General features: G+C 73.6%; 124 protein-coding genes and 2 tRNA genes (2 of these 126 only partly in view). 47 read left to right on the top strand and 79 right to left on the bottom strand.

Going from position 1 to position 106747, the window contains the following annotated elements:
• Both ACFVVU_RS24020 and tatA read right to left on the bottom strand, forming a co-directional pair.
• Nucleotides 1-707, bottom strand: partial view of a hypothetical protein gene (locus ACFVVU_RS24020; protein ID WP_387792119.1) — the 5' portion only. Its footprint begins 589 nt before the window's first position; 707 of the gene's 1296 nt are visible here — the first part of the coding sequence; it begins with the start codon at nt 705-707; its stop codon lies beyond the left edge, outside the window.
• Between the two features lie 185 nt (nt 708-892).
• Nucleotides 893-1192 carry a Sec-independent protein translocase subunit TatA gene (tatA, locus tag ACFVVU_RS24015; RefSeq protein ID WP_380683467.1) on the bottom strand — a complete coding sequence of 100 codons (300 nt, stop codon included), beginning with the start codon at nt 1190-1192 and terminating at the stop codon, nt 893-895.
• A gap of 676 nt (nt 1193-1868) precedes the next feature.
• On the opposite strand from tatA, the gene ACFVVU_RS24010 reads away from it, so the two are divergent.
• Nucleotides 1869-2120, top strand: a complete 252-nt coding sequence (locus tag ACFVVU_RS24010; RefSeq protein WP_387792117.1) for a type II toxin-antitoxin system Phd/YefM family antitoxin — start codon at nt 1869-1871, stop codon at nt 2118-2120.
• Nucleotides 2121-2239: 119 nt separating this feature from the next.
• Here the strand turns inward: ACFVVU_RS24010 and ACFVVU_RS24005 are convergent, their stop codons facing one another.
• Entirely contained in the window at nt 2240-3805 is a 1566-nt protein-coding gene (locus tag ACFVVU_RS24005; protein ID WP_380683466.1) for an MFS transporter, read from the bottom strand.
• 123 nt (nt 3806-3928) lie between these two features.
• On the opposite strand from ACFVVU_RS24005, the gene ACFVVU_RS24000 reads away from it, so the two are divergent.
• Nucleotides 3929-4558, top strand: a complete 630-nt coding sequence (locus ACFVVU_RS24000; RefSeq protein WP_387792115.1) for a TetR/AcrR family transcriptional regulator — start codon at nt 3929-3931, stop codon at nt 4556-4558.
• A 36-nt stretch (nt 4559-4594) separates the two neighbouring features.
• On the opposite strand, the gene ACFVVU_RS23995 is transcribed toward ACFVVU_RS24000, so the two are convergent.
• Complete coding sequence (locus ACFVVU_RS23995) at nt 4595-4912, bottom strand: cupin (RefSeq protein WP_387792113.1); 318 nt, start codon at nt 4910-4912, stop codon at nt 4595-4597.
• 174 nt (nt 4913-5086) lie between these two features.
• Here ACFVVU_RS23995 and ACFVVU_RS23990 point away from each other — a divergent pair, with 174 nt between their 5' ends.
• Nucleotides 5087-5362, top strand: a complete 276-nt coding sequence (locus ACFVVU_RS23990) for a hypothetical protein (protein ID WP_355357676.1) — start codon at nt 5087-5089, stop codon at nt 5360-5362.
• A gap of 82 nt (nt 5363-5444) precedes the next feature.
• Here the strand turns inward: ACFVVU_RS23990 and ACFVVU_RS23985 are convergent, their stop codons facing one another.
• Nucleotides 5445-6602 (bottom strand): acyl-CoA dehydrogenase family protein, encoded by a 1158-nt coding sequence (locus tag ACFVVU_RS23985; protein WP_387792111.1) that lies wholly within the window; start codon nt 6600-6602, stop codon nt 5445-5447.
• A gap of 322 nt (nt 6603-6924) precedes the next feature.
• Between ACFVVU_RS23985 and ACFVVU_RS23980 the strand changes: the two genes are divergently transcribed.
• The 4 genes from ACFVVU_RS23980 (at nt 6925) to ACFVVU_RS23965 (ending at nt 12599) form a co-directional block, all read left to right on the top strand.
• Nucleotides 6925-7674: a DedA family protein gene (locus tag ACFVVU_RS23980; protein WP_380687539.1), complete on the top strand. Its 750-nt coding sequence runs from the start codon at nt 6925-6927 to the stop codon at nt 7672-7674.
• 120 nt (nt 7675-7794) lie between these two features.
• The gene (locus ACFVVU_RS23975; RefSeq protein ID WP_387792108.1) at nt 7795-9720 is read left to right on the top strand and encodes a threonine/serine exporter ThrE family protein; all 1926 of its coding nucleotides are present in this window, start codon (nt 7795-7797) and stop codon (nt 9718-9720) included.
• 69 nt (nt 9721-9789) lie between these two features.
• The gene (locus ACFVVU_RS23970; protein ID WP_380687535.1) at nt 9790-10884 is read left to right on the top strand and encodes a hypothetical protein; all 1095 of its coding nucleotides are present in this window, start codon (nt 9790-9792) and stop codon (nt 10882-10884) included.
• Between the two features lie 245 nt (nt 10885-11129).
• Complete coding sequence (locus ACFVVU_RS23965) at nt 11130-12599, top strand: C40 family peptidase (protein WP_387792107.1); 1470 nt, start codon at nt 11130-11132, stop codon at nt 12597-12599.
• A gap of 19 nt (nt 12600-12618) precedes the next feature.
• Here the strand turns inward: ACFVVU_RS23965 and ACFVVU_RS23960 are convergent, their stop codons facing one another.
• On the bottom strand, nt 12619-13344 hold the full coding sequence (locus ACFVVU_RS23960) for a dienelactone hydrolase family protein (RefSeq protein WP_380684966.1): 726 nt from the start codon (nt 13342-13344) through the stop codon (nt 12619-12621).
• Between the two features lie 133 nt (nt 13345-13477).
• On the opposite strand from ACFVVU_RS23960, the gene ACFVVU_RS23955 reads away from it, so the two are divergent.
• Entirely contained in the window at nt 13478-14806 is a 1329-nt protein-coding gene (locus tag ACFVVU_RS23955; protein WP_380684967.1) for a GNAT family N-acetyltransferase, read from the top strand.
• A 61-nt stretch (nt 14807-14867) separates the two neighbouring features.
• Here ACFVVU_RS23955 and ACFVVU_RS23950 read toward each other — a convergent pair whose 3' ends face one another.
• Nucleotides 14868-15686: a TetR family transcriptional regulator gene (locus ACFVVU_RS23950; protein WP_380684968.1), complete on the bottom strand. Its 819-nt coding sequence runs from the start codon at nt 15684-15686 to the stop codon at nt 14868-14870.
• Between the two features lie 180 nt (nt 15687-15866).
• Here ACFVVU_RS23950 and ACFVVU_RS23945 point away from each other — a divergent pair, with 180 nt between their 5' ends.
• Nucleotides 15867-16409, top strand: a complete 543-nt coding sequence (locus ACFVVU_RS23945) for a GNAT family N-acetyltransferase (RefSeq protein ID WP_387792105.1) — start codon at nt 15867-15869, stop codon at nt 16407-16409.
• Here the strand turns inward: ACFVVU_RS23945 and ACFVVU_RS23940 are convergent.
• Nucleotides 16394-16882, bottom strand: coding sequence for a macro domain-containing protein (locus tag ACFVVU_RS23940; RefSeq protein ID WP_380684970.1), 489 nt, complete (start codon nt 16880-16882; stop codon nt 16394-16396). The two genes, ACFVVU_RS23945 and ACFVVU_RS23940, sit on opposite strands and share 16 nt — an antisense overlap.
• 10 nt (nt 16883-16892) lie before the next feature.
• Nucleotides 16893-18140, bottom strand: coding sequence for an MFS transporter (locus ACFVVU_RS23935; protein WP_387792103.1), 1248 nt, complete (start codon nt 18138-18140; stop codon nt 16893-16895).
• A gap of 161 nt (nt 18141-18301) precedes the next feature.
• On the opposite strand from ACFVVU_RS23935, the gene ACFVVU_RS23930 reads away from it, so the two are divergent.
• The gene (locus ACFVVU_RS23930) at nt 18302-19267 is read left to right on the top strand and encodes a LysR family transcriptional regulator (RefSeq protein WP_387792101.1); all 966 of its coding nucleotides are present in this window, start codon (nt 18302-18304) and stop codon (nt 19265-19267) included.
• Nucleotides 19268-19533: 266 nt separating this feature from the next.
• On the opposite strand, the gene ACFVVU_RS23925 is transcribed toward ACFVVU_RS23930, so the two are convergent.
• Nucleotides 19534-20148, bottom strand: coding sequence for a YceI family protein (locus ACFVVU_RS23925; protein WP_387792100.1), 615 nt, complete (start codon nt 20146-20148; stop codon nt 19534-19536).
• A gap of 170 nt (nt 20149-20318) precedes the next feature.
• On the opposite strand from ACFVVU_RS23925, the gene ACFVVU_RS23920 reads away from it, so the two are divergent.
• The 4 genes from ACFVVU_RS23920 (at nt 20319) to ACFVVU_RS23905 (ending at nt 23038) form a co-directional block, all read left to right on the top strand.
• On the top strand, nt 20319-21512 hold the full coding sequence (locus tag ACFVVU_RS23920) for a MerR family transcriptional regulator (RefSeq protein WP_387792098.1): 1194 nt from the start codon (nt 20319-20321) through the stop codon (nt 21510-21512).
• An 88-nt stretch (nt 21513-21600) separates the two neighbouring features.
• Nucleotides 21601-22014, top strand: a complete 414-nt coding sequence (locus ACFVVU_RS23915) for a helix-turn-helix transcriptional regulator (RefSeq protein ID WP_355357719.1) — start codon at nt 21601-21603, stop codon at nt 22012-22014.
• A 20-nt stretch (nt 22015-22034) separates the two neighbouring features.
• Nucleotides 22035-22571 carry a hypothetical protein gene (locus ACFVVU_RS23910; protein WP_380684975.1) on the top strand — a complete coding sequence of 179 codons (537 nt, stop codon included), beginning with the start codon at nt 22035-22037 and terminating at the stop codon, nt 22569-22571.
• A gap of 113 nt (nt 22572-22684) precedes the next feature.
• Nucleotides 22685-23038, top strand: a complete 354-nt coding sequence (locus ACFVVU_RS23905) for a DUF2516 family protein (protein WP_380684976.1) — start codon at nt 22685-22687, stop codon at nt 23036-23038.
• A gap of 121 nt (nt 23039-23159) precedes the next feature.
• On the opposite strand, the gene ACFVVU_RS23900 is transcribed toward ACFVVU_RS23905, so the two are convergent.
• Nucleotides 23160-24659, bottom strand: coding sequence for a PP2C family protein-serine/threonine phosphatase (locus ACFVVU_RS23900; protein ID WP_380682995.1), 1500 nt, complete (start codon nt 24657-24659; stop codon nt 23160-23162).
• 240 nt (nt 24660-24899) lie between these two features.
• On the opposite strand from ACFVVU_RS23900, the gene ACFVVU_RS23895 reads away from it, so the two are divergent.
• A complete protein-coding gene (locus ACFVVU_RS23895; RefSeq protein ID WP_380683009.1) occupies nt 24900-25451 on the top strand; it encodes an O-acetyl-ADP-ribose deacetylase in 552 nt (183 codons plus the stop codon).
• 115 nt (nt 25452-25566) lie between these two features.
• Here ACFVVU_RS23895 and ACFVVU_RS23890 read toward each other — a convergent pair whose 3' ends face one another.
• Nucleotides 25567-26400 carry a class I SAM-dependent methyltransferase gene (locus ACFVVU_RS23890; RefSeq protein WP_380682996.1) on the bottom strand — a complete coding sequence of 278 codons (834 nt, stop codon included), beginning with the start codon at nt 26398-26400 and terminating at the stop codon, nt 25567-25569.
• A gap of 204 nt (nt 26401-26604) precedes the next feature.
• Here ACFVVU_RS23890 and mshA point away from each other — a divergent pair, with 204 nt between their 5' ends.
• Together mshA and ACFVVU_RS23880 are read left to right on the top strand one after the other, a co-directional pair.
• Nucleotides 26605-27987 carry a D-inositol-3-phosphate glycosyltransferase gene (mshA, locus tag ACFVVU_RS23885; protein ID WP_380683010.1) on the top strand — a complete coding sequence of 461 codons (1383 nt, stop codon included), beginning with the start codon at nt 26605-26607 and terminating at the stop codon, nt 27985-27987.
• Nucleotides 27988-28087: 100 nt separating this feature from the next.
• Nucleotides 28088-28675: a YbjN domain-containing protein gene (locus ACFVVU_RS23880; protein WP_387792096.1), complete on the top strand. Its 588-nt coding sequence runs from the start codon at nt 28088-28090 to the stop codon at nt 28673-28675.
• 13 nt (nt 28676-28688) lie between these two features.
• On the opposite strand, the gene ACFVVU_RS23875 is transcribed toward ACFVVU_RS23880, so the two are convergent.
• Nucleotides 28689-30041 (bottom strand): MDR family MFS transporter, encoded by a 1353-nt coding sequence (locus tag ACFVVU_RS23875; protein ID WP_387792094.1) that lies wholly within the window; start codon nt 30039-30041, stop codon nt 28689-28691.
• 149 nt (nt 30042-30190) lie between these two features.
• Here ACFVVU_RS23875 and ACFVVU_RS23870 point away from each other — a divergent pair, with 149 nt between their 5' ends.
• Both ACFVVU_RS23870 and ACFVVU_RS23865 read left to right on the top strand, forming a co-directional pair.
• Nucleotides 30191-30949, top strand: coding sequence for a phosphoglyceromutase (locus tag ACFVVU_RS23870; protein ID WP_380682999.1), 759 nt, complete (start codon nt 30191-30193; stop codon nt 30947-30949).
• Between the two features lie 233 nt (nt 30950-31182).
• A complete protein-coding gene (locus ACFVVU_RS23865; protein ID WP_387792092.1) occupies nt 31183-31770 on the top strand; it encodes a lytic polysaccharide monooxygenase in 588 nt (195 codons plus the stop codon).
• Nucleotides 31771-31931: 161 nt separating this feature from the next.
• Here ACFVVU_RS23865 and ACFVVU_RS23860 read toward each other — a convergent pair whose 3' ends face one another.
• Complete coding sequence (locus tag ACFVVU_RS23860) at nt 31932-32108, bottom strand: hypothetical protein (RefSeq protein ID WP_355357745.1); 177 nt, start codon at nt 32106-32108, stop codon at nt 31932-31934.
• Between the two features lie 189 nt (nt 32109-32297).
• Nucleotides 32298-32981 (bottom strand): phosphate signaling complex protein PhoU, encoded by a 684-nt coding sequence (gene phoU / locus ACFVVU_RS23855; protein WP_380683002.1) that lies wholly within the window; start codon nt 32979-32981, stop codon nt 32298-32300.
• Between the two features lie 307 nt (nt 32982-33288).
• On the opposite strand from phoU, the gene ACFVVU_RS23850 reads away from it, so the two are divergent.
• Nucleotides 33289-34569 carry a sensor histidine kinase gene (locus ACFVVU_RS23850; protein WP_380683003.1) on the top strand — a complete coding sequence of 427 codons (1281 nt, stop codon included), beginning with the start codon at nt 33289-33291 and terminating at the stop codon, nt 34567-34569.
• A 2-nt stretch (nt 34570-34571) separates the two neighbouring features.
• Complete coding sequence (locus ACFVVU_RS23845) at nt 34572-35264, top strand: response regulator transcription factor (RefSeq protein WP_030305055.1); 693 nt, start codon at nt 34572-34574, stop codon at nt 35262-35264.
• A gap of 88 nt (nt 35265-35352) precedes the next feature.
• Here ACFVVU_RS23845 and ACFVVU_RS23840 read toward each other — a convergent pair whose 3' ends face one another.
• Nucleotides 35353-36042, bottom strand: coding sequence for a DUF461 domain-containing protein (locus ACFVVU_RS23840; protein WP_380683004.1), 690 nt, complete (start codon nt 36040-36042; stop codon nt 35353-35355).
• 416 nt (nt 36043-36458) lie between these two features.
• Between ACFVVU_RS23840 and ACFVVU_RS23835 the strand changes: the two genes are divergently transcribed.
• The 7 genes from ACFVVU_RS23835 (at nt 36459) to ACFVVU_RS23805 (ending at nt 43688) form a co-directional block, all read left to right on the top strand.
• A complete protein-coding gene (locus ACFVVU_RS23835) occupies nt 36459-36941 on the top strand; it encodes a CarD family transcriptional regulator (RefSeq protein ID WP_030244332.1) in 483 nt (160 codons plus the stop codon).
• Nucleotides 36942-37199: 258 nt separating this feature from the next.
• Nucleotides 37200-37967 (top strand): 2-C-methyl-D-erythritol 4-phosphate cytidylyltransferase, encoded by a 768-nt coding sequence (gene ispD, locus ACFVVU_RS23830; protein WP_387792155.1) that lies wholly within the window; start codon nt 37200-37202, stop codon nt 37965-37967.
• Nucleotides 37968-37971: 4 nt separating this feature from the next.
• Nucleotides 37972-38514, top strand: a complete 543-nt coding sequence (ispF, locus tag ACFVVU_RS23825; protein ID WP_380683005.1) for a 2-C-methyl-D-erythritol 2,4-cyclodiphosphate synthase — start codon at nt 37972-37974, stop codon at nt 38512-38514.
• A 146-nt stretch (nt 38515-38660) separates the two neighbouring features.
• On the top strand, nt 38661-39056 hold the full coding sequence (locus tag ACFVVU_RS23820) for a PPOX class F420-dependent oxidoreductase (RefSeq protein WP_380683006.1): 396 nt from the start codon (nt 38661-38663) through the stop codon (nt 39054-39056).
• A gap of 116 nt (nt 39057-39172) precedes the next feature.
• On the top strand, nt 39173-40567 hold the full coding sequence (gene cysS, locus ACFVVU_RS23815) for a cysteine--tRNA ligase (protein ID WP_380683007.1): 1395 nt from the start codon (nt 39173-39175) through the stop codon (nt 40565-40567).
• Nucleotides 40568-40706: 139 nt separating this feature from the next.
• Nucleotides 40707-41702: a 23S rRNA (guanosine(2251)-2'-O)-methyltransferase RlmB gene (gene rlmB / locus ACFVVU_RS23810; RefSeq protein WP_380683008.1), complete on the top strand. Its 996-nt coding sequence runs from the start codon at nt 40707-40709 to the stop codon at nt 41700-41702.
• 189 nt (nt 41703-41891) lie between these two features.
• Nucleotides 41892-43688 carry a DoxX family membrane protein gene (locus ACFVVU_RS23805; RefSeq protein ID WP_380714754.1) on the top strand — a complete coding sequence of 599 codons (1797 nt, stop codon included), beginning with the start codon at nt 41892-41894 and terminating at the stop codon, nt 43686-43688.
• 94 nt (nt 43689-43782) lie between these two features.
• On the opposite strand, the gene ACFVVU_RS23800 is transcribed toward ACFVVU_RS23805, so the two are convergent.
• The 3 genes from ACFVVU_RS23800 to ACFVVU_RS23790 form a co-directional block, all read right to left on the bottom strand.
• Nucleotides 43783-44580, bottom strand: coding sequence for an NDP-sugar synthase (locus ACFVVU_RS23800; RefSeq protein WP_380682788.1), 798 nt, complete (start codon nt 44578-44580; stop codon nt 43783-43785).
• A 153-nt stretch (nt 44581-44733) separates the two neighbouring features.
• Nucleotides 44734-45177 (bottom strand): hypothetical protein, encoded by a 444-nt coding sequence (locus ACFVVU_RS23795; protein ID WP_380682787.1) that lies wholly within the window; start codon nt 45175-45177, stop codon nt 44734-44736.
• A 183-nt stretch (nt 45178-45360) separates the two neighbouring features.
• Complete coding sequence (locus ACFVVU_RS23790) at nt 45361-46452, bottom strand: sn-glycerol-3-phosphate ABC transporter ATP-binding protein UgpC (protein ID WP_355357776.1); 1092 nt, start codon at nt 46450-46452, stop codon at nt 45361-45363.
• A 288-nt stretch (nt 46453-46740) separates the two neighbouring features.
• On the opposite strand from ACFVVU_RS23790, the gene ACFVVU_RS23785 reads away from it, so the two are divergent.
• Nucleotides 46741-46814 (top strand) — tRNA-Thr (locus ACFVVU_RS23785).
• A gap of 532 nt (nt 46815-47346) precedes the next feature.
• Nucleotides 47347-47586, top strand: a complete 240-nt coding sequence (locus tag ACFVVU_RS23780) for a helix-turn-helix transcriptional regulator (protein ID WP_387792088.1) — start codon at nt 47347-47349, stop codon at nt 47584-47586.
• 10 nt (nt 47587-47596) lie between these two features.
• Here ACFVVU_RS23780 and ACFVVU_RS23775 read toward each other — a convergent pair whose 3' ends face one another.
• The 5 genes from ACFVVU_RS23775 to ACFVVU_RS23755 all read right to left on the bottom strand — a co-directional run bounded on the left by ACFVVU_RS23775 (nt 47597) and on the right by ACFVVU_RS23755 (nt 48768).
• Nucleotides 47597-47872, bottom strand: a complete 276-nt coding sequence (locus ACFVVU_RS23775; RefSeq protein ID WP_387792086.1) for a hypothetical protein — start codon at nt 47870-47872, stop codon at nt 47597-47599.
• Nucleotides 47873-47958: 86 nt separating this feature from the next.
• Nucleotides 47959-48180 (bottom strand): hypothetical protein, encoded by a 222-nt coding sequence (locus ACFVVU_RS23770; protein ID WP_387792085.1) that lies wholly within the window; start codon nt 48178-48180, stop codon nt 47959-47961.
• 14 nt (nt 48181-48194) lie between these two features.
• On the bottom strand, nt 48195-48368 hold the full coding sequence (locus ACFVVU_RS23765) for a hypothetical protein (RefSeq protein WP_387792083.1): 174 nt from the start codon (nt 48366-48368) through the stop codon (nt 48195-48197).
• 20 nt (nt 48369-48388) lie between these two features.
• A complete protein-coding gene (locus ACFVVU_RS23760; protein WP_387792082.1) occupies nt 48389-48571 on the bottom strand; it encodes a hypothetical protein in 183 nt (60 codons plus the stop codon).
• Nucleotides 48568-48768, bottom strand: coding sequence for a hypothetical protein (locus ACFVVU_RS23755; protein ID WP_387792081.1), 201 nt, complete (start codon nt 48766-48768; stop codon nt 48568-48570). Before ACFVVU_RS23755 ends, ACFVVU_RS23760 begins: the two co-directional genes overlap by 4 nt.
• 34 nt (nt 48769-48802) lie before the next feature.
• On the opposite strand from ACFVVU_RS23755, the gene ACFVVU_RS23750 reads away from it, so the two are divergent.
• Entirely contained in the window at nt 48803-49837 is a 1035-nt protein-coding gene (locus ACFVVU_RS23750; protein ID WP_387792080.1) for a helix-turn-helix domain-containing protein, read from the top strand.
• A gap of 74 nt (nt 49838-49911) precedes the next feature.
• Here ACFVVU_RS23750 and ACFVVU_RS23745 read toward each other — a convergent pair whose 3' ends face one another.
• The 25 genes from ACFVVU_RS23745 to ACFVVU_RS23625 all read right to left on the bottom strand — a co-directional run bounded on the left by ACFVVU_RS23745 (nt 49912) and on the right by ACFVVU_RS23625 (nt 70360).
• A complete protein-coding gene (locus ACFVVU_RS23745; protein WP_387792079.1) occupies nt 49912-50238 on the bottom strand; it encodes a hypothetical protein in 327 nt (108 codons plus the stop codon).
• Entirely contained in the window at nt 50235-50459 is a 225-nt protein-coding gene (locus ACFVVU_RS23740) for a hypothetical protein (protein ID WP_387792077.1), read from the bottom strand. The genes ACFVVU_RS23745 and ACFVVU_RS23740 overlap by 4 nt, the downstream gene beginning before the upstream one ends.
• Nucleotides 50460-50462: 3 nt before the next feature.
• Nucleotides 50463-51470 (bottom strand): peptidoglycan recognition family protein, encoded by a 1008-nt coding sequence (locus ACFVVU_RS23735; protein WP_387792075.1) that lies wholly within the window; start codon nt 51468-51470, stop codon nt 50463-50465.
• An 11-nt stretch (nt 51471-51481) separates the two neighbouring features.
• On the bottom strand, nt 51482-51937 hold the full coding sequence (locus ACFVVU_RS23730; protein WP_387792073.1) for a hypothetical protein: 456 nt from the start codon (nt 51935-51937) through the stop codon (nt 51482-51484).
• Nucleotides 51934-53013, bottom strand: a complete 1080-nt coding sequence (locus ACFVVU_RS23725; RefSeq protein WP_387792071.1) for a hypothetical protein — start codon at nt 53011-53013, stop codon at nt 51934-51936. Before ACFVVU_RS23725 ends, ACFVVU_RS23730 begins: the two co-directional genes overlap by 4 nt.
• Before the next feature lies 1 nt (nt 53014).
• On the bottom strand, nt 53015-54067 hold the full coding sequence (locus ACFVVU_RS23720) for a hypothetical protein (protein WP_387792070.1): 1053 nt from the start codon (nt 54065-54067) through the stop codon (nt 53015-53017).
• A 9-nt stretch (nt 54068-54076) separates the two neighbouring features.
• Nucleotides 54077-54949, bottom strand: a complete 873-nt coding sequence (locus ACFVVU_RS23715) for a hypothetical protein (RefSeq protein WP_387792069.1) — start codon at nt 54947-54949, stop codon at nt 54077-54079.
• 12 nt (nt 54950-54961) lie between these two features.
• Nucleotides 54962-59011: a phage tail tape measure protein gene (locus ACFVVU_RS23710; RefSeq protein WP_387792067.1), complete on the bottom strand. Its 4050-nt coding sequence runs from the start codon at nt 59009-59011 to the stop codon at nt 54962-54964.
• Nucleotides 59004-59273: a hypothetical protein gene (locus ACFVVU_RS23705; protein WP_387792065.1), complete on the bottom strand. Its 270-nt coding sequence runs from the start codon at nt 59271-59273 to the stop codon at nt 59004-59006. The genes ACFVVU_RS23710 and ACFVVU_RS23705 overlap by 8 nt, the downstream gene beginning before the upstream one ends.
• A 47-nt stretch (nt 59274-59320) precedes the next feature.
• Nucleotides 59321-59860, bottom strand: coding sequence for a hypothetical protein (locus tag ACFVVU_RS23700; protein ID WP_387792063.1), 540 nt, complete (start codon nt 59858-59860; stop codon nt 59321-59323).
• The gene (locus ACFVVU_RS23695; RefSeq protein WP_387792061.1) at nt 59860-60339 is read right to left on the bottom strand and encodes a hypothetical protein; all 480 of its coding nucleotides are present in this window, start codon (nt 60337-60339) and stop codon (nt 59860-59862) included. The genes ACFVVU_RS23700 and ACFVVU_RS23695 overlap by 1 nt, the downstream gene beginning before the upstream one ends.
• Nucleotides 60340-60417: 78 nt before the next feature.
• Nucleotides 60418-60747, bottom strand: coding sequence for a hypothetical protein (locus ACFVVU_RS23690; protein WP_387792059.1), 330 nt, complete (start codon nt 60745-60747; stop codon nt 60418-60420).
• Nucleotides 60748-60760: 13 nt separating this feature from the next.
• Complete coding sequence (locus ACFVVU_RS23685) at nt 60761-61171, bottom strand: hypothetical protein (RefSeq protein WP_387792057.1); 411 nt, start codon at nt 61169-61171, stop codon at nt 60761-60763.
• The gene (locus tag ACFVVU_RS23680) at nt 61168-61551 is read right to left on the bottom strand and encodes a hypothetical protein (RefSeq protein ID WP_387792056.1); all 384 of its coding nucleotides are present in this window, start codon (nt 61549-61551) and stop codon (nt 61168-61170) included. Before ACFVVU_RS23680 ends, ACFVVU_RS23685 begins: the two co-directional genes overlap by 4 nt.
• The gene (locus ACFVVU_RS23675) at nt 61548-61949 is read right to left on the bottom strand and encodes a DUF6093 family protein (RefSeq protein ID WP_387792054.1); all 402 of its coding nucleotides are present in this window, start codon (nt 61947-61949) and stop codon (nt 61548-61550) included. Before ACFVVU_RS23675 ends, ACFVVU_RS23680 begins: the two co-directional genes overlap by 4 nt.
• Complete coding sequence (locus ACFVVU_RS23670) at nt 61946-62503, bottom strand: hypothetical protein (protein WP_387792052.1); 558 nt, start codon at nt 62501-62503, stop codon at nt 61946-61948. The genes ACFVVU_RS23675 and ACFVVU_RS23670 overlap by 4 nt, the downstream gene beginning before the upstream one ends.
• Before the next feature lies 1 nt (nt 62504).
• Nucleotides 62505-63038 carry a hypothetical protein gene (locus ACFVVU_RS23665; RefSeq protein ID WP_387792051.1) on the bottom strand — a complete coding sequence of 178 codons (534 nt, stop codon included), beginning with the start codon at nt 63036-63038 and terminating at the stop codon, nt 62505-62507.
• A 15-nt stretch (nt 63039-63053) separates the two neighbouring features.
• A complete protein-coding gene (locus ACFVVU_RS23660) occupies nt 63054-64058 on the bottom strand; it encodes a major capsid protein (RefSeq protein ID WP_387792049.1) in 1005 nt (334 codons plus the stop codon).
• Between the two features lie 9 nt (nt 64059-64067).
• Nucleotides 64068-64781: a hypothetical protein gene (locus ACFVVU_RS23655; protein ID WP_387792048.1), complete on the bottom strand. Its 714-nt coding sequence runs from the start codon at nt 64779-64781 to the stop codon at nt 64068-64070.
• A 49-nt stretch (nt 64782-64830) separates the two neighbouring features.
• Nucleotides 64831-65808 (bottom strand): hypothetical protein, encoded by a 978-nt coding sequence (locus tag ACFVVU_RS23650; protein ID WP_387792046.1) that lies wholly within the window; start codon nt 65806-65808, stop codon nt 64831-64833.
• On the bottom strand, nt 65808-67274 hold the full coding sequence (locus ACFVVU_RS23645) for a phage portal protein (RefSeq protein WP_387792044.1): 1467 nt from the start codon (nt 67272-67274) through the stop codon (nt 65808-65810). The genes ACFVVU_RS23650 and ACFVVU_RS23645 overlap by 1 nt, the downstream gene beginning before the upstream one ends.
• 15 nt (nt 67275-67289) lie before the next feature.
• Nucleotides 67290-68912, bottom strand: a complete 1623-nt coding sequence (locus ACFVVU_RS23640; protein ID WP_387792042.1) for a terminase TerL endonuclease subunit — start codon at nt 68910-68912, stop codon at nt 67290-67292.
• Complete coding sequence (locus ACFVVU_RS23635) at nt 68909-69355, bottom strand: hypothetical protein (RefSeq protein ID WP_387792040.1); 447 nt, start codon at nt 69353-69355, stop codon at nt 68909-68911. Before ACFVVU_RS23635 ends, ACFVVU_RS23640 begins: the two co-directional genes overlap by 4 nt.
• 328 nt (nt 69356-69683) lie before the next feature.
• The gene (locus tag ACFVVU_RS23630; protein WP_387792038.1) at nt 69684-69887 is read right to left on the bottom strand and encodes a hypothetical protein; all 204 of its coding nucleotides are present in this window, start codon (nt 69885-69887) and stop codon (nt 69684-69686) included.
• Nucleotides 69884-70360 carry a hypothetical protein gene (locus tag ACFVVU_RS23625; protein WP_387792037.1) on the bottom strand — a complete coding sequence of 159 codons (477 nt, stop codon included), beginning with the start codon at nt 70358-70360 and terminating at the stop codon, nt 69884-69886. The genes ACFVVU_RS23630 and ACFVVU_RS23625 overlap by 4 nt, the downstream gene beginning before the upstream one ends.
• Nucleotides 70361-70790: 430 nt before the next feature.
• On the opposite strand from ACFVVU_RS23625, the gene ACFVVU_RS23620 reads away from it, so the two are divergent.
• The gene (locus ACFVVU_RS23620) at nt 70791-71108 is read left to right on the top strand and encodes a hypothetical protein (protein WP_387792036.1); all 318 of its coding nucleotides are present in this window, start codon (nt 70791-70793) and stop codon (nt 71106-71108) included.
• 157 nt (nt 71109-71265) lie between these two features.
• On the opposite strand, the gene ACFVVU_RS23615 is transcribed toward ACFVVU_RS23620, so the two are convergent.
• The 25 genes from ACFVVU_RS23615 to ACFVVU_RS23495 form a co-directional block, all read right to left on the bottom strand.
• A complete protein-coding gene (locus tag ACFVVU_RS23615; RefSeq protein ID WP_387792035.1) occupies nt 71266-72018 on the bottom strand; it encodes a DUF2637 domain-containing protein in 753 nt (250 codons plus the stop codon).
• Nucleotides 72019-72140: 122 nt separating this feature from the next.
• Nucleotides 72141-72455 (bottom strand): DUF6221 family protein, encoded by a 315-nt coding sequence (locus ACFVVU_RS23610; RefSeq protein ID WP_387792034.1) that lies wholly within the window; start codon nt 72453-72455, stop codon nt 72141-72143.
• Nucleotides 72456-72463: 8 nt separating this feature from the next.
• On the bottom strand, nt 72464-73183 hold the full coding sequence (locus ACFVVU_RS23605) for a hypothetical protein (protein ID WP_387792032.1): 720 nt from the start codon (nt 73181-73183) through the stop codon (nt 72464-72466).
• A gap of 80 nt (nt 73184-73263) precedes the next feature.
• Nucleotides 73264-73689 carry a hypothetical protein gene (locus ACFVVU_RS23600; RefSeq protein ID WP_387792030.1) on the bottom strand — a complete coding sequence of 142 codons (426 nt, stop codon included), beginning with the start codon at nt 73687-73689 and terminating at the stop codon, nt 73264-73266.
• On the bottom strand, nt 73686-73889 hold the full coding sequence (locus ACFVVU_RS23595; RefSeq protein WP_387792028.1) for a hypothetical protein: 204 nt from the start codon (nt 73887-73889) through the stop codon (nt 73686-73688). Before ACFVVU_RS23595 ends, ACFVVU_RS23600 begins: the two co-directional genes overlap by 4 nt.
• Before the next feature lie 106 nt (nt 73890-73995).
• Nucleotides 73996-74382, bottom strand: coding sequence for a hypothetical protein (locus ACFVVU_RS23590; protein ID WP_387792027.1), 387 nt, complete (start codon nt 74380-74382; stop codon nt 73996-73998).
• Nucleotides 74383-74456: 74 nt separating this feature from the next.
• On the bottom strand, nt 74457-74795 hold the full coding sequence (locus ACFVVU_RS23585; RefSeq protein WP_387792025.1) for a hypothetical protein: 339 nt from the start codon (nt 74793-74795) through the stop codon (nt 74457-74459).
• Between the two features lie 68 nt (nt 74796-74863).
• Nucleotides 74864-75217, bottom strand: a complete 354-nt coding sequence (locus ACFVVU_RS23580; protein ID WP_387792023.1) for a hypothetical protein — start codon at nt 75215-75217, stop codon at nt 74864-74866.
• A 10-nt stretch (nt 75218-75227) separates the two neighbouring features.
• Nucleotides 75228-75434: a hypothetical protein gene (locus ACFVVU_RS23575; RefSeq protein ID WP_387792021.1), complete on the bottom strand. Its 207-nt coding sequence runs from the start codon at nt 75432-75434 to the stop codon at nt 75228-75230.
• 96 nt (nt 75435-75530) lie between these two features.
• Nucleotides 75531-76019 carry a single-stranded DNA-binding protein gene (ssb, locus tag ACFVVU_RS23570; protein ID WP_387792019.1) on the bottom strand — a complete coding sequence of 163 codons (489 nt, stop codon included), beginning with the start codon at nt 76017-76019 and terminating at the stop codon, nt 75531-75533.
• A complete protein-coding gene (locus ACFVVU_RS23565; protein WP_387792017.1) occupies nt 76019-76210 on the bottom strand; it encodes a hypothetical protein in 192 nt (63 codons plus the stop codon). Before ACFVVU_RS23565 ends, ssb begins: the two co-directional genes overlap by 1 nt.
• Nucleotides 76207-77553: an AAA family ATPase gene (locus ACFVVU_RS23560; protein ID WP_387792015.1), complete on the bottom strand. Its 1347-nt coding sequence runs from the start codon at nt 77551-77553 to the stop codon at nt 76207-76209. The genes ACFVVU_RS23565 and ACFVVU_RS23560 overlap by 4 nt, the downstream gene beginning before the upstream one ends.
• Complete coding sequence (locus ACFVVU_RS23555; protein ID WP_387792013.1) at nt 77553-78365, bottom strand: hypothetical protein; 813 nt, start codon at nt 78363-78365, stop codon at nt 77553-77555. Before ACFVVU_RS23555 ends, ACFVVU_RS23560 begins: the two co-directional genes overlap by 1 nt.
• A gap of 77 nt (nt 78366-78442) precedes the next feature.
• Complete coding sequence (locus ACFVVU_RS23550) at nt 78443-78712, bottom strand: hypothetical protein (protein ID WP_387792011.1); 270 nt, start codon at nt 78710-78712, stop codon at nt 78443-78445.
• A 32-nt stretch (nt 78713-78744) separates the two neighbouring features.
• Nucleotides 78745-79290: a histone-like nucleoid-structuring protein Lsr2 gene (locus tag ACFVVU_RS23545; protein ID WP_387792009.1), complete on the bottom strand. Its 546-nt coding sequence runs from the start codon at nt 79288-79290 to the stop codon at nt 78745-78747.
• 15 nt (nt 79291-79305) lie between these two features.
• Nucleotides 79306-79578, bottom strand: a complete 273-nt coding sequence (locus ACFVVU_RS23540) for a hypothetical protein (RefSeq protein WP_387792007.1) — start codon at nt 79576-79578, stop codon at nt 79306-79308.
• Nucleotides 79575-79895 (bottom strand): hypothetical protein, encoded by a 321-nt coding sequence (locus tag ACFVVU_RS23535; protein WP_387792005.1) that lies wholly within the window; start codon nt 79893-79895, stop codon nt 79575-79577. The genes ACFVVU_RS23540 and ACFVVU_RS23535 overlap by 4 nt, the downstream gene beginning before the upstream one ends.
• Entirely contained in the window at nt 79895-81361 is a 1467-nt protein-coding gene (locus tag ACFVVU_RS23530) for a UvrD-helicase domain-containing protein (protein WP_387792004.1), read from the bottom strand. The genes ACFVVU_RS23535 and ACFVVU_RS23530 overlap by 1 nt, the downstream gene beginning before the upstream one ends.
• A 78-nt stretch (nt 81362-81439) precedes the next feature.
• The gene (locus ACFVVU_RS23525) at nt 81440-82741 is read right to left on the bottom strand and encodes an ATP-binding protein (RefSeq protein ID WP_387792002.1); all 1302 of its coding nucleotides are present in this window, start codon (nt 82739-82741) and stop codon (nt 81440-81442) included.
• On the bottom strand, nt 82741-82911 hold the full coding sequence (locus tag ACFVVU_RS23520; RefSeq protein ID WP_387792000.1) for a hypothetical protein: 171 nt from the start codon (nt 82909-82911) through the stop codon (nt 82741-82743). Before ACFVVU_RS23520 ends, ACFVVU_RS23525 begins: the two co-directional genes overlap by 1 nt.
• On the bottom strand, nt 82908-83234 hold the full coding sequence (locus ACFVVU_RS23515; protein WP_387791999.1) for a hypothetical protein: 327 nt from the start codon (nt 83232-83234) through the stop codon (nt 82908-82910). The genes ACFVVU_RS23520 and ACFVVU_RS23515 overlap by 4 nt, the downstream gene beginning before the upstream one ends.
• Nucleotides 83234-83545, bottom strand: a complete 312-nt coding sequence (locus ACFVVU_RS23510; protein WP_387791998.1) for a hypothetical protein — start codon at nt 83543-83545, stop codon at nt 83234-83236. Before ACFVVU_RS23510 ends, ACFVVU_RS23515 begins: the two co-directional genes overlap by 1 nt.
• Nucleotides 83542-83931 (bottom strand): hypothetical protein, encoded by a 390-nt coding sequence (locus tag ACFVVU_RS23505; protein ID WP_387791996.1) that lies wholly within the window; start codon nt 83929-83931, stop codon nt 83542-83544. Before ACFVVU_RS23505 ends, ACFVVU_RS23510 begins: the two co-directional genes overlap by 4 nt.
• Nucleotides 83928-84293: a hypothetical protein gene (locus tag ACFVVU_RS23500; RefSeq protein ID WP_387791994.1), complete on the bottom strand. Its 366-nt coding sequence runs from the start codon at nt 84291-84293 to the stop codon at nt 83928-83930. The genes ACFVVU_RS23505 and ACFVVU_RS23500 overlap by 4 nt, the downstream gene beginning before the upstream one ends.
• A gap of 111 nt (nt 84294-84404) precedes the next feature.
• Nucleotides 84405-84653: a hypothetical protein gene (locus ACFVVU_RS23495; protein WP_387791993.1), complete on the bottom strand. Its 249-nt coding sequence runs from the start codon at nt 84651-84653 to the stop codon at nt 84405-84407.
• A 504-nt stretch (nt 84654-85157) separates the two neighbouring features.
• On the opposite strand from ACFVVU_RS23495, the gene ACFVVU_RS23490 reads away from it, so the two are divergent.
• From ACFVVU_RS23490 to ACFVVU_RS23475, 4 genes are all read left to right on the top strand, one after another.
• Entirely contained in the window at nt 85158-85526 is a 369-nt protein-coding gene (locus tag ACFVVU_RS23490) for a helix-turn-helix transcriptional regulator (protein WP_387791992.1), read from the top strand.
• Nucleotides 85527-85693: 167 nt separating this feature from the next.
• Entirely contained in the window at nt 85694-85942 is a 249-nt protein-coding gene (locus tag ACFVVU_RS23485) for a hypothetical protein (RefSeq protein WP_387791990.1), read from the top strand.
• Nucleotides 85932-87179 (top strand): tyrosine-type recombinase/integrase, encoded by a 1248-nt coding sequence (locus ACFVVU_RS23480; protein WP_387791988.1) that lies wholly within the window; start codon nt 85932-85934, stop codon nt 87177-87179. Before ACFVVU_RS23485 ends, ACFVVU_RS23480 begins: the two co-directional genes overlap by 11 nt.
• Nucleotides 87180-87221: 42 nt before the next feature.
• Nucleotides 87222-87367: transfer RNA gene (locus ACFVVU_RS23475), tRNA-OTHER, on the top strand.
• 54 nt (nt 87368-87421) lie between these two features.
• On the opposite strand, the gene ACFVVU_RS23470 is transcribed toward ACFVVU_RS23475, so the two are convergent.
• On the bottom strand, nt 87422-88213 hold the full coding sequence (locus tag ACFVVU_RS23470; protein WP_387791986.1) for a hypothetical protein: 792 nt from the start codon (nt 88211-88213) through the stop codon (nt 87422-87424).
• A gap of 204 nt (nt 88214-88417) precedes the next feature.
• Between ACFVVU_RS23470 and ACFVVU_RS23465 the strand changes: the two genes are divergently transcribed.
• The 3 genes from ACFVVU_RS23465 (at nt 88418) to ACFVVU_RS23455 (ending at nt 90726) form a co-directional block, all read left to right on the top strand.
• On the top strand, nt 88418-89788 hold the full coding sequence (locus ACFVVU_RS23465) for an MFS transporter (protein ID WP_387791983.1): 1371 nt from the start codon (nt 88418-88420) through the stop codon (nt 89786-89788).
• Between the two features lie 52 nt (nt 89789-89840).
• Entirely contained in the window at nt 89841-90074 is a 234-nt protein-coding gene (locus ACFVVU_RS23460) for a hypothetical protein (protein WP_380682784.1), read from the top strand.
• 100 nt (nt 90075-90174) lie between these two features.
• Nucleotides 90175-90726: a methylated-DNA--[protein]-cysteine S-methyltransferase gene (locus ACFVVU_RS23455; protein WP_380682783.1), complete on the top strand. Its 552-nt coding sequence runs from the start codon at nt 90175-90177 to the stop codon at nt 90724-90726.
• 19 nt (nt 90727-90745) lie between these two features.
• Here ACFVVU_RS23455 and ACFVVU_RS23450 read toward each other — a convergent pair whose 3' ends face one another.
• A complete protein-coding gene (locus tag ACFVVU_RS23450; RefSeq protein ID WP_387791981.1) occupies nt 90746-91876 on the bottom strand; it encodes an ATP-grasp domain-containing protein in 1131 nt (376 codons plus the stop codon).
• A gap of 350 nt (nt 91877-92226) precedes the next feature.
• On the opposite strand from ACFVVU_RS23450, the gene ACFVVU_RS23445 reads away from it, so the two are divergent.
• Nucleotides 92227-93648, top strand: a complete 1422-nt coding sequence (locus ACFVVU_RS23445) for a family 2B encapsulin nanocompartment shell protein (RefSeq protein WP_380682781.1) — start codon at nt 92227-92229, stop codon at nt 93646-93648.
• Nucleotides 93649-93713: 65 nt separating this feature from the next.
• The gene (locus ACFVVU_RS23440; protein ID WP_380682780.1) at nt 93714-94763 is read left to right on the top strand and encodes a family 2 encapsulin nanocompartment cargo protein polyprenyl transferase; all 1050 of its coding nucleotides are present in this window, start codon (nt 93714-93716) and stop codon (nt 94761-94763) included.
• 136 nt (nt 94764-94899) lie between these two features.
• Here the strand turns inward: ACFVVU_RS23440 and ACFVVU_RS23435 are convergent, their stop codons facing one another.
• A complete protein-coding gene (locus ACFVVU_RS23435; RefSeq protein ID WP_387791979.1) occupies nt 94900-95940 on the bottom strand; it encodes an NAD-dependent epimerase/dehydratase family protein in 1041 nt (346 codons plus the stop codon).
• A 219-nt stretch (nt 95941-96159) separates the two neighbouring features.
• On the opposite strand from ACFVVU_RS23435, the gene ACFVVU_RS23430 reads away from it, so the two are divergent.
• The 3 genes from ACFVVU_RS23430 (at nt 96160) to ACFVVU_RS23420 (ending at nt 99835) form a co-directional block, all read left to right on the top strand.
• Complete coding sequence (locus tag ACFVVU_RS23430) at nt 96160-97494, top strand: DUF1254 domain-containing protein (protein WP_387791977.1); 1335 nt, start codon at nt 96160-96162, stop codon at nt 97492-97494.
• Between the two features lie 58 nt (nt 97495-97552).
• Nucleotides 97553-98893 (top strand): DUF1254 domain-containing protein, encoded by a 1341-nt coding sequence (locus ACFVVU_RS23425; protein WP_387791975.1) that lies wholly within the window; start codon nt 97553-97555, stop codon nt 98891-98893.
• A 270-nt stretch (nt 98894-99163) separates the two neighbouring features.
• The gene (locus tag ACFVVU_RS23420; RefSeq protein ID WP_387791973.1) at nt 99164-99835 is read left to right on the top strand and encodes a GAP family protein; all 672 of its coding nucleotides are present in this window, start codon (nt 99164-99166) and stop codon (nt 99833-99835) included.
• 362 nt (nt 99836-100197) lie between these two features.
• Here the strand turns inward: ACFVVU_RS23420 and ACFVVU_RS23415 are convergent, their stop codons facing one another.
• The gene (locus ACFVVU_RS23415; RefSeq protein WP_387791971.1) at nt 100198-101985 is read right to left on the bottom strand and encodes a sigma-70 family RNA polymerase sigma factor; all 1788 of its coding nucleotides are present in this window, start codon (nt 101983-101985) and stop codon (nt 100198-100200) included.
• A gap of 158 nt (nt 101986-102143) precedes the next feature.
• Here ACFVVU_RS23415 and radA point away from each other — a divergent pair, with 158 nt between their 5' ends.
• Both radA and disA read left to right on the top strand, forming a co-directional pair.
• The gene (gene radA / locus ACFVVU_RS23410) at nt 102144-103643 is read left to right on the top strand and encodes a DNA repair protein RadA (protein ID WP_380682773.1); all 1500 of its coding nucleotides are present in this window, start codon (nt 102144-102146) and stop codon (nt 103641-103643) included.
• 188 nt (nt 103644-103831) lie between these two features.
• Nucleotides 103832-104890 carry a DNA integrity scanning diadenylate cyclase DisA gene (gene disA / locus ACFVVU_RS23405; RefSeq protein WP_380682789.1) on the top strand — a complete coding sequence of 353 codons (1059 nt, stop codon included), beginning with the start codon at nt 103832-103834 and terminating at the stop codon, nt 104888-104890.
• A gap of 122 nt (nt 104891-105012) precedes the next feature.
• Here disA and ACFVVU_RS23400 read toward each other — a convergent pair whose 3' ends face one another.
• Nucleotides 105013-105906 carry a hypothetical protein gene (locus ACFVVU_RS23400; protein ID WP_380690092.1) on the bottom strand — a complete coding sequence of 298 codons (894 nt, stop codon included), beginning with the start codon at nt 105904-105906 and terminating at the stop codon, nt 105013-105015.
• 182 nt (nt 105907-106088) lie between these two features.
• Here ACFVVU_RS23400 and ACFVVU_RS23395 point away from each other — a divergent pair, with 182 nt between their 5' ends.
• Nucleotides 106089-106747, top strand: partial view of an A/G-specific adenine glycosylase gene (locus ACFVVU_RS23395; RefSeq protein WP_387791970.1) — the 5' portion only. Its footprint extends 295 nt past the window's final position; the window shows 659 of its 954 coding nt (coding positions 1-659); its start codon is at nt 106089-106091; its stop codon lies off the right edge, out of view.

The following is a 106747-nucleotide window of genomic DNA, read 5'->3' as shown; positions in this document are numbered from 1 at the left end:
AGCAGCCGGAAGCCGGTCCGGATCCTGGGGATCGCGTCCGACTGCACCAGCGTGTACTGGGTGTGCACCTCGGGGATCCGGGCGGCGATCGACAGGCCGTTGTCGACCAGCCGGGTCTTCACCCGGTCGATCAGCGGCGCGAGGTCGAGCACCACGGTGTCGTTCCTGATCTCGACGGCCCCGCCGCCCTGGCCGGTCAGCATCTTCTCGACGGCGGCGTGGGCCTCCCGGTTGACGTCGGTCCAGATCGTGGCGAAGGCGTCGCTCCGCACCACCCGCAGGACCTGGTCGTGCACGAAGCCGGTGATCCCGTCGGTGAGCGCCTGGCCGATGCTGCCGAGCAGGGTGTTCAGCAGCGGGCGGTCCGCCGGGGCGACCTCGGTGAGCAGCGAGTCGACCGGGAGGTAGGTGACCAGCTCGGCGGTCACCCGGTCGGCGACGGCCGTCTGGACGGCCGGGTCGGCGGCCAGCGGCGCCATGGTGGCGACGTACCGGTCGGTGTCGGTGATCTGCGACCTGGTCCAGACGGCGGCGATGCTCAGCGGCGTCAGCACGCAGGCGAGCAGGACCAGCAGGACGGCGAAGGCGGAGCGGGCCCGGTGGCGCCGGGGCGGGGCGGCGGCCGTGCGGGCCTCGACGGCGCCGAGGCGGGCGCGCAGCTCGGCGAGCTCGTCGGGGCGGTCGCCGCCGGGCCCGTTGGTCGCCATGCCTCAGCTCCGTTCCTCCGGTCGTGCACACCAGGAGATAACGGATCAAAAGGGACGGCCAGTCGAGCCCGGGAGCCGGGCGAGCGGGTGGCCGGGCGGGTGGCAGGGCGAGTGGCCGGGTGGCCGGACACGACGAAGCCCCCGCCGCGGGGCGGGGGCTTCGGCCGGGATCGGGCCGCCGGGTGTCAGGCGGTGGTGGTGGACCGCGGCTGGTCGGTGGCCTTGGTCACGTTGGTCGGGTTCACGGCCTGGCGGGGCTGCTCGGCCGCCGGCTGCGCCGGGGCGGCGGTGCTCTGAGCGGTGCCCTGGGCGGCGTCGGCGGCGGGAGTGTCGTCCTCGCGCATCGCCTTCGTCTCCGCCTTGAGGATCCGCATCGACTTGCCGAGGCCGCGGGCCATCTCCGGCAGCTTCTTCGACCCGAACAGCAGGATCACGACAGCCAGCACCACGAGCACGTGCCAGGGCTCAAGACCGTTACGCAGCATCCCTGGCCACCGGTCCCTTCTCGTCTAGTGTCATACGTCACAGTTGGGCAAAGCGCCCGTCCTGGCCAGTATGCCTGCCCGTGGCGGCGAACGTATACACCGGCCGGGAAACGCTGGTCAAAAACCAGATGTTGCGCGGCCGGACGGCACGTCGGGGCACCGAGCCCGCCCGGAGCCCCCGCATCGCCCGAGGTCAGGCCACCCCCCACCGTCCCCGTCCGCCACCCCGCCCCCGGCCCCCCGCGCCGCACCCGCCGCCCGCCCACCCGGGGACCACGCCCCTTCGAGCCGCCCCATCCCCACGTTTTGGCCGGTTCCCACCACCGCCGCCACCGCATCCGCCCGGGGCGGGCCTCGTTGCTCATCCCGGTGGCACGGCTCGGCGTTGGGCCTCGGTGCGGCAGGACCGGCCGATGTGTGGCAGCCCCTGTTGCCATGCTCCCCGCGATCCGCGGGGACAGCCCCGAGGCGGGAGGACACGCGAAGTGCTCCCCGTTCGTGCGGGGATTCGATGGTCGCCCGAAGCGGCTCGCTTCGGGCGACCACCTGTTTCCGGCCTCGGGGCCGTGACGCCCTTCCCTCGACCTCGTGCCTCAAGTGCCGGGCCGCATGCCGGGCCCTCGGGCGGAGCTCGGGGCGGTGACATCTCGTAGGGGAATCCGTGATCGCTTGCCGCGTGATCGTGCGTGTGGGCCTGCCGGCTGGGCCGGTGGTCGAGTCGTCGTCGGAGGTCCGCGGTCACCTCGGTCGAGCCGTCGACCGCGCCGGTCGAGGGACGGGCACGGTCGTCACGCGTCATGGACGACCGGAAGCCGTGCTGGTCGGCATCGGCGAAGACCGGCGGCTGAAGCGGATTGAGGCCGATGCGCTCGGGCCGGAGGCCGGCTCGCGGGGGCGGCGGCGGGAGGCCGGGGGCGGCGGGGTGTGACGACGGGCAACTGCCGGGAGTGGTGGTGGCGTTGATCCCGGGGCGGGAACGCGGCAGCCCCCGCCCGGGGTGGGTGGGGGCTGCGATGACGCGCCGGTGGGGGAGTCGGGGTGGGGCGGTCAGGCGGTGGCGGGCTCGGGGGTGGCGGGCTCGGGGCTGGGGGTCGGGGCGGGGGCGGCGGGGAGGTGGCGCATGAGGCGGTGGGCGAGGAGGGAGGCGCCGATCGTGATCAGGAGGCCGACCACGGCGGCGACGTGCAGGCCGTCGGTGAAGGCGGTGCGGGCGGTGCTCAGGAGGTCGGTGCCGAGCCGGCCGGGCAGCTGGGCGGCGACGGTCACCGCGCCGCCGAGGGTGTCCTGCGCGGTGCGGGCGGCCTCGCCGTCCAGGCCCGCCGGGAGGGCGCCGTCGAGCCGGGAGCGGTAGACCGCGGCGCCGGCCGCGCCGAGCAGGGCGATGCCGAGGGAGCTGCCGAGTTCGACGGCGGTCTCGGAGGTCGCGGAGGCGGCGCCGGCCCGCTCGACGGGGGCGGCGGAGACGACCATCTCGGCGGTGAGGGTCATGGTGCCGACGGTGCCGGCGGCCAGCACGCCCGCCGCGGTGAGGACGAGCGCCAGCGGGGAGTCCGCGCCGACCCGGGTCATCAGCGCGAAGCCGGCCGCGCCGATCAGGAAGCCCCCGGCCATCAGCACCGCCGGGCGGACCTTCCCGGCGAGCGCCGAGCTCAGGCCGACGGCGGCGCCCACGCCCACGCTGGGGACGAGTGACCAGAGCGAGGCGGTGAGCGGGCTCATGCCCTTGACCAGTTGCAGGTACTGCGAGGTGAAGAGACTGAAGCCCATCATCGCGAACATCGCCATGGTGTTGACGCTGATCGCTCCGCTGAAGGCGCGGATCCGGAACAGGCCGAGGTCGATCAGCGGGTTGGCGGCGGTGCGCTGCCGGCGGTAGAACGCGCCGCCGAGCAGCAGCCCGGCCGGGACGGCGAGCGCGGCGAGCGGGTCCCAGCCGTCCACCGCGAGCGTCTTGACTCCGTAGACCAGCGGCAGGACGGCGGCCAGCGAGAGGGCGGCGCCGAGCAGGTCGAAGCTGCCGTGCCGCGGGGAGCGGTACTCGGGGAGCAGCACCGGGGCGGCGAGCAGGACCAGGGCCATCACCGGGACGGCGAGCAGGAACGCCGAGCCCCACCAGAAGTGGTCGAGCAGCAGGCCGCCGGCGACCGGTCCCAGGGTGGCGCCGGCGGTGAGGATGCCGCCCCAGGCGCCGAGCGCGATCTGGCGCTGCTTGGGGTCGTGGAACATGTTGCGGATCAGCGCGAGCGTCGAGGGCATCACGGTGGCCCCGGCGACGCCCAGCAGGGCGCGGGCGGCGATCAGCTGTCCGGCGCCGTCCGCGTAGGCGGCGAGCAGCGAGGCTCCGGCGAAACCGCTGGCGCCGATCATCAGCAGCCGGCGGCGGCCGATCCGGTCGCCCAGCGCGCCCATCGTGATGAGCAGCCCGGCCAGCAGGAACGAGTACATGTCCATGATCCACAGCTGCTGGGTGCCGCTCGGCGCCAGCGTGGTGGAGATGTAGGGGACGGCGAAGAAGAGCACGCCCATGTCCATGGTCAGGACGAGGGTCGGGAGCAACAGGACGGCGAGGCCGATCCATTCGCGACGGCCTGCGCGGCCGGGGGTGGCGGTCATGGGGAAGACGGTACGGACGTGTCAGACACCTGTCTAGTACGTTTGTCTCAATCAATCGTGCGAGACGGGTGTGCCAGACGTTCGTGCAAGACACTCGTCTTGATCGGACGTAGCATTCGGGCCATGGGAAATCGCGAGGACCTCATGGCCGGCGCCAAGCGCTGCCTGACCGAGAAGGGCTACGGGCGCACCACCGCCCGGGACATCGCCACCGCCTCCGGCGTCAGCCTGGCGGCCATCGGCTACCACTTCGGCTCCAAGGAGGCGCTGCTCAATGCGGCGCTGATCGAGGCGACCGGGGAGTGGGGCGATGTCCTGGGGGCCGTGGTGGCGCGGGCCAACAAGACGTCCGACGACCCGGAGGAGCGGTTCGTCGCGGTCTGGGACGGCGTGCTGGAGAGCATCGCCGCCCACCGCGGCCTCTGGGCCTCGCAGTTCGAGGCGATGGTGCAGGTGGAGCGGGTGCCGGAGCTGCGGGAGGCGCTCGGCGAGGTCCAGAAGAACGCGCGGCTCGGGCTGTCGGCCCTGTTCCAGGGGCTCCCCGAGGTGGCGGACACCGAGGAGGAGCTGTCCCGCGGCACCTTCTACCAGGCGCTGCTGGTGGGCCTGGCCGGGCAGTGGCTGGCCGCGCCGGACATGGCGCCCGGTGGGCGGGGCCTGCTGCGCGGGCTGGAGCTGGTCGGTGGCTCGGTGCTGAAGCGGAAGTCCGGGGAGTGGCACGGCGCCAAGGACTGGCACGGCCCCGTGGCCTGAGAGCGCCGGGCCCCTGCCCGGCGTCCCGCCCGGGGCTCAGGCAGTGACGGCCGTCAGCAGCACCACCGAGTCGACATGGGCCAGCAGGCCGTGCCGCTCCTGCGGGACGGCCTGCAACTGCCCCGTCGAGAGCTCCTCGCGACGGCCGGCGATGGTGAGCGAGATCCGCCCGCGCAGCACCTGGACGCTGGCGGCGGCCGGGGCGTTGTGCTCGTCGAGCGAGGTGCCCGCGGTCAGCGCGATCACCGTCTGCCGCAGCACCCCGTCGTGCAGCACCAGATGGGCGCTGCGGCCGTGCGGGCTCTCGGCCGCCATGGCCGCGTGCTCCGCGACGAGTTGTTCGAGATCGACCATCGCTCGTCCTCCTGCCGTCCGGGCGCGGCCTCGCCGCGCGGGCGCCCCTGCGGCCCAGCGTCCCGGACGCGCCCCGCGCCCGCACGCCGAAGCGCGCGGGCGCGGGCGCGGGGCGCGGGCGCGCGCGGGTGCGCTCGGCGTGCGGCGGTGGCCGACTGCCTCCATCGTGGAGGCATGGCGACCAATGAGCGTTTTTTCAGCGGGTTCCAGGTCAACCGCTCGCTGCTGGCCGGCGGCGCGGTGCTGACGGGCATCGCCGCGGTGTTCGGGACGGCGGGTGCGGTGATGGTGTGCGCGGCGCTGGCGACGGCCGGCCGCAAGTGGGTGCGGGGGCTGGACACCCCGCCGGCGGCCCTGACCCAGCGGGCGCAGCGAGCCCTGCACGAGGCCAAGGTGGCGTCGTCGGCCGGCTGGGAGGCGTGGCGCGCCGAGCACCACTCGCCCAACTGAGCCGGCCGCCCGGCCCGTTCACCCGCCCGACTCCGCCGGACGGGTGAACGATCGCGCGGCGGCGGCCGCCCTGGGGTCCCTGCTACAGCCCGAGCGACTTCGCGACGATGCTGCGCATGACCTCGCTCGTGCCGCCGTAGATCCGGAACACCCGGTTGTCGGTGTAGAGCCGGGCGATCGGGTACTCCAGGATGTAGCCGTAACCGCCGTGCAACTGAAGGCACTTGTCGATCACGACGGACGCCGACTCGGTGCAGAACAGCTTCGCCGCCGCCGCGTCCGCCACCGTCAGCGCGCCGTTCTGGTACAGCTCCAGCGCGCGGTCGACCATCGACTGCTGCGCCATCACCTGGGCCTCGCAGTCGGCGAGCGTGAACTTGGTGTTCTGGAACTCGGCGACGGCCTTGCCGAACACCTTGCGGTCCTTGACGTACTGCACCGCGAACCGGACCGCCGCCGCGGCGGCCGCGTACGCGCCGACCGCGATCGCCAGCCGCTCCTGCACCAGGTTGTGGGTCAGGTAGGCGAACGCCTTCCCCTCCTCACCGAGCAGGTTCTCCACCGGCACCTTGACGTCCGAGAAGGCCAGCTCGGCGGTGTCCGAGGTGCGCAGCCCGATCTTCTGCAGCTTGCGGCCGACGCTGTAGCCGGGGGAGGCGGTGTCCACGCAGAGGATGGAGAGCCCGGCCCGGCGGTTCTCCGGGTCGTACGGCGAGGTGCGGCAGACCACCAGGACGAGGTCGGCGAGCACGCCCCCGGTGATGAAGGTCTTGGCGCCGTTGAGCACGTAGTGGGTGCCGTCCTCGGACAGCCGCGCGGTGGTGGAGATGCCGGCGAGGTCGGAGCCGGCGCCCGGCTCGGTCATCGCGATCGCGGTCATCAGGTCGCCGGAGACGAAGCCGGGCAGCCAGCGCCGCTTCTGCTCCTCGGTCGCGTACTCCAGCAGATAGGGCAGCACCAGGCCGGTGTGCACCCCGGAGGAGCCGAAGCTGACGCCCGCCCGCGCGGTCTCCTCGGCGACCACCGCCTGGTACTTGAAGCCGCTCTCGCCCGCGCCGCCGTACTCCTCGGGCACCTCGATGCCGAAGACGCCGAGTTCGCCGAGCTTGCGGTAGAAGTCCCGCGGCGGGTGGCCCTCGGCCTCCCAGCTCTCGTAGACGGGGACGACCTCGTTGGCGATGAAGTCCCGGATGGTCTCCCGGAAGGCCTCGTGGTCCTCGGTGAACACGGTGCGGCGCACGGCGGCGCCTCCCTTCGACGGTGCCTGACGTTCGCTGGAGCCTGCGCGACGGGCTCGGACAGCCCCGCCGATCGCCCCACAAGTTAATCCCGGGTAGCTTCGGCTGTCCAGGGTGGGGAGAGCGGCGTCCGCGCCGCGACGAACGGCCTGGTGACGGGCTTCGCGGGGCCTCGGGTGAACGGCTCCCGGCCTGCCCGGCGGCCACCCGGGCGGCCGCCGGAACGGGCCCTGGAACGGGGTTGTCCGATACGGACTTGGCAAATGCTTTACTGTTTCATTGCCAAGACTCGACCTATCCACCAGGCCCTCAGGAGTCCGCACCGTGACCAGCCTCGCCCTCGGCCCGTCCTGGCTCGATCCGACCCACCTGATCTCCACGTTCGGGCTGATCGGCATCCTGGCCATCGTCTTCGCCGAGTCCGGCCTGCTGATCGGCTTCTTCCTCCCCGGCGACTCGCTGCTCTTCACCACCGGCCTGCTGGTGGCCGGCGGCACCTACCTGCACCAGCCGCTCTGGGTGGTCTGCGCGCTGATCGTGGCCGCGGCGGTGGCCGGCGACCAGGTCGGCTACCTGTTCGGACGGAAGGTCGGCCCGAGCCTGTTCCGGCGCCCCGACTCCCGGCTGTTCAAGCAGGAGAACGTGGAGAAGGCGGCGGCCTTCTTCGACCGGCACGGGCCGAAGGCGATCGTGCTGGCCCGCTTCGTGCCGATCGTCCGCACCTTCACCCCGATCATCGCCGGGGTGAGCAGGATGAACTACCGGGTCTTCGTCCTCTTCAACGTGATCGGCGGCGTGCTGTGGGGCGCCGGCGTCACGGTGCTCGGTTACTTCCTCGGGCAGATCCCGTTCGTCCGGGACAACATCGAGGCGATCCTGGTCGGCATCGTGCTGGTCTCGGTGATCCCGGTGGCCGTCGAACTGCTGCGCGCCCGCCGCTCCGGCCGGACCGCCGAAGCCCGGACCGCCGAAACCCGGGCGACCGACGCCCGCACCGACGCCGGAACCGACGCCGCCACGGCCCCCACGGCGGCGCCCGTCGCCGGAACCGGCAGCCGGCACCGCGCCGGGTAGGCGTCCGGGGACGCCGCCGCCCGCCGTCGCGTACATGTGCGTCCAGCAGTTCGATCAGGCAAGGTGTAGGCGAGATCGATCGGCGGCCCGGGGGACCGGCACCGCCAGGGGCGGCAAGGAGTGGAAGTGCCGAAGCGGGGCCGACCGGGCGGCGGCAAGAGGGCCAGGGGCGGCCGGGGCGGCCGTCCGCAGCGTCAGGCCCGCCCGGCCGCCGGTGTGCGGCCGGTCCACCCGTCCGAGGCGCCGCCCACCGAGGGGCTGCTCGGGCACCCCGCCCCGGTCGCCGAGCAGACCGTGGAGATCCCGCTCGCGCTGCCCGCCCCCGAGACCAAGGGCCTGCTGGCCCCGGAACCCGAACCGGCCACCGCCCCGACGGACACCGCGGGCACCGCGTACGCCACGGGCACCGCCCCCGCCGAGGGCACCGCTCCCGCCGCGGCCACCGCGGAGCCGACGAAGCCCGCCGGCCCGACGACGCCCGCCGGGGAACCGCTCGCCCCGGTGTACCGCCGCCGCTCGGTGGCCGAGGACACCCTCACCCCCGAGGAGTGGCGGGCCGCCGGCTACACCCCGCCGGCCGGCATCCCGCTGGGCGCCCTCAGCCAGGGCGCCCCCGGCGAGGCGCCCTGGCCGGACCGGATGCGCACCCTGCTGCGCACCCCGATGTCCGAGCGCCCCGCCTTCGAGCGCTCCGCACGCGAGCTGCACCCCGCGACCGCCTCCGCCGCGGCCCGCAACGTCCCGCGCATCCTCGACCTGACCCTGCGCATCGGCGAACTGCTGCTGGCCAGCGGCGAGGCCGCCGAGGACGTCGAGGCGGCCATGCTCGGCATCGCGCACGCGTACCGGCTGGACCGCTGCGAACCGCAGGTCACCTTCACCCTGATCGGCATCTCGCACCAGCCCTCGCTGGTCGAGCCGCCGATCACCGCCGACCGCGTGGTGCGCCGCCGGACCTCCGACTACACCCGGCTGAACGCGGTGTACGAGCTGGTCGCGGACATCACCGCAGAGCAGGTGAGCGTCAACGACGCCTACCGCCGGCTGGCGGTGATCCGCCGCAACCGGCACCCGTACGCGGCCTGGCTGCTCGCGCTGAACACCGGTCTGCTGGCCGGCGCGGCGACCTTCCTGGTCGGCGGGAAGATCGACGACAAGGCCTGGCTGGTCTTCCTCAGCGCCTTCGTGGCCGCCGTGCTCGGCGACCGGCTGGCCTCGCTGATCGCCCGCCGCGGGCTGCCGGAGTTCTACCAGTTCGTGCTGGCCGCGATGCCGGCCGCCGCCTCCGGCATCGTGCTCTCGTTCAACGAGCTGGGCCTGCGCGGCTCCGTGGTGATCACCGGTGGGCTGTTCGCGCTGCTGCCCGGGCGGGCGCTGGTCGCCGCGGTGCAGGACGGTCTGACCGGCTTCTACATCACCGCGGCGGCCCGCCTGCTGGAGGTGATCTACCTGGTGGCGGGCATCGTCATCGGCGTGATGCTGATCCTCTACCTGGGCGTCGGCTTCGAGGCGAAGCTGCGCCCGGACGAGTCGCTGGTCGGCAACAACTACCCGCCGGTCCAGATGGTCGCCGCGATGGTGCTGACCCTCGCCTTCGCGATGCTGCTGCAGACCGACCGCCGCTCGCTCGCGCTGGTCACCCTGAACAGCGGCATCGGCTGGGCCAGCTACGGCGTGCTGGCCTACAACGCGGGGGTCTCGCCGATCGTCGCGACCGGGGTGGCGGCCGGTCTGGTCGGCCTCTTCGGCCAGCTGATGGCGCGCTACCGCAACGGGTCCGCGCTGCCGTACGTCACCGCCGCGATCGGGCCGCTGATGCCCGGTTCGGCGCTCTACCTCGGCATGCTCTCGTTCGCCCAGGGGCACCCCAGCGGGGGGCTGGTCCAGATCACCCGGGCCGCCGCGATCGCGATGGCGCTGGCCATCGGCGTGAACCTGGGCGGTGAGATCGCCCGGCTCTTCATGAAGCTCCCGGTCGGGGGCGAGCGTCCCTCGCTCGCCCCGGTCATCCCCCGCCGGGCCGCCAAGCGCACCCGCGGCTTCTGACGCCGGGCGTTGGCCCCCGGGCCATGTCGCGGAAGGTCGCACGCAGCACCAGGAACGAAGGTAAGAGCCATGACCACACTGCTGGACGGCTATCGCGAGCACATCGTCGCCACGCACAAGCAACCGCTGTTCCTGCTGCTGGTCGGGTTCACCACCTCCTTCGTCTTCATCCGGTTCAGCGTGCGGATGATCAGGGCCCAGGTGCGCTGGTGGCCCGGCAACGTGACGCCCGGCGGGCTGCACATCCACCACATGGTGTTCGGCCTGGGCTTCCTGCTGGCCGGGGGCATCGGGGTGTTCGCGACCTACGGCGGGCACCCGTGGATCGACGTCTTCGGGCTGCTCTTCGGCATCGGCTGCGGCCTGGTGCTGGACGAGTTCGCGCTGATCCTGCACCTGGACGACGTCTACTGGAGCGAGCAGGGGCGCAAGTCGGTGGACGCGGTGATCTTCGGCATCCTCTTCACCGGCCTGCTGCTCGTCGGGTACGTTCCGCTCGGCGCCGAGCCCACCGGGGAGACCAGGTGGGGGCTGGTCACGGTGATCTCGGTGAACGCGCTGGCGATGATCGTCACCCTGCTCAAGGGCAAGGTGTGGACCGGGCTGCTGGGCATCATGGTGCCCGGCCTCTCCTGGGTCGGGGCCGTCCGGCTGGCCCGCCCGAGCAGCCCCTGGGCGCGCTGGCGGTACGCCGCGAGCCCGCGCCTGCGGGCCCGGGCGCTCCGGCGTGAGCGCCTGCTGCACCGGCGTGCGGACCAGGCCCGCACCTGGCTCTTCGACCTGATCGCCGGGGCGCCCGACAAGGTGCCGGCCCACCACCCGGCGGCCCACCGGGTGGCCGAGCAGATGGCCGCCCGGGCCACCGCGCACCTGGACGCGCACGCCGCCCGGGCGCTGGCCCGGCGGTCCGCCCGGCTGGCCGACCGCCGTTCGGCGGCGGGCACCGCGGAGCACCGGTCGGGGAGCCGCCACAGCGCCGGGGCCGGTGCGCCCGGCGACGGCGGGCCGACCGCCCGGGCGGGGCGGCACGGCCGGTCCCAGCAGCGACGCCGGGCGGTCCGGGCCGGCCGCAGCCGGACGTACGCGGTCGGTCCGGCCGGCCAGGTGGCCCGGCCGGGCCGGCACCGCTGGCTGCGGACGCGGACCCGCCGGATGAGCCGGTAGCGGGCACACCCGGGCGCGCGGTGGTCCGGCCGGAGGCAGCTGCGGTCTGATCATCCGATGGTCACTCGGTTGGTGGCGCGGGCTTGAGGCGTGAAAGCGCCTCGGCTTGAGAACATGGCGTTCAGTGATCGCCTTGTCACGGAATGGGATGGTTCGCCGGTCGGCTGGTCCGTCGGTCGGCCGGCCCGTCGGCCCACGTGCGCGTGGCCGCTCCACTCCCTCGTGGCCGTTCGAAGGGATGAATCGTGGCGCGCGGGCTCCTGCCGACCCTCCTGTTGTCCCTCACCCTCTCCCTCGCCGCCCTGCTCGGACTGCTCCCCGCCGCGGTGTCCGTCACGGCGGCACCGGCCCCGTCCGCCCCCGCCGACGTGCCGCCCGGTGCGCCGCCGGTCACCGTGCCACCCGTCACCGTGCCACCCGTCACCGTGCCGCCCGGTGCCGATCCGTCCGGGGCTTCCGGGGCCGGGGACCAGGCCTACCCGTCCGCCGAGGAGATTGACCGGGCCCGGGAGGAGGCCGATCGCCGGGCCGGCGGCGTCACCGCCATCGAAGCCGCGCTCACCGCCGCCAGGACCGAGGCCGACCGGGCGGCCCGGACCGCCGAACAGGCCGTCGAGGCCTACAACGGCGCCCAGCTCGCCCTCACCCGGGCCCGCACCGAGGAGTCCGCCGCGGCCGCCCGGGCCGCCGCCGCCGAGGCCGAGCGGTCCGACGCGGCCGAGGAGGCCGCCGCGCTGGCCGCCGAAACGTACCGGCAGGGCACCGGCGCCGAACTCTCCGCGATCAACGCCCTGCTCGGCGCGCGCGGTCCGCGCGAGGCCGGGGACCGGGCGGCCGTGGTCGGGATCGCCAGCCGGCGCACCCGGCAGATCCTCGACGCGGCGGTCTCCACGGCGGCCGCGGCGACCCGGGCCGCCGCCGCCGCGCGCACCGCGACCGAGGCCGCCGAACGTGCCGCCGCCGCGGTCGGCGCCGCCCGGCAGCGCGCCGAGGCACGGCTGGCGGACCAGCAGAACCAGGTCACGGCCGCCGGACTGCGGCGCGAGCAGCTGCTCGCCGAGCTGGCCGCCGCCCGGAACACCACCGTCGAGCTGGAGCGGCAGCGGCGCGAGGCGCTGGAGGCGATCGCCGCCCGGGAGGCCGAGGCCGCCGCCCGCGCGGCCGCCGAGAAGGCGGCGGCCGAACGCGAGGCGGCGGAGCAGGCCGCCCGCGAGGCCGAGGCCAGGGCCGCCGCCGAGGCCGCCGAGGCCGCCAAAGCCGCCAAAGCCGCCGAGGCCGCCGAACGGGACGCGGCTGCGGCCCCGCCCGCCGCCTCCGCCGCACCCCCGCCCCCGGCGAGCCCCTGGTCGGCCGAGGGCGCGGCCGAGGCCGTCGCCTTCGCCCGCACCAAGATCGGCCTGCCCTACGTCTGGGGCGGCGAGGGCCCGGGCGGCTACGACTGCTCCGGGCTGACCATGATGGCGTGGCGCCAGGGCGGCAAGCGGCTCAACCACTTCGCCGCCGACCAGTACGCCCAGTCCACCCCGGTCACCTACCGCCAGCTCCGCCCCGGCGACCTGGTCTTCTGGAGCGCCACCGGCCGCGCCGCCGACATCCACCACGTCGGCCTCTACATCGGCGACGACCAGATGATCGAGGCCCCCAGGGCCGGCCGGCCGGTCAAACAGGCCAGCCTCTGGATCATGGGCACCCCGGACTTCTACGCCCGCCCCTGACGCGCGGCCGGGCGCCCACTCACTCGGTCACTGGCAGGCACTCGGCGAGCAGGCCGAGGACGTCGTGCCATGCCCGCTCCGCGTGCCGGGGGTGGTGGCCGACACCGGGGAGCACGGTGTGGTCGACCGGCGGGTGGTGGAACGCGTGCAGCGCCCCGCCGTAGACCACGAGGCGCCAGTCGACGCCCGCGGCCTGCATCTCGGCGGTGAACGCCTCCCGCTGCGCGGGCGGCATGATCGGATCCTCCGACCCGACCCCGGCCCACACCGGGCAGCGGATGCGCGCGGCCTCGCCCGGCCGGCCCGTGGTCAGGCCGTTGACCGTCCCGATCGCCCGCAGGTCGACCCCGGCGCGGCCGAGTTCCAGGGCGATGGCGCCCCCGGTGCCGTAGCCGACGGCGGCGATCCGCTCCGGGTCGGTGCGCGGTTCGGCGCGCAGCACGTCGAGCGCCGCGTGGCCGACGTCCCGCATCCGCTCGGGGTCGGCGAGCAGCGGCAGCGCGCGCGCCAGCATCTCCTGGGGGTCGGTGAACCAGCGCCCGCCGTGCAGGTCGAAGGCCAGTGCCACGTAGCCGAGTTCGGCGAGGGCGTCGGCCCGGTGGCGGTAGACGTCGTTCAGGCCGGGCCCCTCGGGGCCGAGCAGGACCGCAGGCCGGCGGCCGGTGCCGGAGGGGAGTGCGAGGTGTCCGATCATCGTCAGTCCATCGGCCGGGTAACGGACCGTGTGGGTGGTGATTGTCGCCATGGGCCGGACTCTAGGGCGGCCGGCGCCCGTCCGGGCCGGTCTTCGCCGAGGGCGGACGGGGCGGGTGGGGCCCGTCCTCCGCACCCGGAATAATTCGGATGCCATCGCCGAAATCCCGCCGTACGGTGAGCGAATGGGCAATGAGACGAACGACGGCCCCCGCGATCCGGGCAGCGGCCGTCCGAAGGAACAGCGTTCGAAGGAACAGGGCGACATCGTCGACGGGATCGAGATCCGGGCGGTCGGCGAGGACGAGGTCGAGGCGTGGGACCGGGCGCTGGCCGTCGGCTTCCTGCGGTCGCACGTCGGCCGGGCGACGGAGTTCCGCCGCCGGCAGTGGCAGCCGGGCCGGATGCTCGGCGCGTTCGACGACGGCCGGATCGTCGCCACCTTCCGCAGCTTCGACGCCGAACTGACCGTGCCCGGCGGCGCCGTGGTGAAGGCCGACGCGATCACCGCCGTCACCGTGACCGCCACCCACCGGCGGCGCGGCCTGCTGCGCCGGATGATGACCGGGGACCTCGCCGCGGCCCGGGAGCGCGGTGCCGCCGTCGCGATCCTGATCGCCGCCGAGTACAACATCTACGGCCGGTACGGCTTCGGCCCCGCCACCCGCGGCCACGGCTGGAACATCGACCTGCTCCGCGCCGGCGGCCTGCGGGCCGGCCTGCCCACCGTGCCCGGCGGGCGGATCGACCTGGTCGACATGGCGGAGCTGCGCAAGATCGGCCCCGAGCTGTTCGACCGCTGGCGGGTCACCCAGCCCGGTGCGATCGACCGCGACGAGCTGACCTGGCAGCGCCACACCGGTGAGATCGAGGTGCCCGGCTTCGACTGGAAGGAGCCCTTCGCCGTCGTCCACCGGGACGCCGAGGGGACCGCCACCGGCCTGGCCGTCTACAAGGTCGACGACACCTGGGACGGCTCCTACCCGAACTGCACGCTCACCGTCCTGGACTTCTTCGCCCTGGACCGGCCGACAGCCCACGCGCTGTGGGGCTACCTCTTCTCGGTCGACTGGGTGCGCAAGGTCTCGGTGGAGAACGTCGGACCGGACGACCCGCTGCCGATGCTGCTGAACGAGCCGCGCGCCGCCACCCCGCACGTCGACAACGCCGACTTCATGTGGCTGCGGGTGCTGGACGTCGAGGCCGCCTTCAACGCCCGGACGTACGGCGCGCCCGGCCGCGTGGTGCTGGAGGTCGAGGACCGGGAGGGCCACGCCGCCGGCCGCTGGGCGATCGAGGTCGCCGCGGACGGTACCGGCCGCTGTACCCGGACCACCGACGAGGCCGACCTGGCGCTGGACGCCTCGGCGCTCGGCGCGCTCTACCTGGCCGGCGAGACGCTGCCCCGGATCGCGCTGGCCGGCCTGGTCACCGAGCTGCGCCCGGGCGCGGTGGCCGCCGCGGACCTGCTGCTGCGCCGGCCGCTGCTGGCCTGGAACATCGACGGATTCTGATCGGCCGTCACCCCCGGTCCGCGCGGCCGGGGGTGTCCGCCGTGCGGTGGCCGTGCCGCGGCTACTTCACCGCGGTCTTCCCGATGGTGGGCAGGATGAAGTCCTGGATGAGGCCCTTGGCGTCACGGACGATCGGCCGGAACACCCGGTAGCGCGAAAGGTTGATGACCCGGGCCGTCATGGGCACCGACCGCCGGACGAACTCCCGGGTGCGCTCGGTGTCCGGGGTCCGGTCGAAGACCCAGTAGAGCACCACGATCATCAGGTAGAGCCACAGCACGTCGGGCAGCAGGTCGACCAGTTCGGCGTCCAGCTTCGGCGCCAGCTCGGAGCCCTGCAGCACCTCGCGGAAGAGCTCGACGGCTGTCGCCCGGGCCGGGTGGGACTCGTTGGAGAACGGGCTCAGCGAGCTGTTCGGGTCGGCGGCGGTGCGGAAGAACTGGGCGGAGAACTCGTGGTACGGGGCGGCCGTGTCGAGCCAGGAGGCGAGGGCGATCTCCAGTCGCTCGCTGAAGTCCCGGGTGTGCGCCATGCGGCTCCTGGCGTCCGCGGCGTGCTCGTGCGTCATGCCGTCGTAGAACCCCTGGATCAGGAATTCCTTGGCCGAGAAGTAGTAGTAGGCGTTGCCGACCGAGACGCCCGCCTCGGTGGCGATGGCGCGCATGGTGGTCTTCTCGTAGCCGCGCTCCTGGAAGAGCCGCATCGCGGTCTCCAGGATCAGGGCCCGGGTCTGCTCGCTCTTGTCGGTCTTCGGCTGTGCGCGGCTGCCGCGCGTCTCGGCCGGGCCCGCGGTGTCCCCGGCCGTGCCGGTGCCGCCCCCGTCCGTGCCGTTGGCGCCGTTCGCCGTGCTCGTGCCGTTCGTCGCTGCCAGGTCGTCCACGGCTCCGAGCCTAGCCCGATCGGATCAGTCCCAGGCGGTGTCGGAGTCCGCGGCACCGGATGCCCCCTCCGCATCCGGTACCGACGCCGTCCTGCCGCATTTTTCGAACGCGTTCAAAGACATGCTCTGACTCTAGGTCATCACTTGAACGCGTTCAAGCGCGAATGAGAGGCTTGCCGAATGAGCATCGTGATCCGCCCGGGCGGCCCCCAGGACGCCGAGGTCGTCGCCGAACTGCACGCCGCCAGCTGGCGCACCGCGTACGCCGGCATCGTCCCGGCCGAAGCCCTCGGCGACGGGCTGGCCGCCGAGCGGCGCGAGATCTGGGAACTGCGGCTGGCCGTCGACTACGGCGGTCCGGAGACGACCCCCGAGCTGCTGATCGCCGAACGGGACGGTGACGTCGTCGGGTTCGCCTACCTCGTCCCGTACGGGGACGGCCGGGTGCTGCTCGACAACCTGCACGTCCGCCCCGGACTGACCGGCGGCGGCATCGGCCGCGAACTGCTGGCCGCCGCCCGGGCGCACACGGCCGACCGCCACCCCGGCACGGACCTCTACCTGGAGGTGCTGCAGGCCAACACCCGCGCCGTCGCCTTCTACGAGCGCGAGGGCGCCCACCGCACCGCCGAGCGCCAGGGCGTCTTCCCCGGCGGCCACACGCTGCCCGAGTACGAGTACACCTGGCCGGCCTCCGAACTCGCCCGTCAGTCGCGGTCGTAGACCGTCACCGGCACCCCTCGACCGGACAGCCGGGCGGTCACCAGCGGTTCCACCGACTCCCAGCGCCCACCCGCCAGTCCGCACCCGATCCGCGGCATGTGCACGGACGCGCCCAGGTCGAGCGCGTGCCCGCCCAGCGTCGCCAGCGCGGTGTCGATCGCCTCGTAGCGCACCGGCGGCCCGGAGGAGCGGCCGGTGCGGATGCCGCGCTGGCCGACCATGTTGGCCACCCAGAGGTGCGTCCCGACCCGCACCAACTGCACGGCGCCGAGCCCGAAGTCGTTCCCCGCCCGCTCGCGGTGCCAGCGCCGGTACGCCGCCTCCGGCTCCGGCCAGCGCTGCGAGACGGCCAGCACGAACCCCTTCCCCCAGCCGCCGAGGTCGTTGCAGACGTGCGCGATCACCTTGACCCCCTTGCCCAGGGGCGCCGTGGCATCGCCGCGGACGTGGGTGATGGTGCTCGCAGCCGTCATGCCCCGAACGCTAGCGCGCGGCACTGACAACGCGTTCGGGAGCCGCCGCCGGCGCGACCAGGTGGCGGCGGCCCGCGAGCCCGATCAGCAGGGCGAGCGCCGCCGCGCAGGCCGGGATCCAGTAGCCGGCGCCGGGCCCCGCGTGCTCGGCGACCGTGCCGGCCAGCGCCGAGCCGCCCGAGATGCCGACCACGATGCCGGACACCGCGATCGCCATACCCTCGTTCAACTGCCGCTGCGGCAGCAGCTCCTGGAGCAGCATCATGCCGGTGACCATGGTCGGCGCGGTCCCCGTCCCGGCCGCGAACAGCGCCACTCCGAGCAGGACGAGCCCCGCGCCGCCCAGTCCGGCGGCCAGCGGCAGGAGCAGCAGACCCGCCATCGCCGCGAGGCCCCGCACGAAGCGGGCGCCCGCCGGGCCGTTCGGCCGCAGCGTGCCGAACACCAGCCCGGCCACGCAGGAGCCGGCCGCCACCAGGGCCAGCAGACCGCCCGCGACCGGCCGGTGCCCCAGCGCGTCCGCGTAGGCGACGGTGGTCAGGTCGAGCGCACCGAAGATCATGCCGGTGCTGAGGAAGGTCACCGTGAGCACCCGCAGCCCCGGTACCCGCAGCGGGGAGCCGTGCCGTCCGGCGGCCGGGTGTCCGGCGGTCGGGTGTCCGGCGGTCGGCGGTTCGGTGCGGCGCTGGGCCGCGAAGAGCAGCCCGCCGACCGCGCCGAGTCCGCCGGCGGTGAGCAGTCCGGCCTCCGGTGCGATCGTCGTGCACAGCACCATGCCGAGCACCGGGCCGGCCATGAAGCAGAGTTCGTCCAGCGCCTGTTCGAAGGAGTTGGCGAGGTGCCGCTCGTCCGGCTCGTCCCGGAGCAGATGTGCCCAGCGGGCCCGGGCCATGCCGCCGAGGTTCGGTGCCGCCGCGCCGGCGGCCCAGCAGACGTACAGCGTCCAGTCGGGAGCCCCGGTGCGGACGCAGAGCAGCAGTCCGGAGAGCGGCACCGTGCAGTAGAGCACCGTGGGGACGGTGACCCGCGCCTGCCCGAACCGGTCGACCAGCCGGCCGATCACCGGCATGCCGATCGCCCCGGTGACCAGGCCGGTCGCCGCGACGGTGCCCGCCAGCGCGTACGAGCCGCGCCGTTCGGCGATCAGCACCACCAGCGAGACCCCGATCATCGACATCGACAGCCGGCCGAGCAGCCCGGCCAGGGTGAAGGCGGTGGTGCCGGGCCGGGCGAACAGGCGTCGGTACGGGGAGAGCATGGGACTCCACGGGGAGAGGGGGGAGGGGAAGGCCCCTCAGCCTCGGGCCGCCGGCCGTGCGTGGTCCAACACCTGTTCTGCCGCATTGACAACAGTGTGGTGTCAATGCGGCCGGAAGAAATCGGCCCGCCCGCCCCCGGGGACGTTGTTAGCCTGCCGCCATGCCCCGTGACCTGCACCCCCGCCTGCTCCGCGGTTTTGTCGCGATCGCCGAGACGCTGCACTTCGGGCGGGCCGCCGAGCGTCTGCACGTGGCGCAGCAGGCGCTCAGCCGGGACGTCCGGACGCTGGAGGGGCTGCTCGGCGACGCGCTCTTCACCCGCACCACGCGCAACGTCGAACTCACCGCGGCCGGAAGCGGGTTGCTGCCCAAGGCGCGCCGGCTGCTGGCACTGCACGACGAGATCCTCGCCGGCGCCGCGCACCGTTCGCTGCTGCTGGACCTCAACAGTGACGTCACCGGACCGGACCTCACCAGCCACCGGCTGCTCCGACGGGCCCGCGCCGACTGGCCGGAGGGCGAACTCCTGGCCCGCTTCCACGGTGGTCTGGCGGCGGCCGCCGGTGAACTGCTCGCCCACCGGCTGGACGTCTCGTTCGGCCGCTTCGCCGGCCTGGCCTCCGGGGTTCGCGCCCAACTCGCCCAGCGGCCGCTCCGGTTCGAGCGGATTTCGGTGATGATGGCGGCCGGTCATCCGCTCGCCGATCGGCCGGTGCTACGGCCGGCGGACCTGGCCGGCCATCCGGTGGACGTCTGCGCGGGCAACCCGGCCACCACCGAGTGGACCGACCTCGGCCTGCGGCTGCTGCGCGAGCACGGCCTGGTGCCGGCACCGCCGCGGGTCCCACCGGTGGGGGTGGACGAGACCGCCCGCTACCTCGCCCGGCACGGCGATCCGATGCTGACCACCGTCGGCGGTCCGGTGCTGCCGGGGGCGGTGAACGTTCCGCTCGTCGATCCGGTGCCGCTCAGCCTGGTGAGCCTGGTGCACCGCCCGGACCTGCGGCATCCCGGACTGACCGCGATGCTCTCCGCGGCCGTCGAACTCGGTGCGCGGGAGGCCTGGTTGCGGCGCCCGGCGGACAGTTGGCTCCCGGTGGCGGACGCCGCGCTGCTGGCGCCCTGAGCGGTCCGCCGCCCGGGCGGCGTGGTCACCGGTGCGGGCGGGGGCCAGGCGGAGGCGGTGCGGGGAGAAAACGGTGCGCGAAATCGCGCCGGACCAGGAATCACCCGGCGTCGGACGGTTGTTCGAGCCGAAGATGATCCCACCCCTGCCGCTCGGGGGTCGGCAGGGGTGGGGTTGGCTGCGGACGCGCAGTCGCAGGGGGCGTCGAGACTGCGCGCCCGCGGTCGGGGAGGGCCCCACAGGGCCCGGGGCCGCGGTCGGCCGGGTCAGGCCGCCTTCACTGCGGAGATGTCGAAGGTGAGCTTCACCTTCTCGCCGATCAGCACGCCGCCGGTCTCCAGGGCCGCGTTGTAGGTGAGGCCCCACTCGGTGCGGTCCAGGACGGCCTTGCCCTCGAAGCCGACCCGGTCCGCGCCGTAGGCGTCGACGGCGTGGCCGGTGAAGTCGAGGTCCAGGACGATCGGACGGGTGACGTCCTTGATGGTCAGCTCGCCGGCCATCCGGTAGGAGTCGTCGCGCAGGCGCTCGGCGGAGGTGCTGCGGAAGCTCATCTCGGGGAAGGTCTCGGCGGCGAAGAAGTCGCTGGTGCGCAGGTGCTCGTCGCGCTGCGCCTGGTTGGTGTCGATGCTGCCGACCTTGATGACCAGCACGGCGCTGGAGTTGGTCGGCGTGGTGCCGTCGAGGTGCAGCTTGCCGTCGTACTCGGTGAAGCGGCCCTTGACGTTGGTGACCATCGCGTGGCGGACGGAGAAGCCGATCTCGCTGTGGGTGGCGTCGATGGTCCAGTCGCCCGAGAGGTGGCCGAGGTCCGGGCCTTCGGTGACGGCGACGGTGGTGGTCGCGGCGGCGGTGGTGTTCTTGTTGCGGTTGAAAAGGCCCATGGCTCCTCCTCGGGTCCGAAGCCATTTGTTTAGGCTTCAACTTGTTGGCTCCACTGTAGCCCCACTTCGTTCAAAGTTCAACCATGCTGGTCGGGGGCCGCCGATAGGGTCGGAGCCGGTCGGCCGTCCGGCTTGACCCTCGACCCGGTCGAGGCCCCAGAGTCCCTGGCATGGAGAGCGACCTGCGCAGCATCGGAGAGCTGGCCCGCGACAGCGGTCTGAGCGTGAGCGCCCTGCGCTTCTACGACGGCGCCGACGTGCTGGCCCCCGCCCGTGTCGACCCGCGCACCGGCTACCGCTGGTACGCGCCCGAGCAGCTCGCCGACGCTCGGCTGCTCGCCCGGCTGCGCCGGGTGGGCCTGCCGCTGGCCGACGTCCGGGCGGTGCTCGGCGCGGCCCCCGGCGGCGACACCGCCCGGCGGCTGCTCGACGCGCACCTGCGCCGGCTGGAGGACGGCCTCGCCGACGCGCGCCGGGAGCTCTCCCTGATCCGTCGACTGATCGACCAGAGGGAGAACCCGATGACCGCCACCCCCGTCGAGCACCGCTGCACCGTCCCCGCCCGCGCGCTGGCCGAGGCCCTGGACGCGGTCCGCTTCGCCGTCGGCAGCGACCCCGAGCTGCCGGTCCTGTCCGGCGTGCTGTTCGACCTGGACGGCGGTCTGCTGCGGCTGGTCGCCACCGACCGCTACCGGATGGCCCTCGCCGAGGTCCCGGTCGAGGCCCCGGCGGCGGACGCCTCCGCCGCCGCGATCGTGCCGACCGCCCTGGCCGACGCCCTCCGCGCGCTGCTCGGCTCCGGCTCCGGTGCCGGGACGGCGGAGCTGGTGCTGGACGGGACGGCGGTGGGCGTCGCGGTGGACGGCCACCGGATCGAGGGCGTCGCGCTCGACCACGACTACCCGGACTACCGCGCGCTGATCCGGCTGGACCCCGTCCGCCGGGTCGGCCTGTCCGCCGCCGACCTGCGCGAGGCGGTCGCGTCCGCCCCGACCCGCACCCTCCCGTCCGGCCCGGACGGCGCCGCCTGCGAGGTCGCCGTGCTGGCCGTCGACGAGGCCGGCCGCCTCACCGTCGCGGCGCCCGCACGTGCTGCCGACGCGTCCGACCCGTCCGACGCGTCCGACCCGTCCGACGCGTCCGACCCGTCCGACGCGTCCGACCCGTCCGACGCGTCCGACCCGTCCGGCTCGGCCGCCCTGCGGGTGGCGGTCAACCGGGACTTCCTGCTGGAGGCGCTCGCGGCCGGCGCCCCGGGGCAGCTCGTGCTCGAACTCGGCGGGCCCATCGCCCCGCTCGCCATCCGCGCACCCGAGCACCCGGGCACCTTCTCGGTGCTCATGCCGGTCCGCCTCCCGGCCTGACCGGGCCCGACCCTCGGCGCGCCTCGGAGCGTTTGCTGGTGCTAGCGGTGCGCTTGCAAAAGCAAGCAGCGTGGGGCAGGGTGATCCCATGGCCTCCCTGAACGTCGGCTCGCTGGGCGAGTACATCCGCGAACAGCGGCGCAACGCGCAGTACTCGTTGCGGCAGTTGGCGGAGGCCGCCGGCGTGTCCAACCCCTACCTCAGCCAGATCGAGCGAGGGTTGCGCAAGCCGAGCGCGGAGATCCTGCAGCAGATCGCCAAGGCGCTGCGGATCTCGGCGGAGACGCTCTACGTCCAGGCCGGGATCCTGGAGGAACGGCGTGGTGAGGGCCTGGAACTGCGGGCCTCGATCCTCGCCGATCCGCTGATCAACGAGCAGCAGAAGCAGGCGCTGCTCGCGGTCTACGACGCCTTCCTCAAGGAGAACGCCGCCGGGCGCCCGCCCGGTGCGGACGAGGGTGCGGGCGGGAGCGCGGACGAGCACGAGGGCAAGGCACCCTAGACACCACGGGAGGACCGGCCGTGCCGATCACGGACGACATCAAGAAGACCCTGACCGACCCCACCCCGCTGTACGCCCTCGCCGGCGCCGGGGACCTCGCCTACGAGAAGCTGCGGGAGGTGCCCGGCAAGGTCGAGGCGCTCGCGGCCGACCGCAAGGGCACCCAGGAGAAGGCCACCGCCCGGCTGGCCGAGGCCCAGGCCCGGCTGGTCGAGGCGCAGTCCAAGGTCACCGACACCGTCACCGCACTGCCGGCCGACCTGAGGACGCTGCAGGAGAAGGCGCAGACCTTCGCGCTCCAGCAGGTCGGCCGCGCCGTCGAGCTGGCGGTGAAGGCCAAGGAGACCTACGACGGGCTGGCCGAGCGCGGCAAGGTCGCGGTCGACCGCGGGCGCGGCGCCGAGGCCGGTGCGGCCGAGGCGGTCGCCGAGCGGGTCGACGCCGAGGAGGCCGGGGGCGAACTCGTCGAGGGCGAGCTGGTCGAGGAGGCGGTGGCCGGGGACGAGGCACCCGCCGCCGCCCCGAAGCGCGGCCGGTCCCGCAAGAGCGCGGAGTAGCACCGCGCGGTCCCGGGGCGCATCGGGTGCCACCGGGCCGTTGACCCCTTGGCGGACGCCCCGCCGTGCCAGGATGGACGGACGGGGTGCCGCAGCGAGACGAGGAGGCCGTGATGGGCGGAGTGGCCCAGATTCTGTTCCTGGACTACCTGAATCCGTTCTGGTGGCTGGCCGTCGCCATCCTGGGCTACAAGCTGTTCGCACTGATCGACGCCGCCACCCGCCCGGAGGACGCCTACCGGGCGGCCGACAAGAAGACCAAGGGCTTCTGGCTGGCGATCCTCGGCGTCGCGTTCGGGCTGGACCTGCTGTTCGGCGCGAACTTCATGACCAGCTTCCTGACCCTGGGCGGTCTGGTCGCGGCGATCGTCTACGTGGTCGACGTCCGCCCGGCGATCCGGGCGCTCACCCAGCGGGGCGGCGGCCGGGGCGACCAGCGCAACATGGGGCCGTACGGGCCCTGGTGACGGCGGAAGCACCGAGCCCCGGCGTCCGGCGGGCCACCCGCGCGGACGCCGGGGCTCGGCGCTTCCCGGTGCCCCGGTGCCCCGGTGCTTCCGGTGCCCCGAACAGAGGGCCCAGGGCGGCCTAGCCCAGGAGCAGCGGCGCCGGGTTGCGCTCCAGCAGCAGCACCGCGACGTCGTCCGTCAGCGCTCCGCCGTTCAGCTCCTCGACCTCGGCGATCGCGCTGTCGACCAGCCGGCCCCGGGTGAGCCCGGCGGCCTGGTGGTCGCCGATGAGGGCGGCCAGGCCGTCCTGGCCGAGGCGGCGGGAGCCGGCGCCGATCCGTCCCTCGATCAGTCCGTCGGTGTAGAGCAGCAGCCGCCAGCCGGGGGGCAGCTCGAACCGGTGGGCCGGCCAGACGGCCTGGCAGTCGTCGCAGGGGAGCAGGCCGAGCGCGGGACCGGCGTGGTCGGCGGGCAGGCCGACCGGGGCGTGGTCCTCGCCGAGCAGCAGCGGCGGCGGGTGGCCGGCGAGGTGCAGCCGGGCCCGTTCGGCGGTCGCCGGGGCGGTGGCGTCGCCCGGTTCGATGCTCAGCATGCAGAGCGTGGCGAAGATCTCGTCGCTGCGCCGCTCGTGCTCCAGCACGTGCTGCAGGGTGGTCAGCAGGGCCTCGCCGGTGAGGCCGGCGAAGACCAGGGTCCGCCACGCTATCCGCAGCGCCACGCCGAGCGCGGCCTCGTCGGGGCCGTGGCCGCAGACGTCGCCGATCACCACGTGGACGGTGCCGTCCTCGGTGCGCACCGCGTCGTAGAAGTCGCCGCCGAGCAGGGCGCGGCGGCGGCCGGGGCGGTAGCGGCGGGTGAAGGAGAGGTTGGCGCCGTCGAGCAGCGGGGTGGGCAGCAGGTGGCGCTGCAGCCGGGCGTTCTCCTGGCCGCGCAGTTCGGCCTCGACGAGCCGGCGCTGCGACTCGTCGGCGCGCTTGCGCTCGACGGCGTAGCGCAGGGCGCGGGCCAGCAGCGGGCCGTCCGTCTCGTCCTTGACCAGGAAGTCCTGGGCACCGGCGGCCACCGCGGCCGCGCCGAGTTGGGCGCCGGCGGCGTCGGTGAGGACGACGACGGCGGTGTGCGGGGCCCGGCGGAGCAGTTCGTGCAGGCCCTCCAGACCGTCCGACGGGTCCGAGGGGTGCGGCAGGTCGGCGGAGGCGGCGAGGTCGAGCAGGACGCAGCTGAAGTCCCCGCGGGTGAACTCGGGGCCGCGCGGGCGCCCGCGCCGGGACCCGGAGGCGGCGGGGGTGAGCAGCGCGAAGGCCTGGTCGAGTCCGCGGGTCCAGTGGATCTCGATCGGGGCGCCGCTGTCGGCCACCGCGGCCTTGAGCAGATGGGCGTCGGTGGCGTCGTCCTCGATCACCAGCAGCTTGAGCGGGGCGGTGGCGGCGGGCGTGGAGCCGGACGGGCCCGCAGGGGCGGTGTCCGACCGCGGGTGGGGTATCGGCGCGGCCGCGGTGGCCGGGCCGGCCGGTTGGCGGGCCGGTGCCGGGGAGCCGTCGGGGCCGGACCGTTCGCGGGCACGCCCGGAGCGGGCGCCGCGCTGGGCGCCCGGCGGGTCCGCGGCACCAGGTGCCCGCCCGTCTCCCGTTGCGGGCATCGGCTGATCCTCCCTTTCCCCGCATGCGTAACGGTCGGCGTCCGTCCGCAGTGCCCGCTCGGCAGCTCGCGGCGGGGAACTTCTGGCGACCATAACGTGATCTCCGGGGATTTCTCTGACCGACCGGCACCGTCGGGGCTGTCGCCACGCCGGTGGCGGCGTGTTGGATGGCTGGCGGGACAGGAACGGGGGACCGTTCCGGCGGGTGCCGGAGCGGGCGACGAGAGGGGTTGCACGATGATGACGCGGATCACCCTGGTCGAGGGTGACATCACGGCTCAGCAGGTGGACGTCGTCGTGAACGCGGCCAATTCCTCCCTGCTGGGCGGCGGTGGTGTGGACGGGGCGATCCACCGCCGGGGCGGGGCGCGGATCCTGGAGGAGTGCCGCGAGCTGCGGGCCTCGCGGTACGGGCGGGGACTGCCCACCGGGCAGGCGGTGGCGACCACGGCCGGCGACCTGCCGGCCCGCTGGGTGGTGCACACCGTGGGGCCGGTCTACCTGGCGGACGAGTACGAGGAGCGGGCGGGGCTGCTGGCCTCCTGCTACCGCGAGTCGCTCCGGGTGGCGGCGGAGCTGGACGCGCGCACGGTGGCCTTCCCGGCCGTGTCGGCCGGGATCTTCGGGTGGCCGCCGGCGGATGCGGCCAGGATCGCGCTCGGCACCGTCGCGGCGGTGACGGCGGAGCCGGGCGGCGGACCCGAGGAGGTGCGGTTCGTGTTGTTCGGATCGGAGATGTACGAGGTGTTCGCGGGCGTGCGGCTGGAGCTGGGGCTGGCGGGACGGGAGTGATCCTTCGGCCGGGTCCCATGGTGGCGCGGCGAGGCGTCAACGCGCCAGAGGTATTCGATAACTCGTTCGAGTGAAACCATGGGCCCGGCCACCGGTACCCGGCGGTCCGTCGTCGTTACGGGGCCAGTGCCGACCAGGGCAGGGTGACCTCGCCCTGCCGCCACCGCCCGCGCGCGTCCACCAGCGGCCACGCCCCGGCCAGCGAGGTGCAGGCCGCCACCCAGCGCTGCCGGGCGCCGAACGCCCCGTACGGCGCCGCCGCCGCCCAGGCGCGGTCGAAGTCGCGCAGGAAGGCGTGCACCGGCCGCCCCGGCACGTTGTGGTGGATCAGCGCCTTCGGCAGCCGTTCGGCCAGGTCGGACGGCTGGCCGAGGCCGCCCAGCCGGGCCGCGAAGGTCACCGTCCGCGGCCCCTCGGGACCGAGCGCCACCCAGACGTGCCGACGGCCGATCTCGTCGCAGGTGCCCTCGACCAGCAGCCCGTCCGGGGCGAGCCGGGCGCGCAGCCGCTCCCAGACCGCGGCCACCGCCGACTCGTCGTACTGCCGCAGCACATTGGCGGCCCGGATCAGCCGGGCGGGCGCCCCGCCGTCCAGCGGCACCTCGAAGCCGCCGCGCCGGAAGGTCAGCAGCGGTGGCACCGCGTACGGCAGCGCGGCGGCGACCCGGGCCGGCTCGATCTCGATCCCGACCACCCGGACGTCCGGCCGCACCGCGCGCAGCCGGCCGGACAGCTCGACGGCCGTCCACGGCGCGGCGCCGTAGCCGAGGTCGACGGCGACCGGCGGCTGCTCGGCGGCGCGCAGCGCGGGCCCCAGCGTATGGGCGATCCAGCGGTCCATCCGGCGCAGCCGGTTGGTGTTGGTGGTGCCGCGGGTGACGGTGCCCACCGGCCGCCCGGCCCGTCCGCGGGCGGGCGCGGTCGTGCTGTCGGGGAAGGAGGCGGCCATGTCCCACAGGGTACGGGGCCCGCGGTGGCGGCCCGCGGCGTGGCCCAACTCATGCGGCGCCCCGGGAATGCCGGTCGGTGATCGCGTGGTTGGCACACTGTTGGTGATGTGTGCCTTGGCGGCAGCGCACGCACACCGGGCAGCAGACGGCAGGCGAGCACGGCTGCCCAGGCGGGCAGTACACGAGGAGGCTTCAGCCAGGTGATCCAGCACCCCGTCCGTTCGGTGCGCCGTGCCCAGCCGGCCACGCCCGCGCGAGGCCGGCTCCAGTCGCTCGTCCAGGGCGGTCGGCGCCGTCCGCGCCGGATAGCGATGCTCAGCGTCCACACCTCCCCGCTGCACCAGCCGGGGACGGGCGACGCGGGCGGCATGAACGTCTACATCGTGGAGCTGGCCAAGCGGCTGGCCGAGCTCAACATCGAGGTCGAGGTGTTCACCCGGGCGATCTGCTCGGACGACGCGCCCACCGTGGAGCTGGCCCCCGGCGTGCTGGTCCGGCACGTCACGGCGGGCCCCTACGAGGGCCTGCTGAAGGAGGACCTGCCCGCCCAGCTGTGCGCCTTCACCCACGGGGTGCTCCGCACCGAGGCCGGCCACCGCCCCGGCCACTACGACCTGGTCCACTCGCACTACTGGCTCTCCGGCCACGTCGGCTGGCTGGCGGCGCAGCGCTGGGGCGTGCCGCTGGTGCACACCATGCACACCATGGCGAAGGTGAAGAACGCGGCGCTGGCCGAGGGCGACACCCCCGAGCCGCCGGCCCGGGTGATCGGCGAGACCCAGGTGGTGGAGGCGGCCGACCGGCTGATCGCCAACACCACCGAGGAGGCCGCCGAGCTGTCCCGGTTCTACGGGGCGCGCCCGGACCAGCTGGCCGTCGTCCACCCGGGGGTCAACCTGGACGTCTTCCGCCCGGCGGCACCGGGCGCCGCGCGGGCCCGCCGGGCCGCCCGGGCCCGGCTCGGGCTGCCCGCCGAGGCCGCGGTGCTGCTCTTCGCCGGCCGCATCCAGCCGCTGAAGGCCCCCGACGTGCTGCTGCGCGCGGTCGCCGTCCTGCTGGAGCGCCGACCGGAGCTGCGCGAGCGGCTGGTGGTGCCGGTGGTCGGCGGTCCGTCCGGCACCGGGCTGGCCAGGCCGGAGAGCCTGCACAAGCTGGCCGCCCAGCTGGGCATCGGCGACGTGGTGCGCTTCCACCCGCCGGTGGGCCAGGCGCTGCTCGCCGAGTGGTACCGGGCCGCGACGGCGCTGGTGATGCCCTCGTACAGCGAGTCGTTCGGGCTGGTCGCGCTGGAGGCGCAGGCCTGCGGCACGCCGGTGGTGGCGGCCTCGGTGGGCGGCCTGCCGGTGGCCGTCCGGGACGGCGAGACCGGCACCCTGGTGGGCGGCCACGACCCGGTGGCCTGGTCGTACGCGCTGGAGCCGTACGTCACCGACCCGGAGCTGGTGGCCCGGCGGGGCGACGCGGCGGCCCGGCACGCGGCCGGGTTCGGCTGGGACACCGCCGCCGCGACCACCGCCGAGGTGTACGCCGGCAGCCTGGTCCGCCCGGTCGGCCGGCTGGCCGGGGCGCGCCAGCGGCGGGCCTGAGCCGCAGGAGGCCGGGCCGGCACCCCGCGGTCGTACTGCTGCGGTGCACTGGCGCGCTGTACTGCTGCGCCCGGGCGTACCGCCGAGTAACGTCACCCCCATGGCAATCCGCACCAAGGACGAGGCCCTGACCCTCCTGCGTTCCGCCCTGGACGAGGCCGGGGTGGCCTGGGAGCAGGCCCCCGCCGACCCGTACACCCTGGTGGCGGCGCTCCCGGGCACCCGGAAGCTGAGCACCACCTGCGCGCTGCGGGTCGGCGACCACACCCTCTCGGTGAACGCCTTCGTGGTCCGCCGCCCGGACGAGAACCACGAGGCGGTCTATCGCTGGCTGCTGGAGCGCAACACCCGGCTCCACGGTGTGGCGTACGCGATCGACCGGCTCGGGGACGTCTACCTGGCGGGCCGGCTGCCGCTGGAGGCGCTGACCCCGGACACCGTGGACCGGCTGCTGGGCACGGTGCTGGAGAACGCCGACGAGCCGTTCAACACCCTGCTGGAGCTGGGCTTCGCCACCGCGATCCGGCGGGAGTGGGAGTGGCGGACCAAGCGCGGGGAGTCCACTCGCAACCTGGCGGCCTTCGCCCACCTCGCCACCCCGGTCGCCGGGCAGCCCGCCGCCGAGCCGTCGGCCGCCGGGCAGCCGACGGCCGAGCAGCCGACGGCCGGGCGGCCCGCCGCGGAGTAGCCGGCCGGGAGGCTCAGCCCGCCGCGGTCCGCTCCGGCTCGACGGCCCGCTCCGTGCCCGCCACCGCGGCCCGCTCCGCGCGCGGGGCCGGAACCGCCGCCGGGTCCGCGGGCTTCGTCAGGTCCACGGACTTCGCCAGCGCCGCCCCCGGCCGCCGGCCGAGCAGCACGTACCCGCCGGCGGCGGCCATGCCGAGCACCGCGCACGCCCCCCACATCACCCCGCTGCCGGCCCGCTCCAGCAGCACCCCGCCCGCCGCCGGGCCGAGGAACGAGGCGAGCGACCAGGAGAGCGAGTAGACGCCCTGGTAGCGGCCGCGCGCCTCGGCCGGCGACAGCTCGGCGACCAGGCCCATCATGGTCGGCGCGTTCAGGATCTCGCCGAGCGTCCAGACCGCCACGGTGAAGGCGTAGAACCAGGCCGAGGAGCCGGCCAGCGCGGTCAGCCCGAAGCCCCAGCCGATCAGCAGCGCGCTGGCGACCAGCAGCGCCGTCCGGTCCCGCCCCGCCATCCACCGGGTGAGCGGGATCTGCAGCACCACGATGAGCAGACCGTTGAGCCCGATCACCAGGCCGTACTGGGTGGAGGTGATGCCGGCCCGGCCCATGTCCACGGCCAGCGTGGTGGAGCCCTGCTGGGCGACCAGGGCGAGCAGCAGGTTGAGCACCACCACCGCCATGAAGCGGCCGTCCTGGAACACCGCGCCGAGGCCGATCGCCGGCGGGGCCCCCGCGCCGCCCGGGGCCGCGGCGGGCGCCTCGGGCCTGGTCTCGGGGATGCGCACGAAGATGACGACCGCGCAGACCACCGTGGAGAGCGCGTCCAGCAGGAAGAGCGTGAGGTAGCCGTGGGTGGCGATCAGACCGGCCACCGCCGCGGAGAGGCCGAAGCCGATGTTGATCGCCCAGTAGTTCAGCGCGAAGGCACGGACCCGGTCCTCGGCGGGCACGATGTCCGCGATGATGGCCGAGGTCGCCGGCCGGGTCGCGTTGTTGCAGAAGCCGACCAGGAAGGCGACCACCGCGATGGTCACCTGTCCGTCGCTGAAGCCGAGCAGCGCGGTGAACAGGGCGGTGCCGAGCTGGGCGGCGACCAGCGTCGGCCGCCGCCCGATCCGGTCGGCCAGCACCCCGGCGACGACGGAGGCGATCGCCGAGCCCAGGCCGAACAGCGAGGCGACCAGCCCCGCGTACGAGGCCGAGTAGCCCCGGTCGGTCGTGAGGTAGAGCGCCAGGAAGGTGACCACGAACGCGCCGAGCTTGTTGATCAGCGTGCTGGTCCAGAGCCACCAGAACTGGCGCGGGAGCCCGCTCACCGCCTCGGCGACGGCTCTGGAGGTGCGAGCGGACAGGGAGGAATCGGGCATGTGGGGGCTCCCGGGCAGGCGGACGTCCGCTGAGCCGTACGGGCAGGACCGCTCAGCAGGAGAGTAAGAGTCTCTGAAGCGGGTCACACCTTACCTGTCGAGCATGGGTCCCGACCAGCGGTTTTCCGGGCTCCACTAAGCTGGGGGCCATGGCTGACACGACGTACCGACTCATCCTGCTCCGCCACGGCGAGAGCGAGTGGAACCAGAAGAACCTGTTCACCGGTTGGGTCGACGTCGACCTCAACGAGAAGGGCGAGAAGGAGGCCGCGCGCGGTGGCGAGCTGCTCGCCGCCGAGGGCTTCCTCCCGGACGTGCTGCACACCTCGCTGCTGCGCCGTGCCATCCGCACCTCGCAGATCGCCCTGGACAAGGCCGACCGCCACTGGATCCCGGTCAGCCGCAGCTGGCGTCTGAACGAGCGGCACTACGGCGCGCTCCAGGGCAAGGACAAGGCCCAGACCCTGGCCGAGTTCGGCGAGGAGCAGTTCCAGCTGTGGCGCCGCTCATACGACACCCCGCCGCCGGTGCTGGCCGACGACGCCGAGTACTCGCAGGCCGGTGACGCCCGCTACGCCGAGATCCCGAGCGAGCTGCGTCCGCGCACCGAGTGCCTGAAGGACGTCGTCGAGCGGATGCTCCCGTACTGGTACGACGCCATCGTCCCGGACCTCGCCGCCGGCCGAACCGTCCTGGTGACCGCCCACGGCAACAGCCTGCGGGCGCTGGTCAAGCACCTCGACGGCATCTCCGACGCCGACATCGCCGGCCTCAACATCCCGACCGGCATCCCGCTGGTCTACGAGCTGGACGCCGACTTCAAGCCGATCACCAAGGGTGGCCGCTACCTCGACGCCGAGGCCGCCGCCGCCGCGATCGAGGCCGTCAAGAACCAGGGCAAGAAGTAACCCGGACCGGCCGTCGAGGGCCCCGTTCCCCGCACTGGGGGAGCGGGGCCCTTCGCTTTCAACTGGCCTGTGGCTGCGGCGAGTTCGGTGTGTCGCAGAAGTGGTTCAGACCATTGACGGCCCCGGTGGCGGCTCCTACGGTGTGAGCGCCGACCCGGCGCAGGCATGCCAGCCCCCCACGCGCGCGTGTCCGCGCCCGGCGCACTCTCCATCCACCCCCACGGAGGAGCACCATGCGCACACGTCATGTCGTCGGAGCCGTGATCGCCGCCCTCGCGGTGCCGGTCGCGGTCGCCCTTCCGGCGCAGTCGCACGGCTACATCACCACCCCGCCCAGCCGGGCCGCGCTCTGCGGCGCGGGCACGGTGACCGACTGCGGAGACATCCGCTGGGAGCCGCAGAGCGTCGAGGGACCGAAGGGCTTCCCGGCGGCGGGGCCGGCCGACGGCACCATCTGCGCCGGCGGCAACGACCGGTTCGCCGAGCTGGACGACCCGCGCGGCGGGGCCTGGCCGACCACCGCCGTCTCGGCGGGCCAGCGGCTCACCTTCACCTGGCGGTTCACCGCCCGGCACGCCACCTCGGGCTTCCGGTACTACCTGACCAAGCCCGGGTACAACGCGACCCAGCCGGTCACCCGGGCCAACCTGGAGCTGACCCCGTTCCTGAACGTGCCCTACAACGGCACCCAGGTGCCCAGCACGCTCAGCCACACCGCGACCCTGCCGTCCGGTCGGACCGGCCACCAGGTGGTCGTCGCGGTCTGGGACGTCGCCGACACCGGCAACGCCTTCTACTCCTGCGCGGACGTCAGCTTCTGACGCCCGGCCCGGCCGGCGCGGTCACCGCGCGGCGGGCGCCCACCCGGTGGACCCCGTCGGCGCTCCGGCGGTGAGGAGGCCGGGGTGCACGGCCGTCTCCCACGGCAGCCGTGCACCCCGGAGCTCCGCGACAGCACCGGGGGAGGGTCGGACGGGCGGCCTCAGTGGCCGCAGCAGCCGCCGTCGGCACCGCCGCACTGGCAGGGCGCGCCGGACTGGCAGCCGCAGCCGCAGCCCGGTCCACAGCCGCAGCCGGCCGCGAGGACGGGCAGCAGCTTCGGGGCGACGGGTTCGATGGTGTCGGGAGCCGATGCCGGGCCGGTCGGGTTTGCCTTCATCGCGCTGACCCCTCCTTCTGACGGGCACACCTCGGTGCCCACGGCATCGAGTGAAGCCGCCGACCGGAGGGAGCGTCAACGGGCGCGCAGTGGTGGGGAGCCCGGCTGCCCGTGCTTCCCCACCACCCCCGCCCCGGGTTTACTCACCCCCAGGGATGAAGCCACCCGAGGGGGAGGAGCCGCCCGGGGTCACTCCACCTCGGCGGCGGCCTCGGTCGCCGCGACGAACTCGTCCACGTGCTCGCCGGTCACCAGGTACACCACGCGCTTGGCCACCGAGACCGCGTGGTCGGCGAACCGCTCGTAGTAGCGGCCGACCAGGGTGACGTCCACCGCGGTCTCGATGCCGTGGTGCCAGCGCTCGTCGATGAGGTGCGCGAACAGCTCGCGGTGCAGCGCGTCGATCGCGTCGTCGTCCTGCTCCAGCTCCAGCGCCTTGTCGACGTCCTTGGTGGCGATCACCAGGCCGGCCTTGGCGACCAGCCGCTGGGCGAGCTGCCCGAGCTCCAGGACCGTCGCGTGCAGGTCGCCGGGGACGGCCGACTCGGGGTAGCGCAGCCGCGCGACCTTGGCGACGTGCTGGGCGAGGTCGCCGCAGCGCTCCAGGTCGGAGCTCATCCGCAGCGAGGTGACCACGATGCGCAGGTCGGTGGCGACCGGCTGCTGACGGGCCAGCAGGTCGATCGCCCGGTTCTCCAGGTCGTGGTGCAGCTCGTTGATCTTCTGGTCGGCGGCGATCACGCTCTCCGCCAGCGCCAGGTCCGCGTCGAGGAGCGCCGTGGTCGCCCGCCCGAGGGCCGAACCGACCAGCCGGGCCATCTCGACCAGGCTGTCGCCGATCGAGTCGAGTTCCTCGTGGTACGCGTCGCGCATGCTCTCTCCTCAGTAGCTGTGTCGGTGGCGGTGCCGACCGGCCATCCGGTACGACGATCTGAACGACGAATGGATGACCGCTGCTGGTGGCGCGCATCGTACGCGCACACCCGGGGCGGCGGGCGGCCGTCCGGCCGGGCCACCCCTCCCACACGGGCTCCGGCGCCCACTGTGAGCCGTCCGGGCGACCACGCACGACCCGTTCGGTGAATCAGTGGCTACTTGAAGGTGAATTCTCGGCAACGCGTGGCCGATCCCTTGATCGGGGCCTTGGGGAGCGCCCGCACCGTGCGCTTAGGCTGGCGTTATGGACGTGAACGTGGCCGCCGCCGCTGCCTGCGCCATAGCCGGGCTCGGCGTCGGCCTCACGGCCTCGATCGCCTTCCGTTGGAGCGAGCGCGAGCAGGCGAGGGGCAGGTACGGCGGAACCAACCGCAATCAGGGCCGGCACCAGAGCCTGGCCGCCCAGGAACCCCCGCTGCCCCCGGGGGTCGACACCGTGCTCTCCGTGCTGCGCTCCTGCGCGATCGTGCTCGGCGAGAGCGACGACGTGGTCAAGGCCAGCTCGGCGGCGTACGCGATGGGCCTGGTGCGCGGCGGCGCCGTCGCCGTCGACCAGCTGCTCTCGCTGGCCCGCTCCACCCGCCGGGACGGCGAGATCCGCCAGCTCGACCTGGAGCTGCCCCGCCCGGGCGCGGCGCGCGCCGCCGAGCCGCTCGCGGTCTCGGCCCGGGTCGCCCCGCTGGGCTCCCGGCTGGTCCTGGTGCTGGTCGAGGACCAGACCGAGCGCCGCCGGGTGGAGGCCGTCCGCCGCGACTTCGTCGCCAACGTCAGCCACGAGCTCAAGACCCCGGTCGGCGCGCTCTCACTGCTCTCCGAGGCGGTCGCGGACGCGGCCGACGACCCGGAGGCGGTGCAGCGCTTCGCCGGCCGGATGCAGATCGAGGCGACCAGGCTGGCCAGCCTGGTCCAGGAGATCATCGACCTCTCCCGGGTCCAGGACGACCGGCTGATGGTCGACCCGGAGCCGGTCGCGGTGGACGAGCTGATCGCCGAGGCGATCGACCGCTGCCGCCAGCAGGCCGCCGCCAAGCAGATCCTCATCGCGGCCGGCGGCATCGCCGGCCTCTACCTGCACGGCAACCGCGGCCAGCTCGCCGCCGCGCTCGGCAACCTCGTCGAGAACGCCGTCAACTACAGCCCGCCGCGGACCAGGGTCGCCATCGCCACCCGCCGGATATCCAGCGCCGCCGCGCTGGGCGAGGCCGACGGCGAGCTGATCGAGATCTCGGTGACCGACCAGGGCATCGGCATCTCCGAGAAGGACCGCGAGCGGGTCTTCGAACGCTTCTACCGGGTCGACCCCGCACGCTCCCGGCAGACCGGCGGCACCGGCCTCGGACTCTCCATCGTCAAGCACGTGGCCGCCTCGCACGGCGGCACCGTGTCGGTGTGGAGCGTCGAGGGCCAGGGCTCCACCTTCACCCTCCGCCTGCCCGCCGGGCAGGCTCCCGTGGACCGGCCCCGTGCGGGGGACTCCGCGGAACCCCTGTCAGAAACAACCCCCCAGCTTGCCCCGGAGGCCTGATCGTGACCCGAGTACTGGTGGTCGAGGACGAGGAGTCGTTCAGCGACGCCCTCTCGTACATGCTCCGCAAGGAGGGCTTCGAGGTGGCCATCGCCGCCACCGGCCCCGACGCGCTGGAGCAGTTCGAACGCAACGGCGCCGACCTCGTCCTGCTCGACCTGATGCTGCCGGGGCTGCCCGGTACCGAGGTCTGCCGCCAGCTGCGGGTCCGCTCCAACGTGCCGGTGATCATGGTCACCGCGAAGGACAGCGAGATCGACAAGGTGGTCGGTCTGGAGATAGGCGCGGACGACTACGTCACCAAGCCGTACTCCACCCGTGAGCTGGTCGCCCGGATCCGCGCGGTGCTGCGCCGCCGTGGCGAGAACGAGGGCCCCGGCGACGGCGGCGGCCCCGGCGCGCTGGAGGCCGGCCCGGTCCGGATGGACGTCGACCGGCACGTGGTGACCGTGGACGGCGCCAAGGTCGACCTGCCGCTCAAGGAGTTCGACCTGCTGGAGATGCTGCTGCGCAACGCCGGCCGGGTGCTCACCCGGATGCAGCTGATCGACCGGGTCTGGGGCGCGGACTACGTCGGCGACACCAAGACGCTGGACGTCCACGTCAAGCGGCTGCGGGCGAAGATCGAGCCGGACCCGGGCGCCCCGCGCTACCTGGTCACGGTGCGCGGCCTCGGCTACAAGTTCGAGCCGTAGACCCGGCCCCGGCCGCCCGAACGCGGAACGCCCCTCCGGCACCGGCCGGAGGGGCGTTCGCGTGTCCGCGGCGGGGCGGTACCCGGCCTCAGTGGGCGGGCGGGACCGCCGGGATCGAAGCGGAGCCGACCGGGGTGGGAGCGGCCGGGGTGGTCGCACCGGTGGCGGGGGCGGCCGGGGTGGTGGCGCCGACGGCCGGCGTGGTGGCACCGGCGGCTGGGGTGGCCGCCGGGGTGGCCGCCTTGCTCGGCGCGGCGGCCGGGGCGGTCGGACCGAAGCCCTTGTACAGGCCGCTGTTCGAGTTGACCTGGGCCTGGGTCTCCAGCTTGTCGTGGTTCTTGAACGTGAAGGAGGTCGCCACGTAGCCGCCCACGGTCACGGTGGTGGAGGCGACCTTGGCGGACGGGTTGCCGGGGCCGCCGAGCAGCACGGCGCCGCGGGGCGGGACCGAGATGCTGGTCAGCGGGGCGCCCTTGTCGTCGGCGAAGGTGGCGGCGGTGCCGCCGTCGACGGTGATGGACTGCAGCTCGAGCACCTCGGTCCCGGTGTTGCTGATGTTCACCGTCAGGTTGGCGGGGCCGGTGTGCTCACCGGCGGTCTCGCTCCCGGTGACCACGACGATGTTGTTCAGTCGGACGTCGGTGCCCAGGGTGGCCGACGCGGTGTCCGGCTGGATCTGCAGCGTGGCCGGGGTGTTCCCGGCGGCGCAGGAGGACAGCGAGGCGATGGCCAGGGCGGCGATGGCGGCGATGCTGCCGCGTCGAAGGCTGCGGCTCACGGCGGCGGCTTCTCCTAAGTCACGTGTCGGAAGGTCAGGTCTCAGATTATCGACCTCGCTTATGCCGTCCTCACGGGGTGGTCCCTTCGTGTCGCGCCACGGGAGTGGACGGGCGTCCGGACGGCGGCACGTCCGCGTGTTCAGGTCAAGCGCCGACCAAGATCGGATCACGATCCGGAAACGGCCCGATAAACGGTGAAAGCTCAAGATCAAATCACGGTTTCGGGAGTGTTGCCAGAGGTTTCAGCGGGCGGCGGAACCGCCTCCGACCTGCGGGAAGCCCTCCTCGAACACCGGTCGCAGCACGTCATGGGGGTCCTTGTCAAGCCCCGAGACCCGCCCTGACCTGCGAAAACGCCCTTCGGGTGCGCCGAAAAGCGTGTTATTCTGGAAAGCCACGGAAGGGGTCCTGTCACATGACGTTCAAGGTTGGCGACACGGTGGTCTACCCCCATCACGGGGCCGCGCTGATCGAGGCCATCGAAATTCGCCAGATCAAAGGTGTGGACAAGACCTACCTGGTGCTCAAGGTGCAGCAGGGAGACCTGACGCTCCGCGTGCCCGCCGAGAACGCGGAGTTCGTCGGCGTGCGCGATGTGGTCGGCCAGGAGGGTCTGGACCGGGTCTTCGAGGTGCTCCGCGCGCCGTACACCGAAGAGCCGACCAACTGGTCCCGTCGCTACAAGGCGAACCTGGAGAAGCTCGCCTCGGGTGACGTTATCAAGGTTGCCGAGGTCGTGCGCGACCTCTGGCGTCGCGAGCGCGAGCGCGGCCTCTCCGCCGGGGAGAAGCGCATGCTCGCCAAGGCGCGCCAGATCCTCGTCAGCGAGCTCGCGCTGGCGGAGAACACCAACGAGGACAAGGCGGAGACGCTGCTCGACGAGGTGCTCGCCTCGTAGCGGCCGTCCGCTCCACAACGCTCACAGCGCCCGATGCCGGCGCGCCGCCCACCGGACCGAAGGTCCGTGGGTGGTGCAGTGGCACTTCGGGCGCTGAGGCGTGTCCGGACGACGCCCCCGCACCCGAGCGGCCTGGCCGGTCTCGGGTCCGCATGACCGTTTCTGCTGCTGTGCGGGCGGAAGACGGTGGTGCTTCGGAAGGGGTCCGCGCCCGTCGTGCACGCCATGGCCATACCCACTTCGCCGAAGGAGTGAAACCTGAACGCCACAGCAGCAGTCGCAGCAGCAGTCGTGCCCGCCGCCGGCCGGGGCGAGCGCCTGGGTCCGGGCGCCCCCAAGGCCCTGCGTGAACTGGGCGGCGTGCCGCTCCTGGTGCACGCCGTCCGGGCGCTGACCCGCAGCCGTGCGGTCGGCCTGGTCGTGGTCGCCGCCCCCGCCGACGGGGTGGCCGAGGTGGTCGCCCTGCTCGACAGCCACGGACTCGAGGACAAGGACATCCGGGTGGTGGCCGGCGGGTCGACCCGCCAGGAGTCCGTCCGGCTGGGCCTGGCCGCCATCCCGGCCGAGGTCGGCATCGTGCTGGTGCACGACGCGGCCCGTCCGCTGGTACCGGTCGAGGTGGTGGACGCGGTGGCGTCCGCCGTCCGGGCCGGGGCGGAGGCGGTGGTGCCGGCGGTGCCGCTGGCCGACACCGTCAAGCGGGTCGAGCCGGTGCCGGGCGGGCCCGAGCCGGTGCTCGACACGCCGGACCGCGCCACCCTGCGCGCCGTCCAGACCCCGCAGGGCTTCCGCCGGGAGACGCTGGCCGAGGTGCACGCCAGGGCGTTGGCCGAGGAGACCGCGGCGGAGGGGGCGGCCGGGACCGCCCTGCCGCCGGTCACCGACGACGCCGGCCTGGTCGAGCGGTTCGGTGGGCGGGTGGTCGTGGTGCCCGGCCACGAGGAGGCGTTCAAGGTGACCCGTCCGCTGGACCTCGTCCTCGCCGAGGCCGTACTCGCCCGCCGGAGGGCCGCCGATGCCTACTGAGCCGATGCCTGAGCCGAGGCCCACCGAGCCGCCGTCCACCGAGCCGCCGGCCGCCGAACCGCCGACCCCGGTGCTCCCCCGGATCGGCGTCGGCACCGATGTGCACGCCTTCGAGCCCGGCCGCCCGCTCTGGGTGGCCGGGCTGGAGTGGCCGGGCGCCGAGGCCGGCCTGGCCGGGCACTCGGACGCCGACGTGGCCGCGCACGCCGCCTGCGACGCGCTGTTCTCGGCCGCCGGCATCGGCGACCTGGGCGCGCACTTCGGCACCGACCGGCCGGAGTGGGCCGGCGCGTCCGGGGTGCGGCTGCTCGGCGAGGCGGCCCGGCTGGTGCGCGCGGCGGGCTTCGAGATCGGCAACGTCGCGATCCAGGTGATCGGGGTCCGGCCGAAGATCGGCAAGCGCCGGGCCGAGGCCCAGGCCGCGCTCGGCGCGGCGGTCGGCGCCCCCGTCTCGGTCTCCGGCACCACCACCGACGGGCTCGGCCTCACCGGGCGCGCCGAGGGGCTCGCGGCGATCGCCACCGCGCTGGTGTACGAGCGGCGTTGACGTCCGCGGCGGCGCCCGGGGAACAATCCGTGACTGACGGGTGTTCACCGGGCATTGCGGGGGCCCGAGTCGATAGTGTTCGGCTCCGGGCCCGCGCGGGCTTCCCCCCTCGGGCCGTACCCGCCGCCGACGAGATGAGGTTTCCGATGAGCGCCCAACTCTCCGACCAGGCCAAAGCCCTGCTCGACACCAAGAGCTTCGCCGTGGTCTCCACGATCCAGCCCGACGGCAGCCCCCAGTCCTCCGTGGTCTGGGTGAAGCGCGACGGCGAGGACATCCTGTTCTCCACCGTGGAGGGGCGCCGCAAGCACCTCAACCTGGTGAAGGACCCGCGGGTCTCGCTGCTCGTCAACCCGCCGGAGAACCCGTACACCTACCTGGAGGTGCGCGGCGAGGTCACGCTGACCCGGGAGGGCGGCCGGGAGCTGATCGACGAGCTGGCGAAGAAGTACCAGGGCCTGGACACCTACGGCTACGACGGCCCGGACGACGTGCGCGTGGTCGTCCGGATCAGCCCGCGGAAGGTGGTCGGCTCGATCTGAGCCACGGCGCGGCGGGGGGCGACCCCGGACGACACCCGGCGGAAAAGGCTCCGCCGGGGGCCTTGACATTCCGGAATGTCGCAGGGCACCCCCTGCCGCCCACTACGCTTGACGCTGTGAGCATTCGACTGTACGACACCAGCACCCGACAGGTACGCGACTTCGTCCCGCTTGTACCGGGTTGTGTCTCGATCTACCTGTGCGGCGCTACCGTCCAGTCGGCGCCACACATCGGGCACATCCGGTCCTACCTCAACTTCGACGTCATGCAGCGGTGGTTCGCGTACCGCGGCTACCAGGTGACCTTCGCCCGCAACGTCACCGACATCGACGACAAGATCATCGCCAAGGAGCGCGAGCTCGGCACCCCGTGGTGGCAGATCGCCTACGAGAACGAGCGCGCCTTCAACGACGGCTACAACGCCCTCGGCTGCCTCCCGCCGACCGTCGAGCCGCGCGCGACCGGGCACATCCCCGAGATGGTCGAGATGATGCGCGGGCTCATCGAGCGGGGCCACGCCTACGAGGCCGACGGCAACGTCTACTTCGACGTGAAGTCCTACCCGGACTACCTCGCGCTCTCCAACCAGAAGCTGGAGAACCTGCTGCAGCCCTCCGGCGAGGGCGAGACCGGCAAGCGCGACCCGCGCGACTTCGCGATGTGGAAGTCCGCCAAGCCGGGCGAGCCGAGCTGGGACACCCCGTGGGGCCGCGGCCGTCCGGGCTGGCACCTGGAGTGCTCGGCGATGGCCCACAAGTACCTGGGCCCGGCCTTCGACATCCACGGCGGCGGGCTCGACCTGATCTTCCCGCACCACGAGAACGAGATCGCCCAGTCCAAGGCCTACGGCGACGACTTCGCCAACTTCTGGGTGCACAACGCCTGGGTCACCATGGCCGGCGAGAAGATGAGCAAGTCGCTCGGCAACTCGGTGCTGGTCTCCGAGATGGTCCGCAACTGGCGGCCGATCGTGCTCCGCTACTACCTGGCGGGCCCGCACTACCGCTCGATGATCGAGTACAGCGAGGAGTCGCTGCGCGAGGCCGAGGCCGGATTCGGCCGGATCGAGGGCTTCGTCCAGCGTGCCGTCGAGCGCTGCGGCGCCGTGGACGCGGCGCCCGAGGTGCCGCCGGCCTTCGCCGAGGCGATGGACGACGACCTGGGCGTGCCGCAGGCGCTCGCCATCGTGCACACCGCCGTCCGCCAGGGCAACAGCGCCCTCACCGCGGACGACAAGGAGAGCGCGGTGGCGCGCTTGGCCGAGGTCCGTGCGATGCTCGGAGTACTGGGTCTGGACCCGCTCGACCCGCAGTGGGCCGGGGCGGAGCGTGGCGAGGACCTGCACGGCGTGGTCGACTCGCTGGTGCGCCTCGTCCTGGACCAGCGCCAGGCGGCGCGGGCCCGCAAGGACTTCGCGACCGCGGACGCCATCCGCGACCAGCTCGGCCTGGCCGGGCTGGCGATCGAGGACACCCCGTCCGGCCCGCGCTGGACGATCAACAGCCAGTAACCCCCCGGCGACCGAGGGGTGAGGTGGGCCGTACCGGACCGGTGCGGCCCTCCCGCATGACGGAGCGCATGCCGTCGGGCGCCACCGGCACGGGCCGGGGCGGCCGGCCATGCCGGACAGACAGACAGGAAGTACAGCCATGGCCGGCAACAGCCAGCGCAGGAACCGCCGCAACCCCGGGTCGAAGAAGGGCGCGAGTGTCGGTACCGGCGGCCACAGCCGGAAGGCGCTCCAGGGCAAGGGCCCGACCCCGCCCGGGGAGGAGCGCAAGGGCCACCCGAAGCAGCGGGCCGCCAACGCCGCGCTCAAGCGCGAGCGGGACGCCAAGGCCCGGGCCGGCATGCGCCGGGCCGGTGGCGGCGGCCGGGGCGGCCGCGGCGGCGCCGGCTCCGCGGAGCTGGTGTTCGGCCGCAACTCGGTGGTCGAGGCCCTGCAGGGCGACGTGCCGGCCAACGCGCTGTACGTCCAGCAGTTCATCGACACCGACGACCGGGTCCGTGACGCCTTCCAGGCCGCCAACGACCGCGGAATCCCGCTGATGGAGGCCCCGCGGCCGCAGCTGGACCAGATGACCGGCGGGATGAACCACCAGGGCCTGGTGCTGCAGGTCCCGCCGTACGAGTACGCGCACCCCGAGGACCTGCTGGAGGAGGCCGCCGACTCCGGCCGGGACGCGCTGATCGTGGCCCTGGACGGCGTCACCGACTCCCGCAACCTGGGCGCCGTGGTCCGTTCCGCCGCCGCCTTCGGCGCGCACGGCGTGGTCATCCCGGAGCGCCGGGCGGCCGGTATGACCGCCGGTGCCTGGAAGACCTCCTCGGGCGCGGCGGCCCGGCTGCCCGTCGCCCGGGCCACCAACCTGACCCGGGCCCTGGAGGCGTACCAGAAGGCCGGTCTGATGGTGGTCGGCCTGGCGGCCGACGGCGAGGCCGAGATCGGCGACCTGGAGGCGCTGACCGGGCCGGTGGTGATCGTCGCGGGCAGCGAGGGCAAGGGCCTGTCCCGGCTGGTCTCGGAGACCTGCGACCTGCGCGTGCGGATCCCGATGTCCGGGCTCACCGAGTCGCTGAACGCGGGCGTCGCGGCCGGTGTCGTGCTGTACGAGGCGGCCCGCCTGCGCGCCAAGGTCGGCTGACGCCCGGCGGAGCACGACGGGGGCGCCCACCGCAGGCGTTCTCCGCAACCGCCCGCCGTTCGCCCGCAAGTCAGGGGAAAGCGATCGGATCCGCCCGGGTCCGATCGCTTTTCTCATGGTCACTTCAAGAGGCCTCCCGATGTCCACCCGGGGGAGTGTCCTAACCGGGCGTCACCCGGTTAGACGGGCGTGGACACCAGAACACCTCGGCGCCCGCTCCTGGGCGGTGGCAGCACCGGGATAGACGCGGGCCCCGGCCTCAACACGGTCAAGGTGCCGTCCGACCCGGCGCGCCTCAGCAGCACCCAGGCGAGCTTCCGGCTCAACCTCGCCACCCCGGTGGCGCCGCTGATCGACGCCCCGGCCGGACTGCTGTCCACCGGTGCGGCGTTCGGCGACCCGTACGGTCCCCAGGGGCTGATCCGCCGCCCGATGGTCACCCCGCAGGTGGTCGTCCCCGCCGGCGCCGTGCCCCTGCTCGCCGGCGGCCCGGCCGGCGCACCGCCGCGCCGCAAGGGCCGGGTCACCCCGGTCACCTGGACCGGCGAGGCGCGCCCGGACGACCTCGCGGCCACCCGGCTGCTGGAGGCCGTCCGGCTCGGCGCCGTCCCGGCCGGGGTCGGCGGGCGCGGCGGACTCTCCGGGGGCTCCCTGGCGGACGCCGACACCCAGCTGCTCCCGCCGTACGGCGGCGCCCGGGCGGTGCCGCGCCAGCCGCGCGAGGGCGACGGCACCGCCACCGAGGCCGGCGTCGGCCCGATCGGCGCGCCGCAGGGCTGGACGCCCAGCGGCGAGCTGCCCGAGGTCTCGGCCGCCGGCGCCGAGGGCAGGCAGCCCTGGTACCCCGGCCGCCGGGTCGACCTCGGCCTGGTGCTGCTGCCGCTGCGCGCCGTGCTCGGCTCGCTCTCCGTCTACGCCGGGTTCAGCAAGCTCTGCGACCCGGTGTACTTCGACGGCGGCGAGCGCGGCTCGATGATGCGCTGGCTCTCCTCGCTGCACCCCTGGAAGGTCGCCGAGCCGCTGCTGGCGTTCGCGATGGCGCACCCGGTCGGCTCCGGCCTGGTGGTGTCGTTCATCGAGATCGTGGTCGGCGTGCTGACCGTGCTCGGGCTCTGGCAGCGCATCGCGGCCGGCGCGGCGATGACGCTCTCCGCCGTGCTGCTGTTCACGGTGAGCTGGCGGGCCGTCCCGGTGTACGACACGCCCGACCTGATCTTCCTGGCGGCGTGGAGCCCGCTGCTGATCGCCGGGGCACCGTTCGCCTCGCTGGACGGGCGGCTCGGCCTGGAGGCCTGGCGGCGGTACGGCGCGGAAGCCCCGGCGGCGCTGCGCCGGCGGGTGCTGCGGCGGGGCGCGGTGGTCACCTCGGTGGTCGTCGGCCTGACCCTGCTGCTCGGCTCGATGCTGGGCGCGGCGGTCCGTACCGGCGCCCGGCCGCAGCACCCGGCGCCGTCCCGGCCGGCCACCGACTACGGCACACCGGTCTGGCCGAGCGGCGGACCGTCCGCCAACCCCGGTGGCAGGGCTCCGACCGCTTCGGCGACCTCGCCGGCCCCGGCCCGGCCGGCCGCGCCGAGCGCCACGGCGACCACCGCCCCACCGTCCGGCACCCCGACCCCGTCGAAGGCGAGCCCGAGCGGCACGGCCACGCCGAGCGGCAAGGCGAAGCCCTCGTCGGCCAGGCCGGAGACCGGTGCGGCCTCCTCCGGGGCCTCGGCGCCGCCGGCCGCGTCGACGCCGGCCGGGTCGTCGCCCGCGCAGCGCGGCACCCCGGCTCCGGCCTCCGGCACCGGGGCGGCGCCGAAGCCCGCGCCGAGCGCCGGGGCCGGCACCCAGGGCGGTGCCCCGAGCGGCTCCGGCAACGGCGCGGGCGGCTCCGGCTCGGGGCTGCTGGGCGGGGTGCTGGGCAGCGCGCCGCTGGCCGAGCTGTCCGGCGGCGGCGCCCGCACGCCGGCCGCCCGTCCGGTGACGGCGACGGCCACCTGACGGGCCGGGCGAACGGCCCGGTGACGGCGATCGGCCGGGTGCTCCGTGGGGGAGCACCCGGCCGATCGCGTTGTTCTCGCGCCGGCGCGGCGGACTACTGCGGCGCGCGGCCGGCGCCCGAGGCGAGCTCCTTGGCGGCCTCGGTGAGGTCCTTCGCGGTGTCGATGGCCCGCCAGTAGACGCCCTGCGGCAGCTGGTAGCCGGCCAGCCGCTTGCCGCGGGCCAGCTGCGGGAAGGTGGTCCGCTCGTGGTCGCCGACGTCCGGCAGCAGCTCGGCGAACTCCGGGCTGAACACGTAGAGGCCGGCGTTGATGAGGAACGGCGAGGGCGGGGCCTCGATGAAGTCCAGCACGTTGCCGAACTGGTCGGTCTCCACGGCGCCCCACGGGATCCGCGGCCGGGCCAGCGCGAGGGTGGCCACGGCGCCCCGCTCGTGGTGGAAGGCGGCCATGTCGCGCAGGCTGAACCTGGTCCAGATGTCGCCGTTGGTGGCGTACCAGGGCTCGTCGGGGCGGGGCAGCGCCTTCGCGGCGTACTTGAGCCCGCCGCCGCGGCCGAGCGGCTCGGCCTCGACCACCGTGCGGACCCGCAGCGGCAGGTCGGCCTTGTCGAGCCAGTCCTCCAGCACGTCCGCGAGGTGGCCGCAGGAGACGACCGCGTCGGTGACGCCCTCGGAGGCGAGCCAGGCCAGCTGGTGGCCCAGGATCGGGGTGCCCGTGCCGGGGATCTCGACCAGCGGCTTGGGGCGGTCGTCGGTGTACGGGCGCAGCCGGGAGCCCTGGCCGCCGGCCAGGATGACGGCCTGGGTGACCGGCACCGGGCCCGGAACCGGGCCGAGGGCGGGGGCGTGGGCGTTCGCGGGAGTGGCCGTGGGGCCGGAATCAGCGCTCATGGCTGAACAATAGGCGCACCCGTCCCGGGTGTTGCGCCGCCGTCCGCCCGGTGGGCCGGGCCGCTCGCCGCCGGTCGGGTGCCGCTCGGTCCGGCGCGGACTGGTTCGGTACCGGGCCCGGCGCCGGTGCCGACCGGTTCGGTGCCGGACCGGTCAGCTCGCGGCGCCGGCGGCGAACGAGCCGTCGCAGACCGGGCGGGCGAACGACCGGGCCCGCTGCACGTCGCCCTGGTACTTGCGCACCGCGGCCTTGCCCAGCTCGGTGGCGAGCGAGCTGCAGTACGGCGTGAGCGCGGGCTGCTCGCGCATCGAGCGCTCCAGCAGGTCGAGCGCGCTGCCCGGGTTGTGGGCGCGCAGCTCGTCGAGGAGCGTGACGCGCAGCGCGTCCTGCGGGGCGAGCCCGTCCGGGGTGCGTCCGGTGCCCGCCGTCCGGCCGATCCCGGCGCCGTCCCCGCTGGACGCCGCCACCACCTGCTGGTCCAGCGAGGTCGGCGGGGCCCACGGCACCCTGGTCACGGCGAGGGTGCCGGTGGTCACCAGGACGACGGGCAGGGCGAGGGCGATGGTCTGGCCGATGCGGCGAACTAGCTGCTTCACGCACAGGAGAGTAGCGGTGAGTGCGGCCACGCTCGCCCTCCGTTACACCATCGGGTGACACGGTGTCCCGGTTCGTCCCGGCGCCGTGTTGACGCCCGTCACCCGTCGGAGTGGCCGCGAACGGCGGGAGCCCCGCCGGACCGGTGACGGTCGGACGGGGCTCCGCGGCGCGGGCCGGTCGCCTCAGTTGGAGAGGCGGGCGCCGGTGCTGGTGGAGAACACGTGGGTCTCGCCGGCGACCGGCACGACGTGGATGGTCTCGCCGCGGGCCGGGATCTGGCGGCCGTGCACGCGGACGACCAGCTCCTTGTCCTCGCCGCCGATCTTGGTGGTGCCGTAGACGAAGCCGTCCGAGCCGAGCTCCTCGACCACGTTGACGGTGACGGCGACGCCCTCGATGCCGCCGCCGGCGACGATCTCGAAGTGCTCCGGGCGGATGCCGACGGTCACGGTCTTGTCGGTGCCGGCGCCGGCCAGGTCCTCGCGGGAGATGTTGACCAGCGAGCCGCCGAACTTCACGCCGCCGTCGACCAGCGGCACCTCGACCAGGTTCATCGCGGGGGAGCCGATGAAGCCGGCCACGAAGAGGTTGGCGGGCTTGTCGTACATGTTGCGCGGGGTGTCGACCTGCTGCAGCACGCCGGCCTTGAGCACCGCGACCCGGTCGCCCATGGTGAGCGCCTCGGTCTGGTCGTGGGTGACGTAGACGGTGGTGATGCCCAGGCGGCGCTGCAGGCCGGCGATCTGGGTACGGGTCGAGACGCGGAGCTTGGCGTCCAGGTTGGACAGCGGCTCGTCCATCAGGAAGACCTGCGGCTCGCGGACGATCGCGCGGCCCATCGCGACGCGCTGGCGCTGACCGCCGGAGAGCGCCTTCGGCTTGCGGTCCAGGTACTCCGTCAGGTCGAGGATCTTGGCGGCCTCTTCGACCTTGGTGCGGATCTCGGTCTTGTTGACACCGGCGATCTTGAGCGCGAAGCCCATGTTCTCCGCGACGGTCATGTGCGGGTACAGCGCGTAGTTCTGGAACACCATCGCGATGTCCCGGTCCTTCGGCGGCAGGTGGGTCACGTCGCGGTCGCCGATCCGGATGACGCCGCTGTTGACGTCCTCCAGGCCGGCCAGCATGCGGAGGCTGGTCGACTTGCCGCAGCCGGAGGGGCCGACCAGGACGAGGAACTCGCCGTCGGCGATGTCCAGGTCCAGGGCGTCGACCGAGGGCTTGGTCGCCCCGGGGTAGACGCGGCTCGCCTTGTCGTACGTCACAGAAGCCATGGCTGTGCTCTCCTTCACCGGCAGGAACGTGCCGGACGATCCGAGTAAAGGTGGGTGGTACCGCTCCGCCGGCCCGCCCGTAGTGGTCTGAACCACTGCGCGAACCGACTCCCGGCGACGCTACCTGCGCGTCCGCTGCTTGTCAGCCCCCGGCCGACCCGAATTAGGCATCGGTTCCATCACGCCCGCCCCGCCCCCGTCCACCCCCCGGATATCCCCCCACCGCCCGCGCCCCGCCCGGTAGACTGCCCCCGGTGCCGCCGTGACCTCGTCGCGGACGGTCACCATGCCTCCTTAGCTCAGCTGGCCAGAGCACCGCTCTTGTAAAGCGTAGGTCGTCGGTTCGAATCCGACAGGGGGCTCCGGCGTCTGACCAGGCAAAAGGCTCCGAGCAGCGATCATGTTCGGAGCCTTTGTTGATCTTGGAAGTCCGCAACAAGTCCACAACCCCCCGGCGCCTCGGCAAAAGAACGTTCAACAAACCCTTGCGGCCCGTACAGGTCCGTCGCGTACAGTCGTATCTGTAGGGGCGGCCGGGTACGCGCACGGCCGGATACGCCCCCTTCGCGTACGTGGCTGGCCGGGGAGGACAACCCGCAAGGCTGGCCGCGCAGAAGCCCCCCGCCGCAACACTCGGCGGGGGGCTTTCTGGTGTCACCGTAACTCGTCTACAGGCGTGTCGAGAACTGGGCGCCCGGGACAGCAAAACCGCCCCGCTGCCACAGTGGGCAGCGGGGCGGGACGCCGACAGCGGCGTCTAACGGCGACCAGGGGATACGCAACCTCCGATCGCCGCTCCTAGGCTCCTTGCGGAGCTGTCCGGGGCGATGAGTATCGCCAGATTTGCCACGTGTGGCAAAGACATGGCAGGTCAGGGGCCATAGACGTGTACAGGTGCCCACTGATGATCAACAGCCAGATGTCCAGCGCCACCGCTGGGAGGTCGGGCGCCGCATCCGTGCGTATCGGCTCGACGCAGGCCTCTCTCAGGTGCAGCTCGCCACCCGGGCCGGCTTGGACCACCGGACCATCAGCCGGGCGGAGAACGGCCGGCACGCCATCAGTATCGACATCGCCTTCCGCATCGCGGAGGGGCTCGGCTTACCGAGCTGGCGCCTCTTCCGCGACGAGTAGACGGCTGCGGCTACTCAGACGGCGGCGGGGGCGGCGGCGGGGGCGTCTGCGGGCCGGCCGGCGGGGCCTTGGGGTCGCCAGCCGGATTCGGGCTCCCGGGCTTGCGTTGGGCCATCTTCTCGTCCTCCTCGTCTTCGAACCCCGGGGTGTCCAGGGCCTCGCTCAGGTCCGCCGGGATCACGCCCGGCGGCATCAGGGTGGTCCGGCCAGTCCGGCCGGGGCCGCGGCTGCTGCCGCGCTGGTCCCGCCACCGGCCCTGCCGGTCGGGGGGGATGCGGTCGGACATGGAATCCTCCTGGGTGGTGCCGGCCCGGGCGGCCGGGCGTCCATCCTGCCCCTGGTCGGAAGTCGGCGTGGGTGGATCCGGCCGACTCAGGGACTGCCGGGCGGGTCGGTGGGCGGCTCGAAGAAGGACTTGTCGAGGAGGGAGTCGGGGTGGCCCTTCGCCGCTCGGACCGCCTTGAAGATCCGGTTCCTGGTGGCGCCCTCGTCGCCTGCGGCCTGGTCGTGGCGGCCCATCTCGGCGTAGTTGGCCGCGTCGGTCGAGCGTTCCTCGGCCGATTTGGGCGGCGTGGACCTGCGGAAGATAGCCATGCGGTTCCTTGGTCTCAGTGGCGGATGCCGGAGATGATCAGTCGCGTGTGGTCGGGCTTCGCGGCGCCCGGTGGCGGGCAGTGCTCGACGGCTGCGGTGTAGAGGGTGAGGTCCTCCAAGAGTGGGCCCATGACCCACGCGCCGCAGACCGGACAGACGCCCCACTCGACGGTGGTCTCGGCCGTCACCGGCGTACCACCGGCGGGGCTCACTGGCCCGGCACCGGAGAGCCCAGTACCGGGGACCCCGGCCAGTCCTCGTCCGGCGGCGTCGGAGGGGTGCCGTAGGCCTGGCGCACTCCGTCCAGGGCGGCCTCCCACTCGGGTCCGGACGGGGTGAAGAACAAGGTCGGTCCCTCCCCGGTCTCGTCGGGGTCGGGGTTGGCGATCACAGCTCCTCCTCGGGGGCGGTAGGGCGGTGGCAGGTCTGGTGCCGGCGCACGGCCCAGCCATGGTCGATCTGGCCCGGGCTGGTTGGGGTGTACGCGTGTCCGGCCGGTATGAGGTCGCCCGGTCCGCCGCAGACGATGCACGCGGTGCCGTGTAGCTGGGCGTAGGTGTATCGCGGCACGGGGGCTGAGCTGGGCATGTACCTAGCATCGGGAGACACGGGCACTCGCAATATGCGCAAGCGCGCCAATGGGGTTGGCGTCGTGCGCCAAGATGGATCTGTGACAACGTCAATTCCCCGCCCTGACAGGGCATCCCGCCGCCAGGCCGACCGCGAGGCGCGCGCCATCCGCCTCCGCGCCATCCGCGACGGGCTCACCCCACACGAAACGGCCGCCCGGATCCTCGCCGACCTGCCCGCGGTGCATCCGCTAGAGGCCTACCGGTGGGCGCACGGCTGGAGCCGAGGCGAGCTGAGCACCCGGCTTGACCTCGTGTACGAGGCGGACGGGTTGCGTGGGCCCGGCGTCGCTGACGCCGAGCTGTGCCGGTGGGAGCACGGGAAGCGGCGTCCGTCCGATGAGCGAATCGACTACCTGTGCCGCGTGTACGGCACCCGGCCGGACCGGCTGGGGTACGGGCGTGACTACTCTGGGGCCATGCTGGGACACCTCGAAGCGGCGGGCCTCGCCGACCTCTTCCCGCTCACCAACATCGAGTCCAAGTCCGACCTGATCAGCCGCATGCGTGGGGCGCGCGAGCGCGTCGTCATGTTCGGCCTGACCCGCAACTTCTACGGGTCCGACGAGATACTGCCACTCCTCACCGCGAAGTCGCGCGAGGTGCCAATCCGGATCTTCATCATGGACCCGCACTGCGACAGTCGCCGCGACCGGTACCGCCTGGAGCCGGCCGAGGCCGCGATGGAGGACCCGGCACGGTACGAGCGGGAGGTGCTGCGTCCGCTCTCCGAAGCAGCGTCGCGCGAGGCCGCCGACCTGCGGATCTACCTGTACAACTTCCCCTGTAGCTTCGCGATGGAGCAGATCGACAGCAGCATCCGCGTCATGCTGTACGGACACGGGAAGCGCGGCACAGACGGGCCGATCATGACCTTCGACAAGGGCGACAGTCCTGAAGGCACCTCGTACTGGCAGTACTTCGACGGGCAGCTCGCGTGGATCCAGCGGCTCGCCGAGGCTGAGGAGACACCGGAGCCGTGGCGTTCGAAGGGCATTGAGGTGCGCGAATACCGGCCGGGAAGCTGACTGGCTACCAGACGGGGCCGGAATGCAGAGAACCGCCCCCGCCCGGCCGCAAGGGCCGGACAGGGGCGTGGTGTTCAGCGAGAGAGCAGAGGGATCAGGGCAATCGCGACCCCGGCAAGGCTGGCCAGGACAGCAATCGTCGGCAGCGGCCACCTGCTCCGCTTCAGGGCCTCGACGTCCGCCCGCATCGGCGCGACGTCCGCCTCGGTCAGGCCGACCTGCTCCTGTCGACGGATACGCTGCTCGTGATCAGCGAGGGTCTCTCGATCCTCAGCCCGATCATCGAGCAGCCTGTCCAACTTTCCCTCCATGCGGATCTGGCCGTCGGCGATCCTGCGTACCTCCGCGAGCGTCTGGGCTGGGCTGATGTACACCCCGGGGTCCGGGGCCGGGCTGGTCACTCGCGGGTCCGGCCGAGCAGGGCCGCCGACGTCGGGTCACCCACCAGGGAGGCGATCGCGCCCTTGAGGACGGTCAGGCCCGCGGGGATCGCGGCGATCACGGCCGCGCGCAGCGCGCCCAGGTCAGTCAGGTCGACGCCGGCCGCAGTAAGCAGGCCGAGCAGGGTGACCGCGTAGGTGGCGAGCGTGCGCTCCAGGAGGTCGCGGAAGAGACGGTTCATCGGTCAGTTCTCCTTCGTGGTGGTCGTGCCGGGGGCGCTGATGTGGAGCTCGACACCGGCGGCCATCTGCCGGCCGACCTCGGCGACGGCCTGGCGGATCGCGTCCTGGACCGCCGCCGTGTCGATGCCGGATGCGGCGAGGACCTGCTGCAGCACCGCCCCCTGGGCGGCCTGCTCGATCAGCGAGATGCGGCCACCGGCGAGCAGCCACTTCGCCTCGATGCTCGGCGCGCCCTCCTCCGGCGTCCAGTCGCCCCTGAGCTGCGGCACCTGCGCCTCCCACACCTGCCCGGGCACGGCGGCAATCTCCGGGCTCAGCCGGTACCCGACCGCGTAGGCCACGGTGTCGCGCACCTGCTGGCTGGTGACCGCCGCGGCGACCTCCTCCCGGATCATCGTGCGGAGCTGGTCCTCGCTGTACGGCATGTCGTCCTCCGGGATGGGGGTGGGCGCCGGTGCCGGCGCGGGGATGGTGGTGGGCTGCCCGGCCGCGGCGCGCGCGATGCCGGGCAGCACGACGTCGCGAAACTGGCGGACGCGGGCGTCGCCCGGGCATGCTGTGCCGCTGGCCGCCCACTCCGGGAACAGCCGGTGCACCCCGAACCCGGGGTCGCTCTCGGCGCGGCACTCGCGGATCGGGATGCCGTGGCGCTGGTGCAGCCACAGCCCGAGGTTGATGAGCGCCTGGAGCTGGGCGCCGGTCCACGGGTCGGTGTGCTGGTCGGTGCTGGCGGTCTCCACGCTCACCGCACCGCTGCCGTCGGCCCGGCGGTTGGCGCGGAAGTTGGCGTCGGCGCGGGTCTCGGTGCCGATGAACTGCCCCACGGAGCCGTCGTACCCGACCCCGAAGTGGGACTCCAGATTGGTGGAGTCCCTCCAGTACTCGTACATCCGGCGCGGCGTCCACGGCGCCGCCACGCTGTGGAAGATCACCTGCGTCGGCCGGATCGCAGGCTGCTCGTCCGATTCGGGTTGGAGCTCCATCTTCTCCGCGCCCGGGTACCAGGCCATCGGCCTCTCCTTCAGTCTGTCCAACAGATGAGCTGGGTCTGGCCGTAGACCACGCCCAGACCGGAAGTGCGGCGTGCCTCGACAGCGATCTGCACGACCTGCCCATCCGTCACCGAGGCGGGCAGGTCTGCGGCGTAGTCGAGGACCGCGGGGGCAGTCACCATCGGCGACCAGTCCAGGCTCTGCACGCGGACGCGCACCGTGCCGGCGCCGCCACCGGAGACCGCGGTCGCCACGATCAGCCGCAGCCGCGCCGGGCGGGCGATGGTCAGGCAGCGGGCGATCGGCACCCACACGCCCGCGGTGGTCTGCGGCCACCGGGCGATGTCCACGTCCGCGGGCGCGATCAGCGCGTCACCCGGGTCCGGGGCGGCCGCCCGCAGCCGGCCGAGGTCGCCCTCGAGCCGGGCAACCCGCCGGCCGAGGTCCCCGGGCTGGCGCGGCATCTGGTCGAGACGGGTCGTCACGAGTCCTCCAGCAGGATCGGCGAGACGCGGTCGGCGGCGGCGTCCAGCGACCAGCCGTACGCGCGGCCGACCAGGTCGACGCCGGCCGGGTGCCGCGGCGACGTCTCGACGGCCAGGCGCACCGTGTCGCCCAGGCCCCAGGCGACACCCAGGCGCGGGGACGTCGAGGCGACGGCGTCGATGGTCCAGGCCTTCGCGCCGGTGCGCATCAGGGTGAGCGCCTCGGCGGCGTGCCGCTCGAGCTGCGCGACGCTGGTGATGCCCTGCGCGGGGGTGTACCGGTGCTCCCACAGCGGCCAGCCGGCGGCGAGCAGGTCGGTCGCGGTGTGCGCGGTCGAGGTGGCGCGGGTGCCGGCGGTGCGGTCGCCCCGGGCGATCACCCGGGTGGCGCCGAGGCCCTTGCCGTAGGCCTCGGCGAGCTTGTACGTCGCGACGCAGCCCGGCATGTCGAAGACGGCCTCCGGGGAGGCGAGTTGGACGCCGATGGCGGGCCGGATCCGGGCGATGAGCTGGACGCGCGTCTGCGCGGCGTCGGCCCACACCGTGTCGACGGTCCACTCGGGGGCGCCCTGCATCTCGCTGATCTCCTGCCAGCAGACCGCGATGGACTTGTCCTCGTCGTCGGCGACCGCGTAGTCGGCGGTGACCCCGGAGAGCACCGTGTCGAGGAGAAGCGGCGGCCCGTCGGACAGGGCGGGCGCGGCGAGGCCGGCCATGATCGTGGTCAGGTCGGCGCCGGTCGCCGCGTAGTCGCCCGGGTAGCGGTGGTCGAGGTACGCCTCGGGGGTGGCGGCCGAGATCGTCTCCGTGTTGGCGCTGCCGCCCTCGCGGGGCAGCGGCATGCCGGACCAGAGCGGCTGCGGCGCCGCCGGGTCGACGGCGACCAGCAGGGTGCGCCCCGGATCGGTCGCCGCCTCCCAGTCGGCCGGCGCCCCGGCGAGGGTCAGCTCCCCGGAGGCCTGGGTGTGCGCGCCGATCCGCCGCGACAGCGCCCCCATCCGCAGCGACCGCAGCTCCTCGATCACCATGCCGGTCCGCAGATCGCAGGCCAGCCACGTCAGTTCAACAGGTGCCACGTCAGCCTGCCAAGGGGATGAGGGTGATGTTCCGGTACACGCTTTCGATGCCAACGCCGGCGCCGCCGGAGCACCGGGCCTGCCACTCTGCGGTGAGCGTCTCGCCGGGCTGGCCGTAGGCGATCGCGATGTACGGGGCAGTCGCGGTGGCCTCGGTGGTGAAGTAGTTGGCGCGGGCGGCGGTGGCGTCCCCGACGGTTCGGATCACCGTCGTGGCCGACCCGGTCATGTGCAGGCCGTAGTAGCCGTACGTGCCAGGGGTGTTGATGTAGAGCTGGGACTGGCTGAGGGCGAGGACTTTTCCGCTCGGCGGCACCGTACACGTGGTGACCAGCGGCGGGCTGCCCACGGTGTAGGTGGTGCTGGTCGTGACCCAGGACGCGGCAGACTCGGTGAAGGCAGCGGCGAGCGGCGGGTTGATGGCCTTCCACGCGCTGCCGGTCCAGACCTCAAGGATGCCCGTGCTCAGGTTGTAGCGGACCTGACCGGCGTACAGGCCGGCAGCGGCGAGGTCTGCGGCCTGGCCGAGGGGCAGGATCCCGCCCGGCGCGACGGTCAGCCGGCGCACTGCACTGGACACGGTCGCGGCGCCGGTCCCGCCGGAGCCCGTGGGCGGCACGGTGATGGTGGCGAGCGGGATGTAGATCTCGGTGGCGCCCGGGTCCGGCGCTACCGGGCCGCTCTGCGGGGTGCCGGTGAGCAGGACGGTATCGGCCTTGCGGAGGCCGGTGCCGTCCACGCTGGTGTCCCACACCCGCAGGTAGACCAGGTCGATTCTGGAGTAGGTGGTGTGCGCGGCGGCGAGCGTGCCCGGTGTCGAGGCCGGCAGCTGGGCACGGTAAGCGCCCTGCCCGGCGCGCGTCAGGACGGCGACGCCGGCGGTGATGTTGACGGTGGTGCCGCTCAGGCTGACGATGAACCCGCCGTCGCCGGGGCGGATGCCGCCGCGGACGCCCTGGGCGGTGCCGTCGCCCATGACGAACGCGCCGTCCATGCGGCGGAGTTCGAGCTCGTCGTAGCCGAGCGTCGGCTGCCAGAGCGGGTCGCTCGGCATGATGGCCTCCTAGAGCCAGGCCGACCGCAGAGACGCGGTCAGCTGAGCGGCAGAGTGGTAGGTGGGGCAGGACCACGTCACGGTGGCGGTCTGGCCGGCCGGGACCTGCGGCCACTGTCCGGACAGGTAGCGGCGGCGGGAGACCGCGCCGCCGAGGATCACGGTGTGCCGGTCGGTGTCGATGACGAGCTGCTCGCCGGCCAGGAGGCTGTCCGCGTAGGTGAGCTGGCGGATCGTCGTGCCGGTGGTGACGAGGATGGTGAAGCCGCCGGCGGTCGGGCCCCTGACGGTGAAGGCTGGCCTGGCCGGCGCGGACCCGGCGTTGGTGAGCACGATGCTGCCCGCCGCGGCCCCGGCCGGGATGGTGACCGGCACGGTGAGCGGCACGCTGATACCGGTACCGGCGACCGGCAGTCCGACCGGAGGCCCGGACTGCAGCACCGTCGAGTACCGCCACGGATCCGCCGAGGTCAGCAGGACGCTGTACCGGGCGATCCGGTCCGTCTCGTACTCGATCAGCGGCTCGCCGGACCGGCGCACAGTCGTCTGCTTGGGGATCGTCTCCCCAACCACCAGCAGCGTGTCCTCGAACGCCGCCGCCGCGAGCAGCTGCTCGACGGCCGCGTCCAGCGCGGACAGGTCCGGCGCGACGACCGTCCCCGCCACGGTGATGACCCGCGCCCCCGCGTAGGTGGGCCCCGCCCACGCCCCGTGGTCCGCCTCCCGATCGGTGTACTGACTGCGGACGGACGGGCCGTCCCAACCGGGCAGGCGCCCGGCAGCGACCCGCCAGGCCACCCCGGCCGCATCGACCACGCCCAGCCGCAGCGAGCCAAGCGTGACCGTGCGGCCGAGGACCTGACCCGGAACGTAGCCGGTCACGGCCACCCCCTCTCAGCCGATGAAGTCGAGGCGCCGCTCGAGGTCGGCGAGTTGTTCCTCGCTGGTCTGCCGGGCGCCCTGAAGGATGATGGTGGTGTCGCCGCGCGACCGACCTGCGGCGGCGGCCGGAGCCGCCGGCGAGGCCAGAGCCCGGGCCGGGATCAGGTCCCGCCCCGTAGGCGCCGCCGGAATCAGCTGCTGCCCGAAGATCCCAGCGACCTCGCTGAGGAGCGCCATCGAGCGAGTCCGCTTCCCTGGGGAGAGCGGGATGTATGCCTCCTCCCCGGCCTCGGCCCACAGGATCGGCCGCCTGGAGACCATCGCCTGCCGGTCGGTGAAGCCTCTGGCCGCTCGACGGACCGACCCGTTGGCCTGCTCTTCCGGCCGCTCGCCGGCGCGGTGAAGGCCGGCCGAGTAGGCGGTCTGCACGGTGACCGTCACGGTCCGGCCCTGGATGCTGTTGATGAGCTGCTGGATACGGGTGGACCCCGACACCGCGTCCGATGTCGGCACGGTGACCTTGACGTCTTTGCTGTTGGGCACGTGCTCGACCGTGAGGCCGATGGACTGAAGGTCGCGGATCGCGTCCTGGCTCGGTGCCCGGATCGTGATGCTCTTCCCCGGAGGGACGTCCTCGACTTTCGCCTTGACGTCCTGGAGGTCCTTGATCGTCTGGAGCGCGCCCGGGTCGGTGATCTGCGTCTGCTTGGCGGCCGGGACCTGCGCGTAGGCCGACGTCAGGCTGTCGATCTGCTCCTTGGTGAAGCCGGCCTGCTTCATGACCTGCTTGAGCGCGTCGACGTCCTGGCCGAGCACGATCATCGCCTGCTCGGTCGAGCCCGTCTGCTTCTGCACGGCCTCGGCGTGTGCCTGGGCTGCGCTCGCGGCATCCAGGATCGCGCCCTTGACCTTGCGCCCCTTCTCGGTCGTGATATCGAGGGCAAGGCCATTGTCGTGGACCTCCTTGCGCAGGCCAGCGAACGACTCCTGCACGCGGATCGCGGCCTGCATCGCCGAGATGTTCCCGCCGTTCAGGCTGTTGAGGGAGTCCGTCAGCTTCTCGGTCTCGGTCCTGGTGTCGGCGATGTCCTGGGCAGTGATCTTGGCCTCGCCGCCGAGCTTGGCCGTGGAACTGGCCGCCGCGTCCGAGGCGGCGGCCTCGCGCTGTGCGGCGGCCACGGAGTCGTTGATCTTCGGGGTGAGGCCGGAGAGCGCACCGTCCACCTTGTCCAAGCTCTTGGACCAGTCCTTCCCGATACCGGCCGCCGCCAACTGAACGTTCGTGGCGTCGCCAGCCGCGCCCCGGAAGCTCGCGAGATGGGCGTTGACGCGCTCCAGCGCGCTGCCGTTACCGAGGATCGCGTCCGTCAGGTCCGAGGTGTTGAGGCCGAGGGCCTCAGCGGCCTTGAGCGCGCCGTCCTGCTCCAGGCGGTGCGCGAGCCATGCCTTCGTGGAGGTGCCGATCGCGTTGCCGTCCGCCTTGACGGCCTCCGTCAGGTCCTCCGTCTCCTTCTTCGCCCCCTTCGTGGACAGGCCGAACACGGTCAGCGCGGCAACGGCGATGCCGAGCGCGGCGCCCCACGGTCCGGTAAGGAAGGACGTCGTGGCCGATGCCGCGGCGGTGAGTCTCGGCATCGTCGCGGCCAAGGTGGTGAGGGAGGCTTGGAACGCGGCGATCCTCGGCAGCAGCAACATGAAGCCGCCGGCGGCGAAGATCAGCATGCCGCCGAGGCCGAGGATCGCGGCCGCGCTGTTCTGTGCCCAACTGGGCAGGTTCGTGTAGGCGTTGACGACGTCGGTGACCCACTTGACCATCTCCCGGAGGGTCTTGTTGGCCTCGGTGCCCGTCTCGATCAGGGCCACCTCCAGCGCGCCCTTGAGCGCGAGCAGGTCACCGCTGAGGTTGTCGAGCTGGGTCGCGGCCATCCTGGAGGCGGCGCCCTGGTCGTTGACGGCGTCCCGGTACTGGTCGACGCCCTCAGCACCGAGCTCGTACAGGATCGTCGCCGAGCGCACCGCGTCGCTGCCGAAGATGGTCGCGAAGGCGGCGTTGCGGGCCTCGGGGGTCAGGTCCGAGAAGCTGCTCTTCAGGTTCCCAGCCAGCTTGGTCAGGCCGACGAAGTTGCCGGACGCGTCGTACGCGGTGAAGCCCAACTGCTGCATCACGCCGAGGGCTTCGTCGCTCTGCGGGACCAGGCGCTGCAGCATGACCTTCAGCGAGGTTCCGGCATCGCTGCCGATCAAGGCATGGTCGGCAAAGGCGCTCAGGGCGCCGACGGTGTCCTCGATGCTGAGGCCGGTCTGGTGGGCGAGGAGGCCGCCCATGCGCAGGGACTCGCCGAGGCCGTGGACGTCGGCCGCCGACTTGTTTGCGCCTGCGGCGAGGACGTCGGCGATGTGGCCGACGTCCTTGCCCTTGAGGCTGAAGGTGTTCATCGCCTGAGCTGAAATCGTGGCGGCCTCGGCCAGGTCCACCTGGCCGGCCGCCGCGAGCGACAGCGCGCCGCGCAGGGCCCCGCCCAGGATCTCCTTCACCTGGACGCCGGCCTTGGCGAGTTCGGCCTCGGCCTCGGCGGCCTGCGACGCCGAGTAGACGGTCTGTCGGCCGGCCTCCAGCGCGGCAGTCCGCAGCCTGGTCATGTCCTCGGCCGACGCGTCAGCGACCGCCCGCACGCCCGACATCGCCTTCTCGAACTTGGCGGCGGTGACCGACGCGGCGGCGAACGCGCCGAGCATCAGCAGTCCGGTGGTCCGCATGATGCCGAACGCCTTCTCGCCGTGCTCTGCTGCGGCCACCATGCCCGAGGCGGCCGAGGCGGCACTCGCCCGGGCGGCAGCCGCCCACCCGGTGACGGCCATCTCCGCGCGGCCCCAGAGCGTTGCCTGAGCGGCCGCGGCCTGAGCCGTGACTACGCCAGCGGCCGCGGCGGTTTCGGTCAGGGCGATCCGGGACGCGAGGCCGAGCCGTTCCACCCCGGTGGCCGCGGACAGGTTGGCGGAGGTGAGGGTGGTGGAGACCTGCCCGATGGCGAGCGAGGACATGGTGCTCGCGGTCGTGATCCCGGCCAGCGAGGATGCCGCGGTGGCGCTCCCGGCGGCGAGGGTGCCCGTCAGCTCGGACGCGGCGGTGGCCGCCCGCTGGCTCACGCGAAGGGTGCTGGTTGCCGCGGCCACGGTGCTGGCCGTGATCGCCGTCGAGGCCTGCGCGAGTGCCAGCGACGAGCGGGTGCCCGCTGCGGTGATCTGGGACAGGGCGCCCGTCGCTGCGGTGCTGGCGGCGGCGAAGGCGGCGGGGATCTCTCCGGCCGCGACGGTGATGCCCCGCGTCGCGGCCGCTGCCGGCGGGGCGGCGGCCGCGACCTCGGTCAGGGACGAGCGGCCCACTGCGGCGAGCCGGCTGAGCGCGGCCGAGGCCTCGGTCGACAGGGTGACAGCAGCGGTACCGGTGCGGGCCAGAGCTTGTGACGCGGCGGTGGCCGACGCCGAGACCTCGCCGAGCGAGCGAGTGGCAGCGGCGCCGGCCGCCCGGAAGGTCGCGGGCACCGTGTCGGCGGCGGCCGCGACAGAGCGCGTCGCGGCCGCCGCGGGCGGTGCGGCGGCGGCGACCTCAGCGAGGCTCCCGGTGCCGGTGGCGGCGAGCCGGGCGAGCGCGTCGCTGGCGGACGCCGACATGCTCACCGTGGTCGTGCCCGTACGGGCCAGCGCCTCCGACGCGCCGGTGGCCGACGCTGCGATCTCGCCGAACGAACCCGCAGCGGATGCCCCAGCGGCCCGGAACGCAGCCGGGATCTCACTGGTCGCGAGGCTGAGACGCTCCATGCCGACCGTCGTCGAAGCGACGGACTCCTGGGTGACCCTGCCCGACGTCCGGGCGGCCGCCGCGGTCTGCTCAAAGGAGCGCTGGGCGCTGGCTGCGGCCCGGGCGAACGCGGACTCCTGCTCCGCCGCAGAGGCCGAAGCGGCCTGCCCGACACGCCGGAAGTCCTGCTCGGACTGCGTCGCGTTGCGACGGGCTGCCGAGTTGTCCAGTCCGAGGCGGACGGTCACGGTGCGGTCAGCCACGGTGGTCCTCCCTCCGGTGAACGTGGACGTGGACGCCGGAGCTGTCGCCGCCGCCCTGCTGGAACCGGTTGCTGGTCTGCGCGGCAGTGGTGCAGGCGTGGCAGCGGATCACCTCGGCCACCCACCCCTCCTCCAGCTCCGGGCTGGTGGACTCGGCGAGCGGCTGGCCACATCCCCGGCACGTCTCGTCGTCGACCTGGAGGAGCGCGAGCGCCCACGCCCGATCGGAGTCGGTCCACGCCGGCTCACCGGACCCGGGCACCCGGCCCAGGAACACGGACCTGGGTACACCCCAGGCACGCGCGGCTTCTACCTCTCGCCGCCACGGCCCGCGACGGTCGCGGAGGCGAGCAGCGAGAAAGGGACGGCCTGCACCACGCTGGTGTTGAGGTTCCACACGGCGTCGAACAGGGCCTCCTGCTGGCCGGCCGTCAGCTTCTCGGCCAGCCGCTGGTACTGCTCGACGGTCATGGTCGGCCCGATCGCGCACGCGGCGACGGCCGCGGGACCGAAGGTGGCCGGGTCGAACAGGCGGCCCTCGCCGCCGGGGTGGGCGGCGAGCAGGTCGGACCACGCCTGCGGGACCAGCGCCCGGAACTGGAACTCGGTCAGGTGCTCGGCCATCTCGGCCCGCAGCTCCTCCATGCGCGTGGCGATCGACGTCTTCGGACTGCCCGCGAGGGAGTCGCCGGCGAACATGGCCACGGACGTGAGCTGCCGCTCCAGGTCCTCGTACTCGCCCTGGAGGTGACCGGCCAGGCACAGCGGCACGGAGGTCTCGCGCAGGGTCGCGCCCGTGATGATGCTCTCGATGTCCCGCCCGGCCGGGCGGGGGCCCTTGCCCGCCATCAGGCGACCACCGCGTCCGGGGTCGCCTCGGCGGTCAGCTTCATCGGGACCGTGTACTTGGCGACCTCGTTCGCGGCCGGTGCCTTGCGGGCCCGCTGGCCGCAGACGATCGGGTAGACCTCGACGGCCTGGCCGGCGGCGAACGCGGCGGCGGTCGGGACGTCGCGGCGCACGATGAGGTAGCCGTGGGTGCCGCGGGTGAGGGTGGTGTAGGGCAGCTGCTCGGTGGGCGTCGAGCCGACCTTGAGGGTGAGCTCCATGTCCCACTTGACCCGGCCGATCTCCTCGGTGTCGGTGGTGGACGCGAGGCTGCCGGTGTCGACACCGGCCGTGGTCGGGTCGGCCTTCAGGCCGTCGGGGGTGATGCGGGGGGTGTAGTCGGGCAGGACATTCAGCTCGGTGGCGGTCGGCGAGCTCTGGCTGGAGAGCGACATGGCGAACACCACCCGCGTCATGCCGTCGCTGATGAGGTCGGACACGGGAGACTCCTCGGGCGTGAGAAGCGCCCCGGGCCATCGGCGCGGGGCGAGCGGGGGCTGGGGGCGGGGCGGGCCGGGTCAGAAGCGGTAGGCGGCGACGGTCACCGTCGTGACGCCGGAGTAGCTGATCGCCGCGAGGCCGTCGGTGGGGTTGGTGTTGAGGTCCGCGAAGATCGGGATCTTCTTGGTCGCGGAGGCGGCGATGGTGACGGTGCGGTCGGCGGCGGCCTGGCCGCGGACGGTGGCGTAGGAGGGGATGGTGACGGTGATGCTGCTGCCGCCGCCGTTGGTCACCTCCACCCATACGCGGTCGCCGACCGGGGCGACCTTGTCGCCGCCGGCGGACGCGGCGACGGGGGATTCGAGGGTGCCGGACGCGGCGAGTGCGGCGGCGGTGAGCGTGGCCATGGGGCCCTCCAGATCATGCGGAAGCGGAGTGGATCAGGTACTGGACCGGCAGGTACCAGCGGGGCGGGGTGACGTCGTCGTCGCGCGCCAAGGGCGGCCCGCCGTTGGGCTCGGGCCGCCAGCAGACCCGGCCGTCTACCACCAGGCCGGCGGCGAAGGCGCGCCGGACGCGGCCGGCCGTGCCGATCGCGCCTTCCGGGGTGGTGGCGACGGCGGTCGCCTGCAGCGGCAGGTCCAGGTCGGTGCGGTCGTTGGCGAGCGACGCCGCCGCCTCGATGCCCGGCGACGGGTACAGCACCACGTACGTCTTGGGCAGCGCGGTGCCCGGAGGGGCGCCGCCGAGGTAGACGGTCAACCCGGTGGCCTCGATCGCGGCCTGGGCGGCGAGGACGTGCGGCAGGTCCTCGGGCACCGGGGCGGTCACAGCAGGTCCCGGGCGAGCTGCTCGACCGCGGCGAAGAACCGCGGTTCCTCGGTCCGGAGCGCGCGCCCGCCGTCGTTGTGGCCGCCCTGTCGGGACGTGCCGTACTCCAGGATGTTGCCGAGCGCACCCTGAGGGGCGCCCTTGTCGGGGCCGATCACCACGAAGGCGCCGCCGGGCCCGACGACGGGCGGGTCGTAGGAGATCGAGCGCGGGTAGTGCGGCGCGTACCGGCCCGCCGTGGCGCGCGCGTTGGAGGCCCAGTCGCGCTTGATGTTCAGGGCGCCCCGGCTGAGGACCTGCCGGGTCTGGCGGTCCATCTCGGCTCCGGCCCTGGCCAGGTCCCGGATCACGGCCTCCAGGCCGCTGATGTCCACGCTCATGACCGCACCTCCGCACTGATCCGCCAGGCCGTGGCCGTGGCGCTGTAGGCGACGCCGGTCACGTGCAGCACGAGACCGGGCATCCGGGGGTCGGGGCTGGTGTCGACGGTGAAGGTGTCGCCCGGCCGGACCGGACCGGCCGGGACGGCGGCGAAGGGCAGCTTGATCTCGTAGCGCATCAGCACGACTTCGCGCTGCTCGGCCTGGACGCCCTCGGGCATGGCCTGGGTCGGCTTGACCTGGGCCTTGCCCGTGTAGAGCGGGGTGCTCGCGGTCGTGGTCTCGCCGGTGACGGGGTCGTAGACGTCGGGGCCCGGGCGGGCGAGGCGGCCGGTCTCGCGCATCCGGGCCTCGGCCATGGCCCGGCCGGCGGCGAGCGCGGCGGCTTCGGTGGTCACCCGGTCACGCTCACCTTCGGCCCGGCGAAGGCTTGCCGGATGGTCTCGGCCTCGCCGTCGAGGAGGGAGGCCCGGGCGTCCGCCAGGGTCTCGGCGAAGTCGTCCACCTGGTGCGAGCGGATCATCGTGGGGTTGAGCAGAGTCCGCTTGACGGCGTCGCAGGCGATCGCCCGGGCGACCTGGTAGGCGGGCTCGTCCTCGTCCAGGCCGTGGGAGTAGGTGACGGTGGTGGCGCCCCGCCATACGCAGCCGTCGAGGCGGGTGAGCCTGTCGCCGCCGTCCCACTCCCACTGCTCGGCGGTGAGCCCGGCGACGGCGGTGACCGCGAGGACCGGGCGCTGGGGCAGCGTCAGAACCAGGCTTCGGGAGCCGCGCAGGACGACGGTGTCGTTGTCGACGCGGCTGATCTGCTGGTAGCCGGCAGTCATCCGGATGAGGTGCGAGGCGTCGCCGAGGAGCCGTTCGGCCTGGGCCTGCTCCTCGATGCTCAGCACCCGGTCGGGCGGCAGCCGGGCCATCAGGTCGGCCACCGAGGCGAACGGCCCCAGCACCATGTCAGCCTCCCTGAGCCCCGTACGTCTTGACCAGCTCGGCCTTGGTGGCCTTCTCGATCTTGGCCCGCCCGGCCTCGTCGCCCTCGTCGGTCTGGGAGAGCGCCCAGGCCCGCCACTCGGCGACGGGTGCCGCCTGCGCCGGACGCTGGAGCACTCCCGGTCCCTGCTCCTGGAGGATCGTTTCCTCCTGCGGCGCGGGCGGCGGGATCGGGGCGGTCAGGCCGGGGGCGGTGACGGCCGGGCCGTGCGGGTCGTTCTCGCCGGCGCCGGTGGGCGCCTGGTGGTCGCCGGCGCGGGGGTCGACGGCGGCGTCCCGCAGCGCGGCGCCGACGCGCCGCACCGTGACGTCCCGGGCGTCCACGACGGTGCCGACGCCGCGCAGGGGGTTGAGGACCTCGCCGTCGACCTCGTAGCCGGCGCCGCGGCAGTAGCCGATGACGGCCTCGTCGTCGGTCTCGGTGGCGCCGTCCATGAAGTGGACGCCGCCGGGGCCCGGCCCGGTGTAGCCCGGCACGGGCGTGCGGATGGTGGCCACGCTGTTCTCCTTGACTCAGGCGGACTTGATGTTGCGGAAGACGGCGGCGGCCTTGGTCGCCTTGAGGACCGGGGCCGCCGGGCCGAGTTCGACCTCGCCAACCTTGACGGCCCCGGCGGTGGTGAAGTCGGGCAGCCACGACTGGACGAGGGGTCGTCCGGCCATCGACACGGCGTGGAAGCCGTCCAGGCCGAACCGCACGGCGTAGAGGTCGCCGAGGTTGGCGATGTTGCCGCCGGCGCCGCCGGCGTCCGGGTCCCGGGTGACCAGGCCGATGACGTCGTTGTTGGACCCGGCCTTGGCGCCGAGGTTGACCAGCGGGATGCCGTTGTACCGGTCGACGGGTCGACCGAAGGCGTCCTGGGTCTTGTCGTACTGGTCGGTCCAGATCGCCAGGACCTTGAACAGGGCGAGGGTCTTCTTGTTGCCGAAGATCGCGCCGGGCGCCTCGTCCATGGCGGACAGCCAGCCGTCGATGTGCTTGAGCGCGGCCAGGGCGGTGGCCTTGTCGTTGACCGTGGTCCAGTCGACGTAGCCGGTGGCCACGCCGTTGTTGAGCGGCAGGTACTCGGTGGAGCTGCCGGTGAGGATCTTGGAGAGGCCGTCGAACCCGTTGACGTCCACCGCGACGTCGCCGTTGATGACGGCGTCGGCGAACTTGGCCCGGGCGGCCTTGATCTTCTGCTGCATCTGCAGTGTGGTCTCCGCGCCGGCGGCGACACCGTTGAGGACGCGGTCGATCTGGAAGGACCCGCCGAGGGGCTTCAGGTCGACCGTGTAGGCCTGCTTGGTGACCTCGCCCGGGACGTACTCAGCGTTGATCGCGCGGAAGTCGGCGTTCGCCTGGGTGATGAGGCGGGTGTAGCCGTAGGTCAGGGTTGCGCCGGCGCCGCCGATGTTGACGACGTCGTCGAAGGTCATGTTGTCGAGCAGGAAGGACGACTTGGCGAACTCGTCGATGACGTTGCGGTCGATGTCGTCGGTGGCGTTGAGCTTCGCCTGGGCGAGGGTCACGGGCATGGGTGTCTCCTATCGGCCGGTCTGTGCGGCGAGTCGGGCGGCGACCGCCTCGCCGAGGCTGGCCGCGCGCTTGGTGGGGGGCTTGCGGGCGCCGCCGTCGGCGCCGCCCTGGAACCGCCGACCGTCCTTCTCGGGCCGGGCGGCCAGGTAGGGCTCGTCCTCCAGGAGCTCGTCGATCAGTTCGCTGATCGCGTCGCGGTCGGGGCGGCCCTTGTCGTTCTTCGGGATGTCGGTGAGGTCGAGCAGGCGGGCAGCCATCTGCGGGTTGGCCAGACGGCCGGCTGCTGCGGCGACGGCCGCAGCCTCGACCCGCTCGGCCCAGACCTCGGCCTGGGCCTCTTCTCGGGCCTGGGCGCGGAGGGCCTCCGGGTTGGTGCCGTCGCCGTCGTCCTCCTTTTTGCCGTCCTGCTGGCCGCTGTTCTGTTGGCGGAGCTGGGACTTCAGCTCTCGGTTCTCCCTGCGCAGGGCCCGCATGGCCTTCTTACCGGCGTCGCCGAGGTCCTTGTCGTCGCCCTGGTCGTCGCCGTCGCGGTCGTCGTCCTGGTCGTCGTCGGTGTCGTCGGCGTCGTCGTCCTGCTGGCCCGCGTCGTCCTGGTCGTCGGTTCCGTCGCCGCCGCGGATGGGCCAGATCGGCTGGGGGCCGCTCTCCCCGGTGCGGGGCTTGCGCCAGCCGACGGCGCGCAGGCCGGTCAGGGTGTGCAGGGGCAGGGTGGTGTCGAGCATCGCGCTCTCCGGGGTGTCGCGGGCGGCGTCGCGCCGCCCGGGCGTTGGGTCATTGCAGGTAGGCGTACCGGCGGAGCATCTGGAGGGCCTCCTCGCGGGTGGCCGCGAGGCGGTAGATCTCCTCGGGCATCAGCCGGGCCGAGACCTTGAAGCCCCGGCCGGACGCCGGGACGAGGCCGCGCCGGATCGCCCGGGCGCGGTCGCGGGAGTAGAAGTAGCCGCGCCGGCTGGCGCCCTCGCGGGTGGCTTTGCGGCCGTCGGCGGTCGTGTAGAGCGCGCCCTCGCGGCGCGCGTTGACGACCTGGTCCAGGTGGGCGCCGTCCCGGATCGCCCGGGCGCCGTCCTTGCCGAACCGGCGGTCCTGCTCGGCCCTGCTGAGGCCGTCGAAGACCTCGCGCGGCTGGACGATGGGGCTCCGCCGGCCGCGGGTGGTCGGTTCGTGGATGCACTGGCAGTTGGGGTGCCGGTCGAAGGCGGCCGCGCTGCCGTAGACCTGCCCGGCGAGGATGATGCAGCGCGCGCACCCGCGCCCGCCCACCACCCGCACGTAGCCGGTGCACCGCCGGTCGGCGATGATGCCGACTCCGGAGGCGACCCGGCCCGCGTCGGTGACCTCCGAGGTGACCGTGCGCAGGAGCTGGGAGCGGCCCCGCTGGAGGGCGAGGTCGGACGGAAGGCCGGCGGCGACGTCGGTGACCGCGCCGATTGAGGGCAGCTCCAGGAGCGAGCGCAGGTCGCGCCCGTCTGCGGCCAGCCCAGCGAACGCGCCGACGTTCAGCTCGCCGACCGGATCCGGCCGGGCCCCGGCCGCGGCGACGGCGGCCGCCACGTAGTCCTGGGCGCCCGTGGCGGAGGCCTGCTGGGCGGCGATCAGGACGGCGAGCATCTGCTCGGCCACCTGCCGCCAGGAGGCGCGGATCAGACGGCCGTCGACCCGGGCCCACAGGGCGTCGGCGGAGGCCACCGCCCGCGCGGTGACGGCGCGCTGGCGGGCCGCCCGCTGCTCGGAGACCGCCAGGGCGGGCATCAGGCCGCGCCCATGGCGGCCGGGTCGCCCGCAGACGCCAGAGGGCCGGGGTCGTCGACACCGGAGAACGCCAGGGCGCGGGCCGCGCGGTTGGCGTCCTTCTCCAGCATCGCCTCCATGCGGTCGATCTGGGTCGGGGTGTAGCCGAGGTCCTCCATGAGCTGACGCCACGGCACCCCGAGCGACTTCTTCTTCAGGACCGCGTCGACGTGCTGGGCCTCGGTGCGGTACTCGACGCTTCCCCAGACCGTCTCGGCCAGCGGGTCGGTGCCGCGCTTATCGTCGCCCTTGACGAGGAAGGCGAGCCGCATGGCCTCTTCCCACGTCTCGCCGGTGAACATCGTCTTGTCACGGGTCTTGGCGACCAGGCCGGCCGCGCCCTCGGCGAGGGTCTCGGCGTTGACGTTGACGAGCTTGCCGGTCATGTAGCTGGGCGGGGTGCGGGACAGCGCGCCCACGTGCTCGATGAGCATCTCGATGCCGGTCACGAAGTTGCGCAGGTCGGCGGCCGCAAAGTTCCCGAACTTCGCGTCCGGCGAGCTCGCGCGCAGCATCTTGGACACCGACAGGCGCCACATCTCCGGGTCGTCGATCTCCTGGCCGGTGCGCGGGTCCTTCGGCAGGTCGATGCCCGTGCCCCAGCGGGCCGGGAACGCGCCGGCCTCGGCTGCGACCAACATGTCGACGACCAGCTTGTTCACGGCCCGCTGCAGCGGCATGACCTGCTCGTGCTCGGGCGAGGGCGGGTCCACCAGGCGCTGGCGGTTGACCAGTTCCAGCATCGGCACCCTGTTGAGCGGGTTGTCGATGACGGCCTGGTCGAGCTTGCCGACGGCGCGCGGCGACCAGGTGGCCAAGGCGGCGCTGGAGGGCAGGATGAGCCGGGTGGCGGCCGCCGAGCGGCGCCACTTCCAGATCTGGTCCGGAAGGTACAGCGTCGCGTAGCTGTAGCTGTCTTCGCCGTCCCACAGCTTCAGCGCGGCCTTGCGCCGGCTCCGGTTGCCCGGCTCGTACACCACGATGCACTGGGTGGCGTCCTCGACCGTGATCTGGGGCTCGGTCTCGTTGTCGTCCGGGTTCTCCGCCCAGACCAGAACGAACGCCCTCGACTTGACCATCATCTCCGTGTGGGCGATGCGGGCCCAGGCGTCCATCTTGTTGGTCTGCCAGATGCGCTGAGCCTCCCGGTCGGCGGCCGCCGGCTCGCCGTCGACACCGTCGCCGAACCGGAAGCCGAGCGGCGTCATCCGCTCGGCGGGCGCGTCGCACACCACCTGGCACCAGTTGTCGGAGAAGCCGGCGAACAAGCCTCCGAAGGCCGCCCTGAAGCGGTCCGAGGCGAAGGCGAGATGCTCGCTCTTGCCGCGATAGAACTCGTTCGCGATGGTGATGCCGGCCTGCCGTTGGAGGAGCTTCTCCTCCAGGACCCGGGTGATCCGCAGGGCTTCCTGCTCGGTGACGGGCACGGGCACCCCCTTGGGTCAGTAGCCGGTGAACGAGGACGATCCGCCGCCGTGGGAGGCTTCGTGGCGCAGGTGGTCGGCGCGGGCCTCGACGGCGAGCGCGGCGGTCACCGCGCTGTCGATCTTGCGGTCGGGTGCGGGCTTGGCGATCGCGATCAGCCCGCCCGGGCGGCGGACCGGCTTGGCGTTGCCGATGTGGTCGGCCATCGTCGGGTGGCCGTCGTGGGTGAGCTCGCCCGCCAGGACCGCCGTCTTGAGGCGGTCCAGGGCCGGGCACATGCGGGTGCCGACCCGGGTCTCGAAGATGAGGAAGGTCTCCTCGCCGAACTCGGCTGCCCAGGCGTCGCACTCGTCGCGCCAGTCCGGCGGGTCCCCGTACGCCCGCGCCACCTTGTAGGTGTCGAAGACGTGCGTCATGCCGGCCTTCACCTCGGCGCGCGGCACCCTCCAGGCGTCCGGGTCGCCGTCGTCCCACTTCGTCCACACCATCGGCCGCCCGTCCGGGAACCGCGGGGTGAAGACGTGGCCGTCGGAGACCCGGCAGGCGGTGATCGCCGTGCAGTCGTCGTGGTCGCTGCCGTCGAAGCCGACCGTGATCAGCTCGCCCGGCTCGATGTCCTGCGGCAGCGCGCAGCGCTCCCACAGGTGCCGGGACAGCCACGTCTCCGACAGGGACACGGGCAGGTTGAGGAAGTACCGCCGGAACTTCGCCCGGTCCTGGGTGGGCTTGTGGGCCAGGACCACCATGCGGTCGAGGTCCATGTGCGCGGCGAACGGACCGTACGCCGCGATCAGGCCGGCCTTCAGCTGGACCGGGTCGTCGTAGGCCTCGTCCTCCAGCAGGGAGGCCGGGGCCTGCTTGTGGTCGAAGTACAACCGCGGCGCCTTACCCGCAAGGTAGTTGCGGTGGGTCCGCTCCGCGATCGAGTCCTCGCCGATCGCGTACATCGTGGACGTCTGCAGGAACCAGGGCTCGGCCGCCTTGCGCTTCATCGTGTTGCGCTCGACCGTCTCGTACATGTCCCGCAGTTCGGGCAGCACGTACAAGTGCGTCTCGTCCGCGACGGAGAACGACTCCTTGCCGCCGTCCTTCGCGGCGCTGGACGCCGTCGAGGGCCGGATCTCCCCACCGCCCGGCAGGAACACCCTGGTGCTGGACTGCCAGTCGTTGCCGATGTCGATGCCGGGGTAGTCCTCGGCGATCCGCTCGGAGTGGCTGAGCATGTAGGTGACGTTGGCGTAGGTGTTCCCCGCCTGCGTCTCCTCAGTGGCCAGACACCGGATGAACGGGTACGTCACCGGGCGGCCGACCGGCTCACCGACCTCGTACTCGTAGCCCCAGTCCGAGACCTCTCCGGCCTTGGCCCAGTGGTCGAACCGAACCGGGGCCAGCGCCTCGGCCACCACGACCATCCCGGCGACCTCGGACTTGGCCCGCCCCTTCGCCCGGGACAGCATCGCCTCGTCGAACCGGCGCCGCCCCTGCCCATCGATCCCGTAGACGCAGGCGAGGAACCGCAGCATCTCCGAGTCGAGCTCGATCTCCTGGCCCTGGACGTCGCCCGGGCCGTGCGGCAGGTAGTACTCGATCCAGTCCGCGAGGGCGTAGCCGAGGGAACGGCGCGGCCCGGGCGTCCTCATTCCTCACCGACCGCCCGGAGCCGCTGACGCGGGTCGTCCCGGCCCTGCCGGGCCGCGGCCCGCTCGGAGGCCCGGGTCGCCCCATCACCAACCTCGGCCGAGCCGAGCGACCAGCGCAGCCGCAGACGGTCCGCCGCCGTACCGCCCAGGGCCGCCTCGTTCAGCCGGACTTCGCTGAGGAGCTCCTTCGTCGGCTTCTCCCAGAACGCCTCGACCAGCTGGGCCAGCATGTGCAGGCGCTGCCAGTCCGTTGCAAGGAAGGTCGCGGCCTGCGGGCTGTGCCGCCAAGTCTCGTACCACCCCAGGGTCCGGGTGTCGTAGTCGTGGCCACCGGGCAGGTCCGGCGCCGGGCCGGTGAAGCCCTCGGCGGGCAGCACCGTGCCCTCGGGCCCCGCGTTGCGGCGCCGGCGGTTCGGGTTCGGCGTGGGGCCGACTCCAGCCATGGCAGATCGCCTCCTCGCCGTCGTCGCTGTGGGTCACCGATCGGGGCCGCCGGGAACTCCCAGACCCGTACACGCCGCGAGATACCTCCCCCGCGGGTCCCGCTGGCCTGGCGGGAGGGGGTCACCCCCCTGGGGTCGGTGACCTTGCGTAGCCGGTCACCTCGGGTGATTAGTCACGCACTGTGCTCGATGGTGGCCGCGCGCTCACCCTGGGTGGCTGCTGGTACTGCTGTGGTGGCAGCGAGCGCTCGCTGCCTGGCCTGGCTGCCACTGAGGGTGAGCGCTGACCTGCCTGGGCTCGCTGTCCGTAGCCGCGGGAGGCCCCGGGTCACCGCTCCCGCAGGTCGATGGCGTACCGGGAGCCAGCCTCGGCGGCCGGGTCCCAGCGCAGCCGCACGACCACGTCGCCGACGGTGACCTGCTGGTCGTCGTAGCCGCAGACGGTGACGCCGGTCCGATCGGCCACCTCCTCCAGCGTGGCGAGGGCGGAGGCGAGGGCCTGCAGCTGGGGTGCGGTGAGGAGGTCGGTCATCGGTCTGCAGCTTCCGCCGGCGGGTCGAGCAGCAGGCCAGCCCGGGCGGTGCCGCCCGTGGCGGGCAGGAGGGCACGCATCTGCTCGTCGGTGAGCGTGTGCTCCTCGGCGATCATCGTGCCGCCGCCGGGCAGTCGGTAGACGGTGATGTAGCTGGCGCCGACGCCGCCGAGCGTGGTCACGTCGACCTGGTCGACGAAGACCCCGGGCAGCGGGACCAACTGGTCGACGGCGCGGCGGACGGTCCAGGCCTGGGTGCGGTTGTCCGGGTCGATCAGCTTGTGGCCGTCCTGGCTGAGCTGGAACTCGTGGTAGCAGATGACGATGCGGTCGCCGGTCTGCTCGATGGTGAGCGGCAGGTCGGAGGAGACGGCCTTCGGGTCGATGCTGTTGGCCTTGAGCCAGCGGCACAGCAGCTCGCGGTGCTCGTCGACCTGCTTGGGCGTGATGGTGGTGAGCACGCGGCTGGTCATGCGTTCCATCCTCCTGGCTGGTGCCGGCCGGTCTCTCGGCTGTGGCAGCTGTGGCACAGGCCGCGGCCGCGTGCCGGGTCGTCGGGGTCCAGGCCGCGGCCGACGAGCTCGCGGCGGGATAGGGGGTGGTGGTCGGCGTGCCTGCTGGGTTGGCCGCAGGGCTGGCCGTGTCCGTGGTCCGGCTCGGCGCAGACGCACTGGGGGTCGCGGGCAAGGACGCCGGGTCGGAAGCGGCGGCGGTGCTGCTGGCCGTAGCCGCGCTGGGTGGTGGTGCCGCGAGCTCGCTCTGCTTTGGCGCGGTGTGCGGGGCAGCGGCCGGAGTCGGTGATCGTCGGGCAGCCGGGCACGGTACATACGGTGCGTGCTGCACGTCTGGCCATGGTGATCACCTGCCTCTACGCTGGGCGCCCTCGAACCAGAGGGGGTAGTGATGGCATCTCAGGTGACGCAGGGCCTGACGACCGCGGGGCTGATCCTGGCGGCCGGGGGGCTGGCGCTCGGCATGTACCCGGCGGGCGAGGACTGCGGGTCGCCGTGGTCGCCGGCGACATCGAGCTATGCGCAGGATGTGCCGGCGTCGTGTGCGCTGACGATCTCGGAGCGGCAGCCGATGGCGTGGCTGATGCTGATCGGCGGGTCGGCGGTCCTGTTCGGCGGGCTGGTAGCCCGGCCGAAGCTGGAGCCGGTGGCCGCTGCTGAGGAGGAGCCGAGCCCGCACGGTGTGGGCCAGGGCCCGCTGGTGCCGTAGGCGAATAGGGCGGCCCGCCAGCGGAGCGGACTGGCGGGCCGGGTCTTGGGAACGCCGAAGGCCCCGCTGCTGCTCGGCTGCGGGGCCTTCGGTGGAGTCTGTCTGTGTCCGGGCACGCCGGACTTGGGGCCAGTGTGGATCACTGGCCGCCGTGGCGTCAAGCGGCGCGGAGCTGCTGCTCGGCGGGCAGGTCCCGCAGATGAGGCTCGTGCTGCTCGACCTCAACCCGGAGCGTTCCCCGGATCAGTCCGTCGGAGACGGTGTAGCCGGCGGCGGCGAGGGCCGCGCGCATCGTGGCGGTGCCGGGTCGAACCCCGATGTCGTAGCACTGGCGGATCACCGTGCACCGCGGGTCGGAGTAGACCGGGGGCAGGACGGGCGGGGTGGTCGGCTTGGGCGGCAGGACCGGGGCGGTGACGGCCGTCAGCGGGGCGTCAGCGGGCACCGGCACGGCCGGGCGCGGTCGAGGCGGGGTCGGCCGGGCTGTGGTCAGCGCGCGGTAGATCTGCCGCATCAAGGCGGTGTAGGCCAGCAGCGCGGCCACGGGCGGGACGGCGGCGACGACCTGCGTGGTCGTGTCCACTTCGGCGCCGACGGAGACGACGTTCAGCACGATGGATCCGGCGGACCCGGCGGCGACCAGGAGCATGGCGAGCACGTCGAGGCGGCGGAGGAGTGAGGCCCGGAGGACGAGCAGCTCGCCCACGATCACGAAGGTGTCGAGTGTGGCCGGCCAGGCCCAGGCGCGGGCGCCGCCGAGCTGGTGGTCGGTGGCGAGGTCGTGCAGGGCCTCGTACGAGAGCCACATGGCGACGCCGGTGAGAGCGATGGTGGTGATGGCCGCGCCGATGGTGAGGCCGAGGACGGCCCGGCTGCGGTCGGGTACGGCGATAGGGTGGCTGGTAGCCATGGGAGGTCACTCTCCGGTGGTGAGGGCCGGGCCGGGGCTGCGATCCCCGTGCCTGGCCCGTTGTCTTGGTGCTGATCATCCTACCGGTGACGGGCGTCAACGTGCCCGTCACCGGCGGGCGTTCAGACTTCTGGAGCCCATTCGGGCCGGTAGTCGGGGTGGTCGGCATAGGACAGGGCGAGCAGGAAGAGGACTGCGTGTCGCCCGTCCTGACTGAAGCTCTCCGTGTCGGCCATGACTCGCCGCTTGGCGTCGACCTCGGCCAGCGCCCGGGCGGGGGTGTAGCGGTCGAGGAAGGGGCCGACCTTGGCGCCGAGTGGGTCACCTCGTCCTTCGGCCCAGTCGTCCACCACGTCAACCACGTTGCCAGCCTCCCGGGCGACCTGCTCATCTTCGTCGAGGCGGGCTGTCAGGAAGTCGGCCAGGCTCATGTCCATGCTGTCCATCATGCCGCTCCGGTGAGGCCGTTGAGCAGCGCCGTGCCGGTCCAGGACAAGCCGCAGCCCGGGCAGGAGATGACGAAGTCGTCCTGGCTGCTGGTCACCTCGAAGTCGGCGCCGCAGGTGCACTGCCGGCCGGTGGGCTGTGCGTCTTCGGCCGGGCGGTCGCCGAGGGCCTGGTCGAGGCGGCGGCGGACCGAGGTGGCGGTGAGGCCGATGCGGGCGCGCTGCTGGTCGGAGAGCGGCCGGAACGGTCCGTCGGCGCCGGCGATGCGGGCGGCGAGCCAGCGTGCGGCGGTCTCGCCGGTCCGGCCGACCATGTTGAACCGCCAGCGGCGCGCGTCCTGCTGGTCCTTCAGCCCCATCAGGGCGAGGGAGCGGGCGACGTCGTCGAGCGGGGACGCGCCCCGGACCTGGGTGGTGAAGGCCGGCCGCTGCACCGCGCCCGCGATCTCGTCGGCCAGGGCGAGCAGCTCGCTCTCCAGCTCGGTGATCGTGTCCAGGACGCTGACGCGGAGCGGGGCGGGGCGCTCGCCCGGGGCCGTCGCGGTGCGCTCGGCGCGCTCGAGGGCGGCCTCGTAGTGCTGCTGCTCGTCCTGCTCGTCGGTGAGGGTGTGGCGGATGCCCATGGTCGGAGGCCAGGTGGTGGGGGTGCGGGCGTCGAGGAGCTCGCGGAGGGCGAGCCACTGAGTGGCGATGTGGAGCAGGTCGGTGTGGGTGGTCACGGTGGTTCTCCTGGCTGGTGCGGCGTGGGAAGGTGGGCGTCAGCAGGGTGGTGACGGGCGTCAGCGGCTGTCGGGGCAGGTCACGGCCGGGCCTCGTAGCGGGTGGTGCGCTCGCGGATGCGCTGCTGGCTCGCGCGCTGTCTGGCCTCCATCTCGGCCCGCACCTCGGGCGGCTCGGCGTCCGACGCGGCCTGTACGGCGCGGGTCAGCTCGGCGATGTGGTCGGCGTGGTACGGGTCGACGGTGGTGTCCTGCCGGGCGGCCCGGCGGCGGGCGGACTGCCACGCCGCCCGGTACCGGCTGGCGCGGGCGGCCTGCTGCTGGAGCTGGACGACGTACGCGCCGGACGGTGCCCGGCGGACCGCGGCCCCGGCGCCGGCGAGCTGGGCGCGGAGCTGGCGGACGCCGGCGCGGAGGGCGGCGGCCTCGTCGGGGGTGAGGCGGCGGCGGTCGGCGGTGCCGAGGAGGCGGTCGAGCTGCTCGGTAGTGAGGGGCGGCATCTTCACGGCTGCGGCTCCTCGGGAGCGTCTTCGAGGAGCCACTCGGTGAGGAAGTCACGCAGCGCGGTGACCCACTCGCGGTCGAGGCCGATCTCGACAGCACCTGCCTGGATGTCGTAGTAGGGCACCTCGGGCAGGTAGATGATGTCGATCTTGCGGTGCGGGTCGTGGTGGATGGCGAGGAACTCGGCGGGCTCGTTGGTCACGGTGTGTCTCCGGGGCGGGGTTTGCGGTGGGTGCCGTGGCACAGGCCGGTGAGGGTGAGGGCGCTGCCCGCCAGCCACAGGCCGGTAGCGCCGAGCAGGGCGAGGGTCACCCGGCGGACTCGGGGGCGTCTTGGCCGAGCACCGCGCGGGCCAGGTCGATGGGCTCCCAGAGCGCGGCCAAGTGGCGGACCATGCCGCTCAGCCACTTGCGGACGGCTGGTTCGTCCGCCTCGGTGACCGGGATGCTGTACGACATGCAGCTGCTCTTGCGCGGCATGATGAAGAACAGCTCCAAGGTCTCCCGGCCGTCCCACTCGTGGTGGCCGGGCTTGTGCCAGTCCCAGCGGTAGAGGTGGTTGAGGTCGGCGTTGAGGTGGGGGGCGATCTCGGTGGCGAACTCGTCCCAGTCCTCGCACTCGTTGGGGTAGCCCTCGGCGCCGTAGTACGGGTGGTCGAACTCCCAGAGGTGCTGGGCGGTGGGCTGGTCAGGCATCGGGTGCTCCTCGGTCAGGAGGTGGTTAGGAGGTGGGGGTCTGCCGCCCGGACGGGGGCGGCAGACGGGGCGGGTCAGCGGCGGTCGATGTCATGGATCCAGGCCGCGCAGACGGCGGCGACCTGGATCAGCTCAGCGCGGATCTTGGCGGGGTCGGCCTCGGCGACCGCCTCGTACGCCTCCTCCAGCAGGACCGTCGACCAGTCCGGTTCGGCGCCGCGCTCGTTGAGGCTGCGGTAGTAGTCGGCGCTCTGCTGGAAGTGGTCGCGCTGGTCGCACTGGAGGGCAGCGTCGCCGTGCAGGTCGAGGTAGCGCTGGTCGCCCCAGCGGGCGATCTGGCGGGCGCGCTCGGCGTCGATGGCCTCGGCGAACGCGCGGACGCCGGGGGTGTTGAACAGGGCGGGGTAGGACAACGGTGGTCTCCTTCGGCGTGGGGCCGCCCGGGGTGACGGGCGGCCGTTGACGGGCGTCAGGCAGGGCGTCAGGCCGCGACGGGCTGGTTGTCGGCGGGGCAGTGGTGGAGGCGGAGGCACGCGGCCCCGGAGCGCAGGGTCAGCAGAGTGCCGGTGCCGTCCGCGAGCACCGCGGTGCCGATCCGGACCAGCTCGCCGTCGACGAGTCGGTCGAGCCAGGCCCGCAGGACGGGCAGGTCGTCGGCGGGGATGGTGTGGTGCCAGGTGCCGTCGTTGGCGGCTGGTACGCACCGCGGGGCCTGCCCGGTGGCGGTGGCCATGAGGGTGGAGAGGGCAGTGGAGAGGATGGTCGGGCCGGGCTGGACGAGGAGCCAGCCGAGGTAGTCGGCGGTGATGGTGGTGCGGGCGGCGGGGGCGTGCATCGGGTTCCTCTCAGGCGCAGACGGGGCAGCGGTGGTCGGCGATCTCGGTCTCGTGGCACCGGTCGACGCAGGAGCGGCAGTAGTCGCTGAGGTGGTGCCGGGCGTGGCCGTCGTAGCGGGTGTCGGTGGGGTCGAACTGCTGGCCACAGGCGCCGCAGGTGCCGCAGCAGATGCCTATGCAGGTGTCGGGGTTGTGGTCGTCGTCGGTGTGGGCCATGTCGGTCTCCGTGGGTGGGGTGTGGTCGGGGGCGCGCGGACCGGTCCGGACCGGTCCGCCGCCGGGGTGGGTTGGCGGCGGACCGGCGGGAGGGGGCTAGAACGGGGGTTCGGTGGTGCTGGGGGCGCCCGTGTCCCAGGGGTCGTTGTGGGGCTGCTGGCGGGCCTGCTGGGGCCTCTGGGGCTGCTGCTGGCGCTGCTGGCCGGTGCCGCCCTGCTGGCTGTCTCGCTGGGCCTTCTGGACCTTCGCGGTGGCGTAGGCCAGGGACGGGCCGATGGAGCGGATCGTCAGCGACACCCGGCTGTGCTTCTGGCCGTCCTTCTCCCAGGTCTCGGTGCGGGGCTCACCCGACACGAGGACCTCCATGCCCTGGGTCAGGGTCTCGGCGACGTGTTCGGCGAGCTGCTGCCAGGCGGTGCCGTCGATCCAGAGGGTGTCGCCGTCCTCCCACTGGCCGGTCTGGTCGTTCTTCCGGCGGTTCTGGAAGACGAGGCGGACGCGGGCGACGGCGGCGCCCGAGGGGGTGAAGCGGAGCTCGGGGTCGGCGACGACGCGGCCGACGCCGGTCATGGTGGGCAGGGGCATCAGGGGGTCTCCTTGCGGTAGGTGTGGATGAGCTGGGGGCTGTCGCCCTCGGGGATGCGGTAGACGGCGAGCTGGTCGGGCCAGGCCCAGAAGGTGAAGTAGCTGGTGCCGATGCGGCGGACCCAGATCGAGAGCTGGCCGTCGTCGCTGGTGTGCGGGCCGACGCGGGGGTCGGCGGTGAGGCGGGTCACGAGAGTGCTCCGGTGGGGCTGTAACCGGTGTACGGGTCGGCGTCGACGGGCTTGTAGGAGCGCCAGGGCCAGCCGCCTTCGGCGCCCTGGCAGATGAAGGCCGGCCACTGGCGTTCGTCGCGGGCGCCGCGCCAGGGGATGATGCGGCGGCCGCGGTCGTCCTGGGCGGTGCGTTCGTCTTCGACCGGGCGGAGGCCGTAGCCGAACTCGGGCCAGCGGAGCCAGAGGCTGGAGCCGACGGGGCGGAGGGCGCGCGGTCCCATGGCGCCGCCCTGCGGGGAGTGCGCCTCGAGGGAGAGCGCGCACCCAGCGGTGGCCCGGGCCTCGTCCAGGACCACGGTCACCTTGCGCGCGAGTTCTTCCGAGTTGGGGTCGCCGGCGTGCAGCCGGTAGATCGGGCCGACGATCAGCAGGTCCGGCATGGTCGCTTCGACGCGGCGCATCAGCCAGGCGCGGCCGTCGGGGCGGGTGAGGTCGACGCCTTCGGGGCGGAGGTCGATGTGGAGCTGGCCGCGGCGGACCGGGGTGCGCATGCGCTCGGCGGTGTTCAGGAGGGCGCGGTAGTGGCGGCGGGACTGGCGGGCGGAGTTCTCGCAGTCCAACACCAGCACCTTGCGCGGGCCGAGGGCGTTGGCCTCGTGGCCGAAGGGGAGGATGCCGGCGGCCGCGGTGACGGCGAGCTGCCGCTGAAGGACGCTCTTGCCGCCGCCTTCGCCCGCCGTCCACACCACCCGGTCGGTGTGCTCGAGGAGGCCGGGCAGGACCCAGTCGTAGCCCTCGTCGGGGTGGGCGATGTGGTCGTGGACGTCTTCGACGGGCTGGTCTTCGACGGCGCGGCCGGCGTCGCGGACGGTGCGGAGTCGGGCGACGGCGTGTTCGGCGAGCTCGGCGGCGGCTTCGTCTCCGCCGGTGGGGTCGAAGGCGGCGCCGGTGATGTCGCGGCCGGCCTGGATGAGTTCGCGGCGCAGGGCGAGGGCGCGGAGGTGGGCGGCGAGCCACTCGGGGTTCGCGCCGCGTTCGGCGGCCTGGATGCAGGTGTGGAGGTAGCCGGGGCCGCCGACGCGGTGGAGGTCTCCTTGGGCCTGGAGGCGGTTGGCGACGGTGATGGGGTCGATGGGCTGGGCGGCGTCGAGGAGCGTGCTGTAGGCGGTCCAGATGGTGGCGTGGGCGGGACGGTAGAAGTCGGCGGCGGCGAGGTTGAGGTCGCGGAGGAGTCGGCGGGGGTCGCGGGCGAGGGCGACGGAGCCGACGAGGGCCTGCTCGGCGGTCAGGTCGTGGGGCTCGGTGCGGGCGAGCGGGTCGTCCAGGCCGTCGAGGTCGAACGGCGGGGCGGTGGTGGTCATCAGTAGATTCCTCGGTCTGCGTAGGTCTGCTGCTGGCTCTGCTGGAGTGCGACAGGTCCCTGGTCGGTGAGCTCGTCGTCGTAGCGCTCGCCGTTGAGCCAGGTCGTCGGGTGCGGGACGTACTTCGGGGCGGTGTTGATGGCCCGCCAGTGGGCCGCGTGCCGGGGGACGGCGGCGACGATGGCGGCCGGGTCGGCTCCGCGCTTCAGGGCCTTCGCCCACGCAGTCCGGGCGGTGCCCTTGCCGACCTTCTTCGGGTAGGCCGCCCAGAACGCGTCGAACAGGTCCGACTGCGGCGGTGCTGAAGCACGGGGGGAGGGAGAGTTCTCTCTCTCGAGGAGTTGAGGAGTAGGGGTCTGGGATTCCCTGACACTGAGATCCGGGATTTCCTGACACTGAGAGTCGGACAAGGTCAGGGAATCGCTGACACTGAACTCCTCCTCTGTGTCAGGGATTTGCGGACACTGAGGCTGCTCTGTGTCAGGGATTTCCTGACTCTGAAGTCCGGGTTCAGGGTCTGGGATTTCCTGACCCTGAACGAGGTTGAGGATCTTGTACTTCGCGGTGGCGTGGCGCTGCCCGGCGGTGGCCTTGGCCAGCGCGCTCTTGGCGATCAACTTCTTGATCACGTCGTAGAGCTGAGCCCGGTTGACCTTCGCTCCAGCGAGGATCTTGGGGTCCTCGACGCTCGACCACGTGAGCCGGGTGTCGTCGTTCGCGTCCTCCGCCAGGACGACCAGGAGGAGCTTCTCCCGGTGCGTCAGCGTCTCCGGCGCGTGTCGCAGCACCTCGACGATCAGGCGGATTCCCACGTGCTGGTCCTTTGGGGTCGGGGTCGGGGGTGGTGCTGGCGCCGGCGGCCGGGCGGTCATCCGCCGGCGCCAGCGGTCTACGCGCCGGTCAGCTCGGCGTACAGGGCCCGGCAGTTGTCGCAGTCGCAGGTCTTCCAGCCGTTGTTGCCGCTGACCCGCTCGCCGGGCGGGGTGATCGTCTCGACCGGGCGGTGCACGGTGAAGGTCGGGCGGAGCACCGCCTTCGTGGACTTGCGGCAGCCCTTGCCGCAGGAGAGGCCGCCGATGGCCTGGCACTTGCTCTTCGGGGCGTCGGCCTGGTGCTGGACGTCGGGGTGGCCGCAGCCGCAGATGTGTCCGATGTACATGGGGCAGTCCTTCGGTGAGGAGCGGGAGGGGGTCAGGCGGCGGCGGGCTGGGTGGCGCGGTAGGCGTCAACGACGGCGCGCGGGACGAGGCCGACGGGGGCGACCTGGTGGCCGTTGTCGCGGGCCCAGGCCCGGATCCGGGCGGTCTCGTCGCGGTCCGGCCGGCCGATCGGGCTCGCCTCCTCGTCGGCGGTCGGCTTCGGGCCGGGGCCCTTGGCGTCGCGCAGGGCCTGCCGGGCAGCGGCGAGCTGCTGCTCGGCAGCGCGCACCTCCTCCTCGGCGGCCGTGACCGCCTGCTCGCGGCGCTGGGCCTGCTGGAGGTCGGCGAGGGCGGCCCGGGCCTGCCCGGCCAGGCGCTGCAGGCGCGGGCTGGAGTGGTCGGTGCCCCAGGCGATCAGCGTGGCGGCCGTGTCGATCGGCGGGGCCGGGGCGGCGTTCCGGTCGGCGACGAAGGGGATGTGCGCGGCGGTGACAGCGGCGGCGATCTGGTGCTCGGTCAGGCCGGTCGCCTCGGTGATGACGGGGACCTTCTCGCCGTTCTTGTACATCGAGACGGCGACGGCGGTCTGGGCGTCCATGGGGTTCTTCTCCTTTCAGCTGGTGGTACGGCCGGTGGCGGCCTGCGCGAGCCGGTAGTCCTGGACGCTGGCGCGGCGCTTTCCGGCGGCGATCGCTCGGGCGTCGACGAGGGCGCTGGCGGACTGCGGGGTGGGCAGGGCCTGGGGCCGGTAGCCGGGGCCGGGCTGCGGCTCGGCGTGGCCGGCTTGGGCGGCCGGGGTGTGGGCGGGGCAGCGCCAACCGGCCGGGTACAGGCGGGCGTCGGCGCCGCACGGGCCCTTCCCGGCACCGCACCGGTGCGCGCTCACGCCGCCGCCCCCTCGGCCGCCTTCTCCTTGGCCACCCAGCGGGCGACCTTGCGCTGCACGATCCCCGCCCGGGCGGCCATGTCGTTGTAGGAGATACCGGCCCGCCACATGAAGTGGACGGCGAGCCTCTGCTCGGCCACGTTGAGCGGGGGGATCGGCTCCTGGCCGTTGGCGGCGCGCTCGACGGCGACCAGGTCTACGTCGTCGTCCGTGGTGGTGTCGGTGGTGCTGACCCAGATGCACGGGCGGCGGCGCAGGTACGCGGTGCTGCCGGGAACGAACTGCTTGGTCCGGACCTCGTAGTGGGGCTGGGTCATCAGTCGCTCACCGCCGTCACCGAGCCCACCCAGGCGAGGGCGGCGTCGTCGAGGCGGAGGCGGGCGCGGGTGACGGCGACGTAGGCGAGGCGGGCTTCTTCGCGGCGCAGGATTCGGTGCCCGGTGGCCGGGTCGGGCTTCGGGGCCCGGAAGTCGCCGTGGATCCGCACCGCCGGCCACTCGCGGCCCTTCGCCTTGTGCGCCGTCGAGACGACGAGTTCGGCGTCGTCCTCGGAGGCGATCGCGTCGGCCGCGTCGGCGATCGCGTCGGCCCCGTAGTCGTCGATCAGCTTGACGAGCACCTCGAGGCTGCCGTCCTCCTCGGCGGCGTACTCGCGTACCGCCGACCAGCTGGGGAACGCGATCAGCTCGGGGTGGTCGGTCGGCTTGCCCTGCTGGAGGTCGCGGGCAGCCCAGGCGAGGCGCTTCATGTCGGTGCCGCCGCCGACCAGGGCGACCCGGCGGTCGGCCTTCAGCGCCTCGAGGACGACGCCGACCGCGCCGGAGTTGGTGCGGCACAGCACGGCGTCCGGCTGGTCGACGGGGCCGACGGTGCTGTTGCAGCCGTCCCAGCCGGTGAGCCGCAGGTCGGTGCCGACCAGGTAGAGCCAGGTGTTGGCGGCCTCGGCGATGGCCGGGCCGAAGCGGAAGGACTGGCTGAGGGTGGTGAGTTGGGCGCCGAGCTCGCGCTCGAAGCGGCCGAGCGCGTCGCGGGCGCCGCGCCAGGCGTAGATCTGCTGGGCGGAGTCGCCGACGGCGATGCGCTGGGCGTGCTCCTGGTCGAGCAGCACCTTCGCCAGGACGTCGTTGGTGTCCTGGGCCTCGTCGAGCAACACCACGTCCGCGGCGAGACGGGGCCGGCCGAGCGCCCACAGCTTCAGGTAGTGGTCGTGGCTCATCTTGAGCACGCCGTCCTCGCGCCGCAGGTCGGCCCACGCCGCGCGGGCGACGGGCAGCACCAGCTCGGCGATCGCGGCCCGGGTGGCCGGGCTGGTCAGCCCGTCGTAGCGGGGGACGTGCCGGGCGGCGAGGTCGTCGTCCGCGCTGTGGCAGTACCGCTCCACGGTCTCCAGGGCGGCGCGCATCGTCACCTTGCTGGTCATGGTCTTGACGTGGCCGAGGTCGGTGGGGATGCGCTGGATGCCGCCGGTGATGCGGTCGATGTCGAGGGCCTGGGCGGCCTGGAGGGCGGTCTGGCGCGGCCGTTGGATGCGCGGCAGGTACCGCGGGTCGAACGCGAGGCCGTGCCCGGTCGACGCGGCCACGTTGGCCGGGAAGCTCTTCTTCGCGTCGGCGGCGATGCTGCGGTTGTAGGCGACGTACGCCATGCGGCGGCGGCCGTCCGCCCGGGCGATCAGCTTCAGCGTCGAGGACTTGCCGCACCCTGCGCCGGCCTGAATGACCAGGTCCGTGCCGTCGCCGTACGAGGCGATCGCGTCGGCCTGCTCGACGGTGGGGGTGACCATGGGGAACCTCCTCTCTGAGGGGTGAGGGCGGGGCCGCGCGCTGGGGAGGGGTGCGCGCGGCCCCGCCGGTGCGATGGGTCAGGCCGCGGCGGAGATGTTCTGCGCGACGGAGCGCAGGTACGCGCCCGGGTCGGGCTGGGCGAGCGCGGCGTCGAGGGAGTCGATGACGTCGCCCGCGTCCGCCTTCGTCAGCTCGTTCGCGCTGCTGATGTGCCGGCCGACGAGCGCGGAGAGCACGGTGTGCCGCTCGGTCCGGTCGGTGATGCCGACCTTCGTCAGCACGGCGTGGATGCGGCGCATCTGCGGCGCCGTCGCGAGCTCCGGACCGGCCACCGCGGTGCGGGCCGCCTGGACCCGGCGGTCCGACTCGGCCACCGCCTCCCGCTCGACCGCCTCGTAGCCGGACCCGGCCGCCAGGGCGACCTCGTGATCCGTCGGCTCACCGCCCGGCACCGCCGGAACTGCCGCCAACCGCTGGGTGCCCCCGGCCCGCAACTGCCGCCCACGCTCCACGATCAGCTCACCCAGCGTGGACGGGATGCCCGTCACGGGGTGCAGCACCGCGGCCCCCAACAGCCGGTGCTGTTCCGCCCGCTTGTGCAGCGCGAGCGCACCGTCCACCGTCAACCCGTCGGCCATCAGCTCGCCGACCAGCTCGGCCGCGTCGGGCACCTCCGTGCCGTCCTCCAGCCACGTCAGGACGGTGGTCGCGAGGTCGGCGGAAGGGCGGTTGATCACGGCCCCGGAGAGCTCCGGGCAGCGCGACTTGGTGACGACCAGGGTGTTCTCCTGGTCCAGGTCGCCGACGATGTCGAACTCGTACTCCAGGCCCTCACGCTGCTCGGCCTTCGTGCCGACCTTGCGGACCTGCTTCTTCCCGCGCGAGTCCTCCTCGATGACGTACTCGGACTTGGTGCGCATCGTGACGATGACGTGCCCGGGGTACGCGAGCAGGGCGTCGATCATCGCCCGCTCGAAGGGGCGGGCCTCCTTCCATCCGCCGAAGTTGCCGCCGCCACCGCCGCGCTTGCCGATGGCGTCGACCAGCTCGAGCATGCCGCCGGTGCCGGACCAGAAGTGCGTGAGGGAGTCGACGATGACCGCGCCGTACCCGGCCTGGCCGGCCGTGGCGAGCGCGGCCACGAGGTCGCGCGGGTCGTACTTGGACATCTGGAGGGTGTCGAAGGTGAAGCCCGACCCGCTGTGGCCGGCCGCGTACTTGGAGGCGGAGCCGCGCTCGGTGTCGATGAGGGCGACGCGGGGGGACATCGTGGTGGCGAGGGTGAGAGCGGTGTAGGTCTTGCCGGAGCCCGACGGCCCCTCGAGGGCGATGCGGGCCTTGGCCTGCTCGCGGGTGGCGGGGGCGAAGGTGAAGGTCATCAGGCGTCGTCCTTCGGGAGGTCGGTGGTGCGCTGGCGGGGGAGGGTGACGGTGCGGGCGCGGCGGTACGCGCGGCGTCGGCGGCGGGCGGCGCGCTGCTCGCGGCTCGGCCAGAGCACGATCAGCGCCATCGCCACGAGGGGCAGGCCGAGCAGCAGGAAGGCGATCACAGGGCACCGTCCTCGGCCGGCACGTCGACCGGCAGGTAGGCGGTGGCGAACACCGGCACTCCGTCGATCGCGGCGTCGTAGAGCAGGTGCACCACCAGGTCGCTGCGGTCGCCCTTGCTGGCGAGCGTCGACTCGTGCGTTCCGACGCCGAGCGCCGCCGCCAGAGCCCGCACCGCAGCGGGCCCCTCGGGCGCCTGGTACGACGGGGCCGCGTGCAGGGCGCCGTCCGACCCGATCGACCACGACAGCGGCAGCTCGGCCACGGTGAGGTCCCGGGCGAGCAGGACGTGCAGCGCGGCGGCGGCCCTCAGCGCGGGGGGCATCACGTGGGCACCGCCGTCCGGGCCGGGGCGGTCGCGACCAGGCGGACCATCACGTCCTGGACGAGCACGCCGATCGTCCAGCGCAGGCCCTCGCGGGTCCGGTCCGACCAGACGGTGTGCGGGCCGACTGTGCGGCGCCACCGGTCCAGGTCGACCAAGCCGTGGGCGCCGGTGAAGGTGCCGATCACGGCGCCGGCGCCGTCGACGGTCCACACCGGGGCGACGTCCGTTCCGGCGTCCGCGACCAAGCGGGTCAGGTGGACGGCGGCCTGCAGCGCGGAGGCCTGCGCCGCCAGCTCGAGCGCGCTCATGCGGCCACCGCCAGGGCCCGCGGGTACAGGGCCCGAACCAGCGCGGTGTCCGGCAGCAGCTCGCCCCCGGACGTCTCGGCGACGACCGACAGCTCCACACCGGGGCAGCCCGGGATGCCGTACGCCAGCACCCACTGCAGACCGCCGAGCGGGAGGGGCAGACCATCCGCGCCGCGCCCGGCCCGGCCGCCGACGACGGCGCTGCGGGGCGTCACGACGACGTACCAGGCGGACAGCTCGCCGATCGAGGCGGCGGTCACGGTGACGCGCCGGCCGGACAGGTCGAGGGCGATCGCGTCGGCGGGCTGTGCGCTCAGGCCAGCGGCCTGGCGGAGCACGGCGATCCCGGCGAGCACCGTCCGCACCGGGACAGCAGGGGCCCTCATCGGGCACCGCCGTTCCAGCGGCCGAGCAGGTCCGCCCGGAAGTGCTCCGCGTCGCGCCGGTTCGGGAACGACTGCGAGTGCCGCAGGCCGTCGCTCACCCGCCAGCGCACCGCCCACTTCCCCGACGGCGTCTTCGACAGGGACGCGCTCGGCGCCTTCGGCGAGATCTTCTGGCGCAACCGGGCGACCTTGGCTCGCAGCGACTCGACCTCGTCCTCGGAGGCGTGCAGCGCGTCGTCCACCGTCTCCAGCTCGTCGAGCAGCGCGACGATGATCCGGCCCTCGGCGGACTCGGTGCCCGCGTACGTGGCCCGGAGCTCGTCGAGGTACTCCTCGGTCAGGGGTTCGGTAGGCTTCGACATGAGGCCTACCTCCTTTCGTCTTGGGTTGATCGGTGGGCCGCTGGGCCTTCGCGGGCGGCATCCGGGTGCGACCGGGCTGCCGGGCGGAGGCCCGACCCATGTCTGGGTGGGTCAGGCGGGGCGCTGGGCGAGCGCGTGCTCGGACTGGCGGAGGCGCTGCTGGCGGCCGGCCTCGGACTGCTCGGCCATCCACGCGCGGACCTTGTCGAGGTCAAAGCGCCGGTGACCGTTCGGCAGGTACTCGACCGGGCAGCCCCGGCGAACCCACTGGTTGACGGCCCAGTCGCTGACGCCGTAGTGCTCCTCGACCTGCACCTGCTTAAGCAGGGGGAGCGGGAGCGGAAGCGTGGTCACGCTCATGTGGCATTGACCTTTCCGGTGTAGAAGTAGAAGCTCGGGGCATGTCGAAGAGCGCCTGGACCGGCTGCCCGAGGGCATCGGCAATGAGCCATGCCGTCCGGAGCCGGACCCTGTCGCGGGTGAAGCTCCCTCGCGAGACGAGGGCGCCGATGATCGACTGGCTGACCCCTCGGCCGTCCGGGTCGACCGACCTGGTGGCGGCGGCGAGCGTGGGAATGGACCACCTGCCGGAGGCCATGGCCTCGCGGATCGGCTGGCCTCGGCCCTTGCGGTGCAGCAGGCGGGACATGGGGACCTCTCTCTGTCGGTAGCTGGTCGCTGCCGACATCCACATTTCTACTGTAGATGTGGAAGGCGGTCAAGAGGGTTCGGAGAGGCCTGGAGAGATTCGGAGAGAGTTGGCGTGTCGACTGCTATCGAACGCATGTTCCCCTATGGTGGGAATCGCGCCAGCCTTCCACGTTGCGCTTGTATATGTGGAAGGCAATCCGGCATGCTGGCGGCATGAACACGGTTGACGAGAGCGGCGAGACGCTCCCGCAGCTGATCCGGCGCGTCCAGGACGCTCGCCCTGAGCTCACGCAGACCGAGATCGCGCGGCGGGCTGGCGTGTCCGTCTCCGCCGTCAACACCTGGGTGAACGGGGAGCGCGTCCCCTCGCGCAAGTCCGCCGACAAGCTGGCGGCTGCCCTCGGCGAGCCCCGCGAGCGCGTCTTCGCCGCCGCTGGTCGCCGGACCCCGGGATCACTCACCCCGGATGCCGAGGAACGGATCCTGGAGCTGTATCGGCGCCTGACCGCTGACGAGCAGCGCATCATCGAGCGTCAGCTCGCGGCTCTTGCCGCACCCGACCAGCACCCCTGGTCCGCCTGAAACCTGGCACATGCCGCGCGGGGGTGCACGTCTTCGAGTGCCGCGCCACCATCTTGCTCGCGCGTGTCACTGATGCGCCCTATGCTCATGTGCTCCAGCACCGCTGAACCGTCCTCCCCTAGCGGCCCGCAGGCAGTTCGCCATGCCCTAAGGGGGAGCACACGCGCATGTGCATCACCGTCCGCCGGAGTACCGCCCCAGTGGTCACCCTCATGCCCTGGGACCCGGCCAACCTCACCATCACCATCCCCGCCGGCCTCAGCGCCGACGCGGCGATCACCGCTGTCCGCGCCGTCCTGACTGAACTGGCGATCCCCCAGCCACCGGGCAGAGCGGTCTGCTGCTGCGGCCAGCCCGTTCGGCTGCCGCTCGTCCCGGCCCAGCGCGCGGTCGAGGAGGCCCGAGTTGCCTCGTAGGGCGCAGAACAACCCCCGCCAGATCAGGCACAAGGACTGCGGCTGCAAGCTGTGCTTGGAAACGTACCCGGGCGACCGGAAGCCGCGGCGCGACTGCATTGGGTCGTGGCAGGCCCGGTACCGCGGGCCGGACGGCAAGCAGAAGGCGCGCAACTTCGCGAAGAAGGGGGAGGCAGACGCCTTCCTCGACGAGGTGCGGACCACCGTCCGGCAGGGCACCTACCTCGACCCGAAGCGCGGCCAGATCACCGTGACGGAGTGGCACGCGATCTGGTGGAAGAGCCAGAAGAAGAAGGGGCGCCCGACCACGCGCAACCGCAAGATGGGGATCTGGTCGAAGCACATCAAGCCGCAGTGGGGCGGTTGGAAGATCAGCGGGATCGGGTTCCTCGACTTCGACACCTGGCTGCAGAACGACGTCAAGGGCTACCACACCCGCAAGAAGTGCCTGGAGTTCATGCGGCGCATGATGCAGGCCGCGATCCTCGACAAGCGGATCACCACCAACTGCACGTTCGGCGTCGAGCTGGAGGCGCCGGCGGCCCGGCACCCCGACGACCTCAAGCCGCCGACGGACGAGCAGTGCGAGCGGATCCTGGCGCACCTGCCGGCGTACTACCACCCGCTCATCGCGGTCGCCGACGAGACGGGCATGCGGTGGGGCGAGTACACCGGCCTGCGGCTCTGCCACGTCGACCTGGAGGCGGCCACCGTGCGCGTCGCCGAGATCATCGCGGCCGACAAGGGGACCCTTTACCGGCAGCCAGCGCCCAAGACTGACGCGGGCTTCCGGACGGTGCCGCTCACCCCCCGCGCCCTGGCCGCGGTCGAGGAGATGGTGGCTCGGTGGAAACCGAAGGACACTCGCTCGGACACCGACTCCGGGATGCACCCAGAAGAGCTGATCTTCCGGGGCCCGCGCGGCGGGGTGATCAGCCACCACAACTTCCGGCGCGTGTGGATCGAGGCGATCCAGGCGGCCGGGGTGGCCCGAAAGGTGGTCAGTGCGGAGACCGGGCGTACGGAGTGGTGGCCGCGGATGCACGACTACAGGCATCGCTTCGCGACCAGGCTCAAGGATCAGGGCGTGCCGGAGAAGGAGGCTCAGGCGATCATGGGGCACGACCGCGGATCCAAGGTGACGTGGTTGTACCAGCACGCCGGGGCCGACGTTGTGGAGTCGGTGCGCGCGGCCCTCGTGCAGGAGGGGAAGCCGCAGCTCCGCGTGGTGTCCTGAGTCCACATCCGGTCCACAACCCCCACTCTCCGAGCCTCTCTCGCCCTCTCCGATCCTCTGAGTTGGCGAGAGAGGCGCGGGCTTTGCTGGGCTCTCCGGCCCTCTCCGAGACTCTCCGATCCACCGATCTTCCTACTGGTGTTCTTGTAAAGCGTAGGTCGTCGGTTCGAATCCGACAGGGGGCTCCACGGGTTCCTCGCGAAGGCCCCCCGGCGTGCAGCCGGGGGGCCTTCGGCGTTCCGTCAGGGCCGCGGCCGGGGGCGGAGCTGGCGGAGGGTGTGGCTGGGGGCGTGGGTGGTGAGCAGTTCGGCGGCGCGGCGGTAGGAGAGGCGGGCGCGGTGGGTGTGGGGGCAGCGGTCGGGGGCGGGGGTGCCGGCGGGGGCGCGGCGGGTGGTGAGGAAGAGCGGGCCGGTGGTGCGGCCGGCGAGCAGGAGGGGGAGCAGCCGGGCGGTGCCGGCCTGCCAGGTGAGGGGCGGGGCCGGGGGCCGGGTGCGGCGGTGGGGTAGGTCGAGGTCGTCGGCGTCGAGGGCGAGGACGGTCTCGACGGGGGCGCCGCTCTCGTGCAGGAGGCGCCAGAGGGCCTGTTCGCGCAGCGGGACGCGGAGCGCGAACAGGGCGTGCAGCCGGTCCGGGGTGAGCGGTGCCGGGCCGGTGCCGGGGTCGGTGAGGGGACGGGCGCGCAGGCCGTCGGCGGGGTCGGTGCGGATCCAGCCCTGCCGGCGCCACCAGGCGAGGGCGGCGCGCAGGGTGGAGAGCTCGCGGTTGAGGGTGCGCGGGTCGGTGTCACGGGAGCGGTGGTCGACGGCGGTCCGGAGGCGGGCGGGGGCCTCGGGATGGTCGAGCAGGGCGAGCGGCAGGACCGGCGGCCGGGCCCGGCGGCGTTCGGGTCCGGTGGGGGCGGGCCGGTCGGCGAGCGCCCAGGCCCAGGTGTGCAGGGCGATCCGGTAGACGCGGCGGGAGCCGTCACCGAGCCCGGAGGCGGTCAGGTAGCGCTCGACGGCCACCGCGTACTCGACCGGGGGAGGAGGGGCCATTCGGACCTGCTTTCCGCAGTAAACGACGCCAGCGGGGGTCGGGGAAAGGATAGTCCGGTGCGCAGTAAACGGCAGGTGGGTACCGATTGTCGGGGGTATTTACTGCGGCAGGGAGGGATTGACTGAAAATTGATGGGGAAAGGCTCAGGTTTTTGGTCGGAAAGCCTTGTCCGCGGTTTCCGTCCGTGGGCAGACTGGACGACCATGACAGGGGAGACGGGGCGGACTCCGGCCCGCCGTCGGCGGCTGCGCGGCCGTCTTGCGGTGCTGGGGGAACGCGATTTCAGGTGGTTCTTCGTCGGCTACGCGACCTCGCTGGTCGGCTCCTCGATGGCGCCGGTCGCGGTGGCGTTCGCGGTGCTGGACGGTGGGGGCGGCGGGTCGCAGCTCGGCTGGGTGATGGCCGCCCGGATCCTGCCGATCGTGCTGGTGCTGGTGGCCGGCGGGGTGATCGCGGACCGGCTGGGCAGCCGGCGGGTGATGCTGGCGTCGGACGGGCTGCGCTGTGCGGTGCAGGGCGTCTTCGCGGCGCTGCTGGTCACCGGGCACGCGTCGGTTCCGGCGATGGTGGTGCTGGTCGCCCTGTGGGGGCTGGGCGAGGGGGTGTTCCTGCCGGCGCTGGGCGCGCTGGTGCCCTCGCTGGTGCGTCGGCCGGAGCGGCTGTCGGACGCCAACACCCTGCTGGGCCTAGCGCGTTCGGTGTCCACGGTGGCCGGTCCCGCGCTCGCCGGCGTGATCACGGCGGGCCTCGGTCCGGGGGCGGTACTGCTGATCGACGCGGTGACGTACGGGGTGGGCGCGCTCGCCCTGGCCCGGCTGTCCGCAGCGGTGCCGAAGGGTGCGGGCGCGGGCGGCGGCGAGGGTTCGATGGTGGCCGATCTGCGGGACGGCTGGGGTGAGTTCCGCTCCCGCCGGTGGCTCTGGGTGACCACGCTGCAGATGGCGCTGTTCAACCTGCTGGTCTGGGCGCCGTTCCTGGTGCTGGGGCCGCTGACCGCGCAGCGCGAGCTGGGCGGGGCGCGGGCCTGGGGCCTGGTGATGGGCGTCTACGGGGTGGGCGCGGTGCTGGGCGGGGTGCTGATGCTGGGGCGCCGGCCCGGCCGGCCGCTCGCGGTGGCGACGCTGGCGGGTCTCGGCTGGGCGCTGCCCTCGGCGGCCCTCGCGGCCGGGCTGCCGCTGGCCTGGGTGGCCGGGGCGGCGCTGGTGGCGGGTGCCGGGTCGGCGGTCTGCGGCTCGCTGTACGAGTCGACCCTGCAGAGCTGGGTGCCGACGGAGGTGCTGGTGCGGGTGACGGCGTTCGGCGGGCTGGGCGCGTTCGTGCTGGGGCCGCTGGGCCTGGCGGCGGCCGGTCCGCTGGCCGACCGGGTGGGGGTGGCGGCCGTGCTGGCCTTCGGCGCGGGGTGGCAGCTGGTCTCCGTGGCGGTGGTGTTGGCGGTGCGCGAGGTGCGCGGCCGACGCTGGGAGGAGCCGGAGCCGGAGCCGGAGCCGGAGCCGGAACAGGAGCCGGAGCCCGGGTCGGAACAGGGGGCGGAGCGCGGCGGGGAGTCGGCCCCGAGCGCGGCGGGTGCCGGGTGAGCCCGGCGGTCGTACCGTGGAGGGGTGCGGGGGCGAACGGAGGAGGTAGGCCATGCCCGGTTCTCTCACCATCAGCCACCACGAGGCTGCCGCGTCCGTGGACCACGCGGACGCCGTGCGGCTCGCCACCGTGCTGGACGAACTCGCGTACCTGCTGGAGATCCCGGGGCCGAACCGGATCAACGAGGCCCAGCTCGCCGCCCTCTGCGAGGGGCGGGCACCCGACCGGGCCGAACTGGTGCACTGGGCGCGGACGGTCGCCGCGGAGCTGAAGGGGCGCCGTTAGGGTCAGCCTCGTGGCCGCGCCGCGCCAGCCGCCGGCCCCGCCGTACGATGGCGCGCGGGGCGGGTGGTCCGCACGCGCCGGGGAGGACGTGGGGGAACACGTGGCAGAGCGTACGGCGGCGCCGATGTCCTGGCTGACCGTGGACACCCCGCTGCCGAGCGGCCCGTTGCACGTCGCGGTGACCGTGCGGGGCGTGGCGGCCGTCGGCTACCTCGGCCGGGAGGGCGAACTCCCGCGCTGTGCCGACGAGTCGAAGATCGCCGCGGTCACCGGCCGGGTCGGCGAGTACCTCGCGGGGCGGCGGCGGCAGCTGGACCTGCCGATCGACTGGAGCCTGAGCACCGGCCCGCACCGGGCGGTGCTGCAGACGCTGCTGCACGAGGTGCCGTTCGGGCGGACCATCACCTACGGCGAACTCGCGGCCCGCAGCGGGGTGTTCGGCGAGGTCGAGGAGCCCGGGCTGGCCGCGCGTACGGTCGGGCAGATGATGGCCGCCAACCCCGTCGCGCTGCTGGTGCCCTGCCACCGGGTGGTGGCGGCGGACGGGATCGGCGGCTTCGGCGGCGGCCGGGTCGGGATCGACGTGAAGCGCTGGCTGCTCACCCTGGAGGGTGTGCTGGAGCCGACGCTGGACTGGAACGGTCCCCTCTGAACGGCTGCTTGACGGTGGGTCAGTGCACCAGCTGGCCCGCCGCCAGGCTGCCCGGAGCGGTGGGACCGGCGGGACCGGCGGGACCGACCGGGGTGAGCGGCGGGATCGGCGGGAGTTGGCGCGGCAGCACCGGCCGGATCCCGGAGACGAGGGTGTACTCGATGCCCGTCGGGTCCCCGGCCCACTCGGTGTCGGGCCGCTCGCCGAGCGCCAACTGCACCGCGTTCCACGGCAGGTTGAGCCCGCACAGGCTCAGCTGGTGCAGCCCGCCGGAGGGCCGGGTGTTGACGTCGATCACCACCGGCTCGCCGCGCAGGTGCCGGAACTGCACATTGGAGAGGTAGGCCATCCCGGTGGCCTCGACCAGGCGGCGGGCGGGTTCCAGGTACCGGGGTGCTGTGGTGAAGCTGCGCCGCCGCCGCTCCTTGCTGCGGCCGACGGCGGCGAGCAGCGTGCCGTCCAGGTCGGCGAGGCAGTCCACGGAGACCTCGGGGCCGTCGAGGTAGGGCATGACCAGCAGGTCGGTGGCGGCGTCCGGGTTCTCCCGGGCCGCCCGGTCGAGCGCGGTGGCCACCTGCTCGACCTGGACCCGGCTGTCCCAGCCGGCCAGCCGGTGGAGCCCGAACGGCTCCCGGGTGAGGATCCGGAAGCCCTCGCCGCCGGCGCCGGAGGCGGGCTTGAGGCAGGCGGTGAGGCCGGCCGACTCGATCCGGTCGACGGCGGCGACCAGGTCCCCGGCGGTGCGCACCAGCCACCACGGCGGGGTGGGCAGTCCGGCGTCGGCCATCGCCGCGTAGCCGTCGGCCTTGCTGGCGAAGGCGGCGATCGCGGTGGCGGGCGGGCAGGCGAGGGCGGTGCCGACGGCCTCGAACTCCTGGCGGTGCAGGGATATCGCGAGCTGGTGCAGCCGTGGCACGAAGACGTCGACGCGGTGGCGGGCGCAGTGGTCGAGGGCGAAGGCGACGTAGGCGTCGGGAGTGAGGTCGGCGGGTTCCAGGCCGGCGGTGTCGGCGGCGGCCAGGACGGGGGAGTCGGGGTCGACGTGGGTCGCGTGGACCCGGACCGGGCGCGGAGCGGCGCGCAGCTGTTCGATGAAGAACACGTTCTCGGCGTACGTGCGGTTGAGCCAGACGGTGACGGGGGCGCTCATGGGGCCTCCCAGGGCAGGGGTGAACGAGGGAGAAGGGCTGTCTCGCGGCCGCGCTCGTCCAGTGGCCCGTGGCCCTTTGAGGTGGCACCTTAGCGGTCCGCCGAACGGGATCGAACGCGGGGTGGGCCTGCCGCGTACGGGTCGGGGAGGAGAACCGGACCGTCCTGTTCCGGAAAAGATTAGATCACCTGATCGAATAAGTATCGATCAGACATTCTATTCGTACTATTTTTTCGGTTATTCCGACCACTCGAAAGAGTGATTGCGGTTGCCCTCTGAAAGGGCCCACCATGATTCTTGCAAGTTGCAAGGCGACACTTCATCGGGTACGGGTACGCGAAGGGCTCCCTATGTCGACCGAAACCAACGTCGGTATTCCTGCACCGGGCGGTGAAGCGCGGGCCGCGGACCAGCAGAGTCTTGCCACCGCCGCCGCGCGGAACCTCGCGACGACGACCAAGTCCGCGCCGCAGATGCAGGAGATCAGCCCCCGTTGGCTGCTCAGGACGCTCCCCTGGGTCCAGGTCTCGGCCGGCACCTACCGGGTCAACCGCCGGCTGCGGCACGCCGTCGGCCGCGGCCGGGTCAGCTTCGACCGGACGGGCAGCCAGGCCCGGATCCTGGCACCGACCCTGCGCGAGGTGCCGGTGCTGCGGGGTTTCCAGGACGACGCCCTGCTGGAGGAGCTGGCCGGGCGCTTCGTCCAACGCGAGTTCTCCGCGGGTGAGGTACTGGTCTCGGCCGGGGCGCCGATCGACGAGGTCTTCATCATCGCCTACGGGAAGCTCAGTCGGCTCGGAACGGGCAAGTACGGCGAGGAGGCCGTCGTCGGTTCGGCGGCCGACGGCGACCACCTCGGTGACGAGGTGCTCCAGCAGGAGGACGCCACCTGGCCGTACACCGTCCGGGCGGACACCGCCGCCACCGTGCTGTCGCTCCGGTGGTCCGCCTTCCAGGAGCTCGCCGACCGCTCCGAGGCGCTCCAACTGCAGGTCATGGAGTACCTGGCCGGGTTCCAGCAGCCGCAGAACAAGCACGGTGAGGCGGCGATCGACCTCTCCGCCGGCCACCACGGCGAGTACGAGCTCCCCAGCGCCTTCGTGGACTACGAGCTCAAGCCGCGCGAGTACGAGCTGAGCGTCGCCCAGACGATCCTCAAGGTGCACAGCCGGGTCGCCGACCTCTACAACCAGCCGATGAACCAGACCGAGCACCAGCTGCGGCTGACCATCGAGGCGCTGCGCGAGCGTCAGGAGCACGAGCTGGTCAACAACGCGGAGTTCGGCCTGCTCGCCAACGCCTCCTACGAGCAGCGGATCCAGACCCACTCCGGCCCGCCCACCCCGGACGACATGGACGAGCTGCTGAGCCGCCGCCGCAGCACCAAGCTCTTCCTGGCCCACCCGCGCGCCATCGCCGCGTTCGGCCGCGAGTGCAACCGGCGCGGTCTCTACCCGGACACCGTCGAGGTGCAGGGCCGCCGGGTGTTCGGCTGGCGCGGCGTGCCGGTCTTCCCGTGCAACAAGCTCCCGATCGTCAACGGGAACACCACGTCGATCCTCGCCATGCGCACCGGCGAGGACAACCAGGGTGTCATCGGTCTGCACCAGGCCGGAATTCCCGATGAAGTCGAGCCGAGCCTTTCGGTGCGGTTCATGGGAATCAACGAGAAGGCCGTCATTTCCTATCTGGTGAGCGCCTACTACTCCGCCGCGATTCTGGTGCCGGACGCCGTCGGCGTCCTGGAGAACGTCGACATCGCGCACCACTGAGGCTGACCGCGGCAGGGCCGGCCCGACCCGGGGCCGGCCCGTCGCACCACCAAGGGGGAGGACCCATGGGAATGTTCACGCTGGAGCGCGACCATCGCGAGGGACACGAGGCGCAGGACGTCCTCGCGCGCGCCCGCGCCCTCGTCGACCCGGTGCTCCGGGCCGCCGTGGACTCGCTGCCCGGCACCATGCGCCGGGTCGCCGGCTACCACTTCGGCTGGTGGGAGGCGGACGGCTCGCCGTCGACCGCGTCCTCCGGGAAGGCCATCCGGCCCGCCCTGGTGCTCGCCGCCACCCAGGCACTGGGCGGCGACCCCGCCGAGGCCACCGCCGCCGCGGCCGCCGTCGAGCTGGTGCACAACTTCACGCTGCTGCACGACGACATCATCGACCGGGACGAGACCCGCCGGCACCGCCCCACCGCCTGGCTGGTGTTCGGCACCACCGAGGCCATCCTGGCCGGGGACGCCGTGCACTCGCTGGCGCTGCGCCTGCTCGCCGAGGACGGCCACCCGGCCGCGGGCGCCGCGGTGCGCCGACTGGCCGACTGCGTGGTGGAACTCTGCGAGGGCCAGCAGATCGACTGCGCCTTCGAGCAGCGCAGCGACGTCTCGCTGACCGAGTGCCTGGCGATGGCCGAGGCCAAGACCGGCGCACTGCTCGGCGCCGCCTGCGCGATGGGCGCCCAGTACGCGGGCGGCTCGGAGACGGCCGCCCAGGCGATGGACGGCTTCGGCCGGGAGATCGGCCTGGCCTTCCAGCTGATCGACGACCTGATCGGCATCTGGGGCGACCCGACCGTCACCGGCAAGCCGGTCGGCGCTGACCTCCTGGTCCGCAAGAAGTCGCTGCCGGTGGTCGCGGCGCTGGGCTCGGGGACGCCCGACGGGGCCCGGCTGGCGGAGCTGTACGCGCTGGACCGGCCGCTCACCGGCGAGGAGCTGGCGAGCTGCGCGGCCGCGGTCGAGGGCGCCGGCGGGCGGGCCTGGGCGCAGGGCGAGTCCTGTGACCGGATGGCGGCGGCGATGACCCAGCTGGCCCTCGCGGTGCCCGAGCCGTCGGCCGCCGACGAACTGCTGGCGCTCGCCGAGCTGGTCACCCGCCGCACCCACTGATCCGGCCTCCAGCGGGGGAGCGGACGCCCCGCTCTCCCCGTTGCCCTCCCCGCCGCCGCGACTGGACCCGCGTGGGCGGCTCCCGTACAGACTGCTCCCGTACAGACTGCTCCCGAACGGAGGGCTCCCGAACGCGTCAGCCGAGCGGGGCCGGGGTGTCGAGCAGCCGCTGCTCCTTCGCCGGTTCGATGCCGTGCAGCACCCGGCCGCGTTTGCGTCCGTCGGCCTCCGTGTCGTTCGCCGGCCCGCGCTGCCGCAGCCACTCCCAGGTGTCCCGGGCGGTCTCGGCGAAGGGCCGGCAGCGCAGCCCGGCCGCCTCGGCCCGTCCGGTGCCGGCCCGCCAGATGCCCGCGGTCTCCGGTCCGTCGGGTATCCAGAGCGGCAGCTCGCTCCACGGCTGGACGCGGTCCGGCCCCTCGGCCGTCAGCCGGCTGTCCGGGGCCCAGACCAGCTCGGCGCCCCCGCCGCCGGCCGCCTCGGCACAGCCCGCGAGGAACTCCCCGTAGGTGAGCCGGCCGGGCGGCGCCGTGGTGATGAACCGGCCGGCCGTGCCCGCCGTCAGCAGATCCAGCCCGAACACCGCGAAGTCCCGGACGTCGATCAGCTGCATCGGCCGCCCCGGCTCCCCGGGCGCCAGCACCCGCCCGCCGCGGGCCATCCGCTCCAGCCACCACGGCAGCCGGCCGCCCTGCTCGTGGGGGCCGATCAGCAGCCCGCTGTTGAGGACCAGCGTGCGCCCGGCGCCGAAGTGCTCCAGGACGGCGCGCTCGCAGCCGGCCTTGAGCGCGGGGCTGAACTCCTGCCCGGGCGGGGTGTCGGCCGGACACTCGTGCAGCGGGGAGGCCTCGTCGACCACCCGGGCCGGCCAGTCGGCGAAGGCGTGCACGGAGGAGATCAGCGTGTAGTGGCCGGCGCGGTCGCGCAGCAGCCGGGCGGAGTGCGCGGCCTGGGCGGGCTGCTGGGCCGAGGTGTCGACCACGGCGTCCCAGTGCCGTCCCTCGGTCGTCCGCGCCAGGTCGTCGGCCGAGTCGCGGTCGCCGCGCACCGCCTCCACACCGGGCAGGTCGGCGGCCGTGCGGCCGCGGTTGAAGGTGGTGACCTCGTGGCCGCGGGCGAGGGCCTCGGAGGCGAACGCCCGTCCCAGGAAGGACGAGCCGCCGAGCAGAAGGATCTTCATACCGGCAAGGCTGTCCCGGCCCCTTGCCCCGCATACCGCCGTTCGCCGTGGGCGCAGACCGGCGCCCTACCGGCCCGTCCGAGCTGCCCGCGGTGGCCGAGATGCCGACCCCCGGGGGCCCGCATAGCATCCGATTCGTACCGATATGTCCATCCGATACGTCCGTCATGCAGCCGTCGCGCCCCGGTACCGGGGACCGGCGCAGGGAAGAGCGGCACCATGGTCAACCCGGCACTCGTGGACCCGGACACCATCCGTGCGACCGCCGCCGAGGCGTGGGTCCGCGGTTACCCGATCCTGCAGAACTACCGCACCCTCTACACCCAGGCACTGGACGACGCGGACCCGCGCCACGTCGGCGGCTTCGGCGTCTTCCGGCACTACCCGCGCCCCGCAACCCCGGCCGACACCGACGTCATCACGCCCAACAACGACACCCCGTACTCCTGGGCCTGGCTCGACCTGCGGACCGAACCCTGGGTGCTCTCCGTGCCCGCCACCGACCGCTACTACGTGCTGCCGGTGCACGAACTCGACACCGCGTACGCCGGGTTCGTCGGCTCCCGGACCACCGGCCAGGAGGCCGGCGACCACCTGGTGGCCGGCCCCGACTGGCACGGCGAACCGCCGCCCGGCATCCGCGGCGTCATCCGCACCACGACCCGGCTGGCCGGCATCCTCGGCCGCACCCACCTCGTCGGCACGTCCCCGGAGGCGGTCGCGGAACTCGCCGCGCTCCAGCGGCAGTACCGCCTGCGCCCGCTGCACGCCTACGCCGGCACACCGGAGCCTGAGCCCGCCCCGCAGCCCGTCTGGCCGGTCTGGCGCGACGAGGTGCTCGACACCGTCGAGTTCTTCGTCTTCCTCGACTTCCTGCTCGGCTTCCTGCCCGCCGAGGCCGCCCCGCCCGCCGAGGCCGAGCTGCGCGGCCGGCTGGCCGACCTCGGCATCGACGGCCGCGGCGAGTTCGAACCGGCCGCGCTGCCGCTCGCCATCCGCACCGAGATCGAGCGCGGCATCGCCGACGGCAAGGCCGAACTGGCCCGCGCCGCCGCCCGCACCGAATCGTCCGTCGGGCTCTTCGGCACCCGGGCACAGCTCGGCACCCGGTACCTCGACCGCGCGGTCGGGGCGCTCACCGGCCTGTACGGGCTGCCCGTCGAGGAGGCCTGGTACGGCGGCTGGCAGGCCGACAGCGCCGGCAACCGCCCGCCCGACGCCAGCAGACGCGACTATCTGCTGCGGTTCCCGCCGGACGCGCTGCCACCCGCCCGCCACTTCTGGTCGGTGACCCTGTACGCGCTGCCCGGGCTCCACCTGGTCGACAACACCCTGGACCGCTACTCCGTCGGCGACCGCACCCCCGGCCTGGTCCGCGACCCGGACGGCGGACTCAGCGTCTACGTCCAGCACAAGCGGCCCGCCGACGCCGACCACTCCGCCAACTGGCTGCCCGCCCCGGACGGCCCGTTCACCGTCGTCATCCGCCTGTACGGGCCGGACCTCTCGGTGCTCGACGGCCGCTGGACACCGCCGCCGCTCACCCCGCGCTGACCCCCGCGCCCCTGTCCGCTCCCCCCTTCGACCCCCCGGCACCCGGGAAGGACGCCCCATGAACCAACCCGAGCTGGAGGCCCTCGCCGCCGACGCCTACGTCTACGGCTATCCGCTCGTCGCCGGCCTCACCACGGTCGACCGCTTCGTGCACGGCGGCCTGGGCGTCCTGCCGCCCACTCCGTTCAACCGCTTCGCCCACGCCCCGCGGCTGGCCGGCCCGGACGACGACTTCGTCGCAGTCAACAACGACGTCCTCTACTCGGTGGCCCAGCTCGACCTCTCCGAGGGCCCGCAGCGCCTGCACGTGCCCGACACCGCCGGCGGCTACCACGTGCTGCAGTTCGTCGACGCGTGGACCGACAACTTCGCCTACCTCGGCAGCCGCGCCACCGGCAGCGCGGCCCGGACCTGGCTGGTCGTCCCGCCCGGCTGGCACGGCACCCCGGCCGACCCCGACCGGGTGATCACCGCACCGACCGCCGTCGCCACCGTCGTCGGCCGCTTCGCCTGCGCCGGGCCGGACGACCTCCCGCGGGTCCGCGCCCTCCAGGACGGGCTCGTCCTCGAACCGCTGGAGCCGGGCGGGGTCGCCGCCGGACTCCCCGAGCCGGACCCGGACGTGCCCGAGCGGCTCGCCTTCTTCGAGCGGCTCCGGGTCTGGATGGCCGCCTACCCGCCCACCGAGGCCGACCGGGCCTACCAGCAGCGGTTCGCCCCGCTCGGCCTCCTCGACCCCGGCCCCTCGCCGTACCGGGCGGCCGCCCCCGACTGGACGCTCGCCCTGGCGACCGGCCTCGCCGCCGGGCGCGAACGCGTCGAGGACGCCACCCGGCCGCCCGAGGAGCACCCGCCCGGCGAGTGGCGCGCCGCCCTCCACCTGTTCGACCACAACACGGCCTTCCTCGGCCCGGGCACCGTCGACGACCCCGAGTGGCGGATCCCCGACCGCCGCGCCGCCTACCTCAGCCGCGCCGCCGCGGCCCGGGCCGGGCTCTGGGGCTGCCACGCCTACGAGGCCCTGCACGCCACCACCGGTGACGACGCGGACGGCCGCCCGCTCGACGGCACCCATCCGCACACCCTCCGCTTCCCGCCGGACGGGCTGCCGCCCGCCGAGGAGTTCTGGTCCCTCACCGTGTACGGCCTCCCGGACCAGCACCTGGTCGCCAACCCGGCCGACCGCTACTCGATCGGCAGCCGCACCCCCGGCCTGCGGCCCGACCCGGACGGCGGCCTCACCCTCCACCTGAGCCACGAACCCCCCGCCGACCCGTCGGAGGCGGCGAACTGGCTCCCCACCCCCGCCGGGCCGTTCCGCCCGGTGATGCGCCTCTACCGCCCGGGCCCCGCCGCCCTGGACGGCACCTACCGGCTCCCGCCCCTGCGCCGGGTGTAGGGCGTGCCCTGTGGACCGGCCCGGGTCCGCGACGCCAGGGCACGCACGCCCCCGGCCGCCGGGCCGGGGGAGTCGCGGCCTCGTCCGGGCTGATCCACAAGACGCGCCCCGGGGCCCTCTTCTTCGGAGCACGCCGGGCCGTCGCCGCCGGAGCGGACACGTCCCCAGCCTCGCCCCCGGCCTCCGCCCGGTGTGATCCGAGGGAGAGGGTCCAGGCGTCCGGCGGGCCGGCCTTCCCGGGCGGGTCCGCCCGAGCAGGAAGGAAGCGCGATGGGCGACGCCGTCGGCCGGATGCTGGCCCCGGCCGTGGGCATCGCGATCAGCCCGATGGCGCTGGTCGCGACCGTCCTGCTGCTCGCGACGCCCCGGGGCCGGGCCGACGGGACGGCGTTCGCCGTCGGCTGGACGGCCGCGCTGGCGGCGGTGCCGGCCGTCGTGGTGCCGCTCGGATCACGGCTCGCCGCGGGCACGGTGGCCCCGGACTGGTCGTGGTGGTTCGAGCTGGCGGTGGGCGGGCTGCTCCTGCTGCTCGGCGTGCGCCGGTGGTGGGACCGCCCGCGCGAGGGCCGGGTGCACGGCCCGCCGGAGTGGATGCGGACGGTCGACCGCTCCACCCCCGCCCGGTCCGCCGCACTGGGGGCGACCCTGCTGGCGACCGATCCGAAGAACCCACTGCTCGCCCTCGCCGCCGCGGTCGCGATCGGCACCGGCGGCGCCCCGGCCTCCGGCAAGGCGGGCGCCGCCGCGCTGCTGGTGCTGATCGGCTCCCTCGGCACCCTGCTGCCCCTCGCCGTCCACCTCCACGGCGGCGACCACGCCGCCCGCCGCCTCGACGAGTGGCGAGCCTGGGCGGCCACCCATAACGCGGCGGTCCAGCCGACCCTCCTCCTCGCCCTCGGCACTTCCCACGTGGGTGCCGCCCTCTCCGGCCTGACCGCTTGATGTCCTCGGCGCCTTCCGCGCGGGTGCGGTTATCCCTGCCCCGACCGCCGGACGGCCTCGCTGCCTGTTGCTGGGTGTGGTCATCTTGGGCCCGGCCGCCTGACGTCCTCGCTGCCTGCCGCGTGGGCGCCGTTCTCGCCGACCTGGCCACCTGACCACACGCTGCGGCGCTCGCCGTGAGGCATCGTCGCCGCAGCGCCGCTGGCCTGGCGGCCGGCCCCGGGCTGCCTTTGCCCCCGCGTGGTGCGGGGTGTCCGGTAGCTGAGCGCCGAGGCGGCCGGGTTCGGGGTGTTGTGCCGTTGGTGCAGCGGGCCATCCTTCCGCTCTCGGGTCCGGCGGCCCGGCCTCGTACGGCCCCCGCCTCAGTGCGGTGCCGGGCTTGCCGGGGTGGTGGTGCCGGCCGGGGAGGGACTTGGGGATGTCGCGGACGTCGGTTCGCTGGTCGGCGCCGGTGTCGGCGTCGGGGTGGGTGTGGCGGTCGGGCCCGGGCTCGGGGTGGTGGTGGGTTCGGCGGGGCCCGGGTCGCCGGTCGGGGTCGGGGTGGCGCCGCCGCGGTGCTGCGGGCCGCCCTCGATGGTGACCACGGCCTGGGACGGCGGCAGCGCGATCCGGGCGGTCCAGTGGGTCGCGGGGGCGAGGTCCTCGTCGACGCTGACGATCACGGTGATCCGCTGCCCGGGCGCGAGCGTGCCGGCGTCGCGGCTGAGCCGCAGCCAGGGCGCGTCCACGACGGCGTGCCAGCGGATCTCGGTGCCGCCGGAGTTGGTGAGGGTGAGCACCGTGCGGCTGCCGTACTCGCCCGCCTCGACGGTCAGCAGGCCGGACGGCGCTGGTGCCGGTGCCCCCGTCGGCGCCCCCTTCGGTCCGTCGACGGGGGTCGGCACAGCGGCTGGGGCAGCAGCAGTGGGAGCAGGGGTCGGGACCGGAATCAGCGGCCCCTGGACCCCAGGCAGCAACGTTTCTGCAGGGCGTGGTCCGGCCCCCGCCAGCTCCATCCCGGCCACCGCCGGACCGGACCCGCGGTAGACCTCGCCGACCGCCCCGATCACCGCCCCGACCGCCTTGGCGGCCCCGGCGGCCCCCGCAGCCCCGCCCGGTTCTGCCGTACCACCCGCCGAACCACTCGCCGCGGCAGCACCCGCCGAACGCTCCCCCTCGACCCGGACCGAGGAGACCGACGCCGCCTCCCCGGCCCCGGTCCCGCCCCGGTGCCCGGCCCACAGGGCGACGACCGGCGCGGCCAGGACGGCGGCCAGCACCCCGGTGGTCACCACCCGCCGCCGCACCGCCGGGCCCCGTCCGCCGTCCGGCGCGCGGTGCCGGGGGAAGCCGCCCTGGTCGAAGCGGAGCCCGACCTCGGTCGGCACCGACACCCGCGCCGGCACCCGCACCCGCACCGTCACCGTCCCCGCCGCCCCGGCGCCCCTGCCCGGCGCGGTGAGCACCGGCAGCCCGGACAGCCCGGCCGTGCCGTCCTCCGGCACCTCGCCGGCCACCCGCTCCGCCGTACCCCGGCAGGTCGGGCAGTCGACCACGTGCCGCACCAGCTCCCGGCGGAGCGCGGGGCCCAGCACCCAGTCCCGCCAGCTCTCCGCGCCCGCGCCGCCGAGCCGGTCCAGCTCGGGGCAGCTGCCGACGCCGAGCACCAGCAGGGCGGCCCTGGTCCGGCCGACCTCGGCCAGCGCGGAGGCGAGCAGCGTCCGCACGTCCTCGAACGGCTGCCCGAGGACGGCCGCCACCTCGATCGGACTGAGCCGGTGCCGGACCGACAGCTCCAGGGCCTCGCGCTGCTCGGGGGCGGTGCCGGCCGCCTCGGGCCACGCCAGCGAAGCCAGTTCACGCCTCCGTCGGACCGCCTCGGCCCCGCCGTCCCCGTCGCCCCCACGGCCCCCGCCCGTCCCGCTCCCGCCCCCGTCCGCCAGCCGCCGCAGGCAGCAGTACCGCGCCAGCGAGTACAGCCATGCCCGGACCAGCCCGGGCTCGGCGAGCCGGTCGCCGTACCGGACCGCCAGCTCGCGCACCTCCCGCAGGGCGGCCGCGGCGGCCTCGTGCTCGCACAGCACCGAGAGGCAGTAGGTGAAGAGGCCGTCCACCTGTCGCTCGTACGCCGCGAGGACGGCGTCGCGCGGCCCTTCCGTACTCGTCGTCACCCGTCCGACGGTAGAGAGCGCACCAGCCCGGTCCGAGTGATTCCGCCCGGTTGTACTTCTTTCGGGTAACAACATCGCCCATTCGTGGACCCACCCCGGCCACCCCCGGAGACCCCCGCCGCCCCCGCGCTGTCGTACCCAGGCGCTACGGTGACCGCATGGCTGCCCGTACCAAGACCACCGCCAAGCCGCGCCCGGCCTACCGCTGCACCGAGTGCGGCAACCAGCTGCCCAAGTGGGTCGGCCGGTGCCCGGAGTGCAACGCCTGGGGCACGGTCGAGGAGTACGGCGCGGTGCCGATCCGGACCACCGCCGCCGGCCCGGTCAGCGCGCCCGCCCGCCCGATCGCCCAGGTGGACGGCCAGGTGGCGACGGCGCGCTCCACCGGCGTGTCCGAGCTGGACCGGGTGCTCGGCGGCGGCCTGGTGCCGGGCGCCGTGGTGCTGCTGGCGGGCGAGCCGGGCGTCGGCAAGTCCACCCTGCTGCTGGACGTCGCCGCCAAGGCGGCCTCCGCGCAGCACCGCACCCTCTACGTCACCGGCGAGGAGTCGGCCGGCCAGGTCCGGCTGCGCGCCGACCGGATCAACGCGCTCTCCGAGCACCTCTACCTGGCCGCCGAGTCGGACCTCGGCGCCGTGCTCGGCCACGTCGAGGCGGTCGGCCCCGGCCTGCTGATCCTGGACTCGGTGCAGACCATCGCCTCCGCCGAGCTGGACGGCGCGCCGGGCGGCCCGGCCCAGGTCCGGGAGGTGGCGAACGCGCTGATCCGGGCCTCCAAGGAGCGCGGCATGGCCACCCTGCTGGTCGGCCACGTCACCAAGGACGGCCAGATCGCCGGCCCCCGCCTGCTGGAGCACCTGGTGGACGTGGTGCTGAGCTTCGAGGGGGACCGGCACGCCCGGCTGCGGATCATCCGCGGGGTCAAGAACCGGTACGGCGCGACCGACGAGGTCGGCTGCTTCGAGCTGCACGACGAGGGCATCGCGGGCCTGGCCGATCCGTCCGGCCTCTTCCTGACCAGGCGTGACAAGCCGGTGCCGGGCACCTGCCTGACCGTGACCCTGGAGGGCAAGCGGCCGCTGGTGGCCGAGGTGCAGGCGCTGATGGTGGATTCGCAGATCCCCTCGCCGCGCCGGACGACCTCGGGCCTGGAGTCGCCCCGGATCGCGATGATCCTGGCCGTGGTCGAGCGTCATGGCGGGGTGAAGCTCGGCAAGCAGGACATCTACACCGCCACCGTCGGCGGCGTGAAGCTCTCCGAGCCCTCGGCGGACCTCGCGGTGGCGCTCGCGGTGGCCAGCTCCTCCTCCGACACCCCGCTGCCCAGCAACCTGGTCGCGATCGGCGAGGTCGGCCTGGCCGGTGAGGTGCGGCGGGTGACGGGCGTGCAGCGGCGGCTGGCCGAGGCGCACCGGCTGGGCTTCACCCACGCGCTCGTCCCGCCGGACCCGGGCAAGGTCCCGCCGGGCATGAAGGTGGTCGAGGTGGCGGACATCGGCGAGGCGCTGCGGGCCATCCCGGGCCGTCGCCGGGCCGCCGCCAAGCCGAGGAATGAGGCACCGTCGGCGCCGCCGGCACCCCGCGCGCCCCGCCCGGCGGCCCACCCGGAGGAGCTCATGGACGGATGGGAGCCGCTCGACTCCGACGAACTGCGCTGACCCAAGCCCTGCCGTTGCCGCACGCAGTTAGACTTTCCCCTGTCTCATTGGTGATAAGGCAGTACTAAGCGACAGAGCAACAGACCCTAGGCCGGCGCCCGCACGAGGGGGCGCGGTACGGGGTCGACCGGAGGAGTCACGTGGCAGCCAGCGACCGGGCGGACAAGTCCTCCCGCGAGGAGGCCCTGCTGCGGGCCTCCCTCACCGCCATCGCCCCCGGCACCGCGCTGCGCGACGGCCTGGAGCGGGTGCTGCGGGCCAACACCGGCGGCCTGATCGTGCTCGGCTTCGACAAGACCGTCGAGTCGCTCTGCACCGGCGGCTTCGTGCTCGACGTCGAGTTCACCGCGACCCGGCTGCGCGAGCTGTGCAAGCTCGACGGCGCCGTGGTGCTGGACAAGGACATCACCAAGATCGTCCGGGCCGGCGTCCACCTGATGCCCGACTCCACCATCCCGACCGACGAGACCGGCACCCGGCACCGCACCGCCGAGCGGGTCAACCGGCAGACCGGTTTCCCGGTGGTCGCGGTCTCGCACTCGATGCGGCTGATCGCCATGTACGTCAACGGCACCCGCCGGGTGCTGGAGGACTCCACCACCGTGCTGTCCCGCGCCAACCAGGCGCTGGCCACCCTGGAGCGCTACAAGCTGCGCCTGGACGAGGTGGCCGGCACGCTCTCCGCGCTGGAGATCGAGGACCTGGTGACGGTGCGGGACGTCACCGCCGTCGCGCAGCGGCTGGAGATGGTCCGGCTGATCGCCACCGAGATCGCCGGCTACGTGCTGGAGCTCGGCATCGACGGCCGGCTGCTCTCGCTGCAGCTGGACGAGCTGATCGCGGGCGTGGAGCCGGAGCGCGAACTGGTCGCGCGGGACTACTTCCCGGAGCGCGCCGCCAAGAAGGGCCGGACCGTCACCGAGGTGCTGGCCGACCTGGAGGACCTCACCCACGCCGAGCTGCTCGACCTGCAGACGGTGGCCAAGGCGCTCGGCTACTCGGGCTCGCCGGAGTCGCTGGACTCGGCGGTCTCGCCGCGCGGCTACCGGCTGCTGGCCAAGATCCCGCGCCTGCCCAACACGGTGATAGAGCGCCTGGTGGAGCACTTCGGCGGCCTGCAGAAGCTGCTGGCCGCGAGCATCGACGACCTGCAGACGGTCGAGGGCGTCGGCGAGACCCGGGCCCGTTCGGTCCGCGAGGGCCTGTCCCGGCTCGCCGAGTCGTCCATCCTGGAGCGCTACGTCTGACCCGGCGGCCGACCCGACCCGACCCGATCCGGATCGGCCCCGCCCCGGACAGACCGAAGCCCGGACCGCCTGAGCGGTCCGGGCTTCCTGCTGTCCTGCCCCGGGTCGGTGGTGAGGGCCGGTCAGTTCTCCAGGCGGATCGAGGAGCGGGCCGAGGCCTGCCCGCCGGAGAGGCCGGTGAGGTCGGCGACCACCAGGTAGGTGCCGGCCGGTGCGGTCGACGCGTCGGCGGTGGCGCACTGCGGCTTGCTGTGGACGCGGTCCCAGGTGAAGGTCTCGGTCAGCCCGCCGTTGGCCGGGAGCTGCACCCAGCTGCTGTTCCGGTCGGCCGGGCAGTCGCCGGAGGACCAGATGCGCTCGCCGTTGCTCGCGGTGACGGTGATCGCCGAGGCGGCCCGGCCCAGGTCCAGCCGGCAGGTGGTGCCGGAGGAGTTGTTGATGGTCAGCGCCAGCTTGGGCTTGTCCTTGGGCTGGTAGGCGTTCTGGGCGCCGGCCAGATTGAGCGTCACCTGCGAGGAGGCGCAGACCGGCAGGGCCATGATCTCGGCGGTGTTCACCGGGGGCGGGCCGCCGGTGCCGCCACCGCCGGTACCCCCACCGGTGCCTCCGCTCGCGCTGCCGCCGCCGGCCGCCGCACCGCCCGCCGCCGCACCGCCGGTCGCGGGTGCCGCGCCGCCGCCGGTCGTGCCGCCGGTGCTCAGGCTGACGTCGCCGCCGCCGGAGCCGCCCACCGCGCCGCCGGAGGAGCCGCCGCTGCTGCCGCTGCCGGGGCGGGAGTTGTTGACCGGGCCGGTCGGGGAGGCGCCCGGCGTGATCGCCTGGGCGGGTGACTGGCTCTGCGACTGGGTCGGTACGGCCTGCGCGGCCTTGTCCTTGCCGTCGCCACCTCCGCCCTGATCGGTCATCAGCCAGATGACGAGGGCGGCGACCGCGACGACGGCGACGAGCACGACGATGCGCCGACGCCAGTAGATCGAGGCCGGCAGCGGTCCTACGGGTTGACGCAGAGAGGGCACGCCCAAACTCTACGAGACAGTGTGTGCCCCTTGACGCACCAACACCGCACAGTCACCCCTTCCTTCACATGATCCGCCATTTGCGCCGTTCGAGGGAGGCTGAATGGGGTGTTTTGCGCCAACATGAGGAATCCCGTGGTCCGCTTCGGCTGTCGACCCGGGCATGGGAGGATCGAAGGGCCATGGCTGCCAACACCGTCACCCCCGTCACCCCCGCCGTCCCCGCCCCCGCGACCCCCGCCGAGGCGTCGAGGCTCGGGCTGCCGCTGCCCGTCCTGCACGAGACCGTCCTCGACTGGTACGCGGCCAACGCCCGCGACCTCCCCTGGCGCACCCCGGACGCCTCGCCCTGGGCCGTGATGGTCAGCGAGTTCATGCTCCAGCAGACCCCGGTCAAGCGCGTCCTGCCCGCCTGGGAGGCCTGGATGGAGCGCTGGCCGACCCCGGCCGAGCTGGCCGCCGAGGCGCCCGGCGAGGCCGTCCGGATGTGGGGCCGGCTCGGCTACCCGCGCCGGGCGCTGCGCCTGCACGCGGCCGCCGTGGCGATCGCCGAGGAGCACGACGGCGAGGTCCCGGACGACCACGCGACGCTGCTCTCGCTGCCCGGCGTCGGTGAGTACACCGCGGCGGCGGTGGCCTCCTTCGCCTTCCGCCGGCGGCACGTGGTGCTGGACACCAACGTCCGCCGGGTGTTCGCCCGCGCGGTGACCGGCGTGGAGTACCCGGCGCAGGCCACCACGGCGGCCGAGCGGCGGACGGCGACCGCCCTGCTGCCCGAGGCCGCCGGGACGGCCGCCACCTGGGCGGTGGCCGTGATGGAACTGGGCGCCCTGGTCTGCAC

The organism is Kitasatospora sp. NPDC057965 (genome assembly GCF_042887135.1).
In the GTDB taxonomy this organism is placed as follows: domain Bacteria; phylum Actinomycetota; class Actinomycetes; order Streptomycetales; family Streptomycetaceae; genus Kitasatospora.
The sequence above is the reverse complement of the archived record's forward strand: the minus strand, read 5'-3'. Positions and strand labels throughout refer to the sequence as shown.

Excerpts from the sequence above, each read along its gene's own strand:
- ACFVVU_RS23970 (WP_380687535.1), top strand. The coding sequence starts at position 9,790 with ATGACCACACTGCTGGACGGCTATCGCGAGCACATCGTCGCCACGCAC.
- ssb (WP_387792019.1), bottom strand. The coding sequence starts at position 76,019 with ATGCCCCTGCCCACCATGACCGGCGTCGGCCGCGTCGTCGCCGACCCC.
- ACFVVU_RS23450 (WP_387791981.1), bottom strand. The coding sequence starts at position 91,876 with ATGAGCGCCCCCGTCACCGTCTGGCTCAACCGCACGTACGCCGAGAAC.
- ACFVVU_RS23935 (WP_387792103.1), bottom strand. The coding sequence starts at position 18,140 with ATGCTCTCCCCGTACCGACGCCTGTTCGCCCGGCCCGGCACCACCGCC.
- ACFVVU_RS23945 (WP_387792105.1), top strand. The coding sequence starts at position 15,867 with ATGAGCATCGTGATCCGCCCGGGCGGCCCCCAGGACGCCGAGGTCGTC.
- ACFVVU_RS23630 (WP_387792038.1), bottom strand. The coding sequence starts at position 69,887 with ATGACCGACCTCCTCACCGCACCCCAGCTGCAGGCCCTCGCCTCCGCC.
- ACFVVU_RS23680 (WP_387792056.1), bottom strand. The coding sequence starts at position 61,551 with ATGAGCGTGGACATCAGCGGCCTGGAGGCCGTGATCCGGGACCTGGCC.
- ACFVVU_RS23755 (WP_387792081.1), bottom strand. The coding sequence starts at position 48,768 with ATGCCCAGCTCAGCCCCCGTGCCGCGATACACCTACGCCCAGCTACAC.
- ACFVVU_RS23775 (WP_387792086.1), bottom strand. The coding sequence starts at position 47,872 with ATGTCCGACCGCATCCCCCCCGACCGGCAGGGCCGGTGGCGGGACCAG.
- ACFVVU_RS23470 (WP_387791986.1), bottom strand. The coding sequence starts at position 88,213 with ATGGCCCCTCCTCCCCCGGTCGAGTACGCGGTGGCCGTCGAGCGCTAC.
- phoU (WP_380683002.1), bottom strand. The coding sequence starts at position 32,981 with ATGCGCGACGCGTACCACGAGGAACTCGACTCGATCGGCGACAGCCTG.
- ACFVVU_RS23660 (WP_387792049.1), bottom strand. The coding sequence starts at position 64,058 with ATGCCCGTGACCCTCGCCCAGGCGAAGCTCAACGCCACCGACGACATC.
- ACFVVU_RS23835 (WP_030244332.1), top strand. The coding sequence starts at position 36,459 with ATGACGTTCAAGGTTGGCGACACGGTGGTCTACCCCCATCACGGGGCC.
- ACFVVU_RS23750 (WP_387792080.1), top strand. The coding sequence starts at position 48,803 with ATGCGCAAGCGCGCCAATGGGGTTGGCGTCGTGCGCCAAGATGGATCT.
- ACFVVU_RS23435 (WP_387791979.1), bottom strand. The coding sequence starts at position 95,940 with ATGAAGATCCTTCTGCTCGGCGGCTCGTCCTTCCTGGGACGGGCGTTC.
- ACFVVU_RS24000 (WP_387792115.1), top strand. The coding sequence starts at position 3,929 with ATGGGAAATCGCGAGGACCTCATGGCCGGCGCCAAGCGCTGCCTGACC.
- ACFVVU_RS23485 (WP_387791990.1), top strand. The coding sequence starts at position 85,694 with ATGTGCATCACCGTCCGCCGGAGTACCGCCCCAGTGGTCACCCTCATG.
- ACFVVU_RS23955 (WP_380684967.1), top strand. The coding sequence starts at position 13,478 with ATGGGCAATGAGACGAACGACGGCCCCCGCGATCCGGGCAGCGGCCGT.
- ACFVVU_RS23640 (WP_387792042.1), bottom strand. The coding sequence starts at position 68,912 with ATGAGGACGCCCGGGCCGCGCCGTTCCCTCGGCTACGCCCTCGCGGAC.
- ACFVVU_RS23445 (WP_380682781.1), top strand. The coding sequence starts at position 92,227 with ATGTCGACCGAAACCAACGTCGGTATTCCTGCACCGGGCGGTGAAGCG.
- ACFVVU_RS23895 (WP_380683009.1), top strand. The coding sequence starts at position 24,900 with ATGACGCGGATCACCCTGGTCGAGGGTGACATCACGGCTCAGCAGGTG.
- ACFVVU_RS23790 (WP_355357776.1), bottom strand. The coding sequence starts at position 46,452 with ATGGCTTCTGTGACGTACGACAAGGCGAGCCGCGTCTACCCCGGGGCG.
- ACFVVU_RS23625 (WP_387792037.1), bottom strand. The coding sequence starts at position 70,360 with ATGACCAGCCGCGTGCTCACCACCATCACGCCCAAGCAGGTCGACGAG.
- ACFVVU_RS23590 (WP_387792027.1), bottom strand. The coding sequence starts at position 74,382 with ATGCCTGACCAGCCCACCGCCCAGCACCTCTGGGAGTTCGACCACCCG.
- ACFVVU_RS23900 (WP_380682995.1), bottom strand. The coding sequence starts at position 24,659 with ATGCCCGCAACGGGAGACGGGCGGGCACCTGGTGCCGCGGACCCGCCG.
- ACFVVU_RS23420 (WP_387791973.1), top strand. The coding sequence starts at position 99,164 with ATGGGCGACGCCGTCGGCCGGATGCTGGCCCCGGCCGTGGGCATCGCG.
- ACFVVU_RS23800 (WP_380682788.1), bottom strand. The coding sequence starts at position 44,580 with ATGAGCGCTGATTCCGGCCCCACGGCCACTCCCGCGAACGCCCACGCC.
- ACFVVU_RS23460 (WP_380682784.1), top strand. The coding sequence starts at position 89,841 with ATGCCCGGTTCTCTCACCATCAGCCACCACGAGGCTGCCGCGTCCGTG.
- ACFVVU_RS23690 (WP_387792059.1), bottom strand. The coding sequence starts at position 60,747 with ATGGCCACGCTCACCGCCGCCGCACTCGCCGCGTCCGGCACCCTCGAA.
- ACFVVU_RS23940 (WP_380684970.1), bottom strand. The coding sequence starts at position 16,882 with ATGACGGCTGCGAGCACCATCACCCACGTCCGCGGCGATGCCACGGCG.
- ACFVVU_RS23960 (WP_380684966.1), bottom strand. The coding sequence starts at position 13,344 with ATGGCGACAATCACCACCCACACGGTCCGTTACCCGGCCGATGGACTG.
- ACFVVU_RS23635 (WP_387792040.1), bottom strand. The coding sequence starts at position 69,355 with ATGGCTGGAGTCGGCCCCACGCCGAACCCGAACCGCCGGCGCCGCAAC.
- ACFVVU_RS23425 (WP_387791975.1), top strand. The coding sequence starts at position 97,553 with ATGAACCAACCCGAGCTGGAGGCCCTCGCCGCCGACGCCTACGTCTAC.
- ACFVVU_RS23905 (WP_380684976.1), top strand. The coding sequence starts at position 22,685 with ATGGGCGGAGTGGCCCAGATTCTGTTCCTGGACTACCTGAATCCGTTC.
- ACFVVU_RS23515 (WP_387791999.1), bottom strand. The coding sequence starts at position 83,234 with ATGCCCCCCGCGCTGAGGGCCGCCGCCGCGCTGCACGTCCTGCTCGCC.
- ACFVVU_RS23575 (WP_387792021.1), bottom strand. The coding sequence starts at position 75,434 with ATGGCCCACACCGACGACGACCACAACCCCGACACCTGCATAGGCATC.
- rlmB (WP_380683008.1), top strand. The coding sequence starts at position 40,707 with ATGGCCGGCAACAGCCAGCGCAGGAACCGCCGCAACCCCGGGTCGAAG.
- ACFVVU_RS23820 (WP_380683006.1), top strand. The coding sequence starts at position 38,661 with ATGAGCGCCCAACTCTCCGACCAGGCCAAAGCCCTGCTCGACACCAAG.
- ACFVVU_RS23650 (WP_387792046.1), bottom strand. The coding sequence starts at position 65,808 with ATGCCCGCCCTGGCGGTCTCCGAGCAGCGGGCGGCCCGCCAGCGCGCC.
- ACFVVU_RS23890 (WP_380682996.1), bottom strand. The coding sequence starts at position 26,400 with ATGGCCGCCTCCTTCCCCGACAGCACGACCGCGCCCGCCCGCGGACGG.
- ACFVVU_RS23525 (WP_387792002.1), bottom strand. The coding sequence starts at position 82,741 with ATGACCTTCACCTTCGCCCCCGCCACCCGCGAGCAGGCCAAGGCCCGC.
- ACFVVU_RS23615 (WP_387792035.1), bottom strand. The coding sequence starts at position 72,018 with ATGGCTACCAGCCACCCTATCGCCGTACCCGACCGCAGCCGGGCCGTC.
- tatA (WP_380683467.1), bottom strand. The coding sequence starts at position 1,192 with ATGCTGCGTAACGGTCTTGAGCCCTGGCACGTGCTCGTGGTGCTGGCT.
- radA (WP_380682773.1), top strand. The coding sequence starts at position 102,144 with ATGGCTGCCCGTACCAAGACCACCGCCAAGCCGCGCCCGGCCTACCGC.
- ACFVVU_RS23465 (WP_387791983.1), top strand. The coding sequence starts at position 88,418 with ATGACAGGGGAGACGGGGCGGACTCCGGCCCGCCGTCGGCGGCTGCGC.
- ACFVVU_RS23740 (WP_387792077.1), bottom strand. The coding sequence starts at position 50,459 with ATGAACCGTCTCTTCCGCGACCTCCTGGAGCGCACGCTCGCCACCTAC.
- ACFVVU_RS23865 (WP_387792092.1), top strand. The coding sequence starts at position 31,183 with ATGCGCACACGTCATGTCGTCGGAGCCGTGATCGCCGCCCTCGCGGTG.
- ACFVVU_RS23875 (WP_387792094.1), bottom strand. The coding sequence starts at position 30,041 with ATGCCCGATTCCTCCCTGTCCGCTCGCACCTCCAGAGCCGTCGCCGAG.
- ACFVVU_RS23995 (WP_387792113.1), bottom strand. The coding sequence starts at position 4,912 with ATGGTCGATCTCGAACAACTCGTCGCGGAGCACGCGGCCATGGCGGCC.
- ACFVVU_RS23510 (WP_387791998.1), bottom strand. The coding sequence starts at position 83,545 with ATGAGCGCGCTCGAGCTGGCGGCGCAGGCCTCCGCGCTGCAGGCCGCC.
- ispF (WP_380683005.1), top strand. The coding sequence starts at position 37,972 with ATGCCTGAGCCGAGGCCCACCGAGCCGCCGTCCACCGAGCCGCCGGCC.
- ACFVVU_RS23430 (WP_387791977.1), top strand. The coding sequence starts at position 96,160 with ATGGTCAACCCGGCACTCGTGGACCCGGACACCATCCGTGCGACCGCC.
- ACFVVU_RS23930 (WP_387792101.1), top strand. The coding sequence starts at position 18,302 with ATGCCCCGTGACCTGCACCCCCGCCTGCTCCGCGGTTTTGTCGCGATC.
- ACFVVU_RS23670 (WP_387792052.1), bottom strand. The coding sequence starts at position 62,503 with ATGGTGCTGGGGCCGTTCGCCTCGGTGGCCGACCTGATGGCCCGGCTG.
- ACFVVU_RS23920 (WP_387792098.1), top strand. The coding sequence starts at position 20,319 with ATGGAGAGCGACCTGCGCAGCATCGGAGAGCTGGCCCGCGACAGCGGT.
- ACFVVU_RS23620 (WP_387792036.1), top strand. The coding sequence starts at position 70,791 with ATGGCATCTCAGGTGACGCAGGGCCTGACGACCGCGGGGCTGATCCTG.
- ACFVVU_RS23915 (WP_355357719.1), top strand. The coding sequence starts at position 21,601 with ATGGCCTCCCTGAACGTCGGCTCGCTGGGCGAGTACATCCGCGAACAG.
- ACFVVU_RS23610 (WP_387792034.1), bottom strand. The coding sequence starts at position 72,455 with ATGGACATGAGCCTGGCCGACTTCCTGACAGCCCGCCTCGACGAAGAT.
- ACFVVU_RS23860 (WP_355357745.1), bottom strand. The coding sequence starts at position 32,108 with ATGAAGGCAAACCCGACCGGCCCGGCATCGGCTCCCGACACCATCGAA.
- ACFVVU_RS23535 (WP_387792005.1), bottom strand. The coding sequence starts at position 79,895 with ATGACCCAGCCCCACTACGAGGTCCGGACCAAGCAGTTCGTTCCCGGC.
- ACFVVU_RS23490 (WP_387791992.1), top strand. The coding sequence starts at position 85,158 with ATGAACACGGTTGACGAGAGCGGCGAGACGCTCCCGCAGCTGATCCGG.
- ACFVVU_RS23550 (WP_387792011.1), bottom strand. The coding sequence starts at position 78,712 with ATGTACATCGGACACATCTGCGGCTGCGGCCACCCCGACGTCCAGCAC.
- ACFVVU_RS23495 (WP_387791993.1), bottom strand. The coding sequence starts at position 84,653 with ATGAGCGTGACCACGCTTCCGCTCCCGCTCCCCCTGCTTAAGCAGGTG.
- ACFVVU_RS23720 (WP_387792070.1), bottom strand. The coding sequence starts at position 54,067 with ATGCCGAGCGACCCGCTCTGGCAGCCGACGCTCGGCTACGACGAGCTC.
- ACFVVU_RS23655 (WP_387792048.1), bottom strand. The coding sequence starts at position 64,781 with ATGCTCGACACCACCCTGCCCCTGCACACCCTGACCGGCCTGCGCGCC.
- ACFVVU_RS23700 (WP_387792063.1), bottom strand. The coding sequence starts at position 59,860 with ATGGCGGGCAAGGGCCCCCGCCCGGCCGGGCGGGACATCGAGAGCATC.
- ACFVVU_RS23505 (WP_387791996.1), bottom strand. The coding sequence starts at position 83,931 with ATGAGGGCCCCTGCTGTCCCGGTGCGGACGGTGCTCGCCGGGATCGCC.
- ACFVVU_RS23500 (WP_387791994.1), bottom strand. The coding sequence starts at position 84,293 with ATGTCGAAGCCTACCGAACCCCTGACCGAGGAGTACCTCGACGAGCTC.
- ACFVVU_RS23850 (WP_380683003.1), top strand. The coding sequence starts at position 33,289 with ATGGACGTGAACGTGGCCGCCGCCGCTGCCTGCGCCATAGCCGGGCTC.
- ACFVVU_RS23925 (WP_387792100.1), bottom strand. The coding sequence starts at position 20,148 with ATGGGCCTTTTCAACCGCAACAAGAACACCACCGCCGCCGCGACCACC.
- ACFVVU_RS23735 (WP_387792075.1), bottom strand. The coding sequence starts at position 51,470 with ATGGCCTGGTACCCGGGCGCGGAGAAGATGGAGCTCCAACCCGAATCG.
- ACFVVU_RS23880 (WP_387792096.1), top strand. The coding sequence starts at position 28,088 with ATGGCAATCCGCACCAAGGACGAGGCCCTGACCCTCCTGCGTTCCGCC.
- ACFVVU_RS23870 (WP_380682999.1), top strand. The coding sequence starts at position 30,191 with ATGGCTGACACGACGTACCGACTCATCCTGCTCCGCCACGGCGAGAGC.
- ACFVVU_RS23440 (WP_380682780.1), top strand. The coding sequence starts at position 93,714 with ATGGGAATGTTCACGCTGGAGCGCGACCATCGCGAGGGACACGAGGCG.
- ACFVVU_RS23770 (WP_387792085.1), bottom strand. The coding sequence starts at position 48,180 with ATGGCTATCTTCCGCAGGTCCACGCCGCCCAAATCGGCCGAGGAACGC.
- ACFVVU_RS23580 (WP_387792023.1), bottom strand. The coding sequence starts at position 75,217 with ATGCACGCCCCCGCCGCCCGCACCACCATCACCGCCGACTACCTCGGC.
- ACFVVU_RS23530 (WP_387792004.1), bottom strand. The coding sequence starts at position 81,361 with ATGGTCACCCCCACCGTCGAGCAGGCCGACGCGATCGCCTCGTACGGC.
- ACFVVU_RS24005 (WP_380683466.1), bottom strand. The coding sequence starts at position 3,805 with ATGACCGCCACCCCCGGCCGCGCAGGCCGTCGCGAATGGATCGGCCTC.
- ACFVVU_RS23560 (WP_387792015.1), bottom strand. The coding sequence starts at position 77,553 with ATGACCACCACCGCCCCGCCGTTCGACCTCGACGGCCTGGACGACCCG.
- ACFVVU_RS23545 (WP_387792009.1), bottom strand. The coding sequence starts at position 79,290 with ATGGACGCCCAGACCGCCGTCGCCGTCTCGATGTACAAGAACGGCGAG.
- ACFVVU_RS23990 (WP_355357676.1), top strand. The coding sequence starts at position 5,087 with ATGGCGACCAATGAGCGTTTTTTCAGCGGGTTCCAGGTCAACCGCTCG.